At 60.4% G+C, this 115,343-nt stretch carries 105 protein-coding genes, 1 tRNA gene, 1 pseudogene and 1 riboswitch (1 of these 108 only partly in view); of the genes and pseudogenes, 65 read left to right on the top strand and 42 right to left on the bottom strand.

From position 1 onward, the window contains the following. The 3 genes from CVS29_RS02500 to purN all read left to right on the top strand — a co-directional run. Window positions 1-198, top strand: partial view of a cold-shock protein gene (locus CVS29_RS02500; RefSeq protein WP_038467205.1) — the 3' portion only. Its footprint begins 6 nt before the window's first position; 198 of the gene's 204 nt are visible here — the last part of the coding sequence; the start codon falls outside the window, past its left edge; it ends in the stop codon at window positions 196-198. 261 nt (window positions 199-459) lie between these two features. Beyond that, on the top strand, window positions 460-1,782 hold the full coding sequence (locus CVS29_RS02495) for a cell division protein PerM (protein WP_110104724.1): 1,323 nt from the start codon (window positions 460-462) through the stop codon (window positions 1,780-1,782). 34 nt (window positions 1,783-1,816) lie between these two features. Beyond that, window positions 1,817-2,380 (top strand): phosphoribosylglycinamide formyltransferase, encoded by a 564-nt coding sequence (gene purN / locus CVS29_RS02490; RefSeq protein ID WP_110104723.1) that lies wholly within the window; start codon window positions 1,817-1,819, stop codon window positions 2,378-2,380. Between the two features lie 72 nt (window positions 2,381-2,452). Here the strand turns inward: purN and CVS29_RS02485 are convergent, their stop codons facing one another. The 6 genes from CVS29_RS02485 to CVS29_RS02460 all read right to left on the bottom strand — a co-directional run bounded on the left by CVS29_RS02485 (window position 2,453) and on the right by CVS29_RS02460 (window position 8,741). After that, a complete protein-coding gene (locus tag CVS29_RS02485) occupies window positions 2,453-3,076 on the bottom strand; it encodes a DedA family protein (RefSeq protein ID WP_110104722.1) in 624 nt (207 codons plus the stop codon). A 115-nt stretch (window positions 3,077-3,191) separates the two neighbouring features. Next, window positions 3,192-3,494, bottom strand: a complete 303-nt coding sequence (locus CVS29_RS02480) for a hypothetical protein (RefSeq protein WP_110104721.1) — start codon at window positions 3,492-3,494, stop codon at window positions 3,192-3,194. Between the two features lie 145 nt (window positions 3,495-3,639). Further along, window positions 3,640-4,992, bottom strand: a complete 1,353-nt coding sequence (locus CVS29_RS02475; RefSeq protein ID WP_110104720.1) for an MFS transporter — start codon at window positions 4,990-4,992, stop codon at window positions 3,640-3,642. Window positions 4,993-5,005: 13 nt separating this feature from the next. Further along, window positions 5,006-6,118, bottom strand: a complete 1,113-nt coding sequence (locus CVS29_RS02470; RefSeq protein ID WP_110104719.1) for a serine hydrolase domain-containing protein — start codon at window positions 6,116-6,118, stop codon at window positions 5,006-5,008. Window positions 6,119-6,174: 56 nt separating this feature from the next. Beyond that, window positions 6,175-7,113: an N-acetylmuramic acid 6-phosphate etherase gene (gene murQ, locus CVS29_RS02465; protein ID WP_110104718.1), complete on the bottom strand. Its 939-nt coding sequence runs from the start codon at window positions 7,111-7,113 to the stop codon at window positions 6,175-6,177. A gap of 56 nt (window positions 7,114-7,169) precedes the next feature. Next, the gene (locus CVS29_RS02460; protein WP_110104717.1) at window positions 7,170-8,741 is read right to left on the bottom strand and encodes a glycoside hydrolase family 3 protein; all 1,572 of its coding nucleotides are present in this window, start codon (window positions 8,739-8,741) and stop codon (window positions 7,170-7,172) included. A gap of 77 nt (window positions 8,742-8,818) precedes the next feature. On the opposite strand from CVS29_RS02460, the gene purH reads away from it, so the two are divergent. Continuing rightward, window positions 8,819-10,486 carry a bifunctional phosphoribosylaminoimidazolecarboxamide formyltransferase/IMP cyclohydrolase gene (purH, locus tag CVS29_RS02455; RefSeq protein WP_179442365.1) on the top strand — a complete coding sequence of 556 codons (1,668 nt, stop codon included), beginning with the start codon at window positions 8,819-8,821 and terminating at the stop codon, window positions 10,484-10,486. Between the two features lie 236 nt (window positions 10,487-10,722). On the opposite strand, the gene CVS29_RS02450 is transcribed toward purH, so the two are convergent. Next, window positions 10,723-11,226 (bottom strand): ferritin, encoded by a 504-nt coding sequence (locus CVS29_RS02450; protein WP_110104715.1) that lies wholly within the window; start codon window positions 11,224-11,226, stop codon window positions 10,723-10,725. Window positions 11,227-11,444: 218 nt separating this feature from the next. Between CVS29_RS02450 and CVS29_RS02445 the strand changes: the two genes are divergently transcribed. The 6 genes from CVS29_RS02445 (at window position 11,445) to CVS29_RS02420 (ending at window position 19,191) form a co-directional block, all read left to right on the top strand. Beyond that, a complete protein-coding gene (locus CVS29_RS02445) occupies window positions 11,445-13,667 on the top strand; it encodes an NADP-dependent isocitrate dehydrogenase (RefSeq protein WP_110104714.1) in 2,223 nt (740 codons plus the stop codon). A gap of 286 nt (window positions 13,668-13,953) precedes the next feature. Beyond that, window positions 13,954-15,189: a branched-chain amino acid ABC transporter substrate-binding protein gene (locus CVS29_RS02440; protein ID WP_110104713.1), complete on the top strand. Its 1,236-nt coding sequence runs from the start codon at window positions 13,954-13,956 to the stop codon at window positions 15,187-15,189. Window positions 15,190-15,331: 142 nt separating this feature from the next. Then, entirely contained in the window at window positions 15,332-16,339 is a 1,008-nt protein-coding gene (locus CVS29_RS02435) for a branched-chain amino acid ABC transporter permease (protein WP_110104942.1), read from the top strand. Next, window positions 16,336-17,601 carry a branched-chain amino acid ABC transporter permease gene (locus tag CVS29_RS02430; RefSeq protein WP_110104712.1) on the top strand — a complete coding sequence of 422 codons (1,266 nt, stop codon included), beginning with the start codon at window positions 16,336-16,338 and terminating at the stop codon, window positions 17,599-17,601. The genes CVS29_RS02435 and CVS29_RS02430 overlap by 4 nt, the downstream gene beginning before the upstream one ends. After that, the gene (locus CVS29_RS02425) at window positions 17,598-18,491 is read left to right on the top strand and encodes an ABC transporter ATP-binding protein (RefSeq protein WP_110104711.1); all 894 of its coding nucleotides are present in this window, start codon (window positions 17,598-17,600) and stop codon (window positions 18,489-18,491) included. Before CVS29_RS02430 ends, CVS29_RS02425 begins: the two co-directional genes overlap by 4 nt. Next, entirely contained in the window at window positions 18,478-19,191 is a 714-nt protein-coding gene (locus tag CVS29_RS02420; RefSeq protein WP_110104710.1) for an ABC transporter ATP-binding protein, read from the top strand. The genes CVS29_RS02425 and CVS29_RS02420 overlap by 14 nt, the downstream gene beginning before the upstream one ends. 203 nt (window positions 19,192-19,394) lie before the next feature. Here the strand turns inward: CVS29_RS02420 and CVS29_RS02415 are convergent, their stop codons facing one another. Beyond that, on the bottom strand, window positions 19,395-20,492 hold the full coding sequence (locus tag CVS29_RS02415) for a Gfo/Idh/MocA family protein (RefSeq protein ID WP_110104709.1): 1,098 nt from the start codon (window positions 20,490-20,492) through the stop codon (window positions 19,395-19,397). A gap of 105 nt (window positions 20,493-20,597) precedes the next feature. Between CVS29_RS02415 and CVS29_RS02410 the strand changes: the two genes are divergently transcribed. Together CVS29_RS02410 and CVS29_RS02405 are read left to right on the top strand one after the other, a co-directional pair. Continuing rightward, window positions 20,598-21,290, top strand: a complete 693-nt coding sequence (locus CVS29_RS02410) for a DNA alkylation repair protein (protein WP_110104708.1) — start codon at window positions 20,598-20,600, stop codon at window positions 21,288-21,290. Beyond that, window positions 21,287-21,520: a hypothetical protein gene (locus tag CVS29_RS02405; protein ID WP_146212969.1), complete on the top strand. Its 234-nt coding sequence runs from the start codon at window positions 21,287-21,289 to the stop codon at window positions 21,518-21,520. The genes CVS29_RS02410 and CVS29_RS02405 overlap by 4 nt, the downstream gene beginning before the upstream one ends. A 119-nt stretch (window positions 21,521-21,639) precedes the next feature. On the opposite strand, the gene CVS29_RS02400 is transcribed toward CVS29_RS02405, so the two are convergent. The 7 genes from CVS29_RS02400 to CVS29_RS02370 all read right to left on the bottom strand — a co-directional run bounded on the left by CVS29_RS02400 (window position 21,640) and on the right by CVS29_RS02370 (window position 28,935). Continuing rightward, window positions 21,640-22,533 carry a carbohydrate ABC transporter permease gene (locus tag CVS29_RS02400; RefSeq protein WP_110104706.1) on the bottom strand — a complete coding sequence of 298 codons (894 nt, stop codon included), beginning with the start codon at window positions 22,531-22,533 and terminating at the stop codon, window positions 21,640-21,642. Continuing rightward, window positions 22,533-23,438: a carbohydrate ABC transporter permease gene (locus CVS29_RS02395; RefSeq protein ID WP_110104705.1), complete on the bottom strand. Its 906-nt coding sequence runs from the start codon at window positions 23,436-23,438 to the stop codon at window positions 22,533-22,535. Before CVS29_RS02395 ends, CVS29_RS02400 begins: the two co-directional genes overlap by 1 nt. Window positions 23,439-23,529: 91 nt before the next feature. Continuing rightward, window positions 23,530-24,819 (bottom strand): ABC transporter substrate-binding protein, encoded by a 1,290-nt coding sequence (locus CVS29_RS02390; protein ID WP_110104704.1) that lies wholly within the window; start codon window positions 24,817-24,819, stop codon window positions 23,530-23,532. A gap of 182 nt (window positions 24,820-25,001) precedes the next feature. Then, window positions 25,002-26,189: an ROK family transcriptional regulator gene (locus CVS29_RS02385; RefSeq protein ID WP_110104703.1), complete on the bottom strand. Its 1,188-nt coding sequence runs from the start codon at window positions 26,187-26,189 to the stop codon at window positions 25,002-25,004. 242 nt (window positions 26,190-26,431) lie between these two features. After that, on the bottom strand, window positions 26,432-26,953 hold the full coding sequence (locus tag CVS29_RS02380) for a gamma carbonic anhydrase family protein (protein WP_110104702.1): 522 nt from the start codon (window positions 26,951-26,953) through the stop codon (window positions 26,432-26,434). A gap of 49 nt (window positions 26,954-27,002) precedes the next feature. Continuing rightward, window positions 27,003-27,992, bottom strand: a complete 990-nt coding sequence (locus tag CVS29_RS02375) for an aldo/keto reductase (protein WP_110104701.1) — start codon at window positions 27,990-27,992, stop codon at window positions 27,003-27,005. 37 nt (window positions 27,993-28,029) lie between these two features. Then, complete coding sequence (locus CVS29_RS02370) at window positions 28,030-28,935, bottom strand: LysR family transcriptional regulator (protein WP_110104700.1); 906 nt, start codon at window positions 28,933-28,935, stop codon at window positions 28,030-28,032. A 70-nt stretch (window positions 28,936-29,005) separates the two neighbouring features. Here CVS29_RS02370 and CVS29_RS02365 point away from each other — a divergent pair, with 70 nt between their 5' ends. Further along, the gene (locus CVS29_RS02365; RefSeq protein ID WP_110104699.1) at window positions 29,006-30,070 is read left to right on the top strand and encodes a YeiH family protein; all 1,065 of its coding nucleotides are present in this window, start codon (window positions 29,006-29,008) and stop codon (window positions 30,068-30,070) included. 63 nt (window positions 30,071-30,133) lie between these two features. On the opposite strand, the gene purU is transcribed toward CVS29_RS02365, so the two are convergent. Continuing rightward, entirely contained in the window at window positions 30,134-31,015 is an 882-nt protein-coding gene (purU, locus tag CVS29_RS02360; protein ID WP_245932013.1) for a formyltetrahydrofolate deformylase, read from the bottom strand. Between the two features lie 40 nt (window positions 31,016-31,055). Then, window positions 31,056-31,144: riboswitch (ZMP/ZTP riboswitch) on the top strand. A gap of 81 nt (window positions 31,145-31,225) precedes the next feature. Between purU and glyA the strand changes: the two genes are divergently transcribed. Together glyA and CVS29_RS02350 are read left to right on the top strand one after the other, a co-directional pair. Next, window positions 31,226-32,512 carry a serine hydroxymethyltransferase gene (glyA, locus tag CVS29_RS02355; protein WP_110104698.1) on the top strand — a complete coding sequence of 429 codons (1,287 nt, stop codon included), beginning with the start codon at window positions 31,226-31,228 and terminating at the stop codon, window positions 32,510-32,512. Window positions 32,513-32,514: 2 nt separating this feature from the next. Beyond that, window positions 32,515-33,390, top strand: coding sequence for a bifunctional methylenetetrahydrofolate dehydrogenase/methenyltetrahydrofolate cyclohydrolase (locus CVS29_RS02350; protein ID WP_373366671.1), 876 nt, complete (start codon window positions 32,515-32,517; stop codon window positions 33,388-33,390). A 99-nt stretch (window positions 33,391-33,489) separates the two neighbouring features. Here CVS29_RS02350 and CVS29_RS02345 read toward each other — a convergent pair whose 3' ends face one another. From CVS29_RS02345 to CVS29_RS02330, 4 genes are all read right to left on the bottom strand, one after another. Then, window positions 33,490-33,801 (bottom strand): protealysin inhibitor emfourin, encoded by a 312-nt coding sequence (locus CVS29_RS02345; RefSeq protein ID WP_110104696.1) that lies wholly within the window; start codon window positions 33,799-33,801, stop codon window positions 33,490-33,492. After that, window positions 33,798-34,877: a M4 family metallopeptidase gene (locus CVS29_RS02340; protein WP_110104695.1), complete on the bottom strand. Its 1,080-nt coding sequence runs from the start codon at window positions 34,875-34,877 to the stop codon at window positions 33,798-33,800. Before CVS29_RS02340 ends, CVS29_RS02345 begins: the two co-directional genes overlap by 4 nt. A 134-nt stretch (window positions 34,878-35,011) precedes the next feature. Continuing rightward, window positions 35,012-35,671, bottom strand: a complete 660-nt coding sequence (locus CVS29_RS02335; protein WP_110104694.1) for a response regulator — start codon at window positions 35,669-35,671, stop codon at window positions 35,012-35,014. Continuing rightward, window positions 35,668-36,957 (bottom strand): sensor histidine kinase, encoded by a 1,290-nt coding sequence (locus CVS29_RS02330; protein WP_146212968.1) that lies wholly within the window; start codon window positions 36,955-36,957, stop codon window positions 35,668-35,670. Before CVS29_RS02330 ends, CVS29_RS02335 begins: the two co-directional genes overlap by 4 nt. Window positions 36,958-37,082: 125 nt before the next feature. Between CVS29_RS02330 and CVS29_RS02325 the strand changes: the two genes are divergently transcribed. From CVS29_RS02325 to CVS29_RS02295, 7 genes are all read left to right on the top strand, one after another. Continuing rightward, on the top strand, window positions 37,083-37,886 hold the full coding sequence (locus CVS29_RS02325) for a GAP family protein (protein WP_110104692.1): 804 nt from the start codon (window positions 37,083-37,085) through the stop codon (window positions 37,884-37,886). A gap of 290 nt (window positions 37,887-38,176) precedes the next feature. Continuing rightward, on the top strand, window positions 38,177-38,800 hold the full coding sequence (locus CVS29_RS02320; RefSeq protein ID WP_146212967.1) for a hypothetical protein: 624 nt from the start codon (window positions 38,177-38,179) through the stop codon (window positions 38,798-38,800). Between the two features lie 47 nt (window positions 38,801-38,847). Further along, window positions 38,848-39,699 (top strand): exodeoxyribonuclease III, encoded by an 852-nt coding sequence (locus CVS29_RS02315; RefSeq protein ID WP_373366672.1) that lies wholly within the window; start codon window positions 38,848-38,850, stop codon window positions 39,697-39,699. Between the two features lie 17 nt (window positions 39,700-39,716). After that, a complete protein-coding gene (trpS, locus tag CVS29_RS02310) occupies window positions 39,717-40,745 on the top strand; it encodes a tryptophan--tRNA ligase (protein WP_110104690.1) in 1,029 nt (342 codons plus the stop codon). Between the two features lie 59 nt (window positions 40,746-40,804). Further along, the gene (locus CVS29_RS02305) at window positions 40,805-41,305 is read left to right on the top strand and encodes a 2'-5' RNA ligase family protein (RefSeq protein WP_170120871.1); all 501 of its coding nucleotides are present in this window, start codon (window positions 40,805-40,807) and stop codon (window positions 41,303-41,305) included. Then, complete coding sequence (locus CVS29_RS02300; RefSeq protein WP_110104688.1) at window positions 41,283-42,374, top strand: YihY/virulence factor BrkB family protein; 1,092 nt, start codon at window positions 41,283-41,285, stop codon at window positions 42,372-42,374. Before CVS29_RS02305 ends, CVS29_RS02300 begins: the two co-directional genes overlap by 23 nt. 201 nt (window positions 42,375-42,575) lie before the next feature. After that, window positions 42,576-45,341, top strand: coding sequence for a LuxR family transcriptional regulator (locus CVS29_RS02295; protein ID WP_170120870.1), 2,766 nt, complete (start codon window positions 42,576-42,578; stop codon window positions 45,339-45,341). Window positions 45,342-45,445: 104 nt separating this feature from the next. Here the strand turns inward: CVS29_RS02295 and CVS29_RS02290 are convergent, their stop codons facing one another. The 4 genes from CVS29_RS02290 to sdhC all read right to left on the bottom strand — a co-directional run bounded on the left by CVS29_RS02290 (window position 45,446) and on the right by sdhC (window position 48,978). Further along, window positions 45,446-46,237 carry a succinate dehydrogenase iron-sulfur subunit gene (locus CVS29_RS02290; protein WP_110104686.1) on the bottom strand — a complete coding sequence of 264 codons (792 nt, stop codon included), beginning with the start codon at window positions 46,235-46,237 and terminating at the stop codon, window positions 45,446-45,448. Beyond that, the gene (gene sdhA, locus CVS29_RS02285; protein ID WP_110104685.1) at window positions 46,237-48,036 is read right to left on the bottom strand and encodes a succinate dehydrogenase flavoprotein subunit; all 1,800 of its coding nucleotides are present in this window, start codon (window positions 48,034-48,036) and stop codon (window positions 46,237-46,239) included. The genes CVS29_RS02290 and sdhA overlap by 1 nt, the downstream gene beginning before the upstream one ends. An 80-nt stretch (window positions 48,037-48,116) precedes the next feature. Continuing rightward, complete coding sequence (locus tag CVS29_RS02280) at window positions 48,117-48,584, bottom strand: succinate dehydrogenase hydrophobic membrane anchor subunit (protein WP_110104684.1); 468 nt, start codon at window positions 48,582-48,584, stop codon at window positions 48,117-48,119. A gap of 1 nt (window position 48,585) precedes the next feature. Then, window positions 48,586-48,978, bottom strand: a complete 393-nt coding sequence (gene sdhC, locus CVS29_RS02275) for a succinate dehydrogenase, cytochrome b556 subunit (protein ID WP_110104939.1) — start codon at window positions 48,976-48,978, stop codon at window positions 48,586-48,588. A gap of 410 nt (window positions 48,979-49,388) precedes the next feature. On the opposite strand from sdhC, the gene CVS29_RS02270 reads away from it, so the two are divergent. The 22 genes from CVS29_RS02270 to CVS29_RS02165 all read left to right on the top strand — a co-directional run bounded on the left by CVS29_RS02270 (window position 49,389) and on the right by CVS29_RS02165 (window position 74,055). Beyond that, window positions 49,389-50,534, top strand: coding sequence for a mannose-1-phosphate guanylyltransferase (locus CVS29_RS02270; RefSeq protein ID WP_110104938.1), 1,146 nt, complete (start codon window positions 49,389-49,391; stop codon window positions 50,532-50,534). Between the two features lie 287 nt (window positions 50,535-50,821). Then, window positions 50,822-52,030, top strand: a complete 1,209-nt coding sequence (locus CVS29_RS02265; RefSeq protein ID WP_110104683.1) for an amidohydrolase — start codon at window positions 50,822-50,824, stop codon at window positions 52,028-52,030. 240 nt (window positions 52,031-52,270) lie between these two features. Further along, a complete protein-coding gene (locus tag CVS29_RS02260; RefSeq protein WP_218867986.1) occupies window positions 52,271-53,389 on the top strand; it encodes a BMP family lipoprotein in 1,119 nt (372 codons plus the stop codon). 92 nt (window positions 53,390-53,481) lie between these two features. Further along, complete coding sequence (locus tag CVS29_RS02255; RefSeq protein WP_110104681.1) at window positions 53,482-55,056, top strand: ABC transporter ATP-binding protein; 1,575 nt, start codon at window positions 53,482-53,484, stop codon at window positions 55,054-55,056. Further along, window positions 55,053-56,363, top strand: coding sequence for an ABC transporter permease (locus tag CVS29_RS02250; protein ID WP_110104680.1), 1,311 nt, complete (start codon window positions 55,053-55,055; stop codon window positions 56,361-56,363). The genes CVS29_RS02255 and CVS29_RS02250 overlap by 4 nt, the downstream gene beginning before the upstream one ends. Further along, window positions 56,360-57,655 (top strand): ABC transporter permease, encoded by a 1,296-nt coding sequence (locus CVS29_RS02245; RefSeq protein WP_110104679.1) that lies wholly within the window; start codon window positions 56,360-56,362, stop codon window positions 57,653-57,655. Before CVS29_RS02250 ends, CVS29_RS02245 begins: the two co-directional genes overlap by 4 nt. A gap of 60 nt (window positions 57,656-57,715) precedes the next feature. After that, window positions 57,716-58,123 carry a cytidine deaminase gene (locus CVS29_RS02240; RefSeq protein WP_110104937.1) on the top strand — a complete coding sequence of 136 codons (408 nt, stop codon included), beginning with the start codon at window positions 57,716-57,718 and terminating at the stop codon, window positions 58,121-58,123. Further along, window positions 58,120-59,430, top strand: a complete 1,311-nt coding sequence (locus CVS29_RS02235; RefSeq protein ID WP_110104678.1) for a thymidine phosphorylase — start codon at window positions 58,120-58,122, stop codon at window positions 59,428-59,430. Before CVS29_RS02240 ends, CVS29_RS02235 begins: the two co-directional genes overlap by 4 nt. Before the next feature lie 297 nt (window positions 59,431-59,727). Beyond that, the gene (locus CVS29_RS02230) at window positions 59,728-60,729 is read left to right on the top strand and encodes a DedA family protein (RefSeq protein WP_245932012.1); all 1,002 of its coding nucleotides are present in this window, start codon (window positions 59,728-59,730) and stop codon (window positions 60,727-60,729) included. Between the two features lie 48 nt (window positions 60,730-60,777). Next, window positions 60,778-61,995: an adenosine deaminase gene (locus CVS29_RS02225; protein ID WP_245932011.1), complete on the top strand. Its 1,218-nt coding sequence runs from the start codon at window positions 60,778-60,780 to the stop codon at window positions 61,993-61,995. 4 nt (window positions 61,996-61,999) lie between these two features. Beyond that, window positions 62,000-62,707, top strand: a complete 708-nt coding sequence (locus CVS29_RS02220; protein ID WP_245932010.1) for a MazG nucleotide pyrophosphohydrolase domain-containing protein — start codon at window positions 62,000-62,002, stop codon at window positions 62,705-62,707. Between the two features lie 206 nt (window positions 62,708-62,913). After that, window positions 62,914-64,194 carry a phosphopyruvate hydratase gene (gene eno, locus CVS29_RS02215; RefSeq protein ID WP_110104676.1) on the top strand — a complete coding sequence of 427 codons (1,281 nt, stop codon included), beginning with the start codon at window positions 62,914-62,916 and terminating at the stop codon, window positions 64,192-64,194. 218 nt (window positions 64,195-64,412) lie between these two features. Then, window positions 64,413-65,165, top strand: a complete 753-nt coding sequence (locus CVS29_RS02210; RefSeq protein ID WP_110104675.1) for an FtsB family cell division protein — start codon at window positions 64,413-64,415, stop codon at window positions 65,163-65,165. Window positions 65,166-65,259: 94 nt separating this feature from the next. Next, window positions 65,260-65,877 (top strand): DUF501 domain-containing protein, encoded by a 618-nt coding sequence (locus CVS29_RS02205; RefSeq protein WP_110104674.1) that lies wholly within the window; start codon window positions 65,260-65,262, stop codon window positions 65,875-65,877. Between the two features lie 38 nt (window positions 65,878-65,915). Then, window positions 65,916-66,869 carry a Ppx/GppA phosphatase family protein gene (locus CVS29_RS02200; RefSeq protein WP_110104673.1) on the top strand — a complete coding sequence of 318 codons (954 nt, stop codon included), beginning with the start codon at window positions 65,916-65,918 and terminating at the stop codon, window positions 66,867-66,869. Between the two features lie 28 nt (window positions 66,870-66,897). After that, window positions 66,898-68,379, top strand: coding sequence for a S8 family peptidase (locus CVS29_RS02195; protein ID WP_110104935.1), 1,482 nt, complete (start codon window positions 66,898-66,900; stop codon window positions 68,377-68,379). A gap of 89 nt (window positions 68,380-68,468) precedes the next feature. Next, a complete protein-coding gene (locus CVS29_RS02190) occupies window positions 68,469-69,941 on the top strand; it encodes an NAD(P)/FAD-dependent oxidoreductase (RefSeq protein ID WP_110104672.1) in 1,473 nt (490 codons plus the stop codon). A 158-nt stretch (window positions 69,942-70,099) separates the two neighbouring features. After that, window positions 70,100-70,600, top strand: a complete 501-nt coding sequence (locus tag CVS29_RS02185; protein ID WP_110104671.1) for a GNAT family N-acetyltransferase — start codon at window positions 70,100-70,102, stop codon at window positions 70,598-70,600. A gap of 72 nt (window positions 70,601-70,672) precedes the next feature. After that, window positions 70,673-70,748, top strand: a tRNA-Leu gene (locus CVS29_RS02180). Window positions 70,749-71,017: 269 nt separating this feature from the next. Continuing rightward, on the top strand, window positions 71,018-71,734 hold the full coding sequence (locus CVS29_RS02175) for an excalibur calcium-binding domain-containing protein (RefSeq protein WP_245932009.1): 717 nt from the start codon (window positions 71,018-71,020) through the stop codon (window positions 71,732-71,734). 183 nt (window positions 71,735-71,917) lie between these two features. Next, complete coding sequence (locus CVS29_RS02170) at window positions 71,918-72,763, top strand: Bax inhibitor-1/YccA family protein (protein ID WP_110104670.1); 846 nt, start codon at window positions 71,918-71,920, stop codon at window positions 72,761-72,763. 104 nt (window positions 72,764-72,867) lie between these two features. Further along, window positions 72,868-74,055 (top strand): TerC family protein, encoded by a 1,188-nt coding sequence (locus CVS29_RS02165; RefSeq protein ID WP_110104669.1) that lies wholly within the window; start codon window positions 72,868-72,870, stop codon window positions 74,053-74,055. A 73-nt stretch (window positions 74,056-74,128) separates the two neighbouring features. Here CVS29_RS02165 and galK read toward each other — a convergent pair whose 3' ends face one another. The 3 genes from galK to CVS29_RS02150 are packed head-to-tail and all read right to left on the bottom strand — an operon-like array spanning window position 74,129 to window position 77,279. Beyond that, the gene (gene galK, locus CVS29_RS02160) at window positions 74,129-75,289 is read right to left on the bottom strand and encodes a galactokinase (RefSeq protein WP_110104668.1); all 1,161 of its coding nucleotides are present in this window, start codon (window positions 75,287-75,289) and stop codon (window positions 74,129-74,131) included. Beyond that, on the bottom strand, window positions 75,286-76,455 hold the full coding sequence (galT, locus tag CVS29_RS02155; RefSeq protein WP_110104667.1) for a galactose-1-phosphate uridylyltransferase: 1,170 nt from the start codon (window positions 76,453-76,455) through the stop codon (window positions 75,286-75,288). The genes galK and galT overlap by 4 nt, the downstream gene beginning before the upstream one ends. Next, window positions 76,452-77,279 carry a DeoR/GlpR family DNA-binding transcription regulator gene (locus tag CVS29_RS02150; protein ID WP_110104666.1) on the bottom strand — a complete coding sequence of 276 codons (828 nt, stop codon included), beginning with the start codon at window positions 77,277-77,279 and terminating at the stop codon, window positions 76,452-76,454. Before CVS29_RS02150 ends, galT begins: the two co-directional genes overlap by 4 nt. A 133-nt stretch (window positions 77,280-77,412) precedes the next feature. Between CVS29_RS02150 and CVS29_RS02145 the strand changes: the two genes are divergently transcribed. The 3 genes from CVS29_RS02145 (at window position 77,413) to ilvA (ending at window position 80,992) form a co-directional block, all read left to right on the top strand. Beyond that, window positions 77,413-78,354 (top strand): aldose 1-epimerase family protein, encoded by a 942-nt coding sequence (locus CVS29_RS02145; protein ID WP_110104665.1) that lies wholly within the window; start codon window positions 77,413-77,415, stop codon window positions 78,352-78,354. Window positions 78,355-78,421: 67 nt separating this feature from the next. Continuing rightward, window positions 78,422-79,645: an AI-2E family transporter gene (locus CVS29_RS02140; RefSeq protein ID WP_110104664.1), complete on the top strand. Its 1,224-nt coding sequence runs from the start codon at window positions 78,422-78,424 to the stop codon at window positions 79,643-79,645. A 108-nt stretch (window positions 79,646-79,753) separates the two neighbouring features. Beyond that, window positions 79,754-80,992, top strand: coding sequence for a threonine ammonia-lyase (ilvA, locus tag CVS29_RS02135; RefSeq protein ID WP_110104663.1), 1,239 nt, complete (start codon window positions 79,754-79,756; stop codon window positions 80,990-80,992). 140 nt (window positions 80,993-81,132) lie between these two features. On the opposite strand, the gene greA is transcribed toward ilvA, so the two are convergent. Both greA and CVS29_RS02125 read right to left on the bottom strand, forming a co-directional pair. Further along, the gene (greA, locus tag CVS29_RS02130; protein ID WP_110104662.1) at window positions 81,133-81,624 is read right to left on the bottom strand and encodes a transcription elongation factor GreA; all 492 of its coding nucleotides are present in this window, start codon (window positions 81,622-81,624) and stop codon (window positions 81,133-81,135) included. Between the two features lie 197 nt (window positions 81,625-81,821). Further along, a complete protein-coding gene (locus CVS29_RS02125) occupies window positions 81,822-82,253 on the bottom strand; it encodes a DUF4307 domain-containing protein (protein ID WP_170120869.1) in 432 nt (143 codons plus the stop codon). A gap of 151 nt (window positions 82,254-82,404) precedes the next feature. Here CVS29_RS02125 and mca point away from each other — a divergent pair, with 151 nt between their 5' ends. The 3 genes from mca to CVS29_RS02110 are packed head-to-tail and all read left to right on the top strand — an operon-like array spanning window position 82,405 to window position 85,962. Continuing rightward, window positions 82,405-83,301: a mycothiol conjugate amidase Mca gene (mca, locus tag CVS29_RS02120; protein WP_110104660.1), complete on the top strand. Its 897-nt coding sequence runs from the start codon at window positions 82,405-82,407 to the stop codon at window positions 83,299-83,301. A 57-nt stretch (window positions 83,302-83,358) separates the two neighbouring features. Further along, window positions 83,359-83,766, top strand: a complete 408-nt coding sequence (locus CVS29_RS19155; RefSeq protein ID WP_110104659.1) for a hypothetical protein — start codon at window positions 83,359-83,361, stop codon at window positions 83,764-83,766. Window positions 83,767-83,775: 9 nt separating this feature from the next. Beyond that, entirely contained in the window at window positions 83,776-85,962 is a 2,187-nt protein-coding gene (locus CVS29_RS02110; protein WP_110104658.1) for a thioredoxin domain-containing protein, read from the top strand. Window positions 85,963-86,047: 85 nt separating this feature from the next. On the opposite strand, the gene trhA is transcribed toward CVS29_RS02110, so the two are convergent. Further along, window positions 86,048-86,695, bottom strand: coding sequence for a PAQR family membrane homeostasis protein TrhA (trhA, locus tag CVS29_RS02105; protein WP_110104933.1), 648 nt, complete (start codon window positions 86,693-86,695; stop codon window positions 86,048-86,050). Between the two features lie 177 nt (window positions 86,696-86,872). On the opposite strand from trhA, the gene CVS29_RS02100 reads away from it, so the two are divergent. The 3 genes and pseudogenes from CVS29_RS02100 to CVS29_RS02090 form a co-directional block, all read left to right on the top strand. Continuing rightward, window positions 86,873-87,634 (top strand): isoprenyl transferase, encoded by a 762-nt coding sequence (locus CVS29_RS02100; RefSeq protein ID WP_110104932.1) that lies wholly within the window; start codon window positions 86,873-86,875, stop codon window positions 87,632-87,634. A gap of 11 nt (window positions 87,635-87,645) precedes the next feature. After that, window positions 87,646-88,320, top strand: a complete 675-nt coding sequence (locus CVS29_RS02095; RefSeq protein WP_110104657.1) for a YoaK family protein — start codon at window positions 87,646-87,648, stop codon at window positions 88,318-88,320. Window positions 88,321-88,395: 75 nt separating this feature from the next. Further along, window positions 88,396-88,991 (top strand): annotated as a pseudogene (locus CVS29_RS02090) (PhoH family protein); the annotation flags it as partial. Window position 88,992: 1 nt separating this feature from the next. Here CVS29_RS02090 and CVS29_RS02085 read toward each other — a convergent pair. Further along, window positions 88,993-89,850, bottom strand: a complete 858-nt coding sequence (locus CVS29_RS02085) for a hypothetical protein (RefSeq protein WP_110104656.1) — start codon at window positions 89,848-89,850, stop codon at window positions 88,993-88,995. A 69-nt stretch (window positions 89,851-89,919) separates the two neighbouring features. On the opposite strand from CVS29_RS02085, the gene CVS29_RS02080 reads away from it, so the two are divergent. Both CVS29_RS02080 and CVS29_RS02075 read left to right on the top strand, forming a co-directional pair. Further along, on the top strand, window positions 89,920-90,429 hold the full coding sequence (locus CVS29_RS02080) for a prepilin peptidase (RefSeq protein WP_110104655.1): 510 nt from the start codon (window positions 89,920-89,922) through the stop codon (window positions 90,427-90,429). Window positions 90,430-90,565: 136 nt separating this feature from the next. Continuing rightward, window positions 90,566-91,036: an NUDIX hydrolase gene (locus CVS29_RS02075; RefSeq protein WP_110104654.1), complete on the top strand. Its 471-nt coding sequence runs from the start codon at window positions 90,566-90,568 to the stop codon at window positions 91,034-91,036. A 79-nt stretch (window positions 91,037-91,115) separates the two neighbouring features. Here CVS29_RS02075 and CVS29_RS02070 read toward each other — a convergent pair whose 3' ends face one another. From CVS29_RS02070 to CVS29_RS02050, 5 genes are all read right to left on the bottom strand, one after another. Beyond that, window positions 91,116-92,813 (bottom strand): MDR family MFS transporter, encoded by a 1,698-nt coding sequence (locus CVS29_RS02070; RefSeq protein ID WP_110104653.1) that lies wholly within the window; start codon window positions 92,811-92,813, stop codon window positions 91,116-91,118. Further along, window positions 92,810-93,499 (bottom strand): TetR/AcrR family transcriptional regulator, encoded by a 690-nt coding sequence (locus CVS29_RS02065; RefSeq protein ID WP_110104931.1) that lies wholly within the window; start codon window positions 93,497-93,499, stop codon window positions 92,810-92,812. Before CVS29_RS02065 ends, CVS29_RS02070 begins: the two co-directional genes overlap by 4 nt. Before the next feature lie 184 nt (window positions 93,500-93,683). Further along, complete coding sequence (locus CVS29_RS02060) at window positions 93,684-95,114, bottom strand: class II fumarate hydratase (protein ID WP_110104652.1); 1,431 nt, start codon at window positions 95,112-95,114, stop codon at window positions 93,684-93,686. A gap of 174 nt (window positions 95,115-95,288) precedes the next feature. Beyond that, window positions 95,289-95,954, bottom strand: coding sequence for a carbonic anhydrase (locus CVS29_RS02055; protein WP_281268032.1), 666 nt, complete (start codon window positions 95,952-95,954; stop codon window positions 95,289-95,291). Between the two features lie 105 nt (window positions 95,955-96,059). Beyond that, a complete protein-coding gene (locus tag CVS29_RS02050; protein WP_110104651.1) occupies window positions 96,060-96,647 on the bottom strand; it encodes a DUF4245 domain-containing protein in 588 nt (195 codons plus the stop codon). A gap of 198 nt (window positions 96,648-96,845) precedes the next feature. Here CVS29_RS02050 and glpX point away from each other — a divergent pair, with 198 nt between their 5' ends. Both glpX and CVS29_RS02040 read left to right on the top strand, forming a co-directional pair. After that, the gene (gene glpX / locus CVS29_RS02045; RefSeq protein WP_110104929.1) at window positions 96,846-97,862 is read left to right on the top strand and encodes a class II fructose-bisphosphatase; all 1,017 of its coding nucleotides are present in this window, start codon (window positions 96,846-96,848) and stop codon (window positions 97,860-97,862) included. Between the two features lie 71 nt (window positions 97,863-97,933). After that, window positions 97,934-98,938, top strand: coding sequence for a lipid II:glycine glycyltransferase FemX (locus tag CVS29_RS02040; RefSeq protein WP_110104650.1), 1,005 nt, complete (start codon window positions 97,934-97,936; stop codon window positions 98,936-98,938). 38 nt (window positions 98,939-98,976) lie between these two features. On the opposite strand, the gene manA is transcribed toward CVS29_RS02040, so the two are convergent. The 4 genes from manA to CVS29_RS02020 all read right to left on the bottom strand — a co-directional run bounded on the left by manA (window position 98,977) and on the right by CVS29_RS02020 (window position 103,721). Continuing rightward, a complete protein-coding gene (gene manA, locus CVS29_RS02035) occupies window positions 98,977-100,272 on the bottom strand; it encodes a mannose-6-phosphate isomerase, class I (RefSeq protein WP_110104649.1) in 1,296 nt (431 codons plus the stop codon). An 84-nt stretch (window positions 100,273-100,356) separates the two neighbouring features. Then, window positions 100,357-101,982 (bottom strand): LCP family protein, encoded by a 1,626-nt coding sequence (locus CVS29_RS02030; protein ID WP_110104648.1) that lies wholly within the window; start codon window positions 101,980-101,982, stop codon window positions 100,357-100,359. A 10-nt stretch (window positions 101,983-101,992) separates the two neighbouring features. Then, a complete protein-coding gene (gene purE / locus CVS29_RS02025) occupies window positions 101,993-102,562 on the bottom strand; it encodes a 5-(carboxyamino)imidazole ribonucleotide mutase (RefSeq protein ID WP_110104647.1) in 570 nt (189 codons plus the stop codon). Window positions 102,563-102,566: 4 nt separating this feature from the next. Continuing rightward, window positions 102,567-103,721: a 5-(carboxyamino)imidazole ribonucleotide synthase gene (locus CVS29_RS02020; protein WP_110104646.1), complete on the bottom strand. Its 1,155-nt coding sequence runs from the start codon at window positions 103,719-103,721 to the stop codon at window positions 102,567-102,569. 175 nt (window positions 103,722-103,896) lie between these two features. Here CVS29_RS02020 and CVS29_RS02015 point away from each other — a divergent pair, with 175 nt between their 5' ends. Continuing rightward, the gene (locus CVS29_RS02015) at window positions 103,897-104,400 is read left to right on the top strand and encodes a GtrA family protein (protein ID WP_110104645.1); all 504 of its coding nucleotides are present in this window, start codon (window positions 103,897-103,899) and stop codon (window positions 104,398-104,400) included. 67 nt (window positions 104,401-104,467) lie between these two features. Here the strand turns inward: CVS29_RS02015 and CVS29_RS02010 are convergent, their stop codons facing one another. Then, window positions 104,468-105,361: a TIGR03089 family protein gene (locus tag CVS29_RS02010; protein ID WP_245932007.1), complete on the bottom strand. Its 894-nt coding sequence runs from the start codon at window positions 105,359-105,361 to the stop codon at window positions 104,468-104,470. A 354-nt stretch (window positions 105,362-105,715) separates the two neighbouring features. Between CVS29_RS02010 and CVS29_RS02005 the strand changes: the two genes are divergently transcribed. The 3 genes from CVS29_RS02005 to CVS29_RS01995 are packed head-to-tail and all read left to right on the top strand — an operon-like array spanning window position 105,716 to window position 111,589. Next, window positions 105,716-106,249, top strand: a complete 534-nt coding sequence (locus CVS29_RS02005; RefSeq protein ID WP_110104644.1) for a WhiB family transcriptional regulator — start codon at window positions 105,716-105,718, stop codon at window positions 106,247-106,249. Further along, window positions 106,249-109,674: a glycosyltransferase family 2 protein gene (locus CVS29_RS02000; protein WP_342766782.1), complete on the top strand. Its 3,426-nt coding sequence runs from the start codon at window positions 106,249-106,251 to the stop codon at window positions 109,672-109,674. The genes CVS29_RS02005 and CVS29_RS02000 overlap by 1 nt, the downstream gene beginning before the upstream one ends. Then, complete coding sequence (locus tag CVS29_RS01995) at window positions 109,667-111,589, top strand: DUF5719 family protein (protein WP_110104642.1); 1,923 nt, start codon at window positions 109,667-109,669, stop codon at window positions 111,587-111,589. Before CVS29_RS02000 ends, CVS29_RS01995 begins: the two co-directional genes overlap by 8 nt. Window positions 111,590-111,627: 38 nt before the next feature. Here CVS29_RS01995 and CVS29_RS01990 read toward each other — a convergent pair whose 3' ends face one another. After that, window positions 111,628-112,173, bottom strand: coding sequence for a metallopeptidase family protein (locus CVS29_RS01990; RefSeq protein WP_211315075.1), 546 nt, complete (start codon window positions 112,171-112,173; stop codon window positions 111,628-111,630). Window positions 112,174-112,237: 64 nt separating this feature from the next. On the opposite strand from CVS29_RS01990, the gene CVS29_RS01985 reads away from it, so the two are divergent. From CVS29_RS01985 to CVS29_RS01970, 4 genes are all read left to right on the top strand, one after another. Further along, window positions 112,238-112,642: a DUF3499 domain-containing protein gene (locus CVS29_RS01985; protein WP_110104926.1), complete on the top strand. Its 405-nt coding sequence runs from the start codon at window positions 112,238-112,240 to the stop codon at window positions 112,640-112,642. A gap of 92 nt (window positions 112,643-112,734) precedes the next feature. Then, entirely contained in the window at window positions 112,735-112,929 is a 195-nt protein-coding gene (locus CVS29_RS01980; RefSeq protein ID WP_110104641.1) for a hypothetical protein, read from the top strand. Between the two features lie 104 nt (window positions 112,930-113,033). Then, a complete protein-coding gene (locus CVS29_RS01975; RefSeq protein ID WP_245932005.1) occupies window positions 113,034-113,885 on the top strand; it encodes an MBL fold metallo-hydrolase in 852 nt (283 codons plus the stop codon). Window positions 113,886-114,063: 178 nt separating this feature from the next. Further along, entirely contained in the window at window positions 114,064-115,302 is a 1,239-nt protein-coding gene (locus CVS29_RS01970) for a L,D-transpeptidase (protein WP_170120868.1), read from the top strand. The last annotated feature ends 41 nt before the right edge of the window (window positions 115,303-115,343 follow it).

Below are 115,343 nucleotides of genomic sequence, written 5' to 3'. Positions count from 1 at the left end.
ACAGGTACCGTCAAGTGGTTCAACGCTGAAAAAGGCTTCGGCTTCATCTCTCCCGATGACCAGTCCCAGGACGTTTTCGCGCACTACTCCGCGATCAACTCCTCAGGCTACCGCTCCCTCGAAGAGAACCAGAAGGTTTCCTTCGATGTTGAGCAGGGTCCCAAGGGTCCTCAGGCAGTCAACATCCAGGCTATCTAATTCTAAAGAACATTTGCGGGTAACCGCATTTTTCTTTAGCCTTTAGGGCTTGAACAAATAAGGTCCGGATTATCCCGGGCCTTATTTGTGTTTAAGGAGCGGAACGTGAACCGGCCCCCAGCGCCGGGGTCCCAGGGCGTAGGGTCCCAGAGTGTAGGGCCGAGTTCCCCAGACAAAGTGAGGATGCACTGAACACTTTTTGCCAGCCAACCCAGTGCCGCTAACTAGGTATCTGCCCGCCATGTGGCACCATTGAAGACGATGAACAGCACAGCGGACAAGCGAAAACGCCACGGAATACCCATGCCGCTCTGGCTGCAGGGGGCCTTTGAAGCTGCACAAATGTTCGTCATCTCGGCGCTGATCGTGGCCGTTCCGGTGGCGGCCACCTGGTGGGCGGGCGGCTTTGCGCAACGGGACGCCTCAGCGGTAGCCCAGTTGGCGGGCCAGATCTGGTTACTGGGCCACGGTGTGCCTTTGCACCTGACCATGACCAATGGCCCCAGCTCGGCCTCAGTAGAGACTGGGACCTTTACTCTGCTGCCACTCGGTTTGGCCCTGATTCCTTTCCTGCTTTCCTGGCGTGCAGGCGGGCGTTTGGCTCGCGCCTCCTACACCGACCAACTCTGGCAGCCGGTATTCAGTGCCCTCGCTGTCTACGCTGCGGCTGGCCTGGCCACCGGATTTGTTTGCAGCTCGCTGGAAATCAGCGTAGGCCTCATTCCCAGCATGTTGGTGCCACTCATTCCTGCAGGAGCCGGGCTCATCATCGGATCCAGGCTTGAGGCCGGATCATGGGGCAGGCTCATTGGTGTCAATGCTGCGCACTGGATTTCCAAGACTAGCCAAGATCAGCGCTGGGCGGGATCGTATGTGGCCTCGGTAATCCGAGCCGGTTTTGTGGCGTCCATGGCCGCCCTCTCACTCTCAGCCTTATTACTGACCATCAACCTCGTGGCGAGGTGGAGTGACATTGTTTCCGTCTATCAGGCGTTGCGGCCCGGTGCTGTGGGAGGCGCTGCCTTGACGCTGGCCCAATTAGGATTCATGCCCAACCTGGCGATCTGGACGTTGGCATGGGCCGGGGGCGACGGCTTCTCCTTGGGTGTTGGTTCCACAGTTTCACCCCTGGGCACCAGCGTGGCCCCGGTGCCGCCCATTCCCTTGCTGGCGGCCTTGCCTACCGGTGAGCTGGGATGGGGCTTTGCCGCCCTCATCATCCCCGTCCTGGCCGGCCTCTTGGGTGGTTGGTGGTTTGTCCGGGCCGGTGAAAACCATTTTGATGAGTGGCTCTCCTTGAAGGTACGCCAGCGCTGGCTCTCACTGCCCGCCTCCACCATCTTTCTCGGTGCAGTGATAGGTACCGTTTCCGCGATTGTTTGCGGCATCCTTTTCTGGATCTCACAAGGCTCCGCCGGGATCGGGCGGTTCTCCCAGCTGGGTCCGGATCCGCTAACTGCCGCCCTGTGGGTAGGGGCTGAAATAGCAGCTGGTGTCATCATCGGTTCCCTGGCAGGACCCTGGCTGGAAGGGGACCACCCGTCCATGGGTCTGCCCCAGCGCCGCCACGCTGGCACCGAATAGGGCTAGCCCGCGCCGTGCCCCTAAAATTGAGGGCATGCGCATAGTTGTCTTAGTATCCGGAACCGGTTCAAATCTGCAATCTGTCATTGACGCCGTCGCCAATGGCAGCCTGCCCTTAGATATTGCGGCAGTGGGCGCGGACAGGCCCGGCACCCTCGGCGTGGAACGTTCCGCGTCCGCCGGACTGGAAACTTTTGTGGTCAACTTCAAGGACTACTCTGCCCGCACCGAATGGGACGCCGCGCTTTTGGAGAAGGTGGCTTCTTATGCGCCCGATTACGTGATTTCCAGCGGCTTCATGCGCATTGTGGCACCCGGGTTCATCAACGCCTTTGAGGGCCGCTACGTCAACACCCACCCTGCCCTACTGCCGTCATTCCCAGGTGCCCATGGGGTCCGCGATGCCATGGCCTACGGCGTTAAAGTGACGGGCTGTACCGTGCACTTCGCGGACGCGGGTGTGGATACCGGCCCCATCATTGCCCAAACCCCCGTGGCAATCCTGCCCGAAGATACCGAAGATTCACTGCACGAGCGCATCAAAGTGGCCGAGCGCGAGCTGCTCATCCAGGTGCTCGCAGACCTGGCCCGTGCCTAGATCTGCGTCCACGCAAGCTGGCCCGCGCCTCCGGCCCGGGTTGATGAAGTAGCCATTGCCTGTAAGAGGTTCTTAGGGAGCCAAGCTGGGAGCATCCTTGGCGTTCTTACGGTCCAGTAACCAGCTGGAGACTTTGCCAATCAACCAGCCAAGGATCAAGGAAAAGACGATCGCCAAGACCACGGCAAGTTGGGTTGAGATCTCGGGCCACTGCTGGGTGAGCATGCCGATCCCCACCGAGTACAGTGACCAGATGATGCCAGAGACCGCCGAAAAAGCCGTGAAAGAACGCAACGGGTACTTGGCCGCTATCGCGGCAATATTGGAGGAGAGCCTGCCCAGTGGAATGAAGCGTGAGGTCAGCATGAACATGTACGGGCGGCTCCGGAGCCTGCGCGTAGCTGCCTCCACGGCCCGGTCACGCCGCGGCCCGCTAGCGCTACCCCACCGTGTGGCGCCCATCAATTTGGTGAGCCAATAGGTCAGCAAGTCTCCGGCAACTGCCCCGGTCAGCATGGCCAGCACCAGCGGAAGTGCTCGGGGTCCGCCGTCGAGCTCCGCCACGGCGCCCAAGGCAACGAACACAGTGGTACTGGGGACCGGCGGGATGAGGGCTGAGACCATGACGAATCCGCCGCCCAGCAGGTAGACCCAGATGCTCGAGAGGAAGCCGGTGGTATCGGCTGCGAGATCCATGGGATCCTTTTCGTTTGAAGATCACCGCTTAGAGGCGGTTGTACCTAAAAAGTGTACGGCCTTTGTGGAATCTAAGGTTTACTGCTCGCGGCTGCTATGCCCTGGACAGGGGGCGTTATTTCTTGCTGCGGCCAAAGACCAGTGAGGCAACAGCCGTTGCAGCTGTAACCGTGTACACGGCAGGCCAGGAACCCATCTTCTTGGCCAGAGGGTGGGAGGCGCCAAAAGCCAGCACGTAAGTGGCGGTCAAGGCCGTGGCGGTTCCCGTCCCAGCGTTTTTCTTCCAGCCCAGGAAGGCCGCGGCACCTGCCACCGCCAGAACGGCGCCGCCCAGCTGCCGGTTCTTCGTGGCCCTAGCTATCTGGTAACCGCCAAGCAGTCCGGCAGTGGAGAAAACAGTGGGAAGCAACGCGCTCATGGTGATCCTTACTCAGTGGGAATGCACGGTTGGCACTAGAATACCGGGTGAAAGTGAGGGAACGCTGAAGACCCTTGAACCGAGGGAGGGAATGAACTCAGGGAGGGGAGTTCGCCGCAGGGGGAGGCTTTCGCCGCTGCACGGCTTAGTCCAGTGCTGCGCCCCTGGTCTCCGGAGCTGAGAAGGCCATCCAGATGACTGCTAGCAACACCAGCCCACCGGTCAGGGCGAACGTCAGCGGCAGGCCCAGCACTGGCCACAGAATAGACCCGAAGATCAACGGCACCAGCCCGGCGCCCACTCGTGAAATGGTGGAGGCCCAGCCAAAACCGGTTGCGCGAAGATGGGTTGGGTACAGTTCCGAAACGTAGGTGTAGAGAACGGGTATGGCCACCTGGATGACAAAACCAAACACCAACAGCCAGATCGCAGAGGCCACGGGCGCATCCAGTACCAGCGCAAAAATTACCAGCGAGAGTGCGGCCAGCGGTCCCGTAATGGCAAGGATCCACTTGCGCCCCAGCCGCTCCACGAGCAGGGCGGCCGCCACCACACCGAGCAGGCCAATGCCCGTCATGGAAGCTGTGGCCATGAACGCCTTGTTTTCCGCGTATCCTGTGGACACCAAAATTGAGGGCATCCATGTCAGCGCGCCGTAGTACACCAGCAAAATTGTCAGGAATAGTGACCACGCAACGCCGGTGATGCGCCAGTTGAAGCGCCACAGCCCGGCCAGCTGATCCGTGACCTTGCCCAAGGAAAGCTTTGGAGCAGCGGCCGGGTCAGGCAAAACCCACGGGCCCACTGTGGCCCCGGTCCGCTTGATCAAGGAATCAATGACGGCCTTCGCCTCCGCCGGACGTCCGGCGCGCACCAGAAACAGCGGTGATTCCGGGATGCCCGTACGTACCCAGAACACCAGTAGTGCCGGCAACACCATGATCAGCATCAGGAAGCGCCAGTCGCCAAACCATGCCATCAACAGAGCAGAAACCACGCCGCACAGGGAAGCGCCGATGGGCCACCAGGCGTCCATGGCCGTCAGTACCCGTCCCCGGTGCTTGCGCGGGGTGAACTCACCTACCAGTGCATAGTCCACGGGGATGCAGCCGCCCAATCCAAAGCCGGCCATGAAACGGAACACGCAAAACAGCACAATCTCATTCGAGAACGCGCCCAGTACCGTGAACACCGAGAAAATCAGCAGAGTCAGGGTGAACGCCTTCTTGCGCCCAATGATGTCCGCAATGGATCCCCAGGCGAAGGCACCCACGGCCATGCCGATCAAGTTGGCTGTGCCAATCCACGCCGCCTGTCCGGTGCTGAGTCCCCATTCCTTAGACAAGAGCGGAATTAAGAAGCCATTGAGTGTGACATCCCAGGCATCGAACATGAAGCCGAGCCCGCCAATGAGAAAAATACTGCCCTGCACTCGCCAGCGCCACGGCAGTTCCTGCACAACACGATCGCCGGTTAAGAGCTCGGTGGTGGAATTCATGGTGCCTTTCGAATCACTGGGCAAAAGAGTAGACGAGCTCGGACACAGCCTGGCGCAGCTCCGTTGCATCTGAGCCGTCCCGGCTGGGGTTGACCCGGTTGCTGAGCAGGGAGATCACCAACCCCGCCTCCTGATCCACCAGGAGGGAGGTGCCGGTGAATCCAGTATGCCCGCGAGCCTGCGTACCCGCAGCCCCCATCCACGGCTGCTCGTTGATGCGCAGGCCCAGACCCTGGCCGAAACCGGGACCGGCTACCTTGAAGTGCTCTGCGAGTATTCCGGGCAGCTGATCCCGCCACATTTCGGCGGCCAATCCGGGGGAGAGGATGCCCGGCAGGCCGTTCAGCAACGCCGTGCCGAAAACACGCAGCCCATCCGCCGTGGCAAACATGCCGGCGTTTCCGCTGAGCCCGGCCAAAGACCACGCCGCCTCGTCATGCACAATCCCGCGCACCAGCCCGCGTCCCAGCTCCGGTTGATACTCGGTGGGGGCGCATTGCTCAATGCGCGGACTTCCGGTGATGCCGTGGGTGGGCAGCTGGTACAGGACCCGCTCTTTCACCAACTGTGCCCACGGGGTTTTTGTCACCCGCTCGGCCAGTACCATGATCGTGTTGAATCCGGCGCAGGAATACTCGTACCGGGTCCCCGGCGGGGCGGTGAGCGGCGTGGTCAGCAGATCCGCAATGAGTTCCTTGCGCTGAAATCCGTTCCCGTCTGATATCGCTGTGTGCCAGCCCCGCCACTGCGCCGGCAGGCCCGAGGTGTGGGTGAGCAGATGCCGCAGCGTCACCGTGGACTTTTCCCCGGCCGCATAAGCGCGAAGATGCCGGCCAATGGGCGCATCCAGAGCCAGCCGCCCATCATTGACAAGGGCTAGCACCGTGGCCGTGGTGAACAGTTTCGTGACCGAGGCCAGATCAAAGAAGGTGCCGCGGGTGGCTTGGCCCGCTGTCAGGACGGGCAGTTCAATCCCGCCCGCTCCGCCGCTGTCATTTCCGCTGCCTTGATGGAGTACGACGGCGCAGGCCACTGCGGGTGCCACCCCGTCCCTGACGCTTGCCTCGAGCAGGCGTTGGAGCCGGCTGCGCAGCTCCGTTGCGAAGTGCGGGTGAGAGGGGCTCATGGTGGGTGCCTCCAATCGGACTCGGGTGGTGAAAGGGATGCTGAGAGAAGAAGTGCTTACTGGTTGCCGGCCTCGATGGCGGCTGGTAAGAAACCGGCATTCTTTGCCAGCAGGGAGAGGGCCTGATCTGCGGGCAGGCCCGTCATGATCGAGAGGATCGCAGCCTTCACATGACCATGGGCCGCGGTGAGGGCAGCTGAGGCTGTGGCAGCATCGGCGCCGGTGACGTGCATCAGGGTCCGCTCGCTGCGTGCATGGAGCTTGGCATTGGTGGCGCGCAAGTCCACCATGACGTTTTTATAGGTCTTGCCGAGACGGACCATGGTGATGGTGCTGATCATGTTCAACACCAGCTTTTGGCAGGTTCCGGACTTCAGCCGGGTGGAACCAGCCAAGAATTCCGGACCCACCTCGATCTCCAAGGCGGTGTGGGCCGCGGCACCGAGGGGGGAGCCATTGTTGCAGGCGAATCCCACGGTGTATGCGCCCTCTGCACGTGCGGCTCGGATGGCGGCGATGACGTAGGGGGTGCGGCCGGAGGCGGCCATACCCACAACGGAATCGTTGGCGGTCAGTTTCAGGGCTGCCATGTCCGCGGCTCCGCCCTCTTCACTGTCCTCGGCATTTTCAACGGCCTGGTTTACGGCTGCACTACCGCCAGCAATGACACCTACCACCAGGGAGGGGTCGGTGCCGAAGGTGGGCGGGCATTCGCTGGCATCCAGAATACCCATGCGTCCGGGCGTGCCAGCGCCAACGTAGATCAGACGCCCGCCGCGGGCCATGCGCGCAGCAACCTCATCAATGATGGAGGAGATGACGTGGTGGGCCTTTTCTATCGCGGCCGGAACCATCGCGTCTTCACTATTCATGGCCGCTACAAGCTCCTGGGTGGAGAGAGCGGCCAGATCCGGGTACTTCGGGTTGCTGGCTTCGGTGACGAGCTGGCCAATCTCAGCGCGGACGGCGTCGAAGGTGTTCTCAGGGGTGCTCACGGTGTTCTTCCTTGCGGGAGGGCGGTTAGTGCAGAGGGCCTAGGGCAGCCGCGGGGTTAAACGGTTTCCAGAACGCGGACCACGGCTTCGGCAGTGACGCGGCTAAAACCGTGGGCATGGAGGGCGGGGAACAGGGTGGGCTCAGCCGGTGCCAACCCGGCGTTGACGCACACCGCCTGCGGAGCCGTGGCGAAGACCAGTTCCAGAGTTTGTGCCTGCTCCGCAGATTCAAGTGAATCAACAAGAACCAGCACAGCTCCCCGGGCCTGCATCAGCGCCACTTCCAGTTCAGCGCTGGAGAGCTCGGTGGCGTTCACTGCGGTCACGGCGTAGTGGTGCAGCGCCGTGGCCAGGAAGTTCTCGGTGGGACCGGCCGCCATGTTGTGACCCGTGCGCGCATCCACCAAGGTGAGCACACCGGAGCCGGCGAGCACCGGTGTCTTGCCCAGCGAGCCGGAGCCTAGCGAGTCCGTGCGGGTGGCGCGGGCAGCGACGGAAACCCAGTCAACGGCGTCGTGCTTGTCCGCGGCAACCTCCCCGGCAGACCACTGCGCCAGGGCCTGAACGCGTCCGGCCGCACGGCGCAGGATGTCCACAGGCAGCCGTCCTGAGACCGCTGCGGCGTGCAGGGCGTCAAAGACCTCGGTATAGCAGGACTCATCATCGCGTCCCGTGGTGTAGGCGTTGAGCGGGTTGCCCACGCAGAGCAGATCGTTGCCGGCCAGGAGCGCCAGCACGCCGCCCTCGCCCGGGCCCACCGTTACACGCACGGCAGCCATGTCCAGCGCGTCGGTGATCAACACGCCGTCGAACCCCATCCCACGCAGCAGAGCGCTCGCCGCCGGAGTCAGAGTTGCCGGGGCCTCGCCCAACTCAGGGATGATGATGTGTGCGCTCATCATGGACGCCACACCGGCCTCCACGGCGGCACGGAATGGCGGCAGGTGGAACTGGGCCATTTCCGCCATGGTCAAATCCACACGGGCGGCGTCCATGTGGGAATCTGCAACAGTGTCCCCGTGACCGGGGAAGTGCTTGGCGCAGGCAGCCACACGCAGTTCCTGGATACCGCGGACGGCAGCGGCAGTATGCGCGCTGACCAAGGCGGTATCGGCGCCAAACGCGCGCACGCCGATGACAGGGTTGAGCGGGTTAGTGTTCACATCAGCCACCGGTGCAATGGTCAAGTTGATGCCTGCGTCGCGGCAGAGCTGGCCAATGGCGCGGCCCGCCGCCTCCGTTGTACTGAGTTCGTTGAGTGCTCCCAACGCCGCCGCCCCGGGGATGGTGGAGCCGTCACGGGACTGCAGGCGGGTGACATTGCCGCCTTCTTCATCCACACCGATCACAGCGTTCGGGTTGGCTGCGCGGATGGCGGCAGAGAGCGCAGAGACCTGCTCCGGGGAGTCCGGATCAATGTTGTGGCCAAAATAGACCACGCCGGCCAAACCGTTCTCGAGCGCCCGTTCCAGCCACTGTGGCACGGTTGTGCCAACAAAACCGGGGAGGATAACCGAGTTGATCAGGCGGTTAAGGTCCTCGGGCAACTGCCCTTCTACAGCAGGGGTGAGTCCTGCGGGGGAGGTTTGAGCGGGGGCCGGTGCGGTGAGCAGATCACTGGAAGTCATGATTGAGATCCTACCGGCGCTTACGTGGCCTAAACTTTATGTGTCGCCATCATCGAGCCACCTACGGAGATTTCAACGTGACCAGCGTTCCCCTTAACCGTGTTCCCATCCGCCGGGCATTGATCTCGGTCTACGACAAGACCGGTCTGGAGGAGTTGGCCCAGGGCCTGCACGCCGCCGGTGTAGCCATTGTTTCCACCGGGTCTACTGCCTCAAGAATCGCCGCAGCCGGTGTGCCCGTGACTGAAGTTTCAGAGGTGACAGGCTTCCAAGAATGCTTGGACGGCCGTGTGAAGACCCTGCACCCGCTGATCCACGCAGGCATCCTGGCTGACCGCCGCTTGCCGGACCACGTGCACCAGCTCGAAGAGATGAACATTGAGCCCTTCGATCTGGTGGTAGTGAACCTGTACCCGTTCGTGGACACCGTCAATTCTGGTGCCGGACAGGACGCCGTTGTTGAGCAGATTGATATTGGCGGGCCCTCCATGGTCCGCGCCGCCGCGAAGAACCACCCGTCTGTTGCTGTTGTGGTTGACCCCGCCCGCTACGGCGCCGTCATTGCCGCAGCGCAGGAAGGTGGCTTCACGCTCGCCGCACGCCAGCGCCTGGCCGCCGCAGCCTTTTCCCACACCGCCGCTTATGACAACGCTGTTGCTGCCTGGACCTCGGCCCAGTTCCTGGATGCGGACGGGGACGGCGTCATCGATTGGCCCGCCTACGCCGGCTACTCCCTGGAGCGTTCAGAGGTGCTGCGCTACGGTGAAAACCCGCACCAGCAGGCCGCGCTGTATGTGGACAAGGCTGCACCTGCCGGCATTGCCCAGGCGGACCAGCTGCACGGCAAGGCCATGAGCTACAACAACTTTGTTGACGCTGACGCCGCCCTGCGTGCCGCGTTTGATTTTGACGTACCGGCTGTGGCCGTTATCAAGCACGCCAACCCGTGCGGTGTGGCCGTTGCCTCCCCGGACGCCGTGGATCCCATTGCCGATGCCCACGCCAAGGCTCACGCCTGCGATCCGCTCTCAGCATTCGGTGGTGTGATTGCGGCCAACCGCACCGTCACCGCGGCCATGGCCCGCACCGTGGCCGGTATTTTCACCGAGGTTGTTATTGCCCCGGACTTCGAGCCCGAAGCAGTGGAGATCCTTTCGGCCAAGAAGAACATCCGCCTGCTGGCCCTGCCCGAAGGGTACGGCCGCTACCCGGCAGAGGTTCGCCAGGTTTCCGGCGGCATGCTGGTGCAGATGAGCGACAGGGTTGACGCCGAGGGCGATGACACCGCCAACTGGACACTCGCCGCAGGCGCCCCGGCCGATGCCGGGACCCTGGCTGATTTGAAGTTCGCCTGGACCGCAGTGCGTGCAGCCAAGTCCAACGCCATTCTGCTCGCCAACAACGGAGCCGCAGTGGGCATTGGCATGGGCCAGGTCAACCGCGTGGACTCCTGCAAACTGGCCGTTGAGCGTGCCAACACACTGGGCGTAACGGTGGAATCCGATGTTGACGGCGCCGGCGGTGCCTCAGGTGGCGAGGGTGCTTCGGCCCAGCGCTCCATCGGCGCGGTAGCCTCCTCCGACGCGTTCTTCCCGTTCGCCGACGGTTTGCAAATCCTGCTCGACGCCGGTGTCCGCGCCGTAGTCCAGCCCGGCGGGTCAGTGCGCGACGGAGAAGTGATTGAAGCGGCTAACGCTGCCGGGATCACCATGTACTTCACCGGTGCCCGGCACTTCTTCCACTAACCCATGGGCCTTGCATGGCTGTGGGAGCCGGGCGTTTTAGCCACGCTGATCATTGGCGCTGGCTCGCTGGTGTTCCTGGCCTTGCTGGTGGGAATTGTGATTAAGATGTGGCAGCGCTAGAACCTTAAAACGCTGCTATTTGATCCGTGCGTAATTCGATCCGTGAGCTTTGGCTGCTTTGAGCTGCTTTGAGTACTTCTAAGCCGCCAAAGCTCACGGCTGGTTCAGGGGGAGGGCTATTCGCTGGCCTCTTTGCGAGAGCCCAGCTCTGCATCTAGCCGCAGCAGACCGTTGCCATCTGTGCCGATCAACTTGACGCGGCCAATGATCTCACCGACGCTGGCTTCCTCTTCCAACTGCTCCTCAACGAACCAGTTCAGCAGCGGGATTGAATCAATATCACCTTCAGCCATGGCCAGGCGGTAAAGGTTGCGGATGGATTCGGAGACCTTCTGCTCGTGCGCCAGGGACGCTTCGAAAGCCTCCAGTACCGTGGTGGTGGTGACGTTGGGGGCCGTAATATCACCAATCTTGGGGGAGGCGTTACGGTCTGTCATATGGTTGGTGAACTTTTGTGCATGCACTAATTCCTCGGCTGACTGAGCCAAGAACCAGCCGGAGATGCCGGGCAAATCAAGCACATCCATTTCAATGGCGAGTTGGCGGTAAACCACCGAGGCCTGGATTTCCAGCGTAATTTGAGCGTTGATGGCGGTTGCGAGCTTCCCTATAAGTTCCATGTTCCCAAAGTAGCCTCAAGTGAGCCGCTGCGCACAGTAGATGAGCCTCACCTCACGCGGTGACTACGGTCTTTAGGGGCGGGGTGAATTATCCGTGTGCAGTCACCAAAAGGCGCCGATAGCGGGCAAACGCACTGTCTCGGGTAAGTTAGATACGGAAAGAAATCACACTAGATTCTTAAGTAATCCACTGAATTTTCGTAGGAGAGCGCTCACCCATGGCCAAAATCATCTACACCCTGACAGACGAAGCGCCCATGTTGGCCACGTACTCACTCCTGCCGATCGTTGAGGCGTTCGCCTCCACGGCAGGTGTTGATGTGGAGACTCGCGACATCTCCTTGTCCGGTCGCATCATCTCTGTCTTCGGCGACTACCTCGCCGAAGACCAGCGCATCGAAGACGCTCTAGCAGAACTGGGCGCATTGGCTAAGAGCCCGGACGCCAACATTATCAAGCTGCCCAACATCAGCGCCTCCATCCCGCAGCTAAAAGCCGCCATTGCCGAGCTGCAGGGCCAGGGCTTCGCCCTCCCCAGCTACCCGGATGACCCCTCCACGGATGAAGAAAAAGACATTCGCGCCCGTTACGACAAGATCAAGGGCAGCGCCGTTAACCCGGTGTTGCGCGAAGGTAACTCCGACCGCCGTGCGCCCCTCTCGGTCAAGAACTACGCCAAGGCCAACCCGCACAGCATGGGTGCCTGGAGCGCAGACTCCAAGACCAACGTTGCCACCATGGATGCGGGCGATTTCCGCCACAACGAGAAGTCCGTTGTGATCGAAGCTGATGACTCGATCAAGATTCAGTTCGTGGCAGCCGACGGCACCACCACCGTGCTGAAGAACTCCTTCCCGGTCCTCGCCAACGAAATTGTTGACGGTACTCTCATGAGCGCCGCAGCACTGGATGAGTTCTTGGCAGCACAGGTAGCGCGCGCCAAGGAAGAGGGCATCCTGCTCTCGGCTCACCTCAAGGCCACCATGATGAAGGTCTCCGACCCGATCATCTTCGGTCATGTTGTGAAGGCTTACTTCCCGGAACTGTTCGCCAACTACGGTGCAGCGCTTGCTGCTGCCGGCCTGAGCCCGAACAACGGCTTGGCATCCATCCTGAACGGCCTAGCTGATCTGCCGCAGGACGTTCGCGCCGGTGTTGAGGCTGCCATCAAGAGCGGCTACGAGAACGGCCCGGCCCTGGCCATGGTCGATTCCGACAAGGGCATCACTAACCTGCACGTGCCCTCGGACGTGATTGTTGACGCCTCCATGCCCGCCATGATCCGTACCTCCGGCCACATGTGGGGTGCCGACGGCGCCGAGCATGACACCTTGGCTGTTCTGCCTGACAGCAGCTACGCCGGGGTATACCAGGCCACGATCGAGGATTGCCGCGCACACGGCGCCTTCGATCCCACCACCATGGGCACGGTTCCCAACGTGGGCCTCATGGCTCAGGCGGCCGAGGAATACGGCAGCCATGACAAGACCTTTGAGCTCAGCGAAGCCGGCACCGTGCAGATCGTCAACGCAGCCGGCGACGTGCTGATCGCGCACAGCGTTGACGCCGGTGATATTTGGCGTGCCTGCCAGGTCAAGGACATCCCTGTCCGTGACTGGGTCAAGCTGGCCGTCACCCGCGCCCGAGCCTCCGCAACTCCCGCCGTGTTCTGGCTGGATGAGACCCGCGCCCATGATTCCAACCTGATCGTGAAGGTCAACGAGTACTTGAAGGACCACGACACCGATGGCCTGGACATCCAGATCATGTCACCCGAGAAGGCAACCACCTTCACCCTGGAGCGCATCCGACGCGGCGAAGACACCATCTCCGTCACCGGTAACGTTCTCCGCGATTACCTGACAGACCTGTTCCCGATCCTGGAATTGGGCACCAGCGCCAAGATGCTCTCCGTTGTTCCGCTGATCGCTGGCGGTGGCCTGTTCGAGACCGGTGCCGGTGGCTCTGCTCCCAAGCACGTCTCGCAGCTCGTAAAGGAAAACCACCTGCGCTGGGATTCACTCGGAGAATTCTTGGCTCTGGCCGTCAGCTTCGAGCACCTCGCGGTGACCGAAGGCAACGCCCGCGCACAGATCCTGGCCGACACCTTGGACCGCGCCACCGGCACGTTCCTGCTTCAGGACAAGTCCCCAAAGCGCAAGGTTGGCCAACTCGACAACCGTGGCAGCCACTTCTACCTGGCCAAGTTCTGGGCGCAGGAACTGGCGAGCCAGAGCGTGGACGCCGAGCTGGCTGCAGCTTTCGCCGCAGTGGCAACTGAGCTAAGCGCCAACGAGGACGCCATCATCGCCGAACTCGCCGCCGTGCAGGGAACCGCCGTTGATCTGGGTGGCTACTACCGCCCCGATTCAGCCAAGGTTGCCGCTATCATGCGCCCCTCGGCCCTTCTGAATGCCGCCATCTCAACACTGGCTGGCTAAACCACTGGCTGGCTAGGCCACCGTGGCTCGATTGGCTCGAGAACCGCTGTCGCAGCAATCAACCCGCCTCTTTTGGAGGCGGGTTTTTTGTTTTTGGGCAGTGTGAGATTCTTGCCGGGGACGCGCCGTCGTGCCTTTATGGCGCAATAAAAGATCCGTTATCAGATCTTTACGCAGTAATGTGTCGTAGATCACGTACTGCGGAGTAGGGTCGAGTCACTGAGCCATTGGCTACGTGTAACGACGGCGTTGCACGGCTGATGATGCGCATCCGGAAGGCGAATACATGAATCGCAAGAAAGTTATGACAACGTTGGCGACGGTGGCCACCATGGGGCTGCTGCTTAGCGGTTGCGCCAATCAGGCTGCACCGGAGGGCGGAAGTTCCTCGGCTGCAGGCAGTAGCTCGGCCGTTGATATTCCCGCGCTGACCTCCATTGAAACACCCAAGAATGCCGTTCTGCCGGCAGGGGATGGCAAGGCCAAATGCCCAGCCACCACCACCTTGGCCTATATTGGCGCACAGACGGGCGCCAACGCACAACTTGGCATCAACATTTTCCAAGGTATTCAGCTCGCCATCAATGAGCACAATGCGGCCAACCCGGACTGCCAGGTAGCGTTCAAGAAGTTTGATACTGAAGGGGACCCGAATAAGGCCACCGGCCCCGTCACGCAGGCCACCAAGGAAGAGAGCATTATTGGTGTTGTTGGGTTGCCGTTCTCCGGTGAGTCCAAAGCAACAGGTAATATCTTCGAACAAGTCAAGATGGTCCACATCACCCCGGCAGCTACCAACCCTGGTCTGACCGAGAACGGCTGGACAACGTTCTTCCGCGGCCTAGGCAATGACGCAGTCCAGGGACCGGCAGCAGCGAAGTTCATGACGGGCAAGCTTGGAGCTAAAAAGGTTTATCTGGTCCAAGATGACTCCGAATACGGAATTGGTTTGGGCAAGACCACCTCGGATGCTTTGGGGGATGCCCTGATTGGCACCGACAAGGTCACCCAGGGTCAGAAAGACTTCTCGGCCACGATCTCCAAGATCATGAACTCCAACGCAGACGCAGTCTTCTATTCCGGTTACTACGCTGAGGGTGCGCCATTTGATCAGCAGTTGGTGGCCAAGGGCTACACGGGGACATTTGTTGGTCCGGACGGTTTGAAGGATGACCAGTTCATCAAGCAGGCAGGTGATGCTTCGAAGAACGCCTTCTTCACCTGCCCTTGCATTCCGGGTGAGTTGATCCCTTCGTTCGCCAAGGCGTACAAGTCATTGACAAACATGGATCCGGGCACGTATTCCATTGAGGGCTACGACGCCACCACAGTTCTGTTAGCTGGCATTGATGCAGGCAACCAAGACCGGGCAAGTCTGCTGGACTGGGTGAAGAACTACGATGCTGATGGTTTGAGCAAGCACTACAAGTGGAATGACAAGGGCGAGCTGCAGGCTCCGACTGTTTACGGTTACAAGGTGGAGAACGGCAAGATCGTTCCCATTGGTCCCATCGGGGAGTAATTCTGCAAAGTGAGGATGCTGTGGGTTGGGTAAAACCGGCCCACAGCATTGTTCATGCAATTTTCTCATCAGCCCACCTCCGCGGTTTCCAGGGACCGTGGAGGCAACCGATCACGGCACCCCGCAAGAAACGGACAATCCTATGATTCCAACTATCCTCATGGCCGCGCCTGTGTCCAACGACTGGATTACTCTTGATTTTGTTTCGCTGGGGCAGAACTTCTGGTCAGCCACCTTTGATGGGCTGACATTCGGCTCCATTTACGCCCTCGTGGCCCTCGGCTACACCTTGGTTTACGGTGTTCTGAACCTCATTAACTTCGCCCACTCCGAAGTATTCATCATGGGTTGCTACGCGGTTTTCTTCACCCTGAGTTTCCTGGGTTTTGGCCCCTCTGCCCCCAATTTGGGCGTTGGAGCCATCATCTTGAATCTACTCTTGGCGCTGATAGCGGCCATTGTGGCCTCCGCCCTGACAGCATTTCTCTTGGAGCGGCTGGCCTATAGACCGCTGCGCAAACGCAACGCGCCCCGCTTGGTCTTCCTGATCACAGCCATTGGTGCTTCCTTCACCATCCAGTACTTGATTTTCCTGTGGCGTGGTCCCGTTCCAGAGCAGGCACTGACCATGTTCCAAACAAAACCAGTTTTTCAGGTCTTCGGCACCATCATCTACTCGGACCAGATCTTGATCGTCACAGCAGCCGTGATCATGATGGTTGTGACAGAGCGTTTCATCAGTAAATCCAGAACCGGCCGCGGTATCCGTGCGGTGGCACAGGATCCTGACACGGCTACGCTGATGGGCGTCAACAAGGAAAAGATCATTATCACCACCTTTGTTATTGGCGGGATTCTAGCTGGTGCCGCTGCACTGTTCTATGTCATGAAAATTCCCTCCGGCGTAGTTTACAACGGTGGGTTCATTCTCGGCATCAAAGCCTTCGCGGCTGCTGTTCTGGGCGGCATTGGCAACGTCCGTGGTGCACTGCTTGGTGGTCTGCTGCTGGGCTTGATTGGTAACTACGGGCAAATCCTGTTGGGTAACTCGCAATGGACTGACGTGGTGGCATTCATGGTGCTCGTCCTGGTGCTGTTGTTCCGACCCGAAGGAATTCTGGGCACCTCATTGGGAAGGAGCAAGGCATGAGCATGGTTGACGGACCCAAGCCGTTCTCAACAGCCAAATCCGAGCAAAAAACTGCCAACATGGAATCTGCGGGGGTTCCCCCGGGTTCCAGCGGTGCCGTTCCCCGGCCCAACCGCAAGTTTGGTAGCTGGAGTGACCGTTGGCGTGAAATGCCCCGACAAAAGCAGTGGCTGATCCTGATCCCGGTGGTGATTCTGGCATTCCTGCTCCCCGTGATCAACCCGCCACTGATCTCCACCGAGCCCGGCAACGACTGGCCCTTGGCCTGCCAGGCCATGGCCATCTTCGCCCTCGTGGCAGTGGGTCTGAACATTGTGATCGGCTACGCCGGTTTGCTGGATCTGGGCTACATTGCCTTCTTCGCCGTGGGCTCCTACACGGCGGCCATGCTGACCAGCCCGGATTCGGCGTTCATCAAGATCCCGTACCTCTGGACCATCCCGGTGGCTATTGCCGTCTCCATGTTTGTGGGCGTGCTGCTGGGTCTACCCACGCTGCGCCTGCGAGGGGACTACCTGGCCATTGTGACCCTAGGTTTTGGTGAGATTGTCCGCATCCTGGCCACTCTCATTCCGGCCATGAAGGGTCAGCCAGGTTTCCAGAATGTGGGCCATCCCCCGGGCATTGGCGCTGATGGCATCCCCATCTTTGCAAACTCCAATGGCACCCCGTGGTACTGGCTCACACTTGTCATCTTGATCATCGTGTTGTTCTTGGTGGGCAACCTTGAACGCAGCCGTGTGGGCCGTGCTTGGATTGCCATCCGCGAAGATGAGGACGCAGCAGAAACCATGGGCGTTCCCACCTTCAAGTACAAGGTGTGGGCGTTTGCGCTCGGTGCCGGTGTGGGTGGTTTGGCCGGTTCGCTCATGGGTGGCCAGGTGGGCTTCGTGAACAACCAAAAGTTCGACGTCGTCACCTCCATCCTGTTCGTTGCCGCTGTGGTTTTGGGCGGCTCGGGCAACAAGGTTGGCGCAATCCTGGGTGGCGCGCTGGTGGCTTACATTCCTTTGAGGTTCACTGCTATCGCTGAGTACAAGTTCCTGATCTTTGGCCTGGCTCTGGTGGTCATCATGATTTACCGCTCCCAAGGCTTGCTGCCAGCCAGGCAGCGGCTGCTGGCTTACGGGACCGCGGCCTATGCTGCTGTGCGCCGCCGAGGGTCCGCTAATCCCAGCGCCGCCGGAGGTTCCGGTACAGGGGGAGGGGCGCATACGTCGTCGTCCACGCCAGCACACAGAGCAGAAGGGGAGCAAGCATGAGTGCAACACCAGAGCCCACAGGCTCCGTTGACGCGGCTGCGCTGGCGGCAGGCGGGGTAGTTCTTGAAACTGCCGAGATGGTGGCGCCGGAAAGGGACTTCGCCGTTGGGATCGGCGAGGATCTGGTGGAGGTCAAAAACCTGACCATGAAATTCGGTGGCCTTGTGGCCATGGATGATGTCAGCTTCACCATCAAACGTGGCGAAATTCTGGGGCTGATTGGGCCCAACGGTGCCGGGAAAACTACCTGTTTCAACGCTATGACGGGTGTTTACAAGCCCACCAGTGGGGAGGTCCTTCTGGAAGGACGCCTGCTCAATGGGATGAAACAGCACAAGATCACCCGCGCAGGGCTGGCCCGAACGTTCCAGAACATCCGCCTCTTTGGTGAGATGACGGCTCTGGAAAATGTGGTGGTGGGCTTGGATGCCCGGCACAAGACCAGTGTGGTGGGTGCCTTGCTGCGCCTGCCACGGCACGTCCGTGAGGAGCACAACGCCATTGAACGGGGAATGGCACTGCTTGACTTTGTGGGCATTGGCCATCAGGCAGCCACGTTGTCGCGGCATTTGCCCTACGGCAGCCAGCGGCGCCTAGAAATTGCCCGGGCGCTGGCCACGGATCCCAAAGTGCTGTGCCTGGATGAGCCAGCCGCAGGATTTAACCCTGCAGAAAAAGAAGAACTCATGGCGCTGATCCGTACCATCCGCGACGATGGCTATACGGTGTTGCTGATTGAGCATGATATGAAATTGGTCATGGGGGTCACGGACAGGATTGTGGTGCTGGAGTTCGGGAAGAAGATCGCCGATGGCAAACCGCATGACATCCGTGAAGACCCACGCGTTATTTCCGCCTATCTAGGGGAGCCCGAAGATGACTTTGCTTGAGCTCGAGAACGTCTCCGTCCATTACGGGCGCATTCAGGCCATCCATGACATGTCCTTCACCGTGGATGAGGGGGAGATTGTTTCCCTGATTGGTGCCAACGGTGCTGGCAAGACCACCACTATGAAGACCATTTCCGGATTGTTGAACCCCACGCACGGAACCATTAAGTTCATGGGTGAGGACATCACCAAAATGAAAGCCCATATCAGGGTTGTCCAGGGTATCTCCCAGGCTCCGGAAGGGCGGGGCATCTTCCCTGCCATGACTGTCCTGGAGAACTTGGATATGGGAACCTTTGGCCGGAAGGATCGAAGCAAGGTCGGGGAGGATCTGGAACGGGTTTTCACCTTGTTTCCCCGGTTGAAGGAGCGTGAAAAGCAGTTTGGCGGCACCATGAGTGGTGGCGAGCAGCAGATGCTTGCCATTGGCCGGGCCTTGATGTCCCACCCCAAATTGCTGCTCCTTGACGAGCCGTCCATGGGGTTGGCACCGCAGTTCATCCGGCAGATCTTCAAGATCATCACGGAGATTAACTCCCAGGGGACCACAGTGCTACTGGTGGAGCAGAACGCCAATCAGGCGCTTGCGCGCGCCCACCGAGGCTTTGTCCTGGAGACAGGGGAGATCACGCACAGTGGCACCGGAAAGGAACTGCTGGCCAACCCGGCGATCAAGGAAGCCTACCTAGGAGTAGGCTGACCAACTCCCACCCCACTCCCACCCCCACTTCCAAGGATGGGTTGCCTCCCTTCGAGCCGCTTGTTACAAACGCTCTCTCAGCAATGGCGAGTTTTTCAGCAACGTTATCCCACTTTGTGAGATAGCGTTCCTGATTTTTCAACCATTGATGGGAGAGCGTTTGTGGGTGAGGCGTGGGTGGGGGAGGCGCCGGTGGGGTGGGGCTAGAGGTCCGTGCGGGAATCGTTGGGGTAGCTGACACCAATTTGTTCCCGAGCGTTATCGAAGAGTGCCATGATGGCCAAGGAGTCAGCCAAAGGCATGGTGGGACTTTCAGTTAGCCCGGCCTGGATGCAGCGGGTTACCTCGCGCAGCTGGTACGTGTATCCGCTGCCGGGGTGCTCAAAATACTCTTCGCGCTCCTCTTCCCAGCCCACACCGATCCGCAATCCCTTGGGGTTATTGACCGAACCAATGGTTTCGATGAACCCCAAGGTCCCGGAAATTGCTGCGGCCCGGGGACCATGCGAGCCAAGGTAGCTCATCAGCTGGGCTTGGGCGCCGTTGGCGTAGCTCAGGGCCAGAGAGTTTTGCGCATCCACACCCAAGGCAGTCAACTCCGCCGTGGCATGCACGGCCTCCGGGGCGCCCAGCGTGCCCCACGCCCACAACAGGGGGTAGACGCTGATGTCCAAGAGCGCCCCGCCACCGTCAGCTGGCGCCCAGATGCGGGCGCTGTCATCCATCGGGGCAGGGAAACCAAGATCGGCCCGCACCCACTTCACTTGGCCGATCTCTCCGGATTCCAGGATCTCCAACGCCCGCTGGAAGCCGGGAACAAACCGTGCCCACACAGCCTCCATGAGGAACAGCTGCCGTTCCCTGGCCAACTCAATGAGTGCCCGTGCTTCAGCTGCGGTGATGGTCAACGCCTTCTCACACAGAACATGCTTGCCGTGCTCCAAAGCAGCCTTGGCGATGTCATAGTGCTGGGCGTGCGGGGTGGCGATGTAGACAACATCCACGTCCGGGTCCTGCACCAGTTGTAGGTATCCAGCCGCGGCGGTGCCGTGCTCTCCGCCGTCATAATAGTACGTAGCGAAGCCGAAGTCGGTGGCAAAACCGGCCGCGCTGCCTACTCCGCGGGAACTGACGGCGTGCAGGACGGCGTCCTCCAGAAGTGCCAAATCGGCAGTCACGGTGCGGGCAATGTTTCCGGTGGCGACAACTCCCCAGCGCAGGGCATCACCGGTTGCGGTGAGGGTCTCGGGATTGAACGTTGTGTACCAGTCGGGACGGCCGACGAATCGTTGGATGCTCATGCGCCAATTCTGCCAGTTGCCAGGTGTAGGGCGGGGAACATGACGGGCCACGGTGTGGGCCTCTGCTATTACGCTTGAGACTATAGATCAAAGAAAGGCAATACCGTGGAACAGCTTACCGCTGAGCAGTTGCTGCAGGAGCTCGCTGCGCTGGAGAATCCTAAAGCACGGGCCATCAATGAATCCCGCGGGGACGATCACGGCGTGAACCTTGGCACCTTGCGCACCATCGCGAAAGCGCTGAAAACCCAGCCCGAGCTGTCCCGCGAATTGTGGCAGACGGGCAACACGGCAGCCCGTCTGCTGGCCCTGCTGATCTGCCGGCCCAAGGCGTTCACCGTCAAGGAGCTGGAAACCATGGTTCGGGAAGCATCCGTACCCAAGGTCAACGACTGGTTCATTAACTACGTGGTGAAGAAAAGCGTCCACACGGAAGAGTTGCGGCAGGCCTGGTTTGCCGATCCCGACCCTATTGTGGCCGCCTCCGGTTGGGCACTGACGAGTGAACTGATCGTGAAAAAGCCGGACGGGCTGAACCTGCCGGAACTGCTGGAGATCATTGAGGCGCAGATGAAAACGGCCCCGTCGCGCCTGCAATGGGCCATGAACACGGCGCTGGCCCAGATTGGCATTGAAAACCCAGAGCTGCGCGAGCGTGCACTAGCTATCGGCGAACGCCTCGAAGTGCTCAAAGACTATCCCACACCGCCCAACTGCACCTCACCCTATGCGCCGATCTGGATTACCGAAATAGTTGCCCGCCAAGAAGCGGCCCGAAAAGAAACAGTTACTCCATGAGGATGATTTGGTACCGCATGAGCGTTGGTCGCAGGGTGATAGTGCTGGTCGTCGCTACGCTGATCATTACCAGCCTCGGCATCACAGCCATCAGCTGGCTCACCGCCCCACACGGCTCTGACGCCTTCAACGCTGGCATGACGTGGGGGAGGCTGTTGGCGCAGCTCGGTGCAGGTATCGCCTTGATAGCGTTGCTGGCCATCGCCAGCCGTCCCAAGAAACGCAACTGAGCAACCTCATAGGCAGGTGGGATGACATGCAAAAGGCCCCTCCCGGCGTCGTACTTCCTTTTGGAAATATACGACGGCGGGAGGGGCCTTTCGCTGTTGGCCAGCCTCAGGACGCTGGTTTAGCCCTTGACGGAACCGCTCATCAGGCCGCCCACAAAGTACTTGCCCAACAGGATGTAGACAATGAGCGTGGGGACGGAGGCGATGAGTGCCCCGGCCATGGAGGCGGCGTAGTCGGTGAGCTGACCGCCGGCCAGGAAGGACAGTGCGATCGTGACCGGGCCGTTGCGGCCGGAGGAGAAGAACGCGGCAAAGAGGTAATCGTTCCAGGCGGACGTGAACTGCCAGATCAGCACTACCACAAAGCCAGGCGCTGACACCGGGAGGATGACCGAGCCGTAAGTGCGTAGAATTCCGGCCCCATCCATGCGGGCGGCCTCGATCAGTTCATCGGGCACGGAGGCGTAGTAGTTGCGGAAGATCAGCGTACAGATCGGGATGCCATACACAATGTGCAAAAGCATCAGGGACGGGATGCCCTGAGGAACGCCGAGATCGCTGACCAACTGCGTCAACGGGATCATCACGGCCTGGTACGGAATGAACATGCCGAACAAGATCAACGTGAAGATGATGTTGGCCCCGGGGAACTTCCACTTGGAGAGTACATAGCCGTTAATGGAGCCCAAGAAGGAGGAGATGATGGCGGAGGGGACCACCAGCATGACGGTGCGGCCCAGTGACGGTGCCAGGGTGGTCCAGGCCTTGACCCAGCCTCCTGTTTCCCACACCTGGGGGAGGTACCAGGCGCGCGAGGGATCGGCGTCGGCGGTGCCCTTGAAACTGGTGATGAACAAAACATAGGCGGGCAGCAGGACCATGATGACGAAGAAGATCAGCAGTGCGTACTTCAAGGTCCGGTTGATGCGGCGCTTGGTGGTGCGTTTTGCGTCGGAGGCCATGTCCTGGGCGGAACGCGCGCGGTTTTTATTATTCACTGTGGCGGTGGCCATTAGCGCTTCTCCATCCGTGAGGTGTACCAGAGGTAGGGGATGACAACCAGGGCCACCAGAACCAACAGGATGGTTCCGATCGCTGCTGCATCGGCGTAGTCGCTGCCAATGTATTTGACCCACATCATGGTGGCGGGCACCTGGACGTCGTAGGTGTTGGCGTCCGGAACAATGGCGCGAATCAGGTCAAAGAGCTTCAGTGACATGTGGCCGATGATGATCACGGCGGAGAGCATCACGGGGCTCAACTGCGGGAAGATCACGTGGCGGTACAGCTTCCATTCGGTGCAGCCATCAATCCGGGCCGCTTCTCGCAGCTCGTCCGGGATGCCGCGGAAACCGGCCAAGAAAAGGGCCATGACGTAGCCGGAGAGCTGCCAGATGGCGGGGACGGCAATAGCGGCGATACCCCAGGTGGGGTTGGACCACCAGTCGTTTTGCAGGGCGCCCAGGCCCACGCTGTCCAAGAGGCGGTTCAGGCCGGTGGTGCGTTCACCACCAGGCTGGGACGTTTGCAGGCTGGAAAGCAGCCAGCGCCACACAACGCCGGAGGCGATGAAGGAAACTGACATGGGGAACAGGTAGACAGAGCGGAAGAAGCCTTCGCCCTTGGCCGGCTGTTCCAGGATCCAGGCCCACAAAAAGCCGAAAATGAGGGTGCCGCCGAGGAAGACAACTGTCAGGATCAGCAGGTTCCATAGGGAGTGCTGGAAGTTGGGGTCCGCCAAGAGGTTGGTGTAGTTCTCAAAACCAACATACTTATTGCTCGGTTTGGCGGTGTGTTGGTTGGTCAGGCTGACTCGGAAGTTTTCAATGATGAGCCAGTAGACGAATACGCCAACGAGGATGATGGTGGGGGCCAGCAGCAATACGCTGGGGCCCCATGTTTTTGCGCGCTTTAACATAGTTTGCCTCCTTCCGAAGAAATTCGGGACCACATGGTTTGGGGGCGGCGCAACTTGGTAGTCACGGCCGCCCCCAACCTCACTGTGGTTATTACTTGGCGAACTTCGCCGCAATGGCTGCAGCGGAGCTCTGCAATCCATCAACATTCTTGTCGCCGCCAAACTTGCTCACAGCTGTGCTCAGATCGTTCAACCAGGCAACCGGCACTGCTGCACCGTGAGCCAAGGAGGAAACGATCTTGTCCTGGCTGAAGTCCTTGATGGCGCTCTTCTGGTACTCAGAGAAGTCATCGGTCTTTGCCGTGGTGTTGGCCGGGATGGATCCCTTGACCTTGTTGAACGCGGTCTGGCCTTCAGCCGAGCCGATGGTGGTCAGCCACGCCTTGGCGCCGGCCGGGTTCGGGGCGCCCTTGGGGAGGGTGAAGGAGTCAGCCAGGAAGTCAAAAACGCCTGCGGTTCCCGGGGTAGGGAAGTAGGTGTAATCGACGCCGGACTTATCGCCGTCCTGAGCGAACTTGGCTTCGGCCCAGTCACCCATGACGTTGTACGCTGCTGCGCCGTCCTGGACCAGCTGCGTTGCCGGAGCCCAGTCGCTAAGTGAGTCACGGTCTGTGTTGGTGTAGGAAAGTGCCTTCTCGTAGGCCTTGATGGCCGTGGTTACTTCGGCGCTCTTCCAATCGGTCTTACCGTCCCAGAGGCCGTTGTAGCCGTCAACACCCAAGCTGGAGAGCAGGACGTTCTCAAACAGCTGGACCTGGGTCCAGGAACCAGCCACTGCCAGCGGGATGACCCCGGTGGCTTTGATCTTGTCCATGTCTGCGAACCAGCCGTCAAGGTTCTCAGCCGGCTTTTCCGGATCAATGCCGGCCTTCTTCAGGACCTCAACATTGGCCCACACCACGTTGGCGCGGTGGATGTTGGAGGGCACGGAGTAGATCTTGCCGTCAACTGTCAGGCGGTCAACCAGGTCCTTGGGGAACTGCGACGAAAGGTCGTTGTCCTTGTAGAAGCTGCTGAGGTCTTCGAGCTGGTCAGCATCGATGTAGTCCTGCAGTTCGGCACCTGCGTGGGCCTGGAAGGAATCCGGCGGGTTGCCAGCCTTCAACTGGGCAGCCAGAACGCTCTTAGCCTGTGAACCGGCGCCGCCAGCAACAGCCAGGTTGTCAAAGGTGACGTTCGGGAAGTCCTTGTTGAACACGCCAACGAGGGCATCCAGGCCAGCCTTTTCAGAACCATCAGCCCACCAAGTGAAGACGCCAACCTTGCCGGTTGCATCCTTGGCGTTGCCGTTGTCACTGGGTGTGTCGCCGCCTCCGCCGCAGCCTGCAAGGGTCAGACCCAGCGCTGCAACTCCGGCAAGCAACGATAGACGACGTCGCATATTTTCCTCCGTGAATAATTGTTCGAAAATGATGATCTTGTGGGTGGTTAAATACCCGCTCCCCAAAAGTTACCTGCATCACTTGTTGTAGTCAATTATTTAACGCAACGGATTGGTAACAGTAGCCCTTTTTGTCTCCTCCCACCATGAATGCTGCGCTGGCTGGTGCTTATTTGGGCGTATTAGTGCTTGCGGGTGTGGTTTAGGGCCAGCGAAACGGCACCCAGCACCTCGGCCCGATCGCCGAGGGAAGACATGACGACGGTGGTTGCCTCGCCAATTGCGGGAACGGCGTGCCTTGTCAGTCCGCGCCGGATGGGATCGAGCAGGATGTGGCCCAAGGCTGCGAGTGGGCCGCCCACCACAATGATCTCCGGGTTGATCATGTTGGCCACGTTGGCCACAGCCCGGCCCACGGCCATGCCGGCGTCGTCAATGACTCGAAGCGCCGCAGCATCCCCGGATGTAGCGCGGGCAATGATGTCCTGCACGGTGAGGGGGCGGGGTTCCCCACGGCTGAGGAGTTCAATCATGAGCGCTGTAGAGGCAACGGTTTCCAGGCAGCCGCGGTTGCCGCAGCGGCACACCAGGCCTTGGTCAAAGATGGTGGCGTGCCCAATTTCACCGGTGATGCCGGTGTGTCCGTAGTAGGGGGCGCCGTTGAGGATCAGGCCTGCACCTATGCCGCTGCCGATCTTCAAGAACACTAGGTCTCGGACGGCGCTGTGCTCACCCCATGTCACTTGGGCCAGGGCGCCCAAGTTTGCGTCATTATCGGCAAATACTGGCATGCCGAGGGCTTCTTCGAGACGGGCCACAATATTCACGCCCACCCACTCGGGCAAGATGGCGCCACGGATGACGGTTCCAGTGCGGTGGTCAATGGGGCCCGGAACCCCGATCCCAGCGCCCATGACATCACTGCGGGAGATTCCGGATTCCGCCAGGGCATCCGCCAGCATGGTAGCGGCCGTGGCGATGCTTTCGGTGGCCAGATGCCCCACTGGCAGGGGTGCTGATTTTTCCGCTCTTACCTGGTGGTCCGCACTGGCTAGAACGATCCGAACGTGGCTGCGGCCAAAATCAATGCCCACAACAACGTGGGGGGACTCCAGCAGCGAAACCGCCAGGGCGCGTCGCCCCGAGCTGGTGGTAGGGCTGGTGTGGGCGAGCCCTTCTGCGCACATGGACTTAACGATGTTGGAGACCGTTGCTGTGGACAGACCCGTGGTCCGAGCAAGCTCAGCCTGGGGGAGGGGACCGAGCTCACGCAGAGTTGCGACAATGAGCTGTTCATTGCGATGCCGCAGCGCGGACTGGGAGCCGGGTTTGGGATCCTGTGGTGATGTGAGGGGGAGATGGTCAGTCATACATAGTAGCGTGCATCACATAAGCTCTTGAGGTCAACTTATTAACGCAATTCACAGAGATTGAGGATTCACCGTTAAGCCCAAATGTGTAGCGTGAGCTTTTGGGCGAATAAGTGGGTAATTTAGCGCCAGCTTTCCTGGCGCACACTGTCTGCAATTCAGGGAATTTAGGCACGTTCTTGTTCCCGACGTGCAGGAATTTGTTTGGTTTTGTGCAAGACGTGCTGATGCCATGCGTGCGCTTATTCGCTCTGGAGGGCCTTGTGCTTGCGGGCCAATACCGCATAGTTACGTGCGTTCTCACGGACATGTTCGAGCTCTTCAGCGCTCAACTCCCGGCGTACCTTGGCAGGAACCCCCGCTACGAGTGAGCCGGGCGGAATAATGGCGCCTTCAAGCACCACAGCTCCACCCGCCACCAGTGATCCGGCACCAATGATGGCACCGTTCATGATGGTGGCGCTCATACCGATGAGGCAGTCGTCCTCAACCGTGCAGCCGTGGATCACTGCGCTGTGGCCCACACTGACACCATTGCCCACACTGGTAGGAAAGCCAGGATCAGCGTGCAACACCACGTTGTCCTGCAGATTTGTTCCCTCACCCACAGTGATTGAGTTGGTATCCCCGCGCATCACAACACCGTAGAACGCACTGGAATCCGCGCCCAGCGATGCGGCCCCGATGACGACGGCGGTGTGGGCCACGAAGGCACTTTCGTGGACGTCGGGCGTGTTGCCGTCAAGGGCAATGAGTTGGTTCATGATTTGTCCAATCTTCGGGGGTTGTGGTGACTACTCAGTGGCCGGGGGGTTACCAGCGTGGGTGGATGTCGGCTCGTAGTAATGAATTGTAGATGGCGGCTACCTCAGTATTGAAGGCCGCGCCTAGCTGTGGCAAGGATCCGGCAGCAGCATTGGCCTGGGCTTGGTCCGTGGAGCGGGCGCCAGGGATTACCGTAGATACGCCCTCGAGCTGGGCCACCCAGGCAAGCGCGGCCTGTGCTGGGGTGGTCCCTGCCGTGGCTGCGAGTTCTGCAAAACGTGTGGCTGCTTCAAGCCCCCGTGCATAGTCAACGCCGGAGAAGGTTTCGCCCACATCAAAATGACTGCCGTCGCGGTTGTAGTTGCGGTGGTCGTCGGCGGCGAATGTGGTGGTGGCGGTGTACTTTCCGGACAGTAGCCCGCTGGCCAGTGGCACGCGCGCAATAATGCCCACGCCAGCCTTCTGGGCGGCGGGCAGCACTGCTTCGAGGGGCTTGAGCCGGAACGCGTTCAGGATGATTTGGACGGTGGCCACGTGGGGGCGGGCAATCGCCTCCAGAGCCTGCTGGCAGGTTTCCACGCTCAGCCCATAACTGGCTATGGCGCCCTCGGCAACGAGGGTATCTAGCGCGTCATAAACCTCATCCGAACTCACCACCGCGGTGGGAGGGCAATGTAGCTGCACCAGATCCAGGGTGTCCGTGCCAAGATTTTTGCGGGACCGGTCCGTCCATGCACGGAAGTTCGCCAAAACATAGTTTTCTGGAATCTGGTCCATACGCCGGCCCATTTTGGTGGCAACAGTGATGCCGTGCTGCGGTCCGCGTGAGCGCAGAAATTTACCAATCACTTGTTCGCTGCGGCCGTCGCCGTAGACATCTGCGGTGTCAAAGAAGCTCACGCCAGCATCGGCACCAGCGCCAAGCACCTCCAAGGCGTCGGCCTCGCTGACATTTCCCCAATCTGCCCCCAGCTGCCATGTCCCAAGCCCGACGGCGGATACGGTGCGGTTTGTTCTTCCCAAAATACGTGTTTGCATGCCACCAGCCTAGCCATAGGATTCCTCAGTAGTGGATTCAGTGCGGGCCTTCTTGGGCGGCGGCGACGGCAACAAGATCCGCTGCGGCTCCGAAAAGCCGTTGCGCCCCGGACCACACCGCTGTCAGCGGGCGGCTGATGCCCTGGCCTTCAAAGGGGACCCGCAGTAGGGCCCCGCTCTCCAACTGCTCGTGCAGGGCAAGTGCGCTCAGGGCGGCGGGGCCGGCGCCGGAGAGGACAGCCACCCGGACGGCTGCGTTGCTGCCCAACACTTGCGCAGGCTCGGCCATGGGCAGGCCAGCAAAAAGCTCCTGTAACGCTTCGCAGGTTCCCGAGCCGGGCTCCCTGACCACCAAGGGTGTGCGAGCTAATTCCGCCAAGGAGATTTTGCCGGTGTGGTGGGCCCAGCGGTGATTGGGCGGGACCACTACCAGCAACTGATCTTCTTGGACCACCATGGCATTGACCCGCACCGGGACGTTGGGAGTCTCCACGAAGCCCACGTGGAGGGCCCCTTGCTGGACTTCATGGAGTACTTGTGAAGAGTTCAGCACGTGCACGTCAACGCGTAAGGTTGGCCGGCGCCGTCGGACTTCCGCCAACCAGGCCGGCAGGAGAGTTTCGGCGATGGTCATGCTGGCACCCACGCGGATGTCTTCGCGCCCGCCAGTGGGGCTGGAGCGCAGCCAGCCCGTGAAACTCTGGGCAGCATCCAGCAGTTCCCTTGCATGATCAGCCAGAGCCAGGCCGGCCTCGGTGGGAACCGATCCCCGAGGGCTGCGTTCTAGAAGGGAAGTTTTGAGCCTGGTTTCCAGCTCGGCCACGGCACGGCTGGCGTTGGGCTGAGCCATACCCGACTTCCGCGCCCCTGCACCCACACTGCCCGTATCAACCACGGCAACAAAGAGTTCCAATACTTGCAGATTCGGCCAGTCATCGCTCATATCAAAAGCATATAGCGTGATGTGAAAGTGCCGTCTACCGGGGTTGCCCCGTCCTTGAAAGCATGAAGATATGTTCTCCACTCCACGTACTAAAGCCCACCTTGGGGCCCCACAAACAACTGGTGAAACAAGAAAGCTCCTGCCCCGTGTGCCGTTAGTGAGGTCCTACGGGCCAGGATTAGCGCTTTGTGCCGGGGCCGCAGCCGTGTCCATGGCCATAAATTCTCTCTTCTCCGCCGCCAGTCCGCTCCTCATCGCCATTGTGCTGGGCATTCTCATGACAAACGCTCTCCGGTTGCCGGCTGTATTGGCGCCCGGGCTGGACTTCTCAGCTAAGAAATTACTCCGGTGGGGCATCGTGTTCCTGGGCTTGGCGTTGGCGCTCGCAGACATCTTCGCGCTAGGCGCTCCGATGCTCCTTGTCATTGTTGCCATTGTTGCTGGAGGCATTCTGGGTACGGTGTTGCTGGGCACGGCGCTGAAGATGCGCCGGGCCCAGGTGCTGCTCATTGCCTGCGGCTTCTCCATCTGTGGAGCAGCCGCCGTGGCCGGGGCTGAAGGGGTGGTTGACTCCGAGGAGGAGGATGTTGTCACCGCGGTGGCACTGGTGGTCATCTTCGGCTCGCTCATGATTCCCTTCATCCCACTGCTAGGGCAGGCGCTGGGTATGAGTGCGGAACTCAACGGCATGTGGGCCGGCGCTTCAATCCATGAGATTGCCCAGGTGGTTGCTGCCGGAGGCATTATTGGGGGAGGGGCGCTGGGGGCTGCTGTGATCGTCAAATTGGCGCGGGTACTGATGCTGGCGCCGGTTATGGCCGTGCTCAGCGTGCGTCAACGGCGTGCCGGTTGTGGCAAACCCGGTGAAAAACGTCCCCCCATAGTTCCGATGTTTATTCTCGGATTCCTGGCCATGGTCCTGTTGCGTTCCACACTGGTAATACCAGCGGACGTTCTACATGCCGGCTCGTTGTTACAAACAAGCCTGCTCTCCGCAGCGATGTTCGCCCTAGGCTGCGGGGTTAAAATCCGCAGCCTGATCAAGGTTGGCGCGCGTCCGTTCATCTTGGCCGCGGCCTCAACCGTGCTGGTCACCGGTATCTCCTGGGTGGGAATTGAGCTGGTTCACCCCTGATCCCGGCCTCTGGAACAGCGCGCAGCCAGCAGTGAGGGCTGCGGGGAGCGACAGATCAAAGGCTCAGTCGAAGACCACTGTGCGGTGACCATCCAGCAGGACCCGGTGTTCGGCGTGCCACTGGACGGCCTGCGCCAAGGTGCGAGCCTCCACCGCGCGGCCCATGGAGACGAACTTCTCTACCGAGTGGCCGTGGTCTACACGGATAACTTCCTGCTCAATGATGGGACCCTCATCCAACACGGCCGTGACGTAGTGAGCCGTGGCGCCAATGATCTTGACCCCCCGCGCGTGAGCCTGGTGGTACGGCTTGGCGCCCTTGAAGGAGGGGAGGAAGGAGTGGTGGATGTTGATGGCCTTGCCGGCCAGGCGCTGGCAGAGATCATCTGAAAGGACCTGCATGTAGCGGGCCAGAACAACAAGTTCAACACCGAGTTCGGCCACCAGCTCGAGGAGAGCCTCCTCGGCGCTGGCCTTGGTCTCGGGGGTGACGGGAATGTAATAGAAGGGGATGCCGTAGAACTCGGCGAGCGGTTCCAGGTCCTTGTGGTTGGAGACAATGGCCGGAATTTCAACCGGAAGGGTGCCTGAGCGCTGCAGGAACAACAGGTCATTGAGGCAGTGCGCTGCCTTGGATGCCATGATCAGGGTGCGGATGGGGGCACCGGCACGGTGCAGGGTCCACTTGAGCTCAAAGCGATCCGCCACCATCTGGAGGTGCTCGCGGAGCTTGGAAAACGACGTCGTAGTTTCCACCGCAACACGCATGAAAAAGGTGCCAGTATCCGGGTTTCCGTATTGCTGAGAGTCGGTGATATTACAACCAGCATCCAAGAGGGAACCAGAAACGGCATGGACAATGCCGGGCTGGTCAGCGCAAGAAAGGGTCAGCACGTAGCCATGCGTGGAGGCAGGAGTCGAAGAGGGCGCAATTAAATCAGTCACCCTACCAACGTTACCGTCCCATGGGGGCTCTGTATTACTATTGAGGAGTTGCGACTGGCGATGAGGTGGGACACCACCGGGGAGCAGCACGAATCAAGACCAATGCGATCGTACGCCTGGGACGCAAGGTCACGAAAAGCCTAATACCGCGGTGTTTGGCGATAACCTTTTCAAGAAGAGTTTTTCGTGCTGAGAATTCAGGAGTCTGTAGTGTCTTTTTCACCCACCCAGTCCGTTACCAACGCCCCGCTCTCCGAGCTTGACCCGGAGATTGCCGCCGTTCTGAAGGACGAGCTCGCCCGCCAGCGTGACACGCTGGAAATGATCGCCAGCGAAAACTTCGCACCCCGCGCCGTTCTTGAAGCCCAGGGTTCCGTGTTGACCAACAAGTACGCCGAGGGTTACCCGGGCCGGCGCTACTACGGCGGCTGTGAAGCTGTTGACGTGGCAGAGAACCTGGCTATTGAGCGTGTGAAGGCCCTGTTCGGTGCCGAGTACGCCAACGTTCAGCCGCACTCCGGTGCCCAGGCGAACGCCGCTGCGCTAGCTGCCATGATCAAGCCCGGCGATAAGATCATGGGCCTGTCCCTGGCTCACGGCGGGCACCTGACACACGGCATGAAGCTGAACTTCTCCGGTAAGCTCTACGAAGTTGCCGCGTACGAAGTTGAGCCCGATACCTTCCGCATTGACATGGATAAGCTGCGCGCCCAGGCCATCGCCGAGAAGCCGCAGGTCATCATCGCCGGCTGGTCCGCTTACCCGCGCCAGCTGGACTTCGCAGCCTTCCGCTCCATCGCTGATGAAGTGGGGGCCCTGCTGTGGACCGATATGGCTCACTTCGCCGGACTCGTTGCCGCTGGCCTGCACCCGAGCCCGGTGCCGTACTCCGACGTGGTCACCTCCACTGTGCACAAGACCCTTTCCGGTCCGCGCTCCGGTGTGATCCTTGCAAAGAAGGAATGGGCCAAGAAGCTCAACTCCGCCGTCTTCCCGGGACAGCAGGGCGGCCCGCTCATGCACGTCATCGCCGCCAAGGCTGTGGCTTTCAAGGTTGCCGCAGGCGAAGAATTCGCCGAACGCCAGGCCCGCGTTTTGGAGGGTGCAAAGATCATTGCTGAGCGCCTGAACGCTCCTGACGTTGCCGAGGCAGGAGTTTCCGTTTTGACTGGCGGCACCGATGTGCACCTGGTGCTGGTTGACCTGCGCAACTCCGTCCTGGACGGCCAGCAGGCTGAGGACCTCCTGCACAGCGTTGGCATCACCGTGAACCGCAATGCTGTTCCGTTTGACCCGCGCCCGCCGATGGTCACCTCCGGTCTGCGCATTGGCACCCCGGCGCTGGCCACCCGTGGCTTTGGCGCACCGGAGTTCACCGAAGTTGGCGAGATCATTGCCTCAGCACTCAAGGGTGGTGCCGATGTTCAGGCACTGAGCGCCCGTGTCAAGGCCCTCACCGCGAACTTCCCGCTGTACCCCGGTCAGGAAGAATGGTAAAAATGGCCACTGCTCAGATTCTTGATGGCAAGGCCACAGCCGCTGCCATCAAAGCCGAGCTGACCGAACGCGTAGCGGCCCTCGCCGCACGCGGGGTCACCCCGGGCCTGGGTACCATCCTTGTTGGCTCGGATCCGGGCTCGCAGTGGTACGTGGGCGGAAAGCACAAGGATTGTGCGCAAGTGGGCATCAAGTCCATTCGTATTGACCTGCCCGAGACAGCCACCCAAGACGAGGTTCTGGCAGCGGTCCGCCAGCTCAACGAGGACCCCTCCTGCACCGGTTACATTGTGCAGTTGCCACTGCCTGGCCATATTGATCAGGACGTGGTGCTGGAAGCCATCGACCCGGCCAAAGACGCCGACGGCCTGCACCCCATGAACTTGGGGCGCCTAGTTGCGAACGTGAACCGGCCCATGGTCTCCCCGCTGCCATGCACGCCCAAGGGCTGCATTGTGTTGCTGGAACGCCACGGCATTTCACTGAACGGCAAACGTGTTCTGGTTGTTGGCCGCGGCGTGACCATTGGCCGGCCCATGGGCTTGCTGCTGACCCGCCGCGACATCAATGCCACAGTGGTTCTGGCACACACGGGAACCAAGGACCTTGCTGCCGAGCTGCGCGAGGCTGACGTGGTGGTTGCCGCCGCCGGTGTCCCGCACATGATCAAGGCCGCTGATTTGAAGCCTGGAGCCATTGTCCTGGACGTTGGCGTGTCCCGCGTGGATGACGGTAACGGCAAGGCAGTTGTCACCGGGGACGTGGAGCCCGGCGCTGCTTCGGTAGCCAGCTGGATCTCCCCGAACCCGGGTGGTGTGGGTCCCATGACCCGCGCCATGCTGCTGGCCAACGTAGTGGAGGCCGCAGAGCGCGCCTAGGAGTAGTTGCTGCCAAGGGAAGCTCGACGACGGAACGCACGTTCCGGCGTGGAGCTTCCCTTCTGCGTTGGAGGGCTGGGTGGCGCACTAGGCGCGGGATTACAACTCGATCGATTCCACCCTCTCCGGACGGCTGTCCACCCAGGCCACGAGCAGCCGGACGTCCTCAGGGAGGCTGTCATCCGTATAGCGCGCCGTGACCTCGCGCCCAGTCCATTCCAGATTGAGTTCGTATAACTGGGTGTCGGGCCTTGGCACATCGGGAGGAGGTGGCGGCTGGTCGGAGAGCCTAGCTCTACTGACTTCCCCGGCAAAGTCCTTCGCCGCCGATTTCGGCAGGGCCTGCTGGTCCAGCTCTGTCCGGGCCACGATTCCGGCAATGCCGCCGGCCCGGATGATGGTCAATTTCATGAGAGTACTCCAACTTCTTTCCACGCGTTGTGGACGGCAACTTGCTCAGCCTCTCCGAAGATCATCCCCGCTACATCAATGGTGGCGTGGGCGGCTGCATCAAATTGTGTAGTGGGGCGCAGCCTGGTAGTCAGGACCTCGTACCAGATCCGGCCGGCTTTTTCCCAGGCGTGGCCGCCCAAGGCAATTGCTGCCAGCGCGAAGGCACGGTTGGGAATGCCGGAGTTGATGTGCACCCCGCCGTTGTCGTTGCGTGGATCGTTGTTGTCCGGCAGGTTCACGTACTCTGCCATGTTCCCGGGCTGCCGGTCCCCGGAGTAGGCGGTGCCGGGGTGAATCATGGAACGCAGTGCCGCCCCCAGTTCGGGGACCAAGATTCCTTCGCCAATCAGCCAGCTGGCCTCTGCCGCCGTCTGGTTGAGGCTATGCTGCTTGACCAGGGAACCAAAAACGTCGGAGAAGGATTCATTCAGTGCGCCTGACTGTTTGCTGTAGACGAGCCCGGCAGTGAACTCGGTGACGCCATGCGTGAGCTCGTGGGCGATCACGTCGATGGCACTGGTCAGGGCGCCGATCTTGAAGATCCGCCCGCTGCCGTCGCCATACACCATTTGCGAACCGTCCCAGAAAGCATTGTCGAATCCGACACCGTAGTGGACCGTGGAGACGAGTTCCATGCCAACCCCGTCCAGTGAGCTGCGGCCAAACTGGTCGCGGTAGAACTCATAGGTGGCGTTGCTGCCGTCATAGGCCTGGTTGACTGACGTGTCCACCACGGCAGGCGCCTCCCAGCCGCGCACCAAAACGCCGGGCAGGAACTGCCGGCCTTGTGTCTGGTTGTCGTAGACGCTCAGCCGTTCGCCCGTCTCCAAGGTGGCGCCTGCCAGGGACCCGGTGCGGATGTTCAACCGCCGGCCCAGCTGGCCCATCACGGCCCGCTGGGACCGCATGGCCGCGGAGGTGGCCAGTGCACAGGTGGCCGCTTCACGCTGCTCAGGTGTTCCCTCCACAGCTAACCTGCCCAACAAATCCGGTGGCGCAATGCTGCACCGGGTGGGTTTCCTTGTTGCTCCCATGACGTTCTCCTTTTCCCCAGCAACCGCCCCATGAGAGCGGCGCAGTGCCTGTTGACCCAGGCGCGAGCCCTCTATGCTCCGTTCCCCCATGATGGACCCGAAGTTGGCCGGCGGCAAGGGAGCGCGATGGGCTGCTACTTGTGCAGCAGCGCCGCCTGCACCCGCGAGGCCAGGCCCAGCTTGGAGAGCACCCGCGAGACGTGGGTTTTTACGGTGGCCTCGGAGATTCCCAGACGGCGCCCGATCACGTGGTTGCTCAGGCCCTCGCCGAGGGCGGCAAACACCTCCCGTTCGCGCTCCGTCAGCTCCGCCAGGCCCGGAACAGGGGCAGGATCCGGCACCGGCGCCTGCTTGCCCGACAACGCTGCGGCCACAATCCGGGCCGTTACCTCTGGGGCAATGACCTGATCTCCACCATGCACCCGGCGTATGGCTGCCGTGATCGCTTCCGGTTCGGCTGTTTTGAGCAGGAACCCGCAGGCACCGGCCCGGAGCGCGCCAAATAGTTGCGCGTCGTGGTCAAAGGTGGTCAGCACCAGGACGCTGGCGAGCCTTTCCTCGGTGATGGTTTTGGTGGCCTCGATGCCGTCCATGCCGGGCATGCGCAAATCCATGAGCACCACGTCCGGACGCAGGGCCCGTGCCATGCTAAGTGCCGTTGCACCGTCACCGGCCTCGCCCACTACCTCCATGTCCGGGGAAGTGTTTACCACCATGCGCATGCCGAGCCTGATGGCTGCGTGGTCATCAACTATCAGCACTGTGATGGGGGCGGGGGAGCGGGGCAGGCTCATGCACGCGCTCCTTCGTTGGGATCGGTGCTGTCCTGGGGCTGGTGCGGAAGCCGCAGACGGACCACCCAGTGTTCCTCCTCGGGGCCGGTTCTCAGCATTCCGCCGGCATGCGTGGCACGGAAATGCATGCTTGGGATGCCGGTTCCTGTTCCTGTGGGGGCACCGCTGGGATCACTCGGAAGCAGGTTCCGCACGCTCACCACAAGCTCTTCCCCCGGACCACTGGCGGCAAGGGAAATATCCACCGGCTGACCCGGGGCATGTTTGGCAGCGTTGATTAGGGACTCGGACACTATGCGGTACACCGCGGTCTGCACGGACAGCGGTAGGTGATGTCCGCCGTCGTCCATGGCATTGTCCAGATGTACCTCAAGCCCGGCAGCCCGGCGGGACTCGGTGAGAGATTCGAGATCAGCAAGCCTGCCCGGGGACTCGGAAACCTCTCTGGTATGCAGGAGCCGGATCATGGTGTTCAGTTCTTCCAGGCCGGCAACACTTTCACCGCGGATTTGGTGCAGGAGAACGCGGCCCGATCCCTCTGGGGCGCCATGGAGCGCAGCCCCGGACTGCAGTGCAATGGCGCAGAGCCGGGCGGAGATGACGTCGTGGAGCTCCCGCGCCAGATGCGCTCTTTCATGCTCCAGGGCTAAATCATGGGCGTTGCGTTCGGCCAGCAGGCGTTGCCGGGACGCCTCCTGGACGGCATCGGCGCGGGCGGATTCACTGTCCGCAAGCTGATTGGCTTTGCGCAAGTTCCCGGCCCACTCCGCTGGGGTCAGGAGAGTGAGGACGGCGATGAAGCCGGCGGCAACGGCAATTCCGGCATCCCGGAAGAGAGCGAAGGCGCCCGCCACAGATAGCGCGGAGAGAACCCATGCGGCGTGTGATGCAAGCGCTGAGGCCCGTGCAGTCCCAAAGAGGACCAAGGAGAAGAAGAGCTCGAACATCAGCAAAAACGCCCCGGCCTGACCAGCCAGGAGCAAGCCCACGGCTGCGGTGCCACACATCCATGCCATGGCAGTGGGGGAGGTCCTGCGGAACAATACACCCGCGCAGCCCAGCACGGCAATGGCTGGCCAAGCGGACGCGAAAGCTTCGACCTTGAGGCTGCCGAAAGCGGTGAGGTTGACCGCCTCCAGGAGCCAAAAAATAGCAAAGTAGCCACCGGACAGGGCCATATCCTCGATCTTGATGTTGCCAATATTGCGCACGTCAAGACTCATGAATCTGCCACCCAAGCGCCGCAACAGCGGCAGTGGACGGGTGGCTGCGGGGGATTGGACCATGCCACCAGTGTTCCGTGCCACAGCGGGCGCAGCAAGCCAAACACGGCATTCATGCGACGAAGGTATGACAGGTTGTGGTTCCCCTGGCCGACGCGGTGCGGGAAGGGCGTGGGCACGCTGGAAGCATGACTATTGCCATCTATGCCCAACTTGCCGTATTGGCCCTTATTGACAGCACCAGCATAGGAACATTGCTGATCCCGCTCTGGCTGCTCTTACGCCCCGATGCCCGCCGGATTCTTCCACGGATCCTGCTGTACCTTGGTGTGTTGGCGTTCTTTTATTTGTTGATTGGAATCGCCATGCTCAGCGGTCTTGAGTGGGCGCTCAACGGTTTGAACGGTGGATCATTGGAACAGCTCCCAGTGATCCAGTGGGTCATGCTGTTGGGTGGGGCAGGCATGCTGGCGTATGCGTTGGCGCCGAACCCGGCGAAGAGGGAGAAGCAGCGGGCCATCGTCTCAGCGGACTCGTCTGCTGGCGTTGCCGGGACTGGCACCGCCGGGACGGGCACCGGCGCCGCTGTTGCAGGCGCCGAAATCAAATGGCACAAGAGGTTGTCCAAGGCCCTGCTTAGCCCGGGCGGCATTGTCGGCTTGGCGCTATTGGCAGGATTGTTGGAACTACCCACCATGCTTCCGTACTTGGTGGCCATTAGGTTCCTATCCAACTCAACGCTGGCGCTGCCTGGAGAAATTGCGGTGCTTGCCATCTATTGTTTGCTCATGCTGATCCCGGCACTGGTTCTTGTGCTGCTGCGTGTGCTCTTAGGACGCCGGCTGGATCCGTTGTTGCAGCGGGTCCGCGCCACGTTGGGAAAAATTGCGGGGGAGACGCTGCTATGGGTGGTGGGTATTGTGGGCTTCCTGCTGTTGCGGGGCGGATTGTCAGTGTTGGCCCCTGATGCGCCCTGGAACCCGTTTAAGTAGGTCCAGGATCCGGTTGCTCAGCGCACGGCGGGAGTGCTGGGGCGGCGCCAGTGAACAAGTTGCCCAACGTCAGACTGCCGTGGTGGCGCACAAGTTAACTCCAGGCAAGAGGAGCACCCACATCCGCTACCGTCCCCCACATCCGCTACCGGTCTTACGGGCGCGGATGTGGGGGACGGGCGCGGAAGGTTAGCGGGGCTGGGAGCGGTGAACGCCCTGGTGGCCGCACCCGCGTTCGCCGCTGGTGGAAGGCGGTCTGGAGTGTCCGCGGGATTTGAGAGAATGGAACCATGACTTCTCCTGTATCTGGCAAAATGTCGAAACCCAGCAAATTCACAGGCCTCGGCACCATTGTGCTGGCGATCGTGTTCCTCGTTGCCGTGGTGATGGCAGCTAACAACTTCACCGTGCTCGGTTGGGTCATCGCCGCGATTGCCTTGGGCTGGCTGGTGCTCTCCACCGCCGTCTACATCGGGGTACACAAAGCTGCAGCGTTTGGCGCCCGGCAGGTAGCACTGGCACAGGCTCAGATGGCGCAGCAAAACAGCGCCAATGCCCCGTCCGACGGCGGCACTCACCTGGTCTCGCAGGACTCCGGCTCACGCTCGGCGCAGAAGGCGCGTGAAATGAAGCTGGATCATTCCTTCAAAATCATCAGCGTCCAGATTGGCGTCGTCAACGAATACTTGGGCAAGGACCCTGAAATGGTGGCCCGTGCGCTGGACACCATTGACATCACCGCCACCAACGGCCGGGGCATGATCAACCCGAATTGGGAAGAGCAGGAAGCCAAAATGGATGCGGCCATGCTCAAGAAGAACGCGGAACGCCAAGGCGAAAACCCCCGGAACGCCACCCGTCCGGCTCAGAGCGGAGACGGTGAGGAGCCCGTCAGCGGCGTCATCATCGACTAATAGCGCCGGGGTGGCACAACAAGGATCTGCGGGTAGCTGCAGGTAAGGTGGAACAAGTGAGCAACGGTATCGAAAACGGTCAATTGAGGATCGCAAGCGTCAACGTCAACGGCATCAGGGCCGCCTACAAGAACGGCATGGGCCCCTGGCTTGCCGAGCGAGATGTGCATATTCTGTGCCTGCAAGAGGTCCGCGCACCAGATGCCATCGTTGAGGGTTTCCTGGGCGAGGAATGGCACGTACTCCATGCTGAGGCTGAGGCGAAGGGCCGTGCCGGGGTCTTGATCGCCACCCGCAAGGATGTTCTGGAACCCGTTGCCACGCGCATTGGTATTGGCGAGGAATACTTTGCCACCACCGGTCGCTGGGTCGAGGCCGACTATGTGATCAACGGATCCGATGGCACGCCGCAGACCCTGACCGTGGTGAGCGCCTACGTCCACTCCGGCGAGGTTGGCACCATTAAGCAAGAAGACAAATTCCGTTTCCTGGACACCATGATCGGGCGCCTGCCGCAACTTGCTGCTGCGAGCGATCATGCCCTGGTGGTGGGCGATCTCAACGTTGGTCACAAAACCCTAGACATCAAGAACTGGAAGGGCAATGTCAAGCGCTCCGGGTTCCTGCCCGAGGAACGCGCTTACTTTGACAGGTTCTTTGGCGAGGAAATTGGTTGGAAGGACGTTGCACGCGAGCTGGCTGGCGAAGTAGACGGACCCTACACCTGGTGGTCCAACCGAGGGCAGGCCTTCACCAATGACACCGGATGGCGCATCGATTACCATGCCGCCACGCCAGGCTTAGCGGCGAAGGCTCAGAGCTGTGTGGTGGACCGGGCAGCCTCTTACGAGGAGCGCTTCTCTGACCATGCCCCGCTTGTTGTCGATTACAAGTTCTAAAGGACGAATCAATCATCATGAGTGAGAGTACCCAACGCCCGCGCGTCTTGTCCGGCATGCAGCCCTCAGGCGACAGTCTGCACCTTGGCAATTACCTCGGAGCACTCGTCAACTGGGTAAAAACCCAGGACGAATACCAGACCCTGTTCTTCATCCCTGACATGCATGCCATCACTGTGGAGCAGGACCCGGCAGAACTGCGGGCCCGCACCCGTAAGACGGCGGCACAGTACATTGCCGGCGGGATCGACGTTGAAAAATCGACCCTGTTTGTCCAGTCACATGTTCCCGAACATGCCCAACTGGCGTGGGTTTTGAACTGCATCACCGGCTTCGGTGAGGCGTCGCGCATGACCCAGTTCAAGGACAAGTCCGCCAAGGGTGGGGCCGATGTTGCCAGCGTGGGCCTCTTCACCTACCCCGTGTTGATGGCTGCAGATATTCTGCTGTACCGTCCCGAGGGGGTGCCGGTGGGTGATGATCAGCGTCAGCATGTTGAGCTGGCACGGGACTTGGCCAAGCGATTCAATTACCGTTTTGGTGAGACATTCGTGGTTCCCGAGGCTTTCATTCAGAGGGAGGGTGCACGGATTTATGACCTGCAAAATCCGAGTGCCAAAATGTCCAAATCCTCCTCTGGCCCCAACGGTCTGATCAATTTACTCGATGATCCCAAGGTCACTGCCAAGCGCATCAAGTCCGCTGTCACCGACGCGGACACGGTGATTGCCCACGACCGCGAATCCAAGCCCGGAGTCACCAACCTGCTGGAAATCCTCTCCACGTTGACAGGCAAATCAGTGGAGACGCTGGTGACTGAGTACGATGGCAAGATGTACGGTCATTTGAAGGTTGATGTTGCCGAGGCAGTTGTGGCACGGCTGGAGCCCATCCGTGCACGCACGCTGGAGTTGCTTGACGATCCTGCGGAGCTGGATGCGTTACTGGCAAAGGGTGCGGCCAAGGCACGTGAAATTGCCTCGGTAACCCTCGCTGACGTCTACGCCAAGGTAGGTTTCCTGCCTCCGCTCGGGGCGGTTGGATAATAGTGCCGGGCATTGGGCAGAGTGGTGGTTCACTGGTACCGCACGCCGATAGTTTAGGTGTGATCATTTCCTTGCCCGCGTCCCTGACCGCGGACTTAGCACACAAGCGTGCCGAGTATGCTGGTCCGGAAATGCCTGTTGTACCTGCCCATGTCACCTTGGTGTCAGGGCGGACTAAGGAATCGTGGGCTGCGGCGGCAGAGCATGTGCGCCGTATTGCCGCAGACTTTGCTCCGTTCCATCTTTCTTTACGGGGTACCGGGACCTTTGAACCCCTCTCTGCCGTGGTGTTCCTCAACGTTGAGATGGGCGCTGAAGATTGTGCCGAGTTGCACACCAAGCTGCTACAGGGTCCTCTGGAGCATTTGCTTGAATTTGAATTTCACCCGCATCTGACCATTGCCCACGATCTGCCCGAGGCCACCATGGCCAAGGCCAAGGCTGAGCTGGCAGGTTTTGAAGCGGACTTTGAGGTGGTCAGTATTGGGCTCTACAACTTCATTGAAGGTAGCTGGGCGCTGCGCGAGGAGCTGATTCTTGGAGGAACTTCCAGAACCTAGCCGTGCCCAGCTTTCAGGACATTTTCCGGGATTTGTGGCACCGGGTATAGCTGCCAAACGCCCCATGGCCGCCCCGGAGAAGCCCCCGCCCAGCCCCTTGGACCGCGTTGGCCTCGCAGCGTGGACCGTGGAGAAACGCGAATCCTTTCGGAAGGCGCGTGCCAGCGGGAACCCGTTTGCACAGCTGAGCGCACTGTTTCAGTGGCTCAACGCTTGGGTGGGGCAGAGCTTTGTGGTCCGGGTATGGAACTTGTACACGCGCCGCCGCGGCCCCCTCCTCGCCGCAGGCAACGCCTACCTGATGTTCTTCTCCGTCGGTGCCATGCTGGTTGCCGGGTTCGCCATCTTTGGCATATTCGCGGCCGGCAATGATGTTTTGCGCGACGCCGTGATCGAGCTGGTTGCCGAGAGCACGCCCGGGCTCATCGACACCGGTGCTGGAGGGCTGGCCACGCCCGATCAGCTCCTGGGCACTGGCGGCTTCGGAGCGACACTGCTGGTGTCTTTGGCCGCCTTGTTAGTTACCGCCATGGGCTGGATCAACGGCCTGCGTGAAGGCATCCGGTCCATTCTGGGCTTGGCCAGGGACCGGACCAACCCGGTCCTTTCCAAAATGCGCGACGGCGGGACCCTCCTCGTGCTGGCCGTGGCACTGGTGCTGACCAGCATCCTTGGTTTGCTGAGCACGGCAGCTATGGGCAGCGTGAGCGAATTACTGGGAATAGGCTCGTTCTTGACCGGTGCGGTGGCACGATTTAGCTCGATCGCCTTGATGCTCATCTTGGATGTGGCCGTAGCCATGGTCATGTTCAGCATCGCCTCCAGGGTGCGCATGCGGGGTCGGGTCCTGATACTGGCGGCCCTGTTTTCCGGTGCAGGCGCCACCGTCCTGCGGTTTTTCAGCGCCCTGCTCCTGAACGGAATCACCAATAACAGACTTTTGGCACCCTTTGCCGTGATCCTGGGTTTGTTTGTCTGGTTCTTCCTTCTCAGCCAGGTGTACTTAATCTCGGCGGCTATTGCGGCTGTTTTGGCGGCAGATCTGCGCCCCCGCAAGGGTGCCCGTTAGTTCCTGGTCCGCCGTCATCTCTTGTCAATGCTTGGTAGCTCTGAACTAGTATGAAGTGAAGTAATCGAAGGCATTCAAAAGCCCCGTATCTGAGTGTGGGATGTGCAAGCAATACAGCGGGCTTCATCATGAACGCGAGAGTATCCGTTTTGCCTAAGTCGGCCAGTATTTCACCGGATGGAATAATTGCATATGTCAAGAATGAGCTTGCGGCACTCGGCGCTGCGACGGCGCGAGTTTCTGGGCCGTAAGCAGCTTGTGGAGCAGGTGGTTTCAGATATTGGACGGCCCGGCTCAAACCTGCTTCTGGTAGGCGCAGCGGGAGTGGGTAAGACCTCGCTGGCTGTCCATTCACTTGAGAAGCTGTGCAGCCAGACTCCAGGGCTGCAGGTGATGGCTTTTGCCGCGACGGAGGCAACGCGACGCACCCCTCTGGCCGTATTTGACTCGGTGTTCTCAGAAGAGAACCACCTTGATACTCAGCGCCCGGAGCGTGTGGGTGAATATATCATCCAGTCCTGCCTGGACCACCTCGCAGGGCTTGAAGGCCGGGCCGGCGCAAAAGCCGGGCGTCTGATCATCCACATTGATGATGTGCCGCTACTGGACCAGATGAGTGAAGCGGTTCTGGAATACCTCCTCTCCCGCACCGATGTCCGGGTGATCCTCACCTGTCGGAGCACTCCTGGCCCGTCCGGGACACTTGTCCGGGCGTGGCGGGACGGAACTCTGCGGCGCATTGACGTCCCTGAGCTCTCACTGAGCGAGACGGGTGAGTTTGCCGCCAACATTCTCCCTGATCGGGCCTTTGCGGTGGAAACCGTTGAGAAGTTGCACCAAATGACCGGCGGGAATGCTCTGTTTCTGCACGAACTTCTCCGTGTGCTCAAAACCTCTGAGCAGCTGCAAATGCGGCAGGGGCTGTGGGTTTGGGCAGGAGAATTACCGGCAGGCACCTCACTGGCTGATATTCTCCGCGTTGAAATTGAACAGCTCTCAGCGGAGCAAAGAGCCGCCTTTGAGATAGTGGCGCTGTGTGCTCCTGTGCCGCTGGACTTACTTGGCCGGCAAGTGAGCCTGGAGGCTCTTGAGGCGCTGGCTGAATCCGGACTCATTAGACTTTCCAACAACTCGGCAAACCTAGGGCGAATCGTTTCACTCACGCACCCCATTTTTGGTGAGGCCATGGAAGGTCTGCTGAGCCCGGCCCAATGCCGAAGCCATTACCTCGCCCTCTACACGGCCGCCATGGCCCGCTACGCCCAGCAAGCCCCTCAGGGGGTGGCACCGGCAAGGCCACAAGCAGCAGTGCCACAAGCATCAGGGTCGCAAGCAGCACAATATGTCTGGACGGGGGACATTTCCGAGTTACTCACGGTGGTGGGGTGGGCGCTGGATGCGGGCACTGAGGTACCTATGTGGTTGTTGGCGGAAGCCTTCGGATACGGGCGCATGCTCACCGACTATGCCTTCCGTATCCGCACGGCCACCTTGATCCTGCGCCATGCCGGGGCGCCTGCCACGCTCCGAGCCCAGGCATTCATCAGCCGGATTGAAGCGCAGCGCTTCAGCAACAATCCGGAGGCCGTTTCCGCCGATGCTCAGCGTGCCCAAAATACTGTGGTGTACCTCCCCGACGGAGAGCAACGCAACGCCTTGGCCGCCGATCTGGCAACGGTGCTAGCTGATGCGTATGTACTTCAGCAGGGCCGATGGGAGGATGCGTTGAAGGTCCTGGACTGGGCAGAAGAACTTCTAAGTTCCTCCAAATTGCCCGTTCAGGCTGCAAAAATTCGCCTCCGCGCCTCCCGGGGAATTCACCTGAGCTACGGCGGCAACATGTTGGAATCCGCCCGTGTGCAAAGCGAAACCCACATGGCCACCCGCTCAACACCGCATTTTCTTCCGCTGGCATCTACCAGCATCATCTCTTTGGGTCAGCGCGGGGAGGCAAAACAGGCACGCGCCCTCGCCCGAACACAAATGACACATGCTGTGAGATCCATGAGCAAGTACCCCCTTGCGGCCGGTGAAATTATTGGCGCCTGGTGCCTTTCTGACATGCTCACCGGTAACGTCCGCGAAGCCTCGTTCATTTACGGGCTGATGAACACTGCCATTTCACGCAACCCCGGACACGTGCAGATACGCAAGACTCTTGTGGCTTTTGGCCAAGGACTGCTGGCGTCCATGAATGGTGAATGGCCGGCGGCAGCACAGAACCTGACCTTGGCCTGTGCTGAACTGGAGGACTTTTCCGGTACCGGCTCTGAGGGCATGCTCCTGGCAACCCTTGCGTTGGCCCATGCCGCCAACGGCAACCACGTGGCCTCCGCCCAAGTGCGTCAGCAACTACTCAACCGCACCACGGGTGAGAGCCGCCTACTGGAACTACCCTCCCGCTATGCGCTGCTCCTCGCGGCAATGTATGCGCCTAACGGAGGCGAAGAAGCGGAGGCACTGGCGCTCATTGAGCTGGCTGGGACCTTCGACTTTGCGCTCATGGAGTTGCGGGCGCTGCACCTTCTGGCGTGCTGTGCGGGCGGAGGGCTCACCCCCGAGCAGCTTGACAGAGCGCGGGGGCTGGCCCGCGGCATGGACGCGCCGCTAGCGGCCCCACTTTTGGCAAGCTGTGAGCACATTGTTGCCGGCGGTGTTCCCAGCCGCGGGGATGCAGCCAGACTGTTGGCGCGCCGCGGACTTTTTGTGCCAGCAACCCCGCTGCAAATTCTCACGCCACGTGAACAGCAGCTCGCCTTTCTCCTGGCCTTGGGCTACAGCAATAGCCAGATCACAAAGAAGCTTGTTATCTCCAAACGAACCGCTGAAACCCATGCCGTGAAGATCTATCAGAAGTTGAACATCAAGTCCCGCGATGACATTGCCGAGGCCCTGGATGAACTCGAGGCCACCTCCCGCGAGTGTCAGCGCAAGTACGACGGCGCGGGCTCACCTTTGCCAGCGTGAGCCCACCTCCCGGCGTCGTACTGTGGGAAATGGGGGTAAGAAGTACAGGAAACACAAAAGCGCCGCCCCCACAAGGGGAGCGGCGCTTTGTAGTTCGGCAACTACTAGATCTGGCGGGCCAGGATGGCCTGCTTGACCTCGGCAATGGCCTGGGTGACCTGGATACCGCGCGGGCATGCTTCGGTGCAGTTGAAGGTGGTGCGGCAACGCCACACACCTTCCTTGTCATTGAGGATCTCCAGACGCATATCTCCTGCGTCGTCACGGGAGTCAAAGATGAAGCGGTGCGCGTTCACAATGGCTGCCGGGCCGAAGTACTGGCCATCGGTCCAGAAGACGGGGCAAGAAGACGTGCACGCGGCGCACAGGATGCACTTGGTGGTGTCGTCAAAACGCGCGCGTTCCTCAGCGGACTGCAGACGTTCCTTGGTGGGGGCGTGGTCGCGGTTGACCAGGAAGGGCATGACCTCACGGAAGGACTGGAAAAATGGTTCCATATCCACAATCAAGTCCTTCTCAACGGGCAGGCCCTTGATGGGCTCAACCGTGATGGGCTTGGACGTGTCCAGGTCTTTCAGCAGGGTCTTGCAGGCCAGACGGTTACGGCCGTTGATGCGCATGGCATCGGAACCGCACACGCCGTGCGCACAGGAACGGCGGAAGGACAGAGAGCCGTCCTGCTCCCACTTGACCTTGTGCAGGGCATCCAACACACGGTCGGTGCCGTACATGGTCATGGTGAAGTCTTCCCACTTTGACTCTTCCGAAAATTCGGGGTCGTAGCGACGCACACGCAAGGTGACGTCAAAAGTTGGGATTTCTCCGCCGCCACCGAGGTGGACAGGCAGTTCAATCTTTGATGCCGGCTCCGGCAATTCAGCTTCTACGGCGCTCATTAGTACTTCCTCACCATGGGCTGGTAACGGGTAACAACAACAGGCTTGGTCTCCAAACGGATACCAGCAATGTGCTCCTTGGAGCTATCTGCCGTGACACCGGAATCAAGATAAGCCATGGAGTGCTTCATGAAATTCTCATCATCACGGTCCGGGAAGTCCTCGCGGTAGTGACCGCCGCGTGACTCTTGACGGTGCAGGGCAGCAACCGTCATGACCTTGGCCAGTTCCAGCAAGAAGCCCAGCTCAACAGCCTCAAGTAAGTCAAGGTTGAAGCGCTTGCCCTTGTCCTGGACGGTGATGCGGGAATAACGTTCTTCGAAGCCGGCAATATCGCCAAGAACCTGATTCAGCGAATCGGCGGTGCGGAACACCTGCATGTTGGCGTCCATGGTGTCCTGCAGTTCCTTGCGGATCGCAGCTACCTTTTCGCCGCCGTCGGAGGTCCGTATGTGGTCCAGCAATGCGCGGGTGTCAGCTTCCGGGTTCTGCGGCAGCTCAACCCAATCGGCACCCTTGGCGTATTCGGCAGCAGCTACACCTGCGCGCTTGCCGAAGACGTTGATGTCCAGCAGCGAGTTGGTGCCCAAACGGTTGGAGCCGTGGACCGAAACGCAGGCCACTTCACCGGCTGCGTACAAGCCGGGGATGATGGTGTCGTTGTCCTGCAGAACCTCGGTGGTGATGTTCGTAGGAACACCGCCCATGGCGTAGTGGGCCGTGGGGAACACGGGAACAGGCTCCGTGTACGGTTCCACACCCAGGTAGGTGCGGGCGAACTCGGTGATGTCCGGGAGCTTGGCGTCGATGTGAGCCGGTTCCAGGTGGGTCAAATCAAGGAGAACGTAGTCCTTGTTCGGGCCACAACCGCGGCCTTCACGAACTTCGTTGGCCATGGACCGGGCAACTATGTCACGCGGGGCCAGGTCCTTGATGGTGGGGGCGTAACGCTCCATGAAGCGCTCACCCTCGGAGTTGCGCAAGATTGCGCCCTCGCCGCGGGCGGCTTCGGAGAGCAGGATGCCCAAACCGGCAAGGCCTGTCGGATGGAACTGGAAGAACTCCATGTCCTCCAGCGGGATGCCCTTGCGGAACGCGATGCCCATGCCGTCGCCGGTCAGGGTGTGGGCGTTGGAGGTGGTCTTGAAGACCTTGCCTGCGCCGCCGGTGGCCAGAATCACGGACTTGGCCTGGAAGATGTGCAATTCGCCTGTGGCAAGGTCATAGGAGACCACGCCGGCAATCTTCTTCTGCAGGTAGACGGTGCCGTCCTCGCGGGTGGCTTCCTCATCAACCGTCAACAGATCCAAAACGTAGTACTCATTGTAGAACTCAACGTTGTGCTTGACACAGTTTTGGTACAGGGTCTGCAAGATCATGTGACCGGTGCGGTCTGCTGCGTAGCAGGAACGGCGGACAGGAGCCTTGCCGTGGTCGCGAGTGTGACCGCCGAACCGGCGCTGGTCAATGCGGCCTTCGGGTGTGCGGTTGAACGGCAGACCCATCTTTTCCAGGTCGATCACGGCGTCAATGGCTTCCTTGGCCATGACCTCCGCAGCGTCCTGGTCTACCAGGTAGTCCCCACCCTTGACGGTGTCAAAGGTGTGCCACTCCCAGTTGTCCTCTTCCACGTTGGCAAGTGCTGCACACATGCCGCCCTGGGCCGCACCTGTGTGGGAGCGAGTGGGGTAGAGCTTGGTCAGGACGGCGGTGTGGGCGCGCTGTCCGGATTCAATGGCGGCACGCATTCCTGCGCCACCGGCCCCGACGATTACAACGTCGTATTTGTGGACCTGCATACTGGATGCTCTTTCTCTCTGTACTGCACTAAAAACTGGTGTTCACTTCTTGCCACCCCGGGAAGGGGACGTTCCTAAAATTAAGGAACGGGGCAGAAGGACGGGAGGTCGATGACCGCGCCGGGAGGGCAGGGATCAAAAGTGAAGATGACCAGGGTGCCCAAGACGATGATGACGGCGCTAGCCACATACAGGATCGTCTTGAGAGTCATCCGGGTGCCATTGCGCTCAGCGTAATCGTTGATGATGGTGCGCACACCGTTGGTGCCGTGCAGCATGGCAAGCCACAGCATGGCCAGGTCCCAGATCTGCCAGAACGGATCGGACCACTTGCCGGCAACAAACCCGAAGTCGATCGCATGAATGCCTTCGCCCAACATGAGGTTGACGAAGAGATGACCGAAGATCAGAACGATCAGGACCACACCGGAGAGGCGCATGAACAGCCAAGCGAACATTTCAAAGCTCGAATGCGATGCCTTGTTGCGCTTGTACTTGGGCGACTGCGCGCTGTTGGAGCGCGGGGACGCGATGGAGTTTGTACTCAATTTAGTTCCCTCCGAAGAAATTGGAGAAGACAATGGTGAGGTGACGGATCAGGAACGGAATCATCGTCACAGCCCACAGAGCGAGTACGCCCCAGAGCATCTGACGCTGGTACTTGGGTCCCTTTTTCCAAAAATCGATGGCAATAATGCGCAGGCCGTTGAAGGCGTGGAACACAATTGCTGCGACAAGAGCCGCTTCACCCAAACCCATAATGGGGTTTTTATACGCCCCAATGACTGCGGTGTACGCCTCAGGGGAAACCCTCACCAAAGAGGTGTCGAGAACGTGCACCAACAAGAAAATAAAAATCACTACACCGGTAATACGGTGTCCCACCCATGACCACATGCCTTCTCGGCCGCGGTACAGAGTGCCAGCTGGTTTTGTCGGCACTGAATAAACCTTCCCTGCGTCACCGTTGCGCTGGCGTGGTTCCACGCGGGGAAACGCACACGGCGTGAGCACTCATACTTGAGCCTAAATTTAGGCTTAGCTAACAGCATATTCAACTTAGGTACTCCTTGCTCTATGCATCAAATCACAACGGCGTTGCAATTTGGGAGAATTGGGTGAAGAAGGCAGGCCTCGTACCTACTTTAATTGCCTTTATTTGCCTCCGGCTACCACTGTCAGCTACGGATGCGGTGTGCCCGGCTACAGCAGCCCGCTCTCCGCTTGTGCTGCTGCCCGGCACAACCGGCATTACCGTCTTCTACTACCGTGGGTGGGTCTTTCGCCCTCGCCGGTGTGTTTGCACGGCGTCAGAAGGCTCTATTTGAAACGCATCGATTATGGTGGTCATGATGAATACGCAAAATTTGGTTGACCCCACACCGGCCTCGACCGACCCCTTAGATCGGTTTTACGCCGTGATTCCCGCTGGCGGAGTTGGTACCAGGCTCTGGCCGTTGTCCCGGGCGGCAGCACCGAAATTTCTCCATGACCTGACGGGCAGTGGCAGTACCTTGATCCGCGCCACCTTTGACCGCTTAGAGCCATTGAGTGGTGAAAGGGTGCTGCTGGTGACCGGAGATGCGCACCGTGAAGCGGTCTGCCGCCAGCTCCCGGAAATTTTGGACAAGAATTTGGTGTTGGAAACAGAGCCCAAGGATTCAGGAGCTGCCATCGGGTTGGCAGCGGCAATCTTGTACATGCGCGACCCCACAACCATCATGGGTTCCTTTGCCGCGGACCAGGTCATTAGCCCCGTGGAAAAATTCCAGGCTGCCGTGCGTGAAGCTATCTACACCGCAGCTACGGGCAAGATTGTGACCATCGGCATTAAACCGACCCATGCCTCCACAGGGTTCGGGTACATTCGCACGGGCGAGCCCTTGATTGTTGAGGGTGCCCCTAGCGCGCACACCGTGGTCAAGTTCGTGGAAAAGCCGAGCCAGGAAATCGCCGAGGAGTACCTTGCCAGCGGTGACTACAACTGGAACGCAGGCATGTTTGTGGCGCCGGTTGAGCTGATGCTCCGCCACCTCAAAGCCAACGAGCCTGGCCTCTATGAAGGCCTGATGGAAATCGCGGCCGCGTGGGACACCCCGGACCGGATTGCCGTGAAGAACCGCGTTTGGCCCACGCTGCCCAAGATCGCTATTGACTATGCGGTGGCCGAGCCTGCTGCTGACGCCGGTGACGTGGCCGTGATTCCTGGTGATTTTAGCTGGGATGACGTAGGAGATTTTGCTGCGATCGCACGCCTGAGCAGCGCTAAAGAAGATAAAAACGTCAAGGTCATTGGCGAAGGCGGACGAGTTTTCACGGAGGACAGCACAGGGATTGTGGTGACCGATACCAAGCGTGTTATTGCCCTGATCGGTATCCAGGACGTGGTGGTTGTGGATACCCCGGACGCACTATTGGTCACTACCAGGGCGCATTCGCAACTGGTAAAAAAGGCTGTTGACGGGCTCAAGGCCCGCGGAGATACCGACGTCCTGTAGTCCCCACGCCCTCCCGTTTTTTTGGTCGCGGGCGACCAAAAAACGGGGCCCTCGGGCGCGTGGGCCCATCCACGGGCTCTCGACTTTTTGCTCGTAGGCGAGCGTAAAAATCGGGGCCCTCGGGCGCGTGGGCCCATCCACGGGCTCCCGATCTTTTGGTCGCAGGCGACCAAAAAACGGGGCCCTCAGGCGCGTGGGCCCATCCACGAGCTCCCGATCTTCAAGCTCGGAGTAATGCGGCGAAGTCAATGGGGTTCCCCGGCTCTGACGTGGTTAGAGTTTGATATGTGCGCAATTACTCGTTGGAAACAGATGCAACTGAATTAGTAGGCCCGTGGCTGGAACCTGTGCTGGCCGAAGTCCTAGAGTTTCGCCGGGACCTCCACGCCCACCCGGAGCTATCCTTTCAAGAATTCCGCACTACGGAGAAAATTTTCGAACACCTTGTGTCCGCCGGGTTGGCGCCCCGCCGCCTCGACGGTACCGGGGTCATTGTGGACATTGGGGAAGGACCCATTGCCACGGCGTTGCGCGGCGATATTGACGCACTGCCCATCGTTGAGGAAACGGGTCTGCCCTTCGCCTCCCGCAACCACGGGGTGACTCACGGCTGCGGCCATGACTTCCACACCGCCGCCATGCTCGGCATCGCCTTGGTGTTGGCACGGATGCATGAGCACAGCCCACTCGGTGGCCGGGTCAGGATTGTTTTCCAGCCTGCCGAGGAAACCATGCCCGGAGGGGCGTTGTCCTGCATAGATCAGGGTGCCCTGGACGGCGTTCCCCGCATCATGGCGTTGCACTGTGACCCCCGTATTGAGGTGGGTAAGATTGGCACCCGGATTGGGCCCATCACCAGTGCCTCGGACACCATCAAGATTGAGCTCACTGGCCGCGGTGGCCATACCTCGCGCCCGCACCTGACCGAGGACCTGGTGTTCGCCCTAGCGCAGATTGCCATCAGTGTCCCGGCTGTGCTGTCCCGGCGGGTGGATGTGCGCAGCGGTGTCTCGGTGGTGTGGGGTCAGATCCACGCTGGTTCGGCTCCGAATGCCATTCCTGTGCACGGTGTCATGAGCGGCACCATGCGCTGTCTGGACCGTGAGGCGTGGCATGCGGCAGGTGAGCTACTCGATGAGGTGGTCCAGCAGAGTGCTGCACCCTTCGGGGTGGACGTTCATCTGGAGCACACGCGCGGCGTCCCTCCTGTGGTGAACTCAGAGCATGAGACGGCGCTGATTGAAGCTTCTGCCCGCGCTGAACTGGGGGATGATTCAGTGGTGCTGGCACCGCAGTCCATGGGCGGCGAGGATTTTGCCTGGTTCCTGCAAGGCATTCCAGGCTCACTCATGCGGTTGGGCACGCACGTTCCGGGCGGAGAGGAATACGATCTGCACCGGGGCGATTACATTGTTGATGAACGGGCGCTCTCAGTAGGCATCCGGGTACTGTGTGCCGCGGCCCTGCGGACCCTGCGCGAGCCAACCGCCGCTTAGCTCGGCAGGGATTTTGCGAGTTGTGTAACAGTTACCCAACGATGGATGGCTGGACATGGTTGAGACTGGCCGCTGGCTGTGAAATCACACTAGGGTATGGGGTAGTGCCGCAATGCTGGGGTGTGTCAGGGTATTCGCTTTTGCTTCATCCTCTAGGTCAGCGTTGATCTAGTAGCTGGGCTTGATAGCGTTGCGTTGTCCATCAACCCTCCAGTGCGGCGATCAACCGATGGAGGAACTTTGAAAAATTTGCTTTTGAACACTGTCAAGCGCGGGGCCTTGGTGGGCACCATTGCGTTGAGTGCCACGGCACTGCTTCTGACAGGTTGTGGCGAGGCTCCGCCCGCCCCCGGTGGGGGCGAGTCGAGCTCACAAAACCCGGCCGCGTCTGACTTCCTTGGTTGCATTGTCTCTGACTCCGGCGGTTTCGACGATCAGTCGTTCAACCAGTCATCGTATGAGGGAATGCAGAAATCCGTTAAGGATCTTGGCATTAAGATGAAGGAAGCTCAGTCTTCCACCACCGCTGACTTTGCACCGAACCTGGCAACAATGGCCAGCGCTGGCTGTAACCTCACCGTGACGGTCGGATTCTTGCTGGCAGAAGCCACCGCAACGGCGGCCAAGGACAACACGGATCTGCACTACGCCATCGTCGATGACAGTTCCATCGATCTGCCCAACGTCAAACCAATTGTGTACAACACAGCCCAAGCCGCGTTCATGGCTGGCTACGTTGCAGCCGGCGTCTCCAAGACCGGCAAGGTAGGCACCTTCGGTGGTATCAACATCCCCACCGTCACCATCTTCATGGATGGCTTTGCTCAGGGCGTTGACTACTACAACGAGAAGCAGGGCAAGGATGTCAAGCTGTTGGGGTGGAACGCCAAAACCCAGCAGGGCGTGTTCGCCAACACCTTTGAAATTGTCCAAGAGGGCACCAAGAACACCAACAACCTGATCGCCGACGGCGCTGACGTGATCATGCCTGTTGCCGGTCCGTTGGGCAAGGGTGCAGGAGATGCCATCCTGGCCGCCAATAAGGGCGGCAAGGATGTGAAGCTGGTATGGGTTGACTCCGACGGCTTCTTGACAGCACCCACCTACAAGGAGATCCTGCTGACCTCAGTCATCAAGACCATGGGAGAAGCAGTGGAGACCGTTGTCAAGGAAGATATGGACGGCAAGTTTGACCCCACGCCCTACATTGGCACCCTGGAGAACGGTGGCGTAGGACTTGCGCCGTTCCACGATTTGGACTCTGCTGTCAGTGCAGACCTCAAGACCCAACTTGATGACATCAAGAAGGGGATCATTGACGGGTCCATCAAGGTCGAATCTGCGGCCAGCCCGAAGTAGTAATGTGATGCGTGTGCTGGGGGTCGCCGGTGGCGGCCCCCAGCACACGTGTTTGTCAGCCGTGACCATTTTTTCGCAGACGGGCTAAAACGTTGAAACTAGAACTTCGGGGCATTACCAAGAGCTTTGGTACCCTCGTGGCGAATGACCACATCGACCTAGTGGTGGAATCAGGACAGATCCACAGTCTGCTGGGTGAAAACGGTGCAGGAAAATCCACGCTCATGAATGTTTTATACGGGCTGTATTCACCCAGCTCAGGACAGATCTTAGTTGATGATGTCCCCGTTTCCTTCTCCGGCCCGGCGGACGCCATGGCGGCAGGAATCGGCATGGTCCATCAGCACTTCATGCTTGTCCCGGTCTTTACTGTCGCGGAGAACGTGGCATTGGGAGCGGAGAGCACCTCCTTCGGAGGAGTTCTCAATCTTGGCGATACGCGGAGGAAGATTCGTGAGATTTCCGCACAATTTGGCTTCGATGTGGATCCCGATGCGCTGGTGGAAGATCTTCCCGTAGGGGTGCAGCAACGGGTGGAAATCATCAAGGCACTGGTACGGAACTCCAAGATACTGATCCTGGATGAGCCCACCGCCGTTCTCACCCCTCAAGAGACTGATGAACTCATGGAGATCATGGGACAGCTCAGGGACAGCGGTACCTCCATCGTCTTCATTTCCCACAAGTTGCGTGAGGTGAAGGCGATCTCTGACACCATCACCGTCATTAGACGGGGCAAGGTGGTTGGTTCTGCGCCCCCCGATACGTCCACTACAGAGTTGGCGGCCATGATGGTGGGACGCGCTGTGAACCTGACGTTGAACAAAGCCGATGCTACTCCCGGTGCGGAAACCTTTAAGGTCTCCAACTTGACAGTCATGAACGATTCCGGTCATCGGCTGCTCGATAACGTCTCCTTGAGCGTCTCTCAAGGGGAGATCTTGGCGATTGCCGGGGTGCAGGGCAATGGGCAGACCGAATTGACCCAGGCCGTGCTGGGCTTACATAAGCATGTCCTGGGGTCCATCACTTTGGACGGAAAAGAGCTGGTAGGCAAAAGCGTTAGTCAGGTGCTGGAGTCCGGTGTCGGTTTTGTTCCTGAGGACCGCCAAGATGATGGCCTGGTCGGGGAACTTTCCATCGCGGAAAATCTGATCCTTGACCTTTATAAAAAGGCTCCGTACTCCCGTGGCGGAACATTGAACCGCTCCGCCATTGCCCAAAATTCTGTAGAGAAGGTTTCAGAGTTTGATATTCGAGCCCAGTCACCACGGGATGCCGCTCACACGCTTTCCGGTGGCAACCAGCAAAAAGTAGTATTGGCACGGGAGTTGTCCCGGCCTTTGAAACTCTTCATTGCTTCACAGCCCACACGCGGTGTTGACGTAGGTTCCATCGAATTTTTGCACAAGCGCATTGTGGCAGAACGCGATGCCGGAACACCGGTGGTCATTGTCTCCACCGAACTAGATGAAGTTCTTGAACTCGCTGACCGGATCGCAGTGCTCTTTGCAGGCCGGCTCATGGGCATTGTGCCTGGAAAATCCAGCCGCGCTCTACTCGGTCTGATGATGGCCGGGCTCAGCGCTGAAGAAGCTTCGGAACAAATGCAATCGCAAAAAGAATCTGGAACTACCGGGGAAACCGGGGAAGGGGTGCAGCTATGAGCGGGCCTGAAGTGAACAAACCTGCAGAGGAAGCCGCGGAGCCTTCCAGCACACCAACCAGCACGTCAGTACCCGGAGCGCCCGGCAATCCCGGCACACCCGGTGTACCCGGAGCCCCAGGCTCTCCCGTCAAACCGGAGCGAGAAGGGGGTGGCAGCCAGCTTGTACGGGAAATTATGAGCGGTAACGCCATGATTTCTGTTCTGGCAGTAGTGGTAGCCCTTGTTATTGGTGGCATCCTCATCGCTGCCACTGATGCCCGTGTTACCACCGCTTTGGGTTATTTCTTTGGTGATCCCACCGCAACGTTCAAAGCTGTTTGGGCATCAGTTTCAGAAGCCTATGGCGCGCTGTGGCGAGGTGCTACCTATGATCCCGGCTCACGCACGTGGAAGGGGCGGCTGGGTATTTTTGAAACCCTCACCTTCGCCACTCCGCTGATCCTCTCAGGACTGGCCGTGACCTTGGCGTTCCGTGTGGGCTTGTTCAACATTGGCGCCAAAGGCCAGATTATTTTGGGTGCCACTTTTGCTGGCGCCGTAGGGTTCTTGATTGAACTGCCGCCGGGTATTCACTTGCTGGCCGTCATTGTGGCTGGTGCTGTTGGTGGAGCGGTTTGGGGCGGGATCGCAGGATTCTTGAAGGCACGCACCGGGGCGCATGAGGTCATTGTCACCATCATGCTCAACTACATTGCAGTGTCCTTGGTGCTGTATCTGCTCAAGAACCAGCTCAAAGACCCGAACAGTTCCAATCCGATCAGCCCACGCATGCATGAAAGTGCCATGTTCCCGCTGTTGCTGGGCCCTAACTTCCGTATCCATGCGGGGCTGATAGTGGCCGTGATCGCCGTGTTTGTTGTTTCCTGGCTGTTAGAGCGTTCAACCCTCGGTTTTGAGTACCGGGCCATTGGCGCAAATCCGCGGGCAGCACGCACGGCCGGCATGCTGGTTTCTCGGGGCTACATCACCGTCATGTTGATCTCCGGAGCCCTGGCGGGCTTGGCCGGTGTCACCCAGCTGGCCGGTACCGAAAAAATCCTCGATTCAGACATTGCCGGCAGTATTGGCTTTGATGCCATCACGGTGGCCCTGTTGGGCAGGTCGAAACCGTGGGGGACTTTCTTCGCTGCAATACTCTTCGGTGCATTTAAGGCAGGTGGCACTTCCATGGCCATCAATGCCGACGTCTCCATTGACATTGTTGCCGTGGTCCAGTCATTGATAGTTCTCTTCATCGCCGCGCCTCCTCTGGTCCGGTCGATTTTCCGGATCAAGGTAGCCCGCCGTGTAGGAGCGAACATATGAGCATCACTGCTAAGAGTGAGACGCCTAAGGTTGCCGACGCGGTTGCCATCCGCAGCTGGAAGATGCCGATTCTGCTGGGCATACTGTCCTTGTTCTCCGTGGTGGTCTTCATTATTCTGGGACCCAGCGGCACGGCAACGTTCCGTATCTCCCAAGATACGGATGCGTGGCAGGTACCTGACCTGGTAGTTCCGGCCAAGGCCGTGGGCGCCCTAGTTTCCATTATCGCCGTGGCCCTGACGTATCTGGCGTGGCGCCAAACCAGGGACTCCGGCAAGATTGCCAAATGGGTCATCACAAGTTTCTCCGTGGTTTTTGTCATCGGAGTGATGGTTTGGATCATTGGCGGAACCAGCACACAAAACATCACGCTGGTGGGCCTGTTTGCCGGTGCCATGCTGATCACCACCCCCATCCTGTTCGGCGCCATGTCAGGTGTTCTCTCGGAACGTGCCGGAGTGGTCAACATTGCCATTGAAGGTCAGCTGCTGGCGGGCGCCTTCACGGCCGCACTGGTTGCCTCAATCACAGGCAACGCCTACGCCGGGCTCATCGCCGCCGCCGTGGCCGGTGTTTTGGTGTCAGTGCTGCTGGCGCTGTTCAGCATCAAATATGTGGTGAACCAGATCATTGTTGGCGTGGTGCTAAATGTTCTGGTGTCCGGTTTGACTGGCTTCCTCTTCGAAAAAATCATGAAGACCAAGGTCGACGGCGCCACCATCTACAACCAGCCGGCTCACCTTCCCAACCTCCCGATCCCGCTGCTCTCTGAAATTCCCATCATTGGGCCCACCTTGTTCCGCCAGTCCATCATTGGCTACTTCATGCTGATCCTTGTCGCGGCTTTGTGGTTTGGGCTGTTCCGCACCCGCTGGGGATTGCGCGTGCGGGCGGTAGGCGAGCACCCCAAGGCGGCGGACACCGTCGGTATCAACGTCAACCGCACCCGGGTCATCAACGTGCTGGCCGGTGGCGCTGTGGCAGGAATCGGTGGCGCCTACTTCACCTTGGTTGCGGTGAGTAGTTTCAGTAAGGACATGACCGGCGGGCTGGGCTTTATTGCCCTTGCGGCGCTGATCTTTGGCCGCTGGAACCCCATCGGTGCTGCACTGGCAGCCCTGTTGTTCGGTGTGGCCGGGAACCTTCAAAGTATCCTCTCCCTGGCCGGTACCCCGATCGACGGCCAGTTCCTGGCGATGCTGCCCTACGCTTTGACCATTCTGGCCGTGTCCGGATTCGTGGGCCGTTCTCTGGCCCCGGCCGCGGACGGCGAGCCCTATATTAAGGAGTAGCGCGGTATGCCTGAGAAGTCTGAGGTACCTGTGACATCCGGTATGGCTGTGAAGGCCGGTATGGCTGTGAAGGCCGGCTCCGTGTGGGAGCCACTGCGCCTAGCCGCCACCGCGGCACTCACCCACGCCTATGTGCCGTATTCCAACTATCCGGTAGGGGCTGCGGCCAGGCTTGAGGACGGGCGGATCGTCTCCGGGTGCAATGTGGAAAATGCCAGCTACGGGCTGACTCTTTGCGCAGAATGCACCATGGTGGGTGCCGCCCGGATGAGCGGCGGCGGCCTGATCACCGAGTTCTATTGCGTTGACGGATTTGGAGAGATCCTCATGCCGTGCGGGCGCTGCCGGCAGTTGCTCTTTGAATTCAGTACGGCGGGAACCCAGATCATGACTTCTTCAGGAGCCAAGACCATGGATCAAATTCTGCCCGACGCTTTCGGCCCCGACAACTTGAAGGAACACTCATGAACGCCCAAGAAACTTTCGCCGCAGTTGACGTGATCGCCACCAAACGTGATGGCGGCAAGCTCACCCCTGCACAGATCATCTGGACCATTGTGGCTTACACGCGCGGGGAGATTGCTGAGGAACAAATGGCTGCCCTGAACATGGCCATTTTCCTGAACGGCATGGACAGGGAAGAAATTTCACAGTGGACTGCGGCCATGATCGCCTCGGGTGAGCGGCTGGACTTCTCCGCTCTGCGCAACCCGGCCGGGGCCCGGATGCCCACCACTGACAAGCATTCAACTGGCGGCGTGGGGGACAAGATCACCTTGCCGCTGGCGCCTCTGGTCGCCGTATTTGGCGCAGCCGTGCCACAGCTCTCTGGCCGGGGGCTGGGGCACACCGGGGGGACCTTGGATAAGCTGGAAGCCATTCCCGGCTGGCGGGCAGATGTGAGCCGCGAGGCCATGATGCGCCAGCTTTCCGAGGTGGGCGCAGTCATTTGCGCAGCCGGTGGAAACCTGGCGCCGGCGGATAAAAAACTGTATGCGCTGCGCGATGTAACCGGAACCGTTGAATCCATCCCGCTCATTGCCTCATCCATCATGAGCAAGAAGATTGCCGAAGGCACTGCGGCGTTGGTGCTGGATGTGAAGGTGGGCAACGGGGCGTTTATGAAGACCGAAGCGCGGGCCCGTGAGCTGGCGCAGACCATGGTGGCGTTGGGCAAAGACGCAGGTGTTAACACCGTGGCGCTGTTGACAGATATGTCCACACCCTTGGGTCTGACCGCAGGTAACGCCATTGAGGTCCAAGAGTCCGTGGACGTGCTGGCAGGCGGTGGTCCGGAAGACGTCGTCGAACTTACCGTCAGGCTGGCAGAGGAAATGCTGGAGGCAGCCGGCATTCACGGTGCTGATCCGGCAGCGGCGCTCAAGGACGGACGGGCCATGGACGTGTGGCGGCGCATGATTCGTGCCCAAGGCGGGGATCCGCAGGCAGCACTGCCAGTGGCTCGGGAGTCGGAGACGGTTTATGCCCCGGCCGATGGCGTGCTCGTGGGACTCGATGCCATGGCCGTTGGGGTTGCCGCGTGGCGGCTGGGTGCAGGACGCGCCCGCAAGGAGGATATTGTCCAGGCTGGGGCTGGGGTGCGTATGCATGCCAAGCCAGGTGCTGTGGTGCGGGCAGGGGAGCCGCTGATGACGCTGCTGACAGACACTCCGGAGAAGTTCCAGGGCGCCAAGGAAGCACTCGAGGGTGCGTTCACGATTGCTCCGGAAAGTTCCCGCCCGGCGAACCGGCTCATCATCGACCGGATCGCCTAACCCCACTACCAACGCTCTCTCACTTAATGGGGTGTTTTGAGGAACGCTCTCTCAACCACTCTCAGGTGATGGGATTGCACCAGCAAAACAGGTGGCCCGGAATCTTTCCGGGCCACCTTTGTTGCGCTATAGAATGTTTTACTCCGTTTGGCGGTTGGTGGTTAGCCGTGGGGTGATGCCGGTCGAGGCAAATTCACCGGAACCGGCACATATGCTCGCGGGGGAGGGCTCTCATTCTCAAGAGGGACTGGGGCAAGGGAATATCCTCCGATGGGTGGATACAGGGGCTGCGCCAACGTGGGAAACTTTAAGGAAGCAACCATCACAGGAGAGGACAAGTCCCCGGTGGATTTTTTGGGCCTCATCGATCAGATCAACGTCACCATTGAACATTCCGCTGCTCAATGGTGGGTGATTCCTGTTGTGGCACTCTTTTGCCTCATTGATGGGTTTTTCCTGTTCCTGCCCAGCGAAACCGCCATAGTAGCTCTGGCGTCCATAGCCTCCCGGGAGGGGTATCCCAATATTTGGCTGCTGATCCTGGGCGCCTCCTTCGGTGCCATCATTGGCGACAATATTGCCTATTGGCTGGGTCGCAGGCTCGGGGTGGAACGCTTCCGGTGGATGCGCTGGCCCCGCAGCGCCAAAGCCTTCGCGTGGGCCGGCAAGGAACTGGAAAAACGTGGGGCTATCTTGATCTTCACGGCACGTTACATCCCGGTGGGGCGGATTGCTGTCAACTTCACGGCAGGCGCCACCCGCTTCCGGTGGCGACAATTCGTGATTCTGGACAGCATCGCGGTTCTAACGTGGGCCAGTTATTCCGTGGCCGTGGGAACATTCGCCGGACGCTGGGTGCACGATAACCCGCTGCTGGGTGTAGTCATTGCCGTGGTCTTTGCCATCGGCATCGGCTTCCTCGTGGACCATGCGATGAAGCTTGTGCACCGCATCTTGGAGAAGCGAGGGCTCAACAGGGATGTGGCTGTGAGTGGAACCGTGTCTGATCTCGGCGCTGTGCCTGCTGTCCCCGATCCCGGATCTGCCGGACCCGATGCGGCCGATCCCGCCGGAACCGTGGTACCTGCTGTGCCCGATCTGCCTGCGGTGCCGGCCGTGTCCGATCTGCCTGCGGTGCCGGCCGTGCCCGCGGCGGCCGCCCCGCCTGCGGTGCCGGCCGTGCCCGCGGCGGCCGCCCCGCCTGCGGTGCCCGCCATCAATGAGCCCGATCAGCAGGAGCTGTTAAGTCCCGTGGGGAACAAAATTGAAGAAGTAGGAACTGGGCCTAACAGGCACTAGAGCGCCGTCAAACTAGCGCAGGGCCCCCCGCATCCCTAGAGTGGGACTGTGACTAACTCAACTTCAGAACACACAGGCATTTCTCTCCCGGGTGTCGATCTCAAATCGCTGCCCAAAGTGTCCCTGCATGACCACCTTGATGGTGGTCTACGCCCCGAAACTATCATTGAGTTGGCTGCCAAAGCCGGGCATACATTGCCGGCTACCGACCCTGAGGAACTGCGCAGCTGGTTCCTCGAGTCCGCTGACTCTGGTTCGCTCGAACGCTACCTCGAGACCTTCGAACACACCATTGCCGTCATGCAGAGCCATGATGACCTAGTGCGGGTCGCTCGGGAATTCGTTGAAGACTTAGCCGAAGACGGAGTGGTCTACGGCGAGGTGCGCTGGGCCCCGGAGCAGCACCTCACCGCCGGGCTGTCCCTCGACGATGCCGTGGAAGCTGTCCAGGAAGGCCTTGAAGAAGGCATGGACGCGGTGGATGAGGCTGGTGGATACATTGAGGTAGGCCAGATCATCACCGCCATGCGCCACGGCGACCGTGGCTCCGAGATTGCCCAACTGGCTGTCCGCCACCGTGACAACGGCGTGGTTGGCTTTGACCTCGCCGGGGCCGAGAACGGTTTCCTGCCTTCCCGCTTCACCGAGGCATTCACCTATTTGGCCGAGAACAACTTCCCTGCCACTGTGCACGCAGGCGAGGGAGCGGGGCTGGAAAGCATCCAGGACGCACTGGTCCATGGCCGGGCGCTGCGACTGGGCCACGGCGTGCGCATTGCCGAGGACATCCACCTTGATGTCCAAGAAGAGGACGGGAACGACGTCGGCACGCTCACCTTGGGTGATTTGGCCCAGTGGGTGCGTGACCGCCAAATCCCGCTAGAGCTGTGCCCCTCCTCTAACCTGCAGACGGGCGCCATTGCGGCCTTTGGAACCACCATTGCCGAGCACCCCATTGACCTGCTGCATCAGTTGGGTTTCAACGTCACGGTCAACACGGACAACCGGCTCATGAGTGGCGTGAGCCTGACCGGTGAGTTCGGGCTGCTCGTGGAAACCTTCGGCTACGGCCTGGACACGGTGCTGGAACTGACCCTGAACGCAGTCCATGCATCGTTTTTGCCCATCGAATCACGCGAACAGCTAGCGGACTTCATCATTGAGCACTTCGAGGACGCCATGGAGGAGATGGACGACTTTGAAGATTCTGAGGAGTTTGAAACGTTTGACGCATCCGATCTAGGCGATGCCGGACGTGACGAGTAGTTACGTGCCTGAACACAACGGGCGGGCCCGCTCCACAGAAGTGGAGTTGGCCCGCCTTGTTGCTGTGGTCCAGGCACTTCGCGAACACTGCCCCTGGACGGCCGCACTGACTCATGAATCACTCACCAGCTATCTGGTGGAGGAAACACATGAGTTCATCGAGGCGTTGGAGCACGGAAACTCCAGTGAAATCTCCGGAGAACTCGGAGACATTTTGCTCCAAGTGGTGCTGCACGCACGCCTCGGCGAAGAATGCGGCGAATTTGACTTGGCTATGGTGGCCCACGGGCTCAGCGAAAAAATGATTCGCCGCAGTCCCCACGTCTTCCACGCCAACGGCACCTTGCAGGAGAGTTTTCCCGCCACCATTGCCGAAATCGAGGAGACCTGGGAGCGGGTTAAGGCCCAGGAACGTGCCGCCTCAAGGCAGAATACGGTGGCCCCGAGTCAGCAATGGAGCCCCTTTGCCGGAATTCCGCACTCCTTGCCAGCCCTGGCCATGGCACAAAAATCAGTGGAGCGGGCCCGGCGGGCATCCCTGCCAGTCCCCGCAGGGACCCTACCCAGCCCCATCGAAACTGAAGAAGACCTCGGAAAGGCGCTCTTCGGCGTCGTGCTGGCGGCGCAAGGTCAGGGGCTAGACCCCGAAAGGGCCCTGCGCCACGCCGTGCAGGAATTCCAGGAGCGCAGCCAGGGCGCCAGCAGGCAGTAGCCAGTCCCAAGGCAGCGATACTCAACGATGTATCGCTACGAAGGTGAGGGAAGTCTCCTGCGCAAAATTTCGTTATGGGGCACCGCCCGGGAGCAACATTCCCGCTTTGAGCGTATTGAATGAGTGCCCCGTCACGCCGTCGGCTAGGATTGAGGCGACAGCGTGGTCGACATCTACTCTACAAAGCTGACTATTAGGAGCGATACGTGGCACTTATTGAAGCCATTCATGCACGCGAAATCTTGGATTCCCGTGGAAACCCGACCGTAGAGGTTGAGGTTCTGCTCAGCGATGGCGCCATGGGCCGCGCCGGCGTTCCCTCCGGTGCATCCACAGGTGCCTTCGAGGCAATGGAACTCCGTGACGGGGATAAGAACCGTTACCAGGGCAAGGGTGTTTTGCAGGCAGTCGAGGCTGTCTTGGAAGTTATTGCCCCCGAAGTTGAGGGCCTGGACGCAACGGATCAGCGCCTGATTGACTCCGTCATGCTGGAACTGGACGGCACCTCCAACAAGTCCAAGCTCGGCGCCAACGCCATCTTGGGCGTTTCCTTGGCCGTGGCCAGCGCTGCTGCAGAGTCCGCAGGCTTGCCGCTGTACCGCTACTTGGGCGGACCCAACGCACACGTACTGCCGGTTCCGCTGATGAACATCCTCAACGGTGGTTCACATGCAGATTCCGACGTTGACATCCAGGAATTCATGGTTGTCCCGTTGGGTGCAGCAACGTTCTCTGAGGGTCTGCGCTGGGGCGTTGAGGTCTACCACAACCTCAAGGCCGTTCTGCAGGAAAAGGGTCTCTCCACCGGTCTGGGCGACGAGGGCGGCTTCGCACCGAACCTGCCCTCCAACCGTGCAGCCCTGGACCTGATCCTGGAAGCCATCAAGCGCGCAGGCTACGAGCCCGGCAAGGACGTGGCCCTGGCCCTGGACGTTGCCTCGTCCGAGTTCTTCAAGGACGGTGCTTACCAGTTCGAAGGCAAGGCACTGACTGCTGCGGACATGAGCGCCTATTACGCTGAGCTTGTTGCCGACTACCCGCTGGTCTCCATCGAGGATCCCCTGGATGAGGAAGACTGGGAAGGCTGGAAGACTCTGACTGAGGCCATTGGCGAGAAGGTCCAGATCGTGGGCGATGACATTTTTGTCACCAACCCCGAGCGCCTTTCCCGCGGCATTGCTGAGAACTCGGCCAACTCGCTGCTGGTGAAGGTCAACCAGATCGGCTCGCTCACCGAGACCCTGGACGCAGTGTCCATGGCCCAGCGCGCCGGTTACACCACCATCACCTCGCACCGTTCAGGTGAGACCGAAGACACCACCATTGCTGACATTTGCGTTGCCACCAACGCCGGTCAGATCAAGACAGGTGCCCCGGCCCGCTCCGAGCGAGTTGCCAAGTACAACCAGCTCCTGCGCATCGAAGAAGAGCTCGACGACGCCGCACGCTACGCAGGCCGCAGCGCCTTCCCGCGTTTCAAGGGCTAAATAGCAACGAAGGCCGCGGGGGCTGGCTAAGGTGGAATTCACGCCTCGCCAGCTTCCGCGGCCTTCTGCGATTAACCCGCGCGTTGCCCGAAGGTGAGAGAGCGTTTGGATATAACGGCCTGAAGGTGAGAGAGCGTTTGGATAAAACGGCCCGAAGGTGAGAGAGCGTTGGAATAATTGCTGCCGGGGAATCTCCGGCGCAGGCAGGTAGGGAAAGCATGGCCACACGACGGCCTTCAGTGCCCAAAGCACAGTTCACATCCGGGCTTCATAACGGCCCGGAAAAACCTGATGCCACGTCGGCTAGCACGACGCCGGCAGCTGACTCTGGTGCCACGCCCGGCTCCGGCGCTGGTGCCGAAGGTTCTTCGGTCCCGGCCCCGCCCCGTGGCAAGCGTGAGCGCCAGCTCACCAGTGGGCCCAACGGGCGCAGCCGCCAGGACGGTGTGATTCACACGGCAGGCACCAGCCCTGTCCCGGCCAGATCATTTTCCGGGCGAATCCTGGTGCTTGTGCTCACCATGGGCGTTTTCACCATCTTATTGGCTCCCAACGTGCACACCTTCATGACTCAACGCAGCGAAATTGCCACGCTGAAAGAAGACATTACCTCCCGGCAGGCGCAGCAGGACGCTTATGCTGCAGAACTTCAACGCTGGGATGATCCTGCCTATATCAAGCGCCAAGCCCGCGAGCGGGTGAGTATGCTGATGCCCGGTGAAACCGGGTACTGGGTGTACGGGGCCAACGGCACCGAGGAAGTCAAAGACTCGGTAGGTGCAGCCAAGTCTGCTGCGGCCGAAGCAACAACAGCCAAAAAAGCTACTGAAGTCACAGTGGAACCGTGGGTGTCTGGCCTGTGGGAGGCTGTCAAGAATTCCGCCAAGGAACAGGTGCCCGTGACGCCCAAGGAGCCCGCTGCCAAACAGCCTGCCCCGGCGGTTGAGCCCACTGCGCCAGCGGCACCCTGATGCCCGGTGTCCGCCCGGCACGCTAAAATAATAGGTTGAACACCCCGGCCGTCGCCGGACAACGCTTGAGAACAGTTCCAGGAAAGGCCCGCCCGTGCCCGAAACCATCAGCTCCGCCTCGAATGGGCGCGTCCCCACGCCACATGATCTGGACAACCTGAGCCGGCAGCTCAACCGCCCCGTGCGCGATGTCGTGGAAATACCGGCCCGCTGCATCTGCGGCAACCCGCTGGTGGCAGCCACAGCTCCCCGGCTCAGCAACGGGATCCCGTTCCCCACCACGTTTTACCTGACACACCCCATCTTGACGGCTGCGGCATCACGGCTCGAAGCCGCCGGTCTCATGAACGAGATGACCCAACGGTTGGAGACGGACACGGAGCTGGCCGCCGCCTACCAGTTGGCGCATGAGAGCTACATTGCAGCACGCGAAGCGATTGGTGAACGCGCCGGAACCGGTCCAGTGCCGGAAATTGCCGGCATCTCCGCCGGGGGCATGCCTACCCGTGTCAAATGCCTTCACGTGCTCATTGGGCATGCACTAGCCGAAGGTCCCGGCGTCAACCCGCTGGGCGACGAGGCCCTAGCCGCAGTAGCCCAGTGGTGGACGCCAGAGTCCTGCTACTGTGCCGGTGCCTGGGACAACGCCGCACCCGTCCCGCACAAGGACCTGAGCCGCCACGTCAAGCATTTAAACCAGCAGAACCCGTAATCAGCACGTCCACGCAGCTTTTCCGAAAGGCCATCAAGATGCGCGTTGCAGCTATTGACTGTGGAACAAATTCGATCCGTCTCCTCATTGCTGATGTGTCCCTAGGAGCACAGGGTGGGGCGTCCTTGAGTGATGTGCACCGTGAAATGCGTGTGGTCCGGCTGGGACAAGACGTTGACGTCACCGGATTACTGGCTCCTGAGGCACTGGTGCGCACCTTCGCTGCCGTGGACGATTACGCCGCCATCATCGCCGCCAACGCCGTGGAACGGGTGCGTTTTGTGGCCACCAGCGCCACCCGCGACGCCGGTAACAGGGACGAATTTGTGGCCGGCATCAAGGCCCGGCTCGGGCTGGAACCTGAAGTTGTCAGTGGTGACCAAGAGGCGGCTCTCTCCTTCGCCGGCGCTGTCAGCGTGCTACCAGTACTGGGGGAGAGCCGCGTCCTGGTTGTTGATCTGGGCGGCGGCAGCACAGAATTCGTTGTGGGTGACGGCAAGGGTGTTGTGGCGGGGGTGAGTACCAACATGGGGTGCGTGCGATTTACCGAAAGGTACTTGAAATCAGACCCGCCCACCGAGGCTGAAATTGCTGCTGCCGAGGCAGCCATCGAAGATAAACTCCAGGAGGTCCTCGCCGCGGTGCCGCTTGCCAACGTCACCCAAGTGGTGGGTGTGGCAGGGTCCATCACCACCATCACGGCGCACGCCCTGGGGTTGGAGAGCTACCAAAGCGAGGTGATTCATGCCGCCGTAGTACCTCTGGAAACAGTGGATGCTGCGGCCACCTCGCTGCTGTCCATGACACGGGCCCAGCGCGCCGAGCTTGGCTTCATGCATCCGGGCCGTGTAGACGTCATTGGCGCCGGAGCCCTGATCTGGCGAACGGTGCTGCGCCGGGTGTCAGAGCTCAACGGCGGGCGCGTGGAATCGGCAACCACCAGTGAACACGATATTCTGGATGGAATTGCCTTGGGTGCAGCCCGAAGCTGACATCCATTCCTTACTGAAACGAGCCCACATGCAGTTAGCCCCACGGTTGCGCGCTGTCGCTGCCGCGCTGATAACGCTTGCCCTGGCCGGCTCACTGGCCGTAGTGGGGGCGCCCGCCGCATCCGCCGATGACATCCGCAACCGCGAGTACTGGCTCCAACAGTCAGGGATCGCAAAGGCGTGGGAACTCTCGCAGGGGGAGGGTGTGAAAGTTGCCATCATCGATAGTGGCATTGACGCGGACCATATAGACCTCAAAGGTGCCGTGGTGGGCGGGATCGACATGTCCGGTGAAGGTAACAAAGAAGGCACCAAGGGCATTGGCGCTGAACCCGAGCACGGCACGCTTGTGGCAACAATGCTGGGAGGCCGTGGACACAACGCCAGTACCGCCAGTCCATCAAAGGCGGCACCAAAAGCCAGCAGCACAGCCAAGGCAAAAGCTACCGTGGGGGCCGGGCCGGACGGGGTCATCGGCGTGGCACCAAAAGCTGAACTCTTGAGCATTTCGGTGTGGCTGGGCAGCGAAAACCCGTCCGGAAGAAACATTGATGACCAGATTCCGGCAGCCGTGACCTGGGCCGTGGACCAGGGCGCCAAGATTATCAACATGTCCCTGGGCAGTTCATCCACAGCCTGGCCGCAGAGCTGGGATGACGCCTTTGCCTACGCAGAAGCCAACGATGTTCTCATTGTGGCCGCGGCAGGCAACCGCAAATCAGGCAGCGAACAAGTGGGTGCTCCAGCCACCATCCCGGGTGTCCTGGCCGTGGGCGGTCTCGATCGAGACGGCACGGCAAGCATCGATTCCTCCTCGCAGGGGATCAGCATTGGCGTCAGTGCCCCGGCGGAGGACCTGGCAGGCGGGCTGCCCAGCGGCGGGTACGCCAGCTGGAATGGAACCAGTGGGGCCGCGCCTATAGTCTCCGGAGTCGCAGCCCTGATTCGCTCCAAATACCCTTCCATGAGCGCTGCACAGGTCATCAACAGGATCATTTCAACAGCCAAGCCCAAGGGGGCGGGTGTCCCCAACGCCATTTATGGCTACGGAATTCTCGACGCCGAAGCGGCCCTGAGCGCCGATGTTCCCGAGGTCACGGATAACCCCATGGGCAGCATCTCGGAGTGGATCCGTGTGCACCGTCGCGGCGCCGTGGTGGCGCCCACCAATGAGGGCGGCACACCCGTGACCTCCAGGCCTCAGCCCAAACCAACACTGAGCGATGCCCACGTCCCTGTGGCGATCACGCCGGAGCTATTGGGCAGCCCCCTGCCTCAGGCATTGGTGTTGGGATCAGCAGGGCTTTTGGTGCTCATCCTGGCTGCTGGCAGCGGGCATCTGTTGCTGGCACGGCGGCGCGTGCGTGCGGGAGAAGCTGGTGGCCCAGCTTACGTGGCAGCTGCGGGAGAAGCTGGCGGGTCAGGTGGCGATTCTGGCTCCGGGGCGGCATCCGAGGCCCCGCCAGAGCCCTCCTTGCGCCCTCGGCAAGGCAACAAACCCAAGCATTAGTGCCGCCGTCGTGCCTTTGGGAAAGGGTGCGGTGAGAATCACAAAAACTCCCTAGTGAATATTTTCACAAACAAATGTAGTATAGAGATATGGCAATCACTCCCACCTTTTCAGCACGTCCGCGCGTCCTCGTAGTTGGCGGCGGTTACGTCGGCCTTTACACGGCGTTTAACCTGCAGAAGAAGATCGCAAAGTTCGGTGGCATCGTCACCCTTGTTGATCCCCTGCCCTACATGACGTACCAGCCGTTCTTGCCCGAAGTTGCCGGTGGCAACATCGAGGCACGTCACGCTGTTGTCTCACACCGCAAGCACCTGAAGGAAACCGAACTCATCCAGGGTTCCGTGACCAGCATTGACCACGAAAACCGCACGGCTGTCATTGCCCCGGTTGACGGCGGCGCACCGTTCGAGCTGCCGTACCATGACGTGGTCATGGCTGCCGGCGCGGTCACCCGCACCTTCCCCATCAAGGGTCTGGCCGAATCAGGCATCGGCCTGAAGACCATTGAAGAAGCTGTTGCACTGCGCAACCAGGTTCTGTCCCTTATTGAGCAGGCCTCCACCGCGACCGACCCCGCCGTGCGCGCACGCGCCTTGACCTTCGTGGTAGTTGGCGGCGGCTTCGCCGGTATCGAGACCATCGCCGAGCTTGAGGACATGGCACGCGCCGCCGTCAAGCTCAACAACCGTGTAGAGCAGTCCGAGCTGCGCTTTGTACTCGTGGAAGCCATGGGCCGGATCATGCCCGAGGTCACCGAGAAGCAGGCACTCTGGGTTGTTGACCACCTCCGCAGCCGCGGCATGGAAGTACTCTTGAACACCTCCTTGGACAACGCCGAAGGTAAGGGCATTAAGCTCATCAACCTGCCGGACAAGAGTGTTGCCCAGGAATTTGACGCCGATACCCTCATCTGGACTGCCGGAGTCATGGCCAACCCCATGGTCCGCTCCACTGACTTCCCGATCGAGCCGCGTGGCCGCGTCTCCGTCAACGCCAACCTGCAGATCACCGGTGAATTCGGTGTTATCCCCAACGCCTGGGCTGCCGGCGATGTGGCGGCTGTTCCGGATGTCACCGGCGGCTTGCCTGATGGCACCTGTGTTCCGAATGCCCAGCACGCTCTCCGCCAGGCCAAGCGCCTTGCCAAGAACCTGTGGGCCAGCCGCTTCAACAAGCCGATGAAGGGTTACAAGCACAAGAACCTTGGTGCTGTTGCCGGCTTCGGTGAATGGAAGGGTGTTGCCAAGATCATGGGCATCCAGCTCAAGGGCCCCCTGGCCTGGGTGGCACACCGCGGCTACCACGGGCTGGCCATGCCCACTGTGGAGCGCAAGTTCCGCGTCATCATGGACTGGTTCGTGGCAATGTTTGCTGGCCGCGACCTGGCTCAGCTGGAATTCCTGGACAACCCGCGCAAGGCCTTCGTCACGGCTGCCACCCCGGCCCCGAAGCCCGCTGCCAAGCCCGCTGAGGTTCCGGCCGCTCCGGCCTCTGAAGCTCCGGCTGCCAAGCCCGCTGAAGCCAAGGTTGAAAAGAAGGAAGAAGCCACGGCCAAGTAGCCAGCACTTCTAAGAAACATACGACGGCGACCCCTCCCACCCTGGAAACAGGCCTAGGCGGGGGTCGCCGTTTTTCACTCTCACGCTGTCTTGGCCTGACGCTGCCAAGGCACCATGGCGCCGAGGGGCTCAAAAAATTACTGCACTAGACTTATCTGATGATCATTCGACGTGAGCAAGCAGGGGATAGGCCTGAGATCCACGCCCTCCTGGAGGCAGTGTTCCCCACTCTCATGGAAGCCAAACTGGTGCGGGAACTCTTTGCCGCCCGGCAATACCTGCCACTGTTGTCGTTGGTGGCGGAGGGGGACCGGGGTGAAATTCTGGGCTATGTCATCACCACGCGTGCCTGGATCGGTGAAGCGCAATCATTGGGTCTGGGTCCCCTTGCAGTGTTGCCGCAATATCAAAAACAAGGTGTTGGTTCGGCGTTGATGAACGCGAGCATCGAGGCGGCGAATGCCATGGGGGAGCGGACTATGGTCCTTTTAGGTCACGCCGAGTACTTCCCCCGCTTCGGTTTTGTCCCTGCCGATTCTCTGGGCATCGTCTCACCTGATCAGTCCTGGGGTTCACATTTCATGGGGCTACCCCTAGCCAACTATGAACCCGGAAGCCACGGAGTGTTCCGCTACGCCGATCCTTTCAACTCGCTCTGACACGCAGTTTCATTGACGGGCAGTGCATCCAGTAGTGTTGACGAGAGCATAAAGGAATTCTCCTGTAAATCAGCCCCAGTAGCCCAATGGCAGAGGCAACAGACTTAAAATCTGTAAAGTGTCGGTTCGAGTCCGACCTGGGGTACCACCAGTCAGCGCCACCGCTTGTGCACACCTGTGGCCTCCCGCGAGTAAGTGCGTGGATTGTTACGAGTTCAGCGAACTTTATTCCACTGCGCAACCCCGCGTTTGAACTAAACATGAGCCATCGTCCTATGCTCGTGATGAAGGCCAACTCGCCGTATTTCAGTTTCTTCTTGCTGTGTGCCGGCGTTTTCCACCCAAGTTGATATTCCGTGGCGATGAGGTGTTGGTCGGCGATTACTCGTAACGCTCAAGCCTGGATGGGGACAGACTGTGAAGAAGAAAATGGCGAAGAGAGCCAAGTTGCTGTGCGGCGGTATTATTCTGGTTGTCCTGACGGGATTGCTAGGTGCTTGTGGAACTGGCGAGGACATTGATGAGGCCTCTTCAACCGGCACCGCTGCCAGTAATGGCTTCACCCTTCCAAACTACGCGGGAAAATCTCTGGAGCTAGCTGTTGAAGCGATGAAAGCCCACGGGATCGAGACCACATTCGTTGACACAGTTGATGGCAAAACAATCTTGTCACCAAAGAACTGGACCGTTGAGAGTCATGACCCGGCATCCGGGGCACTCGTGGCCGAAGGCGAGACCGTGGTGTTCCAGGTATTTAAAGAAGGCGCCGCCGAGGCCAAGGCCAGCGCCGAAGCATCGGCCGTCGCAGCCACAAAGGCTGCGCAAGATGAGCAGGCCAAGGCGGCCGCCGATGAAGCCGCACGGGTAGCTGCCGAAGCTGCTGAGAAAAAGGCCGCTGCGGAAAAGGTTGCGGCAGATACAGCCGCGGCCAATGAGGCTGCCCGGCGTGCGGCTGAGGAGGCCGAGGCCCAACAAGCCCCGCCTATTCAGCCCCTAGTTGAGGTGCCAGCGGCAGTTTATTATGCGAACTGCAGCGAAGCCAAGGCTGCTGGTGCTGCTCCCATGCATGTTGGTCAACCGGGGTACCGGGGACCGCTTGACCGTGACAAGGATGGCATTGCCTGCGACAAGTAGGCCACTGTGACGGGCACAACGCCCAGCGGAGCGCTTTTTTGGTGAGTTAGGTAAACGTTAGGTGAACGAATACTGGCAATGAGCTGTCAATAGCGTCCAGAAGGCACAAATTGTCTCGTCTACGCATCCTGCTTGGTAGAGTTGGAAGATTACTTCACCCCCTATTTTGGAGGCACAGGCACGATGGCACTTGGTGGAAACCCGGTATTTGCCAACAATAAGAACTTCAAGGAAACGCCGGCCGGATATCGCGGCTCCGTCAACGGTGGAGCTGACACCATGTCCGCCCAGGCGCAGTTCTCCGCGCAGCAGTTGCAGGACATGTACAGCAAGCCCTCAGCCAATGCGTCCCAGACCGGCCGGATGACGTACGACGACGTCATCATGAAGACAGTCTTCACGCTCACCCTGGTGCTGGTGGGTGCTGCTCTGGGGTGGATGGTTCCTGCCCTCATGTGGCCCGGCATGATCATTGGTCTGGTGCTGGGGCTGGTGAACTCCTTCAAGAAGGAACCGTCACCGGTGCTGATCTTGGCCTACGCACTCTTTGAGGGCTTGTTCTTGGGTGGCCTCTCGGGCTTGCTAGAGGGCGTCTACCCGGGCATTGTTGTTCAAGCCGTGCTGGGTACCTTGAGCGTCTTCCTTGTCACCTTGGTGCTGTTCCGCAACGCGAAGGTCCGTGCCACACCGAAGATGACGCGTTTTTTCATCATCGCGCTCTCTGGCTACGCCCTCTTCTCGATGATTAACTTCTTCCTCATGGTTTTCAACGTCACCACCACCCCTTGGGGTATCAATGGCATGAACATTCCGGGAACAAACATCCCGTTCGGCGTGGTCATTGGCCTGTTCGCGATCGGCTTGGCAGCATTTTCGCTGATTGTGGACTTCACCTCCATTGAGCAGGGTGTGCAGCGTGGGGTGCCCACCAAATATTCCTGGACGGCCGCCTTTGGCCTCACGGTCACGCTCGTGTGGCTGTATGTGGAGATCCTGCGCCTGCTGGCCATCTTGCGAGGCAATAACTAGCCCCTCCCACCCCTTCTTTTGACAACGCCCGGCCCCTTGGACCGGGCGTTGTTTACATACTGAAACCACTTACATACCTTGTTCGAAACTAGCGAGAGCAGCTCATGAACGTATCCCCTCTGATCTGGGGCATTACCATTGTTGTCATTTTGGCCTTGTTGGCCTTTGACTACTTCTTCCACATCCGAAAGGCGCACATCCCCACGTTGAAGGAAGCGGCCATCTGGTCCTCCATTTACGTAGGCTTGGCCCTAGTCTTCGGAGTTGTGGTGCTTGCCTTCGGTGGCGTCACCATGGGCGGGGAGTACTTCGCCGGATACATCACCGAAAAGGCCCTGAGCGTTGATAACCTCTTCGTGTTCTTGGTCATCATGGCCAGCTTCAAGGTTCCCCGCGAAGACCAGCAAAAAGTGCTGCTCTTCGGCATCGTCTTTGCACTGATCGCCCGCACCGCCTTCATTTTTGCCGGCGCAGCACTGATCAACACCTGGTCCTGGATGTTCTACATCTTCGGCATCATCTTGCTCATCACGGCAGGAAACCTGCTCAAGGAAGAAGACAGCGGCGGCGACGACGCTGATAACTTCATCATCAAGCTTGCCAAGAAGCTCTTCAATACTTCTGAAAAGTACGACGGCGACAAGCTCTTCACGAAGATCGACGGCAAAAAGGTCCTCACCCCGATGCTGCTGGTCATGGTGGCCATTGGTGGCACCGATCTGCTCTTCGCTTTGGATTCCATCCCGGCCATCTTCGGGCTGACCCAGAACGTGTACATCGTCTTCACCGCCACGGCGTTCTCCCTCATGGGTCTGCGCCAGCTGTACTTCCTGCTAGATGGCCTACTGGACCGCCTGATCTACCTTTCCTACGGCCTGGCTACGATCCTGGCGTTCATTGGTGTGAAGCTCGTGTTGCACGCGCTGCACGAGAACAACCTGCCGTTCATCAACGGTGGCGAGGCCGTCCCGGTGTTTGAAATCGGCACGGGGCTGTCCCTGACCGTGATCATCGGAGTCCTGGCAGTGACCATCATTGCCTCGCTGGTGAGCAAGTCCGGCAAGGCGCAGACGGTGTTCAATAACGCCCGCCGCCATGCGGATAACTACCTGGACTTGGATTACACGGCTGATTCCGCTGAGCGGGAGCGCGTGTACAGCATGCTGATGGTCGAAGAAAAGACGATCAGCACCATGGAGCCTAAGTACCGCGACAAGCACAAGGACTCCGAGGAAATCCTGATGCAAATCGCCCAGGCACAGCAAACACACCGGGACCACCTGAACAAGTAGTCCGGCGTCAACACAAAGGCCGCGCCCCACATACTGTGGGGCGCGGCCTTTGTGCTGACGATGCGCTGAGCGCTTAGGCGATTCGCCGGGCGCCCGGAGCCGCAGACACAGCAAAGATGTCAGGTGCTGTGAAGCCGGCCGCTGCGAAGGCCTGAAGAACGCCCTCACGCACCGTGGCCTCGCTGGCCGCCGGAATCAGGGCGATGGCTGAACCGCCAAAGCCGCCGCCTGTCATGCGGGCACCCAGCGCGCCATGAGCCAGTGCCGTGTCCACGGCAAGGTCTAGCTCAGGGCAGGAAATTTCAAAATCGTCCCGCATCGAGGCATGGCTGGCGGTGAGCAAGTCACCAATGGCGCCGGGTCCGGCGTGGCCCAGGACAGCAATGGTGTCCAGCACACGCTGGTTCTCCGTGACAATGTGGCGCACGCGGCGGTACGTCTCCTCATCCAGAAGACCCGCGGCCTCGGGCAGTCCGCTGACAGAAACGTCCCGCAGGGCGGCGACGCCCAGCACCTCTGCACCCAGCTCACAGGAGGCGCGGCGGGCAGAATATCCGCCCGTGGCGTGTGCGTGGCTGACCTTGGTATCAACCACCAGAATCAGCAGATTCGCCGCGTCCAGATCCAACGGCACAGCCTTGGACTCCTGTGTGCGGCAGTCCAGGAACACGCCATGGCCTTCCGTGGCCAGCAGGGAAGCGGACTGGTCAAGGATGCCGGTGGGGGCTCCCACTACCTCGTTCTCCGCGCGCTGGCCCACCAGAACAAGTTCGTTCAGGCTCAGCCCGGCAGATTCCAGCTCGTTGAAGGCCGTGGCCACGGCGCATTCAATGGCGGCCGACGAGGACAGCCCGGCACCCGAGGGCACCGTGGAATGCAGGAACAGATCAAATCCGCCAAGGGTGATCCCCATCTGGCGCATGACCCACACAACGCCCAGCGGATAGGCCGTCCAGCCCTGCATGCTCTCATGGGAGAGGGTGTCAAGATTAACACTCACGGTGAGCGCCTCGCCATAGCTGGAGCGCAGCCGGGCCACGTTGTCGGTTCGGAGCTTGATGGCCACCGCGGCGGCCCGGTCAATGGCGAACGGCAGCACAAAACCTTCGTTGTAGTCGGTGTGCTCGCCGATGAGGTTGACCCGGCCAGGAGCCGCCCAGACGCCGTCGGGGGTGCCACCAAAGGCCTCGGTGAACGCTGCCGCTACCGCGGTGGCATCGATGGACTGGCTCATAGCAAACCTGCTTTCTGGGTGCGGGAGTCCATGCCGGAAAGGGATCCGGATGTGCTGCTGGATGTGGGACTCCCGGGGGTGTTACGCAACAGAGCAGCAACTTGTTCGGGTGTGGTGTCGTTAATGAAGGCGCCCATGGCGGCCTCGGAGCCGGCCAGGAACTTTAGCTTGTCGGCAGCCCGGCGCGGGGAAGTAAGTTCCAGGTGGAACCGTCCGGCTGGACGCAGCACAGAGTCCAACGGCGCCTGGTGCCAGGCGGCAATATACGGTGTGGGGGAGTCATAGAGGCTGTCCAGACGGCGTAGAACATCCAAATACATGGACGCCAATTCATCGCGTTCAGCATCGTTGAGTGCGGCAAAATCGGGGACATGGCGGTGCGGGGTCAGATGGACTTCCAGCGGCATGTGCGCGGCAAAAGGCACGTAGGCGCTGAAGTGTTGGCCCTGGGCGATCATGCGCTCCCCGGACTCGGATTCGTTGGTGAGGATGTTCCCCAGCAGCGTGGCGCCACCATTGTGGGCGTCATAGAAGTCCCGGGCAGCAGCGGCCATGACTTGGCTGCGTGGCGGGACGTAGGAGTAGGCGTAGATCTGGCCATGGGGGTGGTGCAATGTCACACCAATATCCTGGCCGCGGTTCTCAAAGGGGAACACTTGCTTGACGCCTGGCAGTGCGCTCAATGCTTCTGTTCGGTGCGCCCAGGCATCGATAACAGTGCGGGCGCGCTCTTCGGAGAGCCCGGCAAAGGAACCTGTGTGCTCGGGGGTGAAGGCCACCACTTCGCAGCGGCCAAAGGCCCGTCCCATGGTGCCCCATTGAGGACTTTCCGGAATGCTGCCCACCGCCGGGCCCAGTGACGGGAAACGGTTTTCAAAAACAGCCACGTCATAAGCGGAATCGGGAATCTCGGAGAGATTCTCGCCCGTGGTGGGGCAGAGTGGGCACTGGTTGGCCGGGGGCAAATAGGTGCGGGTCTGCCGGTGCGCGGCAACAGCCACCCAGTCTCCTGTGAGCGCGTCGAAGCGCAGTTCTCCCGTGTTCTCCTGGGAACGTGCATCAAGGGGACGCGTGTCAAGGCTCTTATGAGACTTGGCTTGAGTGCCGTCGTCAAAGTAAATGAGTTCCCGGCCGTCGGCAAGGCGCGTACTGGTGGCGATGGTCATGAGATCTTTCCGGTTGGGAGGTGGGAGGATGCGCCCGTTTGAGGTGCGGCGAAAAAATGGCTGACCCGTGCGGAGAATAGTTCTACGGTGGCCGGGCTGAGATCGTTGTTGGTGATGATGGTGTCAACAGCGGACAAGGGGGCAATGGCGGCCAGTGAACGTACCTGGAATTTGGAGCTATCAGCCAGCAGAACCAGCCGTGAGGTGGCCTCAATGAAGGCGGCGTTGGTTTCCGCCTCGAGCCAGTTGGGGCTGGTCAAGCCGCGCTCCACATCCAGACCGTGCACGCCCATGAAGCAAATATCGGTGTTCATGCTGCGCAGTGCAAGCCGTGCCACAGGACCAACAAGAGCCTCAGAGGGGGTGCGTTCTCCACCTGTCACTATGACCTTCAGATCCGAGCTGCCCTGGTGGTTATACAGCAACTCAGCGGCCTTGAGGGAGTTGGTGACAACCGTCAGATTCCGCAGCCTGTCCAATTCCGCTGCCAGGGCCATGGCCAGCTGATACGTGGTGGTGCCCCCTGTCAGGGCAAGCGTCATACCAGGCTGCACCAACGCAAGAGCTTCACTGGCAATGGCAACTTTGGCATCAAGAGCCTTGTCCACGTTGAGCAGAAAGCCGGGCTCTAACGCGCTGAGCCGGGCCAAGCGCATGGCCCCACCGTGGATCTTGCGGGCCAACCCGTTCTGGTCCAAGGTTTCAATATCGCGGCGAATGGTCATTTCGCTGACATTTAGAAGTACCGCGATGTCAGCCACGCGAACGGCTTCGTGCAATTGCAGTTCTTTGAGGATGCGCGCTTGGCGCTCTGGTGCAAGCATTGAAAAGCCCTACTTCCATCACCGATCAAAAATAACAGTTTCAAACAAAATATTACATTATTGTTGTGGTTTCCGCAGTATGACTCGTGGTCCAAAACACATTTAACATAGTGAAGGCAGTAACCTAATCAGCATGAGTACTATTGACGCCACCACCGGCCAATCAGCGGCCCCCCGGGCAGCCACAGGCACACAATTTACGTTGCGCCGCGGGGATGCCACCGCCATTATCACCTCTTTGGCTGCTGGTCTGCGCGTCTATGACAAGTCCGGGGTGGCGCTCGTTGAGAGCTACCGGCTAGAAGAGATTGCTCCCGGCGCGGCGGGCATCACACTGGCCCCCTTCGCCAATCGTATTGATGGTGGGCGGTGGGAGCTGGAGGGCCACGCGCAGCAGATGGACATTACCGAAGTTGATCGCAACAACGCCATTCATGGCCTGTTGCGCAATACCGGCTACCACGCCTTGGATGTCAGCGAGACTCACGTGCTGTTGGAAGCGGTTATCCATCCACAGCATGGCTACCCGTTTCTGATGCGTCACCAGGTGCGGTATTGCCTTGATGCAGATGGCAACTTGCGGACGGCCCAGACCCTCATTAACGATTCCTCCCGGAAAGCACCTTTCGTCCTGGGCGCCCACCCTTACTTCACTTTGGGTGATGTCCCGGCGCAGGAGCTGACCCTGACGGTGCACGCCGCCACTCGATTGGTAGCGAATGAGCGCATGATCCCCACGAGTACGCAAGCCGTGGCAGGGCGCTTTGACTTGCGGGCCGGCCGGCCCGTCCCGGATTCCCTGATGGACACTGCCTTCACCGACCTGGTGACGGACCACGGCGTAGCCCGGCACACGCTATCTGCCCCGGACGGGCGCAGCGTAAGTCTGTGGCACGATTCCAGCGTGGATTATGTTCACGTGTACGTCACCAGTATTTTTCCGGGACGGACCCTTGCCGTGGCACTGGAACCCATGACCGGTCCGGCCAATGCGTTCAACTCCGGTCAAGGTCTGCGCTGGCTGGCACCCGGTGAGAGATTCACCATGAACTGGGGTGTTGACTCCGTCCTTTGAGCCTTTGTGGAACGGTCAAAATGGACGCCGTTTTAACAATTTTTGCGCTATAGGGAAGTATTACATTATGACGCCCCCAAAGCAGCACGATGAGCGCACTCTCCAGAATGAAACCTCTATGGTCCCGGTGGGCATGCGCGTGGCCGCTGCCTGGTCCTGGCGGATGGCCGTTGTCCTCATAGTTTCAGCCATGCTGATCTGGCTATTGAGCCAGGTTTCGATCTTGCTCGTGCCCATTATGATCGCCACAATCTTGGCATCATTGCTGCGCCCGCTGGTGAAAAAACTCAAGCAAATTGGTGTCCCCCAAGGACTCAGCGTGGCCATTGCCGAGGTGGGTCTGGTAGTTCTGGTTTTGGGTGCGCTGTTCCTGGTGGGTCGGCAAGTGGTGGTGGGCTTTAGTGACCTGAGCCAGCAAGCCATTAAGGGTTTGATCCAGATTCAGGAGTGGCTCAACTCCGGTCCGCTGGGCCTTAGCAACGATCAAATGACGGAGTATCTCAACGATGCCCTGGCAAGCTTGCAGAATAACTCCAACGCGATCCTTTCTGGCGCCTTGGGTGTGGGCAGTAGCCTGACTCACTTCTCCGTGGGGCTGTTGCTGACCCTGTTCATTCTGCTGTTCTTCCTCCTTGAAGGGCAGGATATTTGGGCGTTTGTGGTGAAGTTCTTCCCGCGCCGTGCACGGCCCGCCGTGGACGGCGCCGCCCGTCGCGGCTGGACGTCACTGGGCAATTATGCCCGCGTTCAGATATTGGTGGCCGCCGTGGACGCCGTAGGCATCGGTGCCGGTGCTGCGATCATTCAGGTCCCCTTGGCACTGCCGTTGGGCGTACTGGTCTTTGTTGGCTCCTTCATCCCCGTAGTTGGTGCGCTCGTCACAGGTGCTGTTGCTGTGCTGCTGGCGCTGGTGGCTAACGGCTGGGTCAACGCCCTGATCATGCTCGGCATCGTCTTGCTCGTCCAGCAACTGGAAAGCCATCTGCTGCAGCCTTTCATCATGGGCCGAGCAGTGTCCTTGCACCCCGTAGCCGTGATCCTGGCCGTGGCGGCTGGCTCCGGCGTTGCCGGCATCCTGGGTGCCTTGTTCGCGGTTCCCCTACTGGCCGTGGCTAACTCCTTTATCCGCTACATTGCCAACCGAGGCTGGGAGCATGATGTAGAGATTGGCCAAAAGTATGGGATCCCGCAATTAGTGCCCGACGGCGGTGAGCCCACCGCCGGGCCGCCCGAGCCCACCCCGGCCACCGCTACCTCCCCGGCTCTCCCTGAGGGTGAATCACGAGACTGACCCGGGGGGCCCGGAGCGGAACATCAACACGAACCCTTCAAGATTTCCCCGCCGTCACAGGCAGTGAAATTGCTCCACCACCATTTCGCAGAGAAAGAGAAAACTACCGTGAACGCAAGCAGCAAGCTCCCCGTCACCCTTGCAGATGTAGAAGAGGCACGGGAGTTGTTGGCGGAGATTATTGCCCTGACACCGATCGAGAGCTCGCGTGCGCTGGGGCGAATGACGGGCTCTGAGGTGTTTTTCAAGTGTGAGAATTTGCAGCGGGCCGGATCGTTCAAGGTGCGCGGGGCGTATGTGCGCATGGCGAAGCTCTCCGCAGAGGAACGTGCCCGTGGTGTGGTTGCGGCATCGGCCGGTAACCATGCACAGGGGGTGGCTGTGGCGGCCAAGGCGCTGGGTATCAAGGCCCGCGTTTACATGCCCCTGGGCGTGGCCCTGCCCAAGCTGGCCGCCACTCGCGGCCACGGCGCCGAAGTGGTGCTGCACGGCTACAACGTGGATGAATCCCTGGCCGAGGCTGAGCGCTACGCCAATGAGACCGGGGCCGTCTTTGTGCACCCGTTCAACAATGTGGACGTGGTCTCCGGACAAGGCACCATTGGCCTGGAAATTCTGGATCAGGTGCCCAATGTGGACACCATCATCATGGGTGTTGGTGGCGGCGGGTTGTTGGCCGGTGTGTCAGTGGCCGTCAAGGCGCGTGCCAAAGAGCTGGGCCGGGAGATCCGGATCATAGGTGTGCAGGCCGAAAACGCCGCAGCCTACCCGCCCTCGCTAGCCGCTGACGCCCTGGTGCCGCTGAAGAAGGTTTCCACCATGGCTGACGGTATTGCCGTGGGACGTCCCGGTCAGCTGCCGTTCTCCATCATCCGCGAACTAGTAGATGACGTCATCACCGTCAGCGAAGACTCCCTGGCACGGGCCCTGATCTTCTTGCTGGAACGCTCCAAAATGGTGGTGGAGCCCGCGGGTGCCGTGGGTGTTGCAGCCCTGATGGAAGGCAAGATCGAAAACCCGGGCACCACGGTGGTGGTCCTTTCAGGGGGCAACATTGACCCCATGCTCATGCTCAAGGTCATCCAGCGCGGTCTCGCCGCGGCAGGGCGGTTCATGACGGTACGCATGATGCTCAACGACCGCCCGGGTTCACTCGCCACCATTTCGCGGATCATTGCCGAAAATGATGCCAATGTCACAGGCTTGGACCACACGCGCGTGGGCGGTTCCATCTCCATGGGAGATGTTTCCATCACCGTCAACCTAGAAACCAAGGGCCATGAGCACTGTGAACTGGTCCTGACCGCTTTGCGTGCCGAAGGCTTCCAACCCATCGTGGTTCACTAAACCCCAGTTCACTCAAACCCTGTGCATTGAGCTCCTGTGTTTTAAGCTTTAGTGCCCTGTCAGCAAGAGCCCAGAAAAATGACCCGCAGCAGACGCCGGATTCGGTGTGTGCTGCGGGTCATTTTTAGTGCTGGGAAGCCTTAGCTTACATAGGGCTTGGCGGAGATGATCTCCACGGCAATCTCACGGCCATTGGGGGCCAGGTAGCTGAGCTTGTCACCAATCTGCTTACCCATGATGGCTTCGCCGAGGGCGGAACGCTCGCTGAAGACTTCCAGATCGCCAGCGCCAACTTCGCGGCTGCCGAGCAGGAACGTGGTCTTGTCCCCTGCGATGGTGGCAACCACCACCATGCCCTGCTCCACAACTCCATCATCAGCCGGAGCTTCGCCAACGCGGGCATTGCGCAGCATCTCACTGAGCTGACGGATGCGGGCTTCGATCTTGCCTTGTTCGTCCTTGGCAGCGTGGTAGCCGCCGTTTTCCTTCAGGTCCCCTTCTTGGCGGGCCTGCTCAATTTTGCTGACAATTTCCGCGCGGCCGGGGCCAGATAGCCGGGTAAGTTCAGCCTGGAGGCGGTCGAAGGCTTCCTGCGTCAGCCATGCTGAAGGCGCACTGTGGGTCGTAGGCACGTAGTTCTCCTTGAATGTACAAAAGCAAAGGCCCCGCCGGTGCCGATCCCTTGAACGTTTATGCCTGTGCAACACAGTTGTTGCGCAATCCATACGCCGTAAAAATTTGGGATCAACCAAGCGGGGCAGATGGTAATAAGAGCTAGTTTAGTCAATAAGGCGGATAAACCCAAGAATTGACGCGGGGGATGTGACTTCTACTTCACTATCCAGCAATTTTCCACCAGGCCCGTGACGGCCAAAGTGTCAGTGCGTAGCTGCGCACGGACAATTGTGGTGCGGCCGTTTTCGGAGCCGGTGTCCTTACTGTTGGGTCCTATGGTGAGCACTTTCCAGCCCACCACGGCGTAGGTGTCATCCATGGCCTTGATGGCGCACTGTGCTGTAGCGTCGCGATCTTTAGAGACAGCGAAGTCCACAGTGGTCAAGGTTGAATCCACCACATGGTAGCTGAGATCTTTATTGCTGATCCCGGCGTTGCCGCCAATGGTGACCCACAAAATCCATGTCAGGGCGAGCACGGCCGCAACAACAATGATGATTTTTTGTGTTTTCTTGGACACCTTACGCTTGGGTGTCCCGTAACGATTGGCTAGGCTGGTAGCTGCTGAAGAATCAGAATTTGTCACTGCATCCACTTGTGTCTGTTCCGCGATTGCCGCGGCCGGCCGCCCCAAGAGATGGAGCGCTGGACCAAGACAAGTTTAGCGTTCTTTCTGCCACCGCGTGTTGTCCCTGTGTGAGCGAAGAATCGAAGGAAGTTTTTACGTGAGTAGCAAGATGAATGAACAAGTGGGGACACTACGACTTTTGGCCGTTCATGCCCACCCGGATGATGAAGCCAGCAAGGGCGCGGCCATGATGGCCTCCTACGTAGCCTCCGGCGTTGAGGTCATGGTGGCCACCTGCACGGGCGGGGAACGTGGTGACATCCAAAACCCGGCACTGAAGGATGATCCGCACTCTGCCCGTGACATGGGAGGGGCACGCCGGATGGAGATGGCCCGGGCCGCAAAAATTCTTGGCGTCAAACACCAATGGCTGGGCTTTACCGATTCCGGGCTGCCCGAAGGTGAACCGTTGCCGGAACTGCCCGCCAACTGCTTTGCCTTGAAACCACTGGAGATTGCCGCCGCCCCGCTGGTCCGGCTGGTCCGTCGCTTTAGGCCGCATGTGATTGTGTCCTACGATGAAAACGGTGGCTACCCCCACCCGGACCACATCATGGCGCACAAGGTAACCGTGGAGGCCTTCAACGCCGCCGGTGATCCTGCCCTGTACCCCGGGACCGGGCCAGCCTGGGAACCGTCAAAGCTGTACTATGATCTGGCATTCAACCCGCAGCGTTTCCGTTCACTGCATTACGCACTGGAGGAGGCGGGCCTTGCCTCGCCCTACGCTGAACGGATCGCGTCCTGGCTAGAAGCGGATACTGAGGGGCATACCCCGCCTGCCAGTAAACACCCCACCACCACACAGATTGACTGCGGTGACTACTTCGAAAGCCGTGACAACGCCTTGCGTGCCCATGCCACCCAAGTGGACCCCGAAGGCTTTTTCTTCGCCGTCAGCCCGGCCATGCAACGCAAAGTCTGGCCGTGGGAGGATTATTCACTCATTGAATCCCGCGTTCCAACCACTATGCCGGAGAACGACCTCTTTGCTGGCTTACGATAGATAGTGGACGTTTCCCGCTGACACCTTGGCCACCGGGGATGAAACGAAAGACGGATTGTGCTTACACTGATTTTGCTCGCCAACACTGACCCTGCCATCCCTACGCAGCCGGGCCTGCGCCCTGGCCTGACCGAAGATCAAATCACGCCGGGACTGCTGGGCTTTGTCATGACCTTCAGCATTGTGGTGATCATGTTTTTCTTGATCCGTGACATGGTCAAACGCGTCCGCCGCGTCCGTTACCGTGCACTGGTGGAGGAAGAACGCTCGGGAGTCCCCAGTGAGTACCTGGGCATCCCCATCATGTCCGAGTCTGACATGTTAAAGGCCAGCTACCAGAACGCCTTCAAGGACAGTGTGCCCGAAGCGAGTGCACCCGAGAGTTCTGTTCCTGAGAATGCCACGCAGGAGAACGACGGCGGCGCACCGCGACCCGTGCACACCCCCGGCCCGGGCGAGAAGTAGCCGGATCTTATGAACAGGCTGGCGGGTGAACCTAGCGCTTACCTTCGCCAGCATGCTCATAATCCAGTGGCCTGGCAGCCTTTTGACGAGGCTGCCTTTGCCGAAGCAGTGGCACGTGATGTACCCATTTTTCTTTCAGTGGGCTATGCCGCGTGCCATTGGTGTCATGTCATGGCGGGGGAGTCCTTTGAAGACCCCGCCATTGGCGTCTACCTGAACCAGCATTTTGTCTCCATCAAGGTGGACCGTGAGGAACGCCCCGACGTGGATGATACCTACATGGCCGCCACCCAGGCACTGAGTGGCCAAGGTGGCTGGCCCATGAGCGTTTTCCTCACCCCGGAGGGCAAAGCCTTCTACGCCGGCACCTACTTCCCGCCCCAACCCGTCAGTGGTCAGCCCTCTTTTGCCCAGGTTTTGGAAGCGGTGGAAGAGGCCTGGCGAATGCGCCGTGACCAGGTGGAAGAAACAGCACAGTCCCTGGCCGAAACCCTCGCCCAGCCGCTGTGGCAGGTGCACACAAACGTGCGGGACGCCGTGGAACTTCCCACAGGGCAGGGCCCGGACTGGCTGGGGCCGGGCGAAAAAGCGTTGGCGGCCATGGCTGCGGCCGAAGATTTGCGTCACGGCGGGCTGGGTCAGGCCCCGAAGTTCCCGCCCACCCCGGGCCTTGAATTCCTGCTCCTATTGGCCACCTCCGGAACCCAAACGGCCGCGCAGGCGCGTGGTTTGGCGGGGCGGACACTGGGCGCCATGGTGCATTCGGCTCTGTTTGACCAGTTGGGCGGCGGCTTTGCCAGGTACAGCGTCACAGCTGACTGGTCAGAACCGCACTACGAGAAAATGCTGTATGACAATGCCGGGCTGCTGCAGGTGTTGGTGCGGTGGATAAGGCTGCTTGAGAGCGAGCCGTTGGAAGATCAAAATTCCTGGGTTGCAGCCTGCCCGCCTTCCGTTGCGCCGCTGGGAAGCGCTGCAGCCCGTGAGGCCGCAACAGCCACGGTGCACTGGCTCCTGACGGAACTGCGCCTGCAAGGTGGCGCATTTGCGTCCTCCCTGGATGCAGACACCGTGGTTTCGGGCGTTCACCACGAGGGTGCCAGCTACCAGTGGAACATGACGGAATTGCAGGACGCGGCGCGTGAAATTGAAGAGAATTCAGCTGCCGCGCTGGACCTGGCAGCTGCCGTGGGACAAGCCATGGGGATTAGCGCGGACGCCGGTGCCGGTGATTCCCATCCGCTGCATCCTGGAGCGCCGTTGACTGGGCGCCAGCAACAGCAATGGCAACAGCTCAAGCCCGCCCTGCTGCGGCGCCGGGCCACCCGGATCATGCCATCCCGGGACGATAAAGTGGTGGCGGCCTGGAATGCCATGCTCATGCGTGCCCTGGCTGAAGGCGCCATGGTACTTGAGGAACCCACGTGGCTGGTGGCCGCCGTGGAACTGGGAGAATATCTGCACTCTGTCCACTGGGATGGGACACTATCTCGGGTTTCCCATGACGGGGTGGCCCGCGGCATCAAGGGGCTACTGGAGGATTATGCAGCCTGCGCCAACGGGTTTTTGACACTGTATGCGGCCACGGGGGATACCCGCTGGTTTGAGTTTTCCGGGGAACTTGTGGCGGCGGCGGAGCAGGAATTCATTGTAGATTCCGTGGTGTTCAACCAGGGCGCTGCGTCCGCCGGACATCCGGTGCAGGGATCGCGTTGTGCCGATCCCTTCGACAACGCCACAACAGGCGGGGTGGCGTTGCTGGCGGAGGCGTTCACCACGTGGTCGGCATACACCGGATCCGCACGGCATCGGGCCATGGCGGAGAGCATGCTGGCAACAGTTCCGGAACTGGCCGCCCGGGCGCCTCGATCTGCCGGAGGAATGCTCGGTGCTGCGCTAGCACTAGCTGCCGGGCCGTTGGAACTAGCCATCGTGGGAGCCCCTGGGGAGCTACGGGAAGCACTGATACGCCAGGCATGGCTATCTGGATCGCCCGGGATGGCCCTTGCTGTGGGGGATGGCGTTGACACGCAAACAGTGCCACTGCTGGCCGGGCGCACAGCGGCTAGCAGCCCGCTGGCCTATGTTTGCAGGAATATGGTCTGTGCGCGCCCCGTTGAAAGCCCCGAAGAGCTCCAACAGCTCGTAAGCCGCCCGCACCGCGTAAGCCGCCCGCACCACGCCAAGGCAGAATAACGGCCGTCTGCGCACTGCGGAGACGGCTGTGGGGAGACGGCCGGTAGGTAACGGTGCCCAGAAGACGGTGCCCAGAATATGGTGCCTAGGAGAAGACCACCAGGACCACTGCCACAAAGTGGGTGGCGAAGGCTGCCACGGTGAGGGCATGGAACAACTCGTGGAAGCCAAAGTGGAGGTGGCTGAAATTGGGCTTCTTGATCCCGTAAATGACGGCGCCGGCAATATACATGGCCCCGCCCAGGCAAATCAGCAGCGTGGGTACTACCCCTGCTGCCCAGAATTCGGGGAGAAAAAACAGGGCTGTGATGCCCAAGAGCACGTAGATCGGGACGTAGAGCCAGCGTGGGGCGCGCACCCAGGCCACACGGAAGATGACTCCGGCGATGGCGCCAATCCAAATCATCCACAACAACAGCGTGGCGGTGGGTCGGGGCAGCATCAAGTAGGACAGCGGCGTGTAGGAGCCGGCAATGACCAGCATGATGTTGCTGTGATCGAGCCGTTTAAGCGTGGCCTTCGCTTTTGGAGACCAATTGCCAAGGTGATAGAGCGCACTGGTGCCAAAAAGCAGTACGCCAGTAAATACATAAATGGCGCACGTGATTTTTGCCTCGGAACTCGGTGCCAGTACCACCAAAATGGTGCCTGCCACCAGAACCAACGGAGCAGTTCCAGCATGTAGCCAGCCGCGCCAAGAGGGCTTGTGTTCCGTGTTTGAAAGAGTGCTCATGGCAAAAATCATATCCCGCGCACCCATAGGGCTACCGGTGAGTAACAAGTATTTTGCTTTTTCTTGGCAGGATTCCCCGGTGCGTGCGGGTAATCTAGATCTAGCAAGATTCGTACGGCCGCAGGGCCATCATTCGCAAAGGTCCGGTGCATTCTCATGCGGTTGTCCACCGCGTCCATGCGGATGCCAAAGATTCTCTACAACTTCTATGAACGGCGCTTGGCAAGATCTCTTGATCTGGACAGCGTGCCCGGGCACATTGGCGTCATGGTCGATGGCAACCGCCGCTGGGCCAAACAGTTCAATGCCCCCACCAGCCAGGGTCACCAGGCCGGTGCGGATAAGATTCTGGAATTTTTGGGCTGGTGCCAAGACCTCGGCATCAAGGTGGTCACGCTCTATATGCTTTCCACCGACAATATGAGCCGCTCGCCCGAAGAGCTGGATGAGCTCATGGCCATCATCGCCAACACCCTGGATGTACTCGACGCCGACGCTGACATTAGCGTTCACGCCATGGGCGCCCCGGAACTACTGCCCGAATATTTGGCCGCCCGGCTCTCCACACTGACTGAACGGGTCCCGGCGCAGGAACGCATCCACGTCAACATGGCTATTGGCTATGGTGGCCGGCGTGAAATTATTGACGCCGTCCGGGAACTCCTCCATGACGCGGACTCCGCGGGGCGCACCATGGCGGAGGTTGCCAACTCTCTGAGTGTTGATGACATCTCCAAATTTCTCTATACCCGCGGCCAACCCGATCCTGATCTGGTGATCCGTACCTCGGGGGAGCAGCGCCTCTCCGGGTTCCTCATGTGGCAGAGCGCCTATAGCGAGTTCTACTTCTGCGAAGCGCTCTGGCCGGCCTTCCGCAAGATCGATTTCCTCCGCGCGCTGCGCGACTACGCGGGCCGCAGCCGGCGCTTCGGCAGCTAGGCCAGCGCGCAGTGCAGAGCCATCACCGCTCCGAGATACTCCTTGCCGCCGTCCTTTCCAGCGCCGCAGGATTTGTTGATGCCGTGGGATTCATTCATTTGGGCGGCTACTTTGTCTCCTTCATGAGCGGAAACTCCACACGGGGTGGCACGGCACTGGCCCAAGGTAACTGGCTGGGCTTCACCCTCGCCTTCGGGCTGGTGGCCGCGTTTCTCATAGGGGTGGTGAGTGCCTCGATCCTGCGCCGGATGGTCCCGTCCCGTAAACGGATGGCGGTGCTGCTGTACGTGAGTGCGGCACTGGTCTGCGCCGTCGTACTTTTTGATCTGGGGCTGGGGGGATGGCTTGCCCCGGCCATCATGGCGCTGGCCATGGGCGCTGAAAACGTCATTTTTGAGCGCGACGGCGAGGTCAGCATCGGTCTGACCTATATGACAGGCACGTTGGTGAAAATGGGTCAGCATCTGGCCACAGCACTGACCGGGGGGCAACGGTGGCTGTGGCTGCGCTATGGCCTGCTCTGGCTCTCGCTGACGGCAGGCTCCATCATCGGCGGCTTCGCCTACCTGACGCTGAATCTGAACGCCTTGTGGATTGCCGTGGCCGTCCTGGTTCTGGCGGTTCTGATCAACGGCAGGATTAGCTGGCACTCACCAGGAGCCCCTGAGGTCTCCGGAGGTTCTTAGCCCCTCCGGAGGGTTGGAGCAGACGTGGTTGAAACCATGAACCTTGAACAGCAATCCCAGCGCCGGCACACAACGGCCGCCTTGCGTACGTACGTTATTGACACCTCCGTTTTACTCTCGGACCCACGGGCGGTGACACGTTTCGCCGAGCACCAGGTGGTGGTGCCGATTGTGGTGGTCACCGAGTTGGAACGCAAGCGCCACGACCCCGAGTTGGGCTACTTTGCCCGCACAGCACTGCGGCTCTTGGATGAGTTGGGCGCAGCTCATGGCGGCTTCGCCACAACCATTGCTCTAGGGCACTGCGGCTGGAGTACCGCAATGAACTCGTGGCAGATTCGGGATGGACTGGGGTGGCAGAGGTGCAGCCATTGACCCATATCCGAGGCCGCTCCCTCCACGATTCATTTGTCATTGTGGATGAGGCTCAGTCATTGGAGAAAAATGTGCTGCTGACCGTCATGAGCAAGATAGGCCAGCGATCCAAGATTGTCCTCACCCACGACGTCGCTCAGCGGGATAACTTGCGGGTGGGCAGACACGACGGCGTGGTGGCGGAAGTGGAAACACTCAAGGGGCATCCACTATTTGGCCATGTGACACTCACTAGGAGCGAACGCTCGCCTATTGCGGCGCTCGTGACGGAGTTGCTGGAACGGGCAGAGATCTAGGCTACTGATCCGGGCCCAGTTCCCACGGGATGTGGGCCCGGACATCGGTCAAGCCCATGCTGACCTCTTCAAAAAGGTCATCGAGCATGTACTCATCAATACCCAGAAGCACCATCCAGTGCCCTGCCCCGGCACTGTCGCCATCGAGTGACTGGGAGGCCACACAAATCCCCGTCTCCAGATCGATGCGGACGGCTGTGCGGCCCGGAAACAGCAGCGGCGCGTCAGCAAAGAGCGGACGGTAACTGGAATTGGGTGTCAGCACCGCTTCCACGGCGTCCCTGCCGTGGTGAGTTACCACGGCGATGTCCGCAATTTCAGCCACATTGGCGAAGGGTGCTTCCAACGGAACAGGGCGTTCCCCTGTCAGTTCCACCGGATCGAGGGCTGCAGCGGCCCGGCCGGAGCCATAGGCGGGTTCGCCGTAGCGAGCCTCGGGGCGGCGCACCACGAATCCTTGGCTATCTTTGACTGGATTGACCAGTGAGGGCTGCAGTAGCCACGGTTTGCGGTTTCCGCTGATAAAGAGGGAGTCCCGTGATTCATTGATCTTGGTGGTGCTGGCCAACAACTTCCCCTCCAACGTCTCTACCCGCAACGCTCCGGGACGGCGCACCCAGCAATTTATGGACAACGTGGGATCTTTGTCTTCGAGCAGCCCGCGCGTGCGCTCATCAATGCCGGGAGTAGTCTTTACTTCGGCGCCAGTCACAGCTAGCGGCACCCACGAGTTTCCGGAGCCACCGTAGACGGAGTTGGGAAACTTCCTATGCAGTTCAAAGCGCACGCTCTGCCAGCGCCACGGGGAGGAGCGGGCAAGATGTCGAAAGGCATCGGCAGTGAAGGTGGGGGCACTCATATCCACAGCTTAGCCCCGTGGCTGGCCATTTTGGCCCGCAGCAGGAGGCAATGGCGTAGCATCGCGCTTATGGTCACAAGACTGCTGGATTTCTGGGAAGGAAACTCCCTGGCGCTGCTCTGTGCTCTCGCCGCCAGCCTGTATCTGCTGTGGCTGGCCCTGGTGCTGAGCGTTATCGATATCCGCACCCATACCCTCCCCAACCGTTATGTACTTCCGGCCTATCCCATTGTTGCGGCGTTGCTGCTGACGGCAGCCATAGCTGCTCAGGCACCAGGGCATGCGTTCCGGGCCGCCGGCGGAGCGCTGGCCATGGCTGGTCTGTATTGGTTGTTGTGGGCGATCTATCCGGCCGGGATGGGTTTTGGGGATGTGAAACTGGCAGGAGTGTTGGGCCTGTTTCTGGGATTTCTGAGCTGGCAACATGTTGTTTTCGGGATTGCCGCTGGATTTGTTGCCGGCGGACTTTGGGGCATGCTGCTGATTGTGAGCCGCAAAGGCACGGCCAAAACGGCAATACCCTTTGCCCCCGCCATGATCGCTGGCACACTGGCCACCATGCTGCTGCTCCCTGCCTGAACACACGCCGCCACAGTTAGCGGTCCTCTCATTTGGGGTGATCACGCCAGTAGGGCGGCCGTCTCCGGAGGCAGCGCCACCAGATGGAAGGTGCCGCTGCCTCAGCGGTGTCATCCCCTGGGGATAGGCCGGGCGCATGGGATCACCGGAATTCATTCTCAAGCTCCGCGAAAAGATCGGCCATGATCCGCTCTGGCTCCCGGGGGTGCGCGCCGTAGTTTTTGACGACGCCGGCCAGGTGCTGTTGGGCGAGAGGGCTGACACCGGTGGCTGGGCGCTCATTACCGGTATCTTGGAGCCGGGGGAGGAGCCGGGCCCCGGCATGCTGCGCGAAATACTGGAGGAGACCGGTGTGAGCGCCCGGATTGAGCACCTGCTGGGGGTGGCGGCCGTGGGGCCGGTCACTTTCCCCAACGGCGATGTCTGTGACTTCCTGAACATCGAGTTCATTGCCCGCTACGTAAGCGGCACGGCCTGCGTGAATGACGACGAATCCCTCGCCGTAGGCTGGTTCGCCCTGGACGCACTCCCACCCCTGCGCCCCGGCCATCTGGACTGTATTCACCGCGCGCTCGCCTTCAACGGCGAACCTCACTTCCAGCGTTAGCGAGGCTTAGGCACGGAAGGCGGGTGCCGCCGTCGTACTTTTTCAAGTACGACGGCGGCACCCGCCTCGCCAGGGCGGACTACGGTTTGTCAGGGCCTTGCGCAGACTCATCCTTGGCGAGTAGGAGAGTGTCCGTGCCGCTGGGGTCCGTTGCTGATGCCGGATTGCCGGAAGCAGCCTTGTTCGCGGTGCGCTCTGCCTCCAAACGCTCGGCTTCGGCACCGCCTACGGCCTCGCCGCGGGCCACCATGCCGGAGGTGTCTGAGAGTGGAATAACCTTCATGAAGATGGCCAGCACCAAGGCCACTGCCATGAAGGGAACCAGGTACCAGAACACGGGGGCCAGGGAATCGGCATAGGCGTTGATGATGCCGTCCTGGATGGACTGCGGCAGTTGGTGCAGCGCCTGCGGGTCAAGGCTGGACATGGAGTTGCCAGCGTCTTCCGGGGACGCGCCAGCTTCGGTGAAGACCTGGGTGAGCGACTCGGCCAGGCGGGTGGTGAACATGGCACCAAAAACGGCCACACCCAATGCGGAACCAACTTCACGGAAGTAGTTGTTGGTGCTGGTTGCGGTGCCCAGCTGTGCAGGCGGCACGGAGTTCTGTACCACGATGACCACGATCTGCATGATCAAGCCAATGCCGGCACCGAACACGAACAGCTGGGCACAAATAACCCAGATGGGGGTCTCGGCGGACAGTGTGGTCAGCCACAGCATGGCAATCATGGTCACGAGAGAACCGGCAATGGGGAAGGCCTTGTACTTGCCGGTCTTGGTCATGCGGATACCGGACCAGATGGAGGTGCCTATCAGGCCCACCATCATGGGCAGCATCAACAGTCCGGAGACGGCGGCGGAGGTGCCCGTGGACATTTGCAAGAATGTGGGCACAAACGCGATGGCGGCAAACATGCCCATGCCCAGCACAAAACCAATGGCCGTGGAGTTCAAGAAGATGGGGTTCTTGAACAGGGACAGCGGGATGATGGGATCTTCTGCCCGGGCCTCGGTGGCGATGAACAGGGCCACGGCTGCGATCATGCCGGCGCCCCAGCTCCACGTTGTTAGTGAAGTCCAGCCACCGGCCTTACCGCCGAAATCGGTGAAGAAGATGAGGCAGGTGGTAGCGATGGACAAGAACACCACACCCATGAAGTCAATCTTCTGTGTGGCTTTCTTGGAGGGCAGCGTCAGGGCAAAGAATGCCACGATGAAAGCGGCAATGCCGATCGGGATGTTGATGTAGAACGCCCATTCCCAGGTCAGGTGGTCTACAAAGTAGCCGCCCAGCAGGGGACCGGCAACGGCGGAGAGGCCGAAGATGGCGCCCAGCGGGCCCATGTACTTGCCGCGCTCATTGGCAGGGACAATGTCTGCAATGATGGCCTGCGAGAGGATCATCAAGCCGCCACCACCCAAACCCTGCATGGCGCGAAAGATCACAAAGCCCCAGAAATCCGTGGCAAACGCGCAACCAATGGAGGCGAGGGTGAAGATGGCGATGGCGGCCAGGAACAGGTTTCGCCGTCCCAGGATGTCACCCAATTTGCCGTAGATGGGCATCACAATGGTGGTGGCCAGCAGGTACGCGGTGGTGATCCACGTCTGGTGCTCTACACCGCCGAGCTTGCCCACAATGGTGGGCATGGCGGTGGAAACAATGGTTTGGTCCAGACTCGAGAGCATCATTCCGGCGATCAGCGCGGAGAAGATGATCCAGATCCTCTTTTGGGTCAACAGGAGGGGTTCCCCTGCTTTGAGTGCAGTACTCATGGAGTTCCTTCAAAGGTGGTGTGTGACAAGGTGAAAAGTTTTTGGGCCGTGGTGATATTCGCGGCGAGGAGGCAGGCGTAGGAGGAGGTGTTGTCCTCGGAAAAGAACGCCATGCTGGCACGCTGTGAACAGGTACCGAAGAGGGCTGCTGCCATGCGCGCCATCGGATCGTCTACGGGAAGCTGTTCGCGTTGGGCTATCAGTTCGGCGAACTCCTGCTCACGGGCATGGGCACTTCCTATCACCTTGATCATGAGCTGGGGTTCTTTTTTCATGGCCGCCAGGAGATCCTGAATGTGTCCCCTGGAGAAGTCCATTTGCTCCGTCATGGCGCAGGCGAGGGTAAATAAATCCTGCACGAGGGTGGTGCTCAATGGCCACGGTTCACCTGCGGGATTGCCTTCGGGGTCCTTGTCCGCTTTTCCGCATGCCAGAAATACAGCCATGGCATCTGCAGGAAATTCATCTTGCAAGTAGCCGATGATGGCGTCTTCCTTGGACGGAAAATAGTTGAAGAACGTCCGGCGGGACACCCCAACTTCTTCACATAACTGCTCTATGGTGAAGCCGTTGAGGCCGCTCTGGGCAGTAAAAATCCGCGCCGCCTTGGTGATGGCGGAGCGGGTTGCCTCGCGTTTGCGGGCGCGCAGGCCGGGGGCCTGGCAGAGTTTTGCACTTTCAGTCACAAAGTAAAAGTTTGCACTATTAACCGCAAAGTGCAAAATCAATACGTGGTGAGCTGTGCCATAGGCTCGCGGCCTTTAGAAACGGCGGAGGGACCCGCTCCATGTAAAGTGCAGCGGGTCCCTCCGTGGCGGTGCTGAGTGTGCGGTGCTTAATGCGCAGTACTTAATGCGCGGTGTGCAGGAATTACTTGGGTGCGCGAGTCATGGCCATGACGTCCAGGCCCTGATCCAGCTGGTCCATGGTCAGTTCGCCGCGGTCCACGAAGCCCAGAGCCAGGACGGCTTCACGGATGGTCAGGCCTTCCTTGATGGCGTGCTTGGCGATCTTGGCGGCGTTCTCGTAGCCGATGTACTTGTTCAGCGGCGTCACAATGGACGGTGAAGCCTCCGCCAGGAAGCGGGCGCGCTCAACGTTGGCACTGAGGCCGTCAATCATCTTATCCGCCATGACACGTGAGGTGTTGGTCAGCAAGCGGATGGACTGCAGCAGGTTCGCGGCCATGACCGGGATGCCCACGTTCAGCTCGAAGGCGCCGTTGGTGGAGGACAGCGCAATGGTGGTGTCGTTGCCAATAACCTGGGCGGCAACCATGATGGCGGCCTCGCAGATCACGGGGTTGACCTTGCCGGGCATGATCGAGGAGCCGGGCTGCAGATCGGGGATGGAGATTTCGCCCAGGCCCGTGTTGGGGCCAGAGCCCATCCAGCGCAGATCGTTATTGATCTTCATGATCGAGTACGCAATGTTGCGCAGCTGGCCCGAGGCCTCAATGAGGCCGTCGCGGTTGGCCTGTGCCTCGAAGTGGTTGCGTGCCTCGGTCAACGGCAGGCCGGTGTCCTGTGCGAGCAGGGCAATGACGCGCTGCGGGAAACCAGCGGGGGTGTTGATGCCCGTGCCAACTGCGGTGCCGCCGAGGGGGACCTCTGCCACGCGGGGCAGGGCGGACTCCACGCGTTCAATGCCGTAGCGGATCTGGGCGGCGTAGCCACCGAATTCCTGTCCGAGCGTGACGGGGGTGGCATCCATCAAGTGGGTGCGGCCGGACTTGACGATGTCCTTGAATTCCTCGGCCTTGCGCTCCAGTGATTCAGCCAGGTAAGCAAGGGCCGGAACAAGATCATTGATCAGGGCGGAGGTGGCCGCAACGTGGACCGAGGTGGGGAACACGTCATTGGAGGACTGTGAGGCGTTGACGTGATCGTTCGGGTGCACCACCTTTTCGGAGCCGGCAGCAGCCAGGGCCTTGTTGGCCAGAGTTGCCAGGACCTCATTCATGTTCATGTTGGAGGAGGTTCCGGAGCCGGTCTGGAAGACGTCGATCGGGAAGTCGCCATCAAACGTGCCGGAAGCTACCTGATCGGCGGCGCCCTCAATGGCGCGGGCCAGCTCAGCATCCAAAACACCCAGTTCGGCGTTGGTGGTGGCGGCAGCCTTCTTGATGCGCGCCAAGGCTGCAATGTGGGCTGACTCCAAGGTCATGCCGGAAATGGGGAAGTTCTCCACAGCGCGCTGGGTCTGGGCACTGTACAGGGCGTTGGCCGGAACCCGGACCTCGCCCATGGTGTCATGTTCAATACGGAATTCTTGTGCGGAGGCCGGGGCAGTATCAGTCATGACATCCACCCTATCGCCGCCGCCCCCAGGTTCGAAAACCCTGCCCGTGTCCACCCGGGGATTCGCGCAGGCCAGCCATTGACGAAAGGCGGGGACAAGAGCGTCACGTACGTGCCGCTCTCGTCCCCGCCTCAGCGTGGGGGGCGCTAAATCTGGGGTACTAAGGCTCGGGTATTAGCCGTGGATGTGGCCGTTGCTGTAGACAAGATCGGCCGTGCCGTCATTGAGGCGGTACGTCAGGCCCACCACTGCTGTGCGCTGGCGGGCAACGGCACTGGCGATAATGGGGGAGTTTTCCACCAGGCGGGCTGCCGTCTGCTTGACGTGCTCTTCTACCATGTCATTGACGGAACTGCCCTGATCCTTGCGCAGTGACGCCAGCACCGAAGGGGTGATGCGCTCCACGAGGTCGCGGACAAAGCCGGCAGGCATCTTTCCCGTGTCCACGGCGGACTTGGTGGCCGTGACAGCACCGCAGCTGTCGTGACCGAGCACCACAATGAGCGGCACATCCAGGTATTCCACGCCGTACTCCAATGAGCCCAGGGCGGTGTTGTCCACAACATGACCGGCCGTGCGCACCACAAAAGCATCGCCCAAGCCGAGGTCAAAGATGATTTCAGCGGCAAGGCGCGAATCTGAGCAGCCAAAGATCATGACGAAGGGGTGCTGATCGGAGAGCAGTGAGGTGCGCCGGGCAGCGTCCTGGTTGGGGTGGTTGGAGGTGCCACTTACAAACCGGGCATTGCCATCCATCAACGTCTCCCAGGCTTGCGCCGGAGTTTGAGGGTGCATTGCGATTGCGATTGCGGTGCTGTTGCCGTCTTCTCCACCGGTCATGAGTTGTTGCCCTTCGTAGTTGAAATGCTGGAGCTGGAGTTGGAGCGTGCCGGTCCGGCGGCGGGGTTGGTGGTGCCAGCCCCAACCGGTGCCGTGCTGCTGACGTTACTTGCCGTTGCTAAGCGAGTCGGTCGCGGCCTTGGCCAGGAAGTCAAAATCGGCGAAATCCGCAGCACCAGTCAAAATGACGGTGTTATCTCCGGAGTTCAAGATCAAGCTGCGGTCCCCTTTAGGTTTATCACGCACTTCCCACTCGTGCCCATTGATGGCCCGAGTGCCCGTAATAGGGGCGTTGGAAGACTGGTCTGCTGTCCACGTGGGGTTGGCCGTGATGGACTGGCGCAAGGCAATGAAAGTGTTACTTGCCGTGACGTAACCAACGTCCCAAAAAGCCACACCATCTGCACCGGCAGGGTTCCACCGAGCGTAGTTGGCGTACCAACCATCGGGCAGAAGCGGGGCCACAGGGGCAAAGCCGGCCGTATCTGCGGCATGCTTGGCAACCGCGGAGACGTCAATGTCCATGCGGTAGTTTTCGGCTTTTTGCTGAGGGTTAAGCCACACAATAGTCAGCACAATGGCGATGGTGGAGAAGATGGCCAAGAGCATGCCAACCAGTGAAGCATTGGCGCGTTTTGCTGCTCCGGCGGCAATGGTGGGCTTGAAGGGCGGGGTAGGGCTGGAATCACTCACCTCCCCATCTTCCCAGATGTGGAGAGCCAAAGCGTCCCGCTGGAGGCGCTGTGGCGCACTTCACGGCTTTTTGTTTCACGCAGTCACCTATGATTGCTTGAGTAGGCAATAAAACGCCAGGACTGCGTGCAAAAGCGCACAGCAAAACTGCGCCTACCTGAACAATGGGGTTTAAACGTGGCTGAAAAAGCAGCACAGATGGATTATTCGCAATTGTCCCGATCATTGGCCGTCGGTGACGATGAGCCGGACCGCAACCTGGCGCTGGAACTGGTCCGTGTAACGGAAGCAGCCGCCATTGCAGGTGGCCACTGGGTAGGTTTTGGCGAAAAGAACCTTGCCGATGGTGCCGCCGTGGACGCCATGCGCTCGCTCCTTTCAACTGTCCACTTCAACGGTGTTGTGGTCATTGGGGAGGGTGAAAAAGATGAAGCTCCCATGCTCTATAACGGTGAAGTTGTTGGTGACGGATCCGGACCAGAGTGTGATGTGGCTGTTGACCCGATTGACGGCACCCGGCTGACCGCCATGGGCATCAACAATGCTCTCGCCGTTTTGGCTGTGGCTGAGCGGGGCACCATGTTTGATCCCTCGGCCGTGTTTTACATGGAGAAGTTGGTGACGGGCCCCGAGGCTGCGGACATGGTTGATCTGCGCTTGCCCGTGAAGCAGAACCTGCACCTGATTGCCAAGGCCAAGGGTGTGAAAATTAACCAGCTCACGGTGATGGTCCTTGACCGTGACCGTCACCAGGGCCTGATCCAAGAAATTCGCGACGCCGGTGCCCGGACCAAGATTATCCTCGACGGCGATGTTGCCGGGGCCATTGCTGCTGTCCGCCCCGGTACCGGTGTTGACGCTCTCATGGGTATTGGTGGAACCCCTGAAGGGATTGTGGCGGCCTGTGCCATGAAGACCCTGGGCGGCGTCATTCAGGGTCGGCTCTGGCCCACTGACGATGACGAGAAGCAAAAAGCCATTGATGCCGGCCACGATCTTGACCGGGTTTTGTCAACGAATGACCTTGTCACCAGCGATAACTGCTATTTCGCAGCCACTGGCATCACTGACGGAGACCTGCTCAAGGGTGTCCGTTACGATAAGGGCCGTGTCCTGACCCAGTCCATCGTGATGCGCTCCAAGTCCGGAACCATCCGCTTCGTGGAGGGCGAACACCAGGCAGCCAAGTGGGAGACCTACGCCCGCCGCGGCTAACCACCAGCTAACGGAGCCGGGTCACGCGGCCTGCGGGACCCGGCACCAGCAGTAGCCGGTAGGGTTGAAGCATGACTTTAAGTGTTGTGCCGTGCCTTGTCCGTGACGAGTGGGATGCCGCTGTGAACTCGCAGCAGGGCCACCCCATGCAACTGTGGGGTTGGGGTGAGACCAAAGCTGCCCACAACTGGAGTGTGGATCATGTTTTGGTCAAGGACGGCCAGATGCTTGTGGGCTCCGCACAGATCCTGCTGCGCTCACTGCCCGTACCCTTCCGCTCGTTGGCGTACCTCGCGAGGGGACCACAGGCGGAGCCGGGCCGGGAGCATGAAGTGCTTGACGCCGTGGGCCGGTATGTGAAGGCCACCCATAAATCCGTGGCGCTGAGCATTGAACCGGATTGGGACGCGGATACCGTGGCCGTGGCCACCCTGCCCGCAACGGGCTGGAGTCCCAGCCCCACCAGCATCCTCATTCCGCGGACCCTCATTTTGGATCTGACCCGCACCGAAGAGCAGTTGCTGGCGGCCATGAGCAAGAAGACGCGCCAGTACATTCGCAAGTCCAGCCGGGAGGCGCTGGTGTACCGCGCTGTTACAGCCGCCGAGCTTCCCCTGTGCATGGCCGTGTACAAGGAAACCGCCCAGCGTGCCGAATTCGGTATCCACGAGGACGCTTATTACAGTGACATTCTGGCGAATTTGGCGCAGGGATCACCCATCTATGGCGCGTTTGACGGCGAGAAACTGGTGGCATTCCTCTGGCTCGCGGCAAGCGAGTCCACCGCGTTTGAGCTGTATGGCGGCATGAGCGAGGAAGGCAGTGTGCTGCGGGCAAACTTCTCCCTGAAGTGGCTGGCTATCCAGGAGATGAAGGCGCGGGGGATACGCCGTTACGATTTCAACGGCCTGCTCAATGACGGTGTTTCGAAGTTCAAATTTGGCTTCGCCGACCATGAGAACATGCTCGCAGGCACCTGGGATCTGGGGCTTTCTCCGCTGTACCCCGTGTTCGCCAAGGCCCTTCCCGTGGCACGCCGCTCGCTCAAGAAGGTCCGCGGACTGCTCAAGCGCTGACGTTCGGGCGCGGTGACTCTCAGGCTGAACCTTGGCGGTCACCCCGCGACGGTGACCGCGAAAATGACTGCCGGTTCACTGCCCGCCTGGGCGCCGGGGTGAACCATCACAGGGTTTTCAACAGCAGGAATGAAGGCGCAGCCACCCCGGTGCAGCGCCATGTCGCTGCGCGGCGAGTCCAGCAGGACGGAGCCTTGCACTGCCAGTACCAGTAGCGGGCCGTTCTGCACCAAGGGGACCGGGGCGGCCCCGGCTGAAAGCTCCACTCGCTGAAGCGCAAATTCGGCGAAGGGCGGCTCCCAGACCTGCTGACCGAGATCCGTGGTGCGGGTGGAGACCATGGGGACCGTGTTGGGGCTAAAGTTCACCGTGTCAAGCAGCTCCGGGACGTCCATATGCTTGGCCGTCAGCCCGCCGCGCAGCACATTATCCGATGACGCCATCACTTCAAGACCCAGGCCGTTCAAGTACGCGTGGATGTTGCCAGCTGGCATGTAGATGGCCTCACCGGGGCGCAGCGATACCCTGTTCAACAGCAACGAGACCAGCACCCCGGCATCTCCAGGATATTGCCCCGCCAGTTCCACCACGGTGCGCAGCGAGGCGGCGCCGTTATCCGGCAGCCCTGCACAAGTGTTGGAGGCGGCGCCCTCACCCGCTGCCAGAGCTGTGCTGTCCGCTGCCAGAGCAGCGGCGGCCAGTTCCACAAGGGCTGTGGTGGCAGCCCCGCCGTCCACGAGTGTTTCAAAGGCGCGGCGCACCACCATGGGGGCAGCCATACGGGAATTCAAGGTCATCTCTAGCTGGTGCAGAAGCTCTGGAACCTGAGCGCCGTGAGCCTCGATGGCTGCCGCCACGGCACGGAAAAGGGCCGCGGCATCGGCGCATGGCCGAAATCCGCACAAGGCCTCGAAAGGTGTCAGAGCCAGAATCATTTCCGGCTTGTGGTTCGCATCCTTGTAGTTGCGGTGCGCGGCGTCGCGCGGAATACCAGCGGCTTCTTCGGCCGCAAACCGTTCCCCGGCCCGCTCCAGCGTGGGGTGCACCTGGAGGGAAAGTGCGGATTCGGCTGCGAGAAGCTTCGCCAGAAAAGGCAACTTCGCACCAAAGTCAGCATGGACCTGCTGGCCCAGCGTCTCAAGTGGATGCTGGGCAATCAGCTCATCAAGGGGCACCCCACCGTCAGGAGTGGAAGCGATCGAAGGGGAGTCAGAGTGGGCGCCCATCCACAACTCCGCCTCGGGACCGCCGCTGGGCGTGGTGCCCAAAAGTGCGGCAATGGCCGTGGTTGAACCCCATGCGTAGTCACGGGTCACGTTCGTCAGAGCAAACATAAAAATTTCTCCTGGTCCAAGACGAGCTGTAGATCGATTGAAAGTTGTGGCCCGTGGCCGGGCCCCGGCACCCGCGTGGGGTGTTTAGCCGGGGGAGCAGGTGCCGTTGTTCGCCAACAGTGACCCCAGCGTGAGATCGTCACCGTTGATGGCAAGTTGCTGCAGGTATTCGGCAGTGATCTCCGGCCCCGAAGAGGGCGCCGCCGGAGTTGGTGCCTGGGCAGCAGGAGCTTCCGGAGCCGGTTCGGCGGGTACTTCCGGGGCAGGTGCTGCAGGTGCTGCCGGCTCTGCCGGTGCGGGCGCCTTGGATGTAGGCGCCTTGGGAGTGCTCGCCGGAGGGTTCAGGAGCTGCTTGACCCGCTGGTGCAGCACCCCAAAGTCCGGATATGTGGGGAAGTTTTTATCGAAATCCGGGGGACCAATAGTCAGGCGGGCCAGCGGGTGTCCCTTGGACTTCAGCGCCAGCGAGACGAAGCTGCCCAACTGTCCGGCAGGTAAGTCTGATTCAACAACCTTTGATCCGGCATCAGCAAGTGCACTGAATTTGGTGAAGATGGTGGCCGGGTCCATCTGGGCCAGCATCGCGGCCTGAATGCACTGCTGGCGCTGGCTCCGGTTGTACTCCAGCACCCATTGCCGGGAGCGGGCAAACCAGAGGGCATGGTAGCCGTCGAGCTTTTGCACACCCGGGGCAATCCAGCCGGTGGGTGGCAGATGATCGCCGGTACCGTTGATGTCATCGCCGCTGATTGGTACCCAGCCGCCCACATTGACTGTGACCCCGCCCAAGGCGTCAATCAAATCGGAGAAGCCAGCCATGTCCACCAGAACATAACCTTGGATACTCAGGCCCAGGATGCCGCCGGCGGCATCCATCATGGCGCTGGCGCCGGGATCCGCCGAACCCGGATACAGAGTGGGGTGGTTGTTAGTGACATCGGTGTAGAGGAAGTTAATGATGCACTGATCCCCGCAGTTGTAGCCATCCGGGTAGACATCCCATAGGGGAGAGCCGGGCTCAAAGCGCGCATTTTGGAAGTTGCGCGGAATGCTGATGGTGGCAGCCTGACCGGTTTTTGCATCAACACTGACCACCATGATGGAGTCCGGGCGCCTGCCACTGCGGTCCTCACCGGCGTCGCCGCCCATGAGGAGAAAATTGTAGCGGCCGTCAACTGGTTTCATATTGGGGCCGGCCGCGAAAATGCTGGTGATGGCATTGCGTCCGGAATTAATGAGAAAAGCGCCGTAGCCCAAGGAGCCGCTGGTCAGCACCATCAAGACAACCACGGCAATACTGATCATGCCGCGCATTCCCGGTGCCAGCAGGCCGGGCCGGATGATGCTCAGGGTGTTCAGGAACATATAGGCCCAGCCCACCGCCACAGCCACCAAAACCACAATGATGAGCAAGGACGGCACGGGGCTGGTAAAAAGATTCAACAGTGTCTCGCGCTGGAGCAAAGCCAGTAAGACGGCGGCAATCACCAAAGCCCAGACCGTGAAGGTACAGCGCAGTGCCAACCGGCCCAGACGCTTATTGCCTGCCACTACCTGGGCGGCGCCAGGAAGTATAAGTGTCAGCAGCAACAAGATCCAGGCCCGCCTCGAACGCACGGGGGCCGAGGCCGGTTCCGGGAAACGGGCAGGGTCTGTCAACGTGGGCGGAGAATTAGAGGGCCGCGAAACCTTGGGACTGCTAAAGCTCATGCTCTTGTGATCACGCCCCGGTCAGGGCGGAAACGGGCCGGGCCATGGCCAGCGGGTACGTGGCGCTTGCCTTCTCCCGCAGGGCTGCTCCCTTGGCTGTGGCCTGGTGGTTGAGTTCCTGAGCAAAAGTTGCCAATTGGGCCGCCAAGGAGGCTGCCAGCTCGTCAGTTCCGGCCGCCAGCATACGCACGGCCAGGAGCCCTGCATTGCGAGCCCCACCGATGGACACGGTGGCCACGGGTACTCCGGCAGGCATTTGCACAATGGAGAGGAGGGAGTCCATGCCATCAAGGGTCTTCAGCGGAACAGGGACACCTACCACGGGCAAAGTTGTGACGGAGGCGAGCATACCGGGCAGGTGTGCGGCACCGCCGGCGCCGGCAATGATGACGCGGATGCCGCGGGAAGCAGCCTGTTGGCCGTAGGAAATCATTTCAAGGGGCATCCGGTGAGCGGAGAGAACGTCAGTTTCAAAGGGGATGCCGAACTCGGACAGGGCCGCCGCCGCAGCCTCCATGACAGGCCAGTCAGAATCTGAACCCATGACAATGCCAACAAGGGGTGTGGGTGTGCTGCTCATGGTTTTACGCTCCGTCTCTAATGATGTTTGCCACGGTGGTGGCGCGGGCACGTACTGCAGTGACGTCGTCGTGCTTGGCACCAATCACATTCACGTGACCAATCTTGCGGCCGGGGCGCACAGACTTGCCATAGCTGTGCACTTTAACGGACGGCTCGGCAGCCAGTGCGGCGGGGTAGGCGCTGAATAAGTCCTGGTTGGCGCCGCCCAAAAAGTTCTTCATGACCACAATCGGCCCGAGCGCGTCGGTGTCACCCAAGGGGAGGTCCAGTACGGCACGCAGGTGCTGTTCGAACTGGCCGGTCACGGCCCCGTCCATGGTCCAATGCCCGGTGTTGTGCGGACGCATGGCCAGTTCATTGATGAGGAAGCCGGGGGCGCGGCCCGGGGTTTCAAACAGTTCGGCGGCCATGACACCTGTCACGGCGAGCTCGTTGGCAATGCGCAGGGCGGCAGCCGCTGCGGCGCTGGCCACCTCGGGCGCGATGTCCGGGGCGGGGGCAATGACTTCATCACACACCCCGTCAACCTGGATGGATTCTGCTACCGGCCAGGCCTTGGCCTGGCCGGACGGCGTGCGGGCCACCAGAGCGGAAAGCTCGCGGGAGAACTCAACCATCTCCTCCACCAGCAGTGGGTTCATGGCCGCAAACCAATCGGCGGCAGCCTCGGCGTCGGCAACGCAGCGCAACACCCGCACACCCTTGCCGTCATAACCGCCACGGGGCATCTTTAGGACAACGGGCCAGCCGTGGCTTTCACCGAAGGCGGCCACGTCTGCCGGTGAGGCCACAGCGGCCCAAGCCGGGTTGGGCAAGCCAAGGCGCTCAATGGCGGCGCGCATGACCAGCTTGTCCTGGGCATTGACCAGCGCATCGGGCCGGGGCTGGACGTTGACGCCCTCCGCGATCAGCGTCTGCAAATGGCTGTTCGGGACGTGTTCGTGGTCAAAAGTGAGCACGTCCACGCCGCGGGCAAAAGCACGCAAAGTATCAAGATCCTTGTAATCGCCCACGGGGGCGTGGGCCACTACCGGCACCGCACACACCTCCGGCGATTCAGCAAGGACGCGTAATTCAAAACCAAGGGCCACGGCTGCGGGGGCCATCATGCGGGCTAGCTGTCCGCCACCCACCACACCGATTACAGGAAAAGTCACAGTCCCCAGCGTACCGAACCTCTGGCCAGATGCATGCTTTGGCCAGTGTTGCTAGGCCTTTATAAGGTGTTTTAGGCAACACACGCACGTCAGTAGTGGAATCTTTGGCTTAGAATTTCACCAGAGGCTGCAGCGAGAATCATCCGTTTTTGGCCAAAATGCCTGACGGAGGACCATGTTTCAAAAGCTTGTAGATCGCATCCAAGGCCTGATGGGCCTCTTTTGGCGTGAAGTGGCAAAGTTCGGTGTTGTGGGCGGTTTTGCCTTCGTTATAGACACCGGAATTTATCTGTGGCTGCTCAGTGGCGGCATGAGCGGGCACCCCACCAAGGCAAAGATCATCTCCGCCGCGGTGGCTACCGTCTTCTCCTGGCTCGCCAACCGTTACTGGACGTTCCGCCACCGCCGCCAAGCCAATGTGCTCCGCGAAGTATTTCTGTTCATCATCATGAACGGTATTGGCATGGGCATTGCGGCAGCCTGTGTATACATCTCGCACTGGGTGCTGGGCTTTGAATCCACCACCGCTGACTTTGTCTCCGGCTCTATCATCGGCTTGGTTCTGGGGACAATTTTCCGGTTCTTCGCCTACAGGTTCTGGGTTTTCACTGACGAGCTGGATCAGGAGCCCGGATATGAGGCTGACCACAGCCTGATTCAGGCTGAACACGAGGCCTGAGTTTCTGCGCTGGCCCCCCGAAAATTAGCCAGCGTAAATTAGCCAGCGTAAATTAGCGCAGCGTAAATTAGCCCAGCGTAATCTGTTCGCTGGCACGCAGGGCGGGAGTATCGGCTACGCCGTCAGCGAGCAAAACTATTGATCCGCCGGCCGCCCAAATACTCAAGGCGTCCCGCACAACGGCGTCCCATCCGTCCCTCACATGCAGCAGGACCCGCTGGGGGGCAAGTGGCAATGGTATGTGCGGCACCGAAAGTAATTCGGCACCTGGGGTGAGCAGTGCTGCATAAGTGGTGGTGCACTCGCTGGTCCCGGTGCTGTGGTGCTGCCAGGCCACGTCCTGTGAGTCAGCGGCGCTGTCGGCAAAGAAAACATCGGCGTGCGAACGCACGTCGCCGGAGTAATCAAGAGTTCGTGGGGGCAGCTCTGACATCCAGCGCATCTGCAGAGCGGGCAGGGCAACGGCCACAACCAGCAGATCACTCTTAGCCCCGGTCAAATGGGTGTGCGCCACGTCCGGCCAGGCTGTGGCGAGAATGTCTGCGTTTGCGGCCAGCTCGGCCCACCGGTGGGTCTCCGCATCCGCTCCGGGGGCATCAGTAGTGCTGGAGATAGTTGTGCCGGGAACCGTGACTGCCTTCGCTCCCACAGCCCACGTGGCAAGCAACCAGACCATGGAACGCCAGTGCAGCGGCAAGTGCAGGGCAACCACGGTACCGGGTTCGGCGTCGAGCTCATCCACCAGATAGTTGGCTGTTTTGGCCACCCAGTTATCTAAGACCCGCCCGGAGAATTCCACCCTTTCGGAGTCCGGGCCGTACCACGTCAAACGGGGTGCTGTGGGGTTATCGGTGCGGAAGGCGTGCAGTAGCTTTTCGGGGGTATTCACAGAGCGGTCCATGAGAGCCCATTTTGCCATGGTCAACACGGAGGTCAACACGGAGGTTAATTCGGAGGTCAACTCGGAGCAGATCTCCACCGAGTGGAGGAAATCCAATTGTTACGTGATGTGCGTTACAAGTATGAAGCTGGGTATTCCCCATGAATTCTCAAAAAACTTCCAATTCTGCCCAAGAACACGGGATTTTGGCGGTTAGAGACCAAAAGACACGAATGTATTGGTATGAAAATGCCGGGCGTGGCGTGCGGGTAGAACCGCACTGGGAGTGGTTATCATCTCCTCCCGGCTTGACGTGGCGGACTTACATGGATGTAATTAGACGCACCAACCGCTGAGTTTGGCACTGCAGTCCGCATGTTGCGGGAACCGGATGGTTGATTGACAGTGTCAGCGGCAACATTCAGGAGGACGATTATGGGGCAAGCGCAGCTGAGTGTGGAGGATTTTCGTGACGACTCGGTAGCGGCGCAAGCTGCAGCCGCATACCGTTCTCGGGGTGTGCCCACCGATTGGTATGTGGACCCTGCAGATCCGGATGCCGCAGAGTTTCATGAGCGTGAAAATCGTCAGGTTTTGGCTGATGCTGCCACGGCGTTCCTGACCGCACATGAGTTGCAGGCACCCACAGAGCCCGCCTTGGATCAGGGACTTTCGGATGTTGAAGGAGCGGACCCTGACCCCATCTGGATCGGCTTGGGCCTGCCTCGTGATGATTTTAGTGACGAAGGTGAACTAGGCTGGCAGACTGACGCCCTGTGCGCACAAACCGATCCAGAGGCGTTCTTCCCTGAAAAGGGCGGTTCAACCCGGGACGCGAAGAAGGTGTGTGGGGCGTGCAACGTCAAAGCTCAGTGCCTTGAATATGCTTTGGCCAATGATGAACGGTTTGGAATCTGGGGCGGCCTGTCGGAGCGTGAGCGCCGGCGGCTGCGGAAGCGAGCGGTCTAATTCTTGAAGCAGTAAAAGTCACGGCCGTTCTGGTTGCCCACAACGGCGGTGCCTATCTACCCGCAGTCCTGGCCGCTTTGGCCGCACAGACACATCAGCCGGATCAGGTGTTGGCCGCAGACGTTGGCTCCACAGATGACTCTGGTGAGTTGCTGCGCAAGGAACTCGGTGAGCGTCATGTGATCTCCCTCGAAGCCCGCAAAGGCTACGGGGCAGCCGTCAATGCAGTGCTCGAGCACCAAAAGCGGCTCCACGGCGCTGCCGTTCTGCCTGCCCGCACAGCGCGCCACGGATCACAGGGACCTTCCGGGGGAGTGGGTGTGCTCGAAGAGGAGCTGCCCACTTGCAACGAATGGATTTGGCTCCTGCAAGATGATGCGGCGCCCGCCCCGGATGCCCTTCAGCTGTTGATTGAAGCCACCGAGCGGGCCACCACGGCCACTGTTGTTGGCTGTAAGCAGCTCGACTGGGAAAACCACAGGCGACTCGTCGATGTGGGGTTGCGCGCCAACAAGTGGTTTGACCGCTTTTCCCTGGTGGGACTCGATGAGCAGGATCAAGGCCAATACGATCACTTGACTGACATGTTTGCCGTGAATACCGCCGGCATGCTGGTGCGTCGAGATGTCTTTGAAAGACTGGGCGGATTTGACCCGGCCCTGCCCGGCCCCGGAGATGACCTGGACTTCTGCGCCCGCGTCCGGATGGCCGGAGACAGGGTTCTCGTAGTACCCGCAGCCCATATGTTTCACGTGGTGCACAGGCCCAACGGCGTAGGTTCAGCCGTGGCTGCCCGCAAGGCAGGCATTTTTCTCAGGCTCAAGCACGCCCCGGCCTGGGGTGTCCCCTTGCTGTGCATTGGCACGTTCTTCTCCGCTATTTATTGGCTCTTGGCAGGATTTGTGCTGAAGGCGCCCGGTCATGCCGTGCGGATGTTCATCGCCACCTGCGCGGGCCTGATGCATCCCCTCGCGTTGCGGCGCAGCAGGGCTTCCCTAGCCGCCACCCGAACCCAACGCCGCTCCGTCCACAAGGGTCTGCACGTGCCAGAACGGACGGCAAGGGACCACCTGAAAATGCTCCGTGAATCCGTTGGCCCGGAAGAGCACAGCTCCGAGGACATTCTTGAAGGTCCCTCTCTTTTGGAACCCACGGGAGAAAGTCACAGGGAAAATGTGACCCCGCTGGCCGCCACCAGAACGGCACCCATCATCAGTGGGCTCGCCTTGGTAGTGGTGCTGGGGGTGCTCGCGCTTGTGGCGCTCTCACGGTTCCTTGGAGTTCCGGCTTTGATGGGCGGGGCCCTGCTGCCCCTCTCCGCTGATATTGGCAGCATCTGGAGCCATGCCACTGATTGGTGGATTTCTCTCGGATCGGGCATGCCCGGCCGGGGCAATCCCTTCAACTTTATTTTGTTTTTGCTCGGCGCACTGGGCGGAAACGCTTCGCTGAGCGTCCTGTGGCTCGTGCTGTTGGCCCTACCGCTGTCAGCCTTCACAGCTTGGCTGGCAGCCGGTGCGTTAACTCTGCGCCGCTGGCCGCGCGTGGTTGCGGCTCTGGGGTGGGCAGGTGCCCCGGCACTGCTGATCGCACTGGGCCAGGGCCGCGTGGGTGCCCTCCTGGCCCACATCCTGATTCCCATCGTCATGCTGGGAATGATCCGCGCTGTCGGTGGCGCGGTAAGCCCCGAGAGCGTTCCGGGCACCGTGGAGGGTGCCCTCCCCAGCACCAAATCCGCAACAGCGAAGTCCGCAACCTCTAAGTCTGCAGTGTTCAAGCTTGGCCGGCCGGGCGTGGGCGGCAACCCCTCGTGGACTGCCGCTGCCGCTGCGGGCCTTGCCTTGGCCGTTGTGTGCGCCGCTGCGCCGAGCCTGTTTGTGGTGGCCGTGGTGGGTGTACTGGCCGCAACCGTGCTTCTGGGACGCCGGGGTAGGACCATTTGGTGGTCCTTGCTGCCAACGGCCGCTCTCTTCTTGCCTTTTGTTTGGTCTGCCTGGGAAAATCCCCGTGCGCTTCTGGCCGATCCGGGGCTTCCCCTCGCGGCAACTCAGGGCCCTCTCTGGCAACAGATCCTTGGTTTCCCGCTTCAGCTGGACACTGTTGAAGGCGTCCTCGGTTTGGGTGCAGCGCCCTGGCTGACCGGCGTTTTCGTGGGAATCATTGGAGTGCCGGTAGTGGCAGCGGCCGTGATTGCCCTGTTGCTTCCCCTGCGCCGCGCCGCCATGGTGCGCAGCCTGTGTCTCCTTGCCCTGTTGGCGCTGGGGGTTTCCTACGGCGGTAAGCTCCTGGCTGTTGCGTTCGACGGCGGTACCCTCGTCACCGTGTTCAACGGTCCCGCTGTTTCCCTTGCATTCTTCGCCTTGCTCGGGGCTGCTCTGGTGGGCTTTGACGCAATTCACCGTCAGGCCTATGAACCGTCCCGTACCTCTAAGGAGCGGCACCCGGCTGCGAAGGCTACCGCCGTGGTGCTCTCAGTGGTGCTGGTGGCAGCGCCGGTGGCGAGCCTCGGTGCGTGGACAGTGCAGCAATTCTCCTCCGACCACTCGGGTGCGGCGCTAAGTGGTCCGTTCCTGCTGGAAGGTGCCACAGCCGGGACCATTCCGGCCACGGCAGCTGACCGCGGCACAGGTCCTGAAGCCAGCCGCACCATTGTGCTCACGGTCCGCCCTGACGGCAGCATTGACGCGGCACTCATGCAAGGTGCCGGAACAACTTTGGACTCGCTCTCAGGAATTTCCGCAGCAGCACGCATCACGGGTGCGCCGGGGAACGAGGCAATTCTTGCCAGCGATGCGCCAACACAGATTTTGGAGTCAACGGTGGCCGCCCTGGTGTCCAAGTCGGGCATTGACCCCCGTAACCAACTGGTGGATCTGGGCGTAGGATTCGTGGTGCTGCGTCCCGGTGACACAGCCGCTGAGCTACTGGCCAGCGAACTTGAAGGGGTTCCCGGGCTCAATAGCGTTGGACCCACCGAATCAGGGTGGTTGTGGCGTGTTGCACCCAGCTACACAACGGCGGGTGACACTGACGTTGTGAATCGTGTACGGCTGGTCGCTGCGGGTGGAAAAGCTACTTCTCCCGTGCCATCGAACGGCCTCGGTGTGAAAAGTGCCATTGCTGCCGGGGCACCTGGCCGCACTGTGGTGATGGCAGAACGTGCAGACTCCCAGTGGCAGGCCTGGCTTAACGGCAAGCCGCTCAAGCCCGTCACCGCAGGCTGGGCTCAGGCCTTTGAGCTACCTGCTAGTGCCGGAACCTTGGAGATTCGCTATATTCAGCCACTGGATGCAGTGTTTACCATTGTCATGTTGCTGATCTTCGGATTGACAATCCTGTTGGCAGTTCCCGTCCGGGCCCGTCGTGGCCGCACCGGTGCATACCGGGATGAAGCATCGTTGCAAAGGGTTGGTAGACGTGCCTGAAAATAAGGACAACAACGTTGAGGCTAACTCGGCTGATAGTGAAACTCAGGGCGAAAAGCTCATCGAGACCCCGCTGAGTGAACCAGCCGTTGACCCCAAGGCTGCCGCTTCAGCTGAGAAAGCCGCCACGGTTGACGCCAAGGCTGTCGCTTCGGCTGAGAAAGCAGCCAAGCCCGCCAAGGCTGAGAAAGCCGCCAAGCCCTCCAAAGCCGAGAAATTCGAGAAGGCCGCCAAAGCAGCCAAAGTCGAGAAATCCGAGAAGCCCACCAAGGCTGAGAAGGCGCAGAAAGCTGCTACCCCGCGAGGTAGGGCTACCCGGAAGGCCGCGCGCCGCTGGCCGGCCATTGTGGCCGGCGTGGCCACGGCGGCTGTGGCTGTTGCCGTAGTGGGTGCCGGCAGTTTGTTCCCTGGCGTGGATGCCACCGCCGTGACGACACCGAGCCCGCATGTACTTCCTGTTGGCGAATCCATGGCGAACTGTCAAGGTCCCACTCAACTGCTGGCCGGTTCCGCAGCAGGGGCCGATCCGGAGTTTTCGCCAAGTTCTTCAGGCACCAAGACCTCCGTCAACGCCGTGGTGCTCAGCAGCGCTGCGGGAGACATCCCGGGATCGCAGATTCAGGGGCTGGACGGCAAGTTCTCCCCTCTGGCTGTCCTGGCCAAACCATCAGCAACCTCTGCTTCAGCTCAGGCTTCGGCGAGTGCGCCGGTGCTGAGCGGTGAACCAAAAGCCCGTGCCGAAGTATTGATCGGGAAAACCGTGGCGGGCCCGTCGGTGCTTCGTCTTGACCCGCTCGGCCCCGAGAGTTCACAGGGGAGCGGATCTGTCATCGTTGAGGCCACTGACGGTGATCTTGCCGGGCTAGCGGCTGCCACCTGCCAACAGCCAAGCAATGAAGTCTGGCTTACCGGGGCGAGCACCATGGTGGGACGGACCGCAATCCTTGCTTTGGCTAACTCCTCCCTGAGTCCCGCTACTGTTTCCCTTGAACTTTTTGGTTCAGATGGACCCGTGCAGTCAGCAGGCAGTAAGGGATTGGTGGTTGCGCCGGGAACTGTGCGCTCCGTTGTACTGTCAGGCCTTGCCCCGGACTCGGACGCGCTCAGCGTCCATGTCAAGAGTGTGGGAGGCCCCGTCAGCGCAGTGATTCAGCAGTCGGTGCTCCGCGGTCTGACCCCGGGCGGGATCGATTATTTGGCGCCGGTCCAAGCACCGGCCAGCTCATTGGCCATTGCGGGCGTGCAGGTTCGGTCCGTGGCGGAATCCGCCAAGATCACGGCGCAGAATGATTACGCAGATGCCGATACCGCATTGATGGTCACGGTACCTGGGATAAAGGACGCGGTCCTGGAGGTCAAGGCCTTCGGCAAAGACGGCCAGGTGGCCCTGCCCAACGGAGGCGTTTTGAGCGCCGCCGCGGGCAAGGTCAGTACGCTCTCTCTGGCAGGGCTGCCCGAGGGCAGCTATTCACTGGCCATCACAGCGGACACCGCCGTTACGGCCGCTGTGCGGCTCAGCAGCTTCACCAAGCCAGGGGCCGCCGTAGACTTCGCCTACGCTCCATCCTCGCCCCGGCTGGGCGAGACCCATCTGATGACCTTGCAAAATGATGTTGATACCAGCTTGGTGTTTGCCGCCTTTGAAGGCAGCGCCACTATCAATTTGGTGCCCGTTTCAGCAAGCGGTGTCTTGGGTCAGGGCAAGGACGTGGAGGTACGGGCTGGCACCTCGGTAGCCGTCAACGCCAAGAAACTGCTGGGTAGTGAAAGCGTTGCCGTGATAGCTTCCGTCTCGGGTGCACCGGCCTTCGGCTCACAAGTACTCGTCAAGGATGGGGGCGCCGGTATTGCCGTGCTGCCGCTGGCCCAGTCCTCCGCCGGAACCCAAGCAATCAATATCAGCACCCGGTACTAGAGCGCCCCCGTTCAGTTGAGCTGGTCAGTTGCTCCCGGTCAGTTGCCCCGGTAACGCCGGAACAAGGGGTCAACTGCGTCCGGATCAATATTGAGAAGGCCAGCCACTTGCTCCACCAAGACCTCGTGCACCAGCTCCCGCACTTGTCCGGCAGTATCGCAGAGCGCTTCCACCGGGTGGCGGTAAATGATGATGGCGGGCGGTTCCCCCTGGCGGCCGTCAGCTGCGGGGAGGGCGGCGAGATACTTGCCCAAGGGCGCCTGCGCTCCGGAAGCGAGCAGGGCCTCCAACTGATCGGGAACTTCCTCCACCAGGTATTCCACCGTGGCCAGTGCCTCGGGCCACAAGGTGCGAAGGCGTTCGGCGGAGTCCACCACCAGGTCATCAAACTTCTCAGCACGGGTCCGCGAGGCGGGCAAGGCGGCAGCTAAGAGCGGGCCACGGCGCCCCCTGCCATGCCTGTCACGGCGGCGCCGCTGAAACGTACGGGCCGCCGGGTTTGGTGCCGCAGTAGCATCGGATTCCTGCAGATCAAGTGAGATCTGGATCGAACGCTCGCCATGAATTGCCTTGAACTCCATCATTTCACTCTAGGCCGCGGGCTCGCGGAGGGGAAATATCCTCGCGGGAAGGGTAGTGTTGGCAAACGTGGGTATCCTTCGTCAATGCACCAGATCAGCCTGCCGGGAAACGGCCGTGGCCACTTTGACGTACGTTTATGCGGACTCAACGGCTGTCCTGGGTCCTCTGGCCACATTTGCAGAACCACATTGCTACGATTTGTGTGCCAAACATTCCGCACGCCTCACGGCCCCGCGAGGGTGGGAAGTTATCCATCTGGCACGCTCAGATAAGCCACCAGCTCCGGGCCCGGATGATCTGCTGGCACTGGCCGACGCCGTCCGGGAAGCCGCGAATCCAGGCCCGGAAAAGGCCACTGGCGTGAGCGCAACGCGGAGAGACTACCGGGGAGCCCTGGAACCGCCGTCGCACCTGCCCTCATATTCGGGACCCCCCAGCCGCCGCGGGCACCTTCGCATCCTGGAGGACTAAACTCCTAGAAGCTGAGTCCGCAGCTCACGGCCCACCGTCAGGGCAGTAACCGAAAACTTCCCCTAAAAAAGTGAAATGGAGTGGCACCGGCCATGGCAAAGATAAACGAAGGCCTCTTGGCGTTGCTGCGTTGTCCCGTCACCAACTCACCACTGATCCAGGTGGGCGAAGAATTACTGAGCACAGCCAACGGTGAGGGCGGCACGCTCGTGCGGTACAAGATCGATGAGGGGATTGCGCTGCTGCTCACCCCCGAACAGCTCAGCCCCGAACAGCTCACCGCCTAGCAGCTCACTGCTTAGCAGCTCACTGCTTAGCGCACCGGGCCAGCCAGTGCCTGTGCTTTCCTATCATCAACCAAGCGAGAAGTTCAGTGACGAAGGGGTGGGCCGTGGTGTCAGCGTGGGAGAACATTGGGAGCTTCGTGCGGCGCCGGAGGGCTGAAAACCCCGGACCCATGACCCTTGACGGCACCAATTCCTATATTCTGACCGCTCCCGGGGCATCAGGGGTGGTTGTGGTGGATCCCGGCCCGCTCCAGGAGAGGCATCTTGGCGAGTTGGCAGCGGCCGGTTCAGTAGAGCTGATCCTGATCACCCATCACCACGGGGACCACACCGACGGCAGCGCCCGGCTGCATCAGCTCACGGGTGCCCCTGTCCGGGCGGCCTTGCCCGCCTTTTGCCATGGCGCGCAGGCATTGCACGACGGCGAGATCATCCAGGCGGGCGGCCTCACACTCGAGGTCCTCGCCACACCAGGACACACCAGCGATTCGCTGTGTTTTGTTGTCACAGATCCACTAGCGAGGGATTCCTTCGGGCAGGGCGCCGGCACGGTTGTTCTCACCGGAGATACCATCCTCGGCAGCGGCAGCACAGTGATTTGCCATCCTGACGGCAAGCTGGGGGATTACCTGGACTCCCTTGCGGCCTTGCGCAGGCGCGGCGCGCGAGTTAACGGAGCTGGCGTTACCGGCCCTGTTGCAGGAGCTGGCGTGGCTGCGCTGCCGGGCCATGGCCCGGTGCTAGGAGACATTGCCGCAGCGGCACAGGCCTATGAGGAACACCGGGCTGTGCGCATTGCAGAGGTTCGCAACGCCGTGGAACTTCTCGCCAGCATCGGGACGGCAGAGCCAACTGCCGCGCAGGTGGCGGCGATTGTGTACAAAGATGTGCCGGAGCATCTGCAGGGTGCGGCGTATTTGTCCGTGGAAGCACAGTTACTGTACCTGCGCGGTTAGCCGCCCCGGACATCTGCCGCTGGGGTCTAGACTTCACTTCCCATAACAACCCCATAACACCGCGGCCCTCTGGGCTTGGCGCGGCTCGCTGGCACGCAATCGTGGCGTAAAATTGTATCCGGCACTAGTGGTGCCACGATAGCGGACATTGGAATTAGTCCACCGAATGGGAGTTTGCATGGCTGAGTTGGATGAGACCAGGAATCGTCGCAAGGGATTGCGAGTTGCCTTGATCTCCTTGCTCGCTTTGGGCTTGGCTTTATCCGGTACAGGGTGCTCTGCAGTGGGCGAAAGTCCCGCCCCCGGTGCCGCTGAAACCAGCACGGCCACCACGGCACCACCCTCCACCACCCCCGCTGTTCCGGTGCAGACGTTGGTCAGCCCCGCAACAGGAACCGTCTCCGTAAACCCTGCCACTGAAGTAAACGCCATGGTCACCAATGGCACGGTGGCCAAAGCCGTCCTGGAAGAACAAGCAACGGGCACCCCGGTTGCTGGTGAACTGGTGGTGAGTAACCGTAAATGGATTTCCAAAGAACCTCTGAAATTCGGCACCGATTACGTCTTTAGTGTTACGGCCCAGGACACCGCAGGCACCAAGACCACCACGTACAGTTCGTTCTCCACCGTTGCCGCCTCACATGAGGCTGATGCCTGGGTATACCCGGCTGAGGGTGCCACTGTTGGAGTGGGGCAACCGCTCGAATTCAACTTCAGCGAACCAGTCATCAATAAGGAAGCCGTAGAGAAGGCCATCACCATCACCAGCAGCACGGGCCAACAGGGCGCGTTCCGCTGGTACTCGGATACCAAGGTTCGCTACCGCGGCGCTGACTACTGGCCTGCCAACAGCAAACTCACGGTGCAGATGGCACTGTTTGGCACCGATATTGGCAACGGCATGATCTACAACGCCAACAAAAGCTACGAGGTCAACATTGGCAACAAGGTCATCATGGAAGCGGATGCGGCCAACATGTCCGTCAGCATTCTCATCAATGACCAGGTAGCCAAAACCTTCCCGGCATCCATGGGCGATGAAAGGTTCCCCTCAGCCTCCGGGTTCATGGTGATTACCGCTGATAAGCAGCGCTACGCCACCTTCAAGGCATCAACCATTGGGCTCAAACCAGGGGATCCGGGCGACTACGGCTCCGTGGACGTGGAATTCGCCACACGGCTTTCCAACAGTGGCATCTTCATCCATCAAGCCACCCCCTATGCCATTCCCTACCTGGGCGTCACCAACCTCTCACACGGCTGCATTGGGCTCTCCCATGAAGGCGCTGGCTGGGTCTTTGAGAATATGCGCCCAGGCGATCTTGTCCACACGGTGGGCACACCCAATGACACCATCCATCCCACGGATGGTTACGGCGATTGGAACTTCGCGTTCAAGGACTACGCCTCACGCTAAGGCAGCCCCTCACGTAAACGCAGCGGCAGGCTACTTCCCGC

It is taken from the genome of Arthrobacter psychrochitiniphilus (assembly GCF_003185915.1).
GTDB lineage: Bacteria > Actinomycetota > Actinomycetes > Actinomycetales > Micrococcaceae > Specibacter > Specibacter psychrochitiniphilus.
The sequence above is the reverse complement of the archived record's forward strand: the minus strand, read 5'-3'. Positions and strand labels throughout refer to the sequence as shown.

What these genes read in the sequence shown, in the direction of transcription:
- CVS29_RS02495 (WP_110104724.1), top strand. Translation starts at nt 460, where the DNA reads ATGAACAGCACAGCGGACAAGCGAAAACGCCACGGAATACCCATGCCG.
- purN (WP_110104723.1), top strand. Translation starts at nt 1,817, where the DNA reads ATGCGCATAGTTGTCTTAGTATCCGGAACCGGTTCAAATCTGCAATCT.
- CVS29_RS02485 (WP_110104722.1), bottom strand. Translation starts at nt 3,076, where the DNA reads ATGGATCTCGCAGCCGATACCACCGGCTTCCTCTCGAGCATCTGGGTC.
- CVS29_RS02480 (WP_110104721.1), bottom strand. Translation starts at nt 3,494, where the DNA reads ATGAGCGCGTTGCTTCCCACTGTTTTCTCCACTGCCGGACTGCTTGGC.
- CVS29_RS02475 (WP_110104720.1), bottom strand. Translation starts at nt 4,992, where the DNA reads ATGAATTCCACCACCGAGCTCTTAACCGGCGATCGTGTTGTGCAGGAA.
- CVS29_RS02470 (WP_110104719.1), bottom strand. Translation starts at nt 6,118, where the DNA reads ATGAGCCCCTCTCACCCGCACTTCGCAACGGAGCTGCGCAGCCGGCTC.
- CVS29_RS02460 (WP_110104717.1), bottom strand. Translation starts at nt 8,741, where the DNA reads ATGACTTCCAGTGATCTGCTCACCGCACCGGCCCCCGCTCAAACCTCC.
- CVS29_RS02450 (WP_110104715.1), bottom strand. Translation starts at nt 11,226, where the DNA reads ATGGAACTTATAGGGAAGCTCGCAACCGCCATCAACGCTCAAATTACG.
- CVS29_RS02445 (WP_110104714.1), top strand. Translation starts at nt 11,445, where the DNA reads ATGGCCAAAATCATCTACACCCTGACAGACGAAGCGCCCATGTTGGCC.
- CVS29_RS02440 (WP_110104713.1), top strand. Translation starts at nt 13,954, where the DNA reads ATGAATCGCAAGAAAGTTATGACAACGTTGGCGACGGTGGCCACCATG.
- CVS29_RS02435 (WP_110104942.1), top strand. Translation starts at nt 15,332, where the DNA reads ATGATTCCAACTATCCTCATGGCCGCGCCTGTGTCCAACGACTGGATT.
- CVS29_RS02430 (WP_110104712.1), top strand. Translation starts at nt 16,336, where the DNA reads ATGAGCATGGTTGACGGACCCAAGCCGTTCTCAACAGCCAAATCCGAG.
- CVS29_RS02425 (WP_110104711.1), top strand. Translation starts at nt 17,598, where the DNA reads ATGAGTGCAACACCAGAGCCCACAGGCTCCGTTGACGCGGCTGCGCTG.
- CVS29_RS02420 (WP_110104710.1), top strand. Translation starts at nt 18,478, where the DNA reads ATGACTTTGCTTGAGCTCGAGAACGTCTCCGTCCATTACGGGCGCATT.
- CVS29_RS02415 (WP_110104709.1), bottom strand. Translation starts at nt 20,492, where the DNA reads ATGAGCATCCAACGATTCGTCGGCCGTCCCGACTGGTACACAACGTTC.
- CVS29_RS02405 (WP_146212969.1), top strand. Translation starts at nt 21,287, where the DNA reads ATGAGGATGATTTGGTACCGCATGAGCGTTGGTCGCAGGGTGATAGTG.
- CVS29_RS02400 (WP_110104706.1), bottom strand. Translation starts at nt 22,533, where the DNA reads ATGGCCACCGCCACAGTGAATAATAAAAACCGCGCGCGTTCCGCCCAG.
- CVS29_RS02395 (WP_110104705.1), bottom strand. Translation starts at nt 23,438, where the DNA reads ATGTTAAAGCGCGCAAAAACATGGGGCCCCAGCGTATTGCTGCTGGCC.
- CVS29_RS02390 (WP_110104704.1), bottom strand. Translation starts at nt 24,819, where the DNA reads ATGCGACGTCGTCTATCGTTGCTTGCCGGAGTTGCAGCGCTGGGTCTG.
- CVS29_RS02385 (WP_110104703.1), bottom strand. Translation starts at nt 26,189, where the DNA reads ATGACTGACCATCTCCCCCTCACATCACCACAGGATCCCAAACCCGGC.
- CVS29_RS02380 (WP_110104702.1), bottom strand. Translation starts at nt 26,953, where the DNA reads ATGAACCAACTCATTGCCCTTGACGGCAACACGCCCGACGTCCACGAA.
- CVS29_RS02375 (WP_110104701.1), bottom strand. Translation starts at nt 27,992, where the DNA reads ATGCAAACACGTATTTTGGGAAGAACAAACCGCACCGTATCCGCCGTC.
- CVS29_RS02370 (WP_110104700.1), bottom strand. Translation starts at nt 28,935, where the DNA reads ATGAGCGATGACTGGCCGAATCTGCAAGTATTGGAACTCTTTGTTGCC.
- CVS29_RS02365 (WP_110104699.1), top strand. Translation starts at nt 29,006, where the DNA reads ATGTTCTCCACTCCACGTACTAAAGCCCACCTTGGGGCCCCACAAACA.
- CVS29_RS02350 (WP_373366671.1), top strand. Translation starts at nt 32,515, where the DNA reads ATGGCCACTGCTCAGATTCTTGATGGCAAGGCCACAGCCGCTGCCATC.
- CVS29_RS02345 (WP_110104696.1), bottom strand. Translation starts at nt 33,801, where the DNA reads ATGAAATTGACCATCATCCGGGCCGGCGGCATTGCCGGAATCGTGGCC.
- CVS29_RS02340 (WP_110104695.1), bottom strand. Translation starts at nt 34,877, where the DNA reads ATGGGAGCAACAAGGAAACCCACCCGGTGCAGCATTGCGCCACCGGAT.
- CVS29_RS02335 (WP_110104694.1), bottom strand. Translation starts at nt 35,671, where the DNA reads ATGAGCCTGCCCCGCTCCCCCGCCCCCATCACAGTGCTGATAGTTGAT.
- CVS29_RS02330 (WP_146212968.1), bottom strand. Translation starts at nt 36,957, where the DNA reads ATGGTCCAATCCCCCGCAGCCACCCGTCCACTGCCGCTGTTGCGGCGC.
- CVS29_RS02325 (WP_110104692.1), top strand. Translation starts at nt 37,083, where the DNA reads ATGACTATTGCCATCTATGCCCAACTTGCCGTATTGGCCCTTATTGAC.
- CVS29_RS02320 (WP_146212967.1), top strand. Translation starts at nt 38,177, where the DNA reads ATGACTTCTCCTGTATCTGGCAAAATGTCGAAACCCAGCAAATTCACA.
- trpS (WP_110104690.1), top strand. Translation starts at nt 39,717, where the DNA reads ATGAGTGAGAGTACCCAACGCCCGCGCGTCTTGTCCGGCATGCAGCCC.
- CVS29_RS02295 (WP_170120870.1), top strand. Translation starts at nt 42,576, where the DNA reads ATGAGCTTGCGGCACTCGGCGCTGCGACGGCGCGAGTTTCTGGGCCGT.
- CVS29_RS02290 (WP_110104686.1), bottom strand. Translation starts at nt 46,237, where the DNA reads ATGAGCGCCGTAGAAGCTGAATTGCCGGAGCCGGCATCAAAGATTGAA.
- sdhA (WP_110104685.1), bottom strand. Translation starts at nt 48,036, where the DNA reads ATGCAGGTCCACAAATACGACGTTGTAATCGTCGGGGCCGGTGGCGCA.
- CVS29_RS02270 (WP_110104938.1), top strand. Translation starts at nt 49,389, where the DNA reads ATGAATACGCAAAATTTGGTTGACCCCACACCGGCCTCGACCGACCCC.
- CVS29_RS02250 (WP_110104680.1), top strand. Translation starts at nt 55,053, where the DNA reads ATGAGCGGGCCTGAAGTGAACAAACCTGCAGAGGAAGCCGCGGAGCCT.
- CVS29_RS02245 (WP_110104679.1), top strand. Translation starts at nt 56,360, where the DNA reads ATGAGCATCACTGCTAAGAGTGAGACGCCTAAGGTTGCCGACGCGGTT.
- CVS29_RS02240 (WP_110104937.1), top strand. Translation starts at nt 57,716, where the DNA reads ATGGCTGTGAAGGCCGGCTCCGTGTGGGAGCCACTGCGCCTAGCCGCC.
- CVS29_RS02235 (WP_110104678.1), top strand. Translation starts at nt 58,120, where the DNA reads ATGAACGCCCAAGAAACTTTCGCCGCAGTTGACGTGATCGCCACCAAA.
- CVS29_RS02210 (WP_110104675.1), top strand. Translation starts at nt 64,413, where the DNA reads ATGGCCACACGACGGCCTTCAGTGCCCAAAGCACAGTTCACATCCGGG.
- CVS29_RS02200 (WP_110104673.1), top strand. Translation starts at nt 65,916, where the DNA reads ATGCGCGTTGCAGCTATTGACTGTGGAACAAATTCGATCCGTCTCCTC.
- CVS29_RS02195 (WP_110104935.1), top strand. Translation starts at nt 66,898, where the DNA reads ATGCAGTTAGCCCCACGGTTGCGCGCTGTCGCTGCCGCGCTGATAACG.
- CVS29_RS02190 (WP_110104672.1), top strand. Translation starts at nt 68,469, where the DNA reads ATGGCAATCACTCCCACCTTTTCAGCACGTCCGCGCGTCCTCGTAGTT.
- CVS29_RS02185 (WP_110104671.1), top strand. Translation starts at nt 70,100, where the DNA reads ATGATCATTCGACGTGAGCAAGCAGGGGATAGGCCTGAGATCCACGCC.
- CVS29_RS02170 (WP_110104670.1), top strand. Translation starts at nt 71,918, where the DNA reads ATGGCACTTGGTGGAAACCCGGTATTTGCCAACAATAAGAACTTCAAG.
- CVS29_RS02165 (WP_110104669.1), top strand. Translation starts at nt 72,868, where the DNA reads ATGAACGTATCCCCTCTGATCTGGGGCATTACCATTGTTGTCATTTTG.
- galK (WP_110104668.1), bottom strand. Translation starts at nt 75,289, where the DNA reads ATGAGCCAGTCCATCGATGCCACCGCGGTAGCGGCAGCGTTCACCGAG.
- galT (WP_110104667.1), bottom strand. Translation starts at nt 76,455, where the DNA reads ATGACCATCGCCACCAGTACGCGCCTTGCCGACGGCCGGGAACTCATT.
- CVS29_RS02150 (WP_110104666.1), bottom strand. Translation starts at nt 77,279, where the DNA reads ATGCTTGCACCAGAGCGCCAAGCGCGCATCCTCAAAGAACTGCAATTG.
- CVS29_RS02145 (WP_110104665.1), top strand. Translation starts at nt 77,413, where the DNA reads ATGAGTACTATTGACGCCACCACCGGCCAATCAGCGGCCCCCCGGGCA.
- CVS29_RS02140 (WP_110104664.1), top strand. Translation starts at nt 78,422, where the DNA reads ATGACGCCCCCAAAGCAGCACGATGAGCGCACTCTCCAGAATGAAACC.
- mca (WP_110104660.1), top strand. Translation starts at nt 82,405, where the DNA reads ATGAATGAACAAGTGGGGACACTACGACTTTTGGCCGTTCATGCCCAC.
- CVS29_RS02110 (WP_110104658.1), top strand. Translation starts at nt 83,776, where the DNA reads ATGAACAGGCTGGCGGGTGAACCTAGCGCTTACCTTCGCCAGCATGCT.
- trhA (WP_110104933.1), bottom strand. Translation starts at nt 86,695, where the DNA reads ATGAGCACTCTTTCAAACACGGAACACAAGCCCTCTTGGCGCGGCTGG.
- CVS29_RS02100 (WP_110104932.1), top strand. Translation starts at nt 86,873, where the DNA reads ATGCGGATGCCAAAGATTCTCTACAACTTCTATGAACGGCGCTTGGCA.
- CVS29_RS02085 (WP_110104656.1), bottom strand. Translation starts at nt 89,850, where the DNA reads ATGAGTGCCCCCACCTTCACTGCCGATGCCTTTCGACATCTTGCCCGC.
- CVS29_RS02080 (WP_110104655.1), top strand. Translation starts at nt 89,920, where the DNA reads ATGGTCACAAGACTGCTGGATTTCTGGGAAGGAAACTCCCTGGCGCTG.
- CVS29_RS02075 (WP_110104654.1), top strand. Translation starts at nt 90,566, where the DNA reads ATGGGATCACCGGAATTCATTCTCAAGCTCCGCGAAAAGATCGGCCAT.
- CVS29_RS02070 (WP_110104653.1), bottom strand. Translation starts at nt 92,813, where the DNA reads ATGAGTACTGCACTCAAAGCAGGGGAACCCCTCCTGTTGACCCAAAAG.
- CVS29_RS02060 (WP_110104652.1), bottom strand. Translation starts at nt 95,114, where the DNA reads ATGACTGATACTGCCCCGGCCTCCGCACAAGAATTCCGTATTGAACAT.
- CVS29_RS02055 (WP_281268032.1), bottom strand. Translation starts at nt 95,954, where the DNA reads ATGACCGGTGGAGAAGACGGCAACAGCACCGCAATCGCAATCGCAATG.
- glpX (WP_110104929.1), top strand. Translation starts at nt 96,846, where the DNA reads ATGGATTATTCGCAATTGTCCCGATCATTGGCCGTCGGTGACGATGAG.
- CVS29_RS02040 (WP_110104650.1), top strand. Translation starts at nt 97,934, where the DNA reads ATGACTTTAAGTGTTGTGCCGTGCCTTGTCCGTGACGAGTGGGATGCC.
- manA (WP_110104649.1), bottom strand. Translation starts at nt 100,272, where the DNA reads ATGTTTGCTCTGACGAACGTGACCCGTGACTACGCATGGGGTTCAACC.
- CVS29_RS02030 (WP_110104648.1), bottom strand. Translation starts at nt 101,982, where the DNA reads ATGAGCTTTAGCAGTCCCAAGGTTTCGCGGCCCTCTAATTCTCCGCCC.
- purE (WP_110104647.1), bottom strand. Translation starts at nt 102,562, where the DNA reads ATGAGCAGCACACCCACACCCCTTGTTGGCATTGTCATGGGTTCAGAT.
- CVS29_RS02015 (WP_110104645.1), top strand. Translation starts at nt 103,897, where the DNA reads ATGTTTCAAAAGCTTGTAGATCGCATCCAAGGCCTGATGGGCCTCTTT.
- CVS29_RS02005 (WP_110104644.1), top strand. Translation starts at nt 105,716, where the DNA reads ATGGGGCAAGCGCAGCTGAGTGTGGAGGATTTTCGTGACGACTCGGTA.
- CVS29_RS01990 (WP_211315075.1), bottom strand. Translation starts at nt 112,173, where the DNA reads ATGATGGAGTTCAAGGCAATTCATGGCGAGCGTTCGATCCAGATCTCA.
- CVS29_RS01980 (WP_110104641.1), top strand. Translation starts at nt 112,735, where the DNA reads ATGGCAAAGATAAACGAAGGCCTCTTGGCGTTGCTGCGTTGTCCCGTC.
- CVS29_RS01970 (WP_170120868.1), top strand. Translation starts at nt 114,064, where the DNA reads ATGGCTGAGTTGGATGAGACCAGGAATCGTCGCAAGGGATTGCGAGTT.